General features: G+C 69.6%; 104 protein-coding genes, 4 tRNA genes and 3 pseudogenes. 92 read left to right on the top strand and 19 right to left on the bottom strand.

The features are described from left to right. From GA0115233_RS13525 to GA0115233_RS13490, 8 genes are all read left to right on the top strand, one after another. Positions 1–281 (top strand): NADH-quinone oxidoreductase subunit NuoK (locus GA0115233_RS13525; protein ID WP_093720428.1); only part of this gene is annotated, 281 nt, incomplete at its 5' end. Continuing rightward, positions 278–2,272, top strand: a complete 1,995-nt coding sequence (locus tag GA0115233_RS13520) for an NADH-quinone oxidoreductase subunit 5 family protein (protein WP_093720427.1) — start codon at positions 278–280, stop codon at positions 2,270–2,272. The genes GA0115233_RS13525 and GA0115233_RS13520, both read left to right, overlap by 4 nt. A gap of 6 nt (positions 2,273–2,278) precedes the next feature. Further along, positions 2,279–3,853: a complex I subunit 4 family protein gene (locus tag GA0115233_RS13515; RefSeq protein WP_093720426.1), complete on the top strand. Its 1,575-nt coding sequence runs from the start codon at positions 2,279–2,281 to the stop codon at positions 3,851–3,853. Beyond that, positions 3,850–5,367 carry an NADH-quinone oxidoreductase subunit N gene (locus tag GA0115233_RS13510; RefSeq protein WP_093720425.1) on the top strand — a complete coding sequence of 506 codons (1,518 nt, stop codon included), beginning with the start codon at positions 3,850–3,852 and terminating at the stop codon, positions 5,365–5,367. Before GA0115233_RS13515 ends, GA0115233_RS13510 begins: the two co-directional genes overlap by 4 nt. Before the next feature lie 111 nt (positions 5,368–5,478). Next, the gene (locus tag GA0115233_RS13505) at positions 5,479–6,594 is read left to right on the top strand and encodes a hypothetical protein (protein ID WP_093720424.1); all 1,116 of its coding nucleotides are present in this window, start codon (positions 5,479–5,481) and stop codon (positions 6,592–6,594) included. A gap of 228 nt (positions 6,595–6,822) precedes the next feature. Continuing rightward, positions 6,823–7,686: a zinc metalloprotease HtpX gene (gene htpX / locus GA0115233_RS13500; RefSeq protein ID WP_093720423.1), complete on the top strand. Its 864-nt coding sequence runs from the start codon at positions 6,823–6,825 to the stop codon at positions 7,684–7,686. Beyond that, positions 7,683–8,081: a YccF domain-containing protein gene (locus GA0115233_RS13495; RefSeq protein ID WP_093720422.1), complete on the top strand. Its 399-nt coding sequence runs from the start codon at positions 7,683–7,685 to the stop codon at positions 8,079–8,081. The genes htpX and GA0115233_RS13495 overlap by 4 nt, the downstream gene beginning before the upstream one ends. Before the next feature lie 141 nt (positions 8,082–8,222). Then, on the top strand, positions 8,223–8,783 hold the full coding sequence (locus tag GA0115233_RS13490) for an SMI1/KNR4 family protein (RefSeq protein ID WP_093720421.1): 561 nt from the start codon (positions 8,223–8,225) through the stop codon (positions 8,781–8,783). Positions 8,784–8,793: 10 nt separating this feature from the next. Here the strand turns inward: GA0115233_RS13490 and GA0115233_RS13485 are convergent, their stop codons facing one another. Then, the gene (locus GA0115233_RS13485) at positions 8,794–10,041 is read right to left on the bottom strand and encodes an APC family permease (protein ID WP_093720420.1); all 1,248 of its coding nucleotides are present in this window, start codon (positions 10,039–10,041) and stop codon (positions 8,794–8,796) included. A gap of 155 nt (positions 10,042–10,196) precedes the next feature. Here GA0115233_RS13485 and GA0115233_RS13480 point away from each other — a divergent pair, with 155 nt between their 5' ends. Next, entirely contained in the window at positions 10,197–10,463 is a 267-nt protein-coding gene (locus GA0115233_RS13480; protein WP_093720419.1) for a GlsB/YeaQ/YmgE family stress response membrane protein, read from the top strand. A gap of 96 nt (positions 10,464–10,559) precedes the next feature. Here GA0115233_RS13480 and GA0115233_RS13475 read toward each other — a convergent pair whose 3' ends face one another. Further along, complete coding sequence (locus GA0115233_RS13475; RefSeq protein ID WP_093720418.1) at positions 10,560–11,048, bottom strand: YajQ family cyclic di-GMP-binding protein; 489 nt, start codon at positions 11,046–11,048, stop codon at positions 10,560–10,562. Positions 11,049–11,273: 225 nt separating this feature from the next. On the opposite strand from GA0115233_RS13475, the gene GA0115233_RS13470 reads away from it, so the two are divergent. After that, positions 11,274–11,355, top strand: a tRNA-Tyr gene (locus tag GA0115233_RS13470). A gap of 85 nt (positions 11,356–11,440) precedes the next feature. Then, positions 11,441–11,653 carry a hypothetical protein gene (locus tag GA0115233_RS13465; protein ID WP_093720417.1) on the top strand — a complete coding sequence of 71 codons (213 nt, stop codon included), beginning with the start codon at positions 11,441–11,443 and terminating at the stop codon, positions 11,651–11,653. Positions 11,654–11,660: 7 nt separating this feature from the next. On the opposite strand, the gene GA0115233_RS13460 is transcribed toward GA0115233_RS13465, so the two are convergent. Beyond that, complete coding sequence (locus GA0115233_RS13460) at positions 11,661–12,317, bottom strand: SDR family oxidoreductase (protein WP_093720416.1); 657 nt, start codon at positions 12,315–12,317, stop codon at positions 11,661–11,663. 483 nt (positions 12,318–12,800) lie between these two features. Then, positions 12,801–14,055 (bottom strand): annotated as a pseudogene (locus GA0115233_RS13455) (amidohydrolase family protein). A gap of 319 nt (positions 14,056–14,374) precedes the next feature. Between GA0115233_RS13455 and GA0115233_RS13450 the strand changes: the two are divergent. From GA0115233_RS13450 to GA0115233_RS13405, 10 genes and pseudogenes are all read left to right on the top strand, one after another. Further along, a tRNA-Thr gene (locus GA0115233_RS13450) sits at positions 14,375–14,447 on the top strand. A gap of 46 nt (positions 14,448–14,493) precedes the next feature. Further along, positions 14,494–14,566, top strand: a tRNA-Met gene (locus GA0115233_RS13445). Between the two features lie 90 nt (positions 14,567–14,656). Continuing rightward, complete coding sequence (rpmG, locus tag GA0115233_RS13440) at positions 14,657–14,821, top strand: 50S ribosomal protein L33 (RefSeq protein ID WP_003948671.1); 165 nt, start codon at positions 14,657–14,659, stop codon at positions 14,819–14,821. 128 nt (positions 14,822–14,949) lie between these two features. Beyond that, entirely contained in the window at positions 14,950–15,402 is a 453-nt protein-coding gene (locus tag GA0115233_RS13435) for a MaoC family dehydratase N-terminal domain-containing protein (protein ID WP_093720415.1), read from the top strand. 8 nt (positions 15,403–15,410) lie between these two features. Continuing rightward, the gene (locus tag GA0115233_RS13430) at positions 15,411–15,839 is read left to right on the top strand and encodes a MaoC family dehydratase (protein WP_093720414.1); all 429 of its coding nucleotides are present in this window, start codon (positions 15,411–15,413) and stop codon (positions 15,837–15,839) included. Between the two features lie 118 nt (positions 15,840–15,957). Then, entirely contained in the window at positions 15,958–16,527 is a 570-nt protein-coding gene (locus GA0115233_RS13425) for a TetR/AcrR family transcriptional regulator (protein WP_176711763.1), read from the top strand. 133 nt (positions 16,528–16,660) lie between these two features. Beyond that, a complete protein-coding gene (locus GA0115233_RS13420; protein WP_093720412.1) occupies positions 16,661–18,097 on the top strand; it encodes an MFS transporter in 1,437 nt (478 codons plus the stop codon). Positions 18,098–18,112: 15 nt separating this feature from the next. Beyond that, the gene (locus GA0115233_RS13415; protein ID WP_093720411.1) at positions 18,113–18,493 is read left to right on the top strand and encodes a DUF3291 domain-containing protein; all 381 of its coding nucleotides are present in this window, start codon (positions 18,113–18,115) and stop codon (positions 18,491–18,493) included. Positions 18,494–18,563: 70 nt separating this feature from the next. Next, a pseudogene (locus GA0115233_RS13410) lies at positions 18,564–19,637 on the top strand (UDP-N-acetylmuramate dehydrogenase); the annotation flags it as partial. 11 nt (positions 19,638–19,648) lie between these two features. Then, complete coding sequence (locus GA0115233_RS13405) at positions 19,649–20,344, top strand: hypothetical protein (RefSeq protein ID WP_093720409.1); 696 nt, start codon at positions 19,649–19,651, stop codon at positions 20,342–20,344. Here the strand turns inward: GA0115233_RS13405 and GA0115233_RS13400 are convergent. Then, entirely contained in the window at positions 20,262–21,329 is a 1,068-nt protein-coding gene (locus tag GA0115233_RS13400; protein WP_093720408.1) for an adenosine deaminase, read from the bottom strand. The two genes, GA0115233_RS13405 and GA0115233_RS13400, sit on opposite strands and share 83 nt — an antisense overlap. A 137-nt stretch (positions 21,330–21,466) precedes the next feature. Further along, on the bottom strand, positions 21,467–22,690 hold the full coding sequence (locus tag GA0115233_RS13395; RefSeq protein ID WP_093720407.1) for a pyridoxal phosphate-dependent aminotransferase: 1,224 nt from the start codon (positions 22,688–22,690) through the stop codon (positions 21,467–21,469). 250 nt (positions 22,691–22,940) lie between these two features. Between GA0115233_RS13395 and GA0115233_RS13390 the strand changes: the two genes are divergently transcribed. From GA0115233_RS13390 to GA0115233_RS13335, 11 genes are all read left to right on the top strand, one after another. Beyond that, positions 22,941–23,013: transfer RNA gene (locus GA0115233_RS13390), tRNA-Trp, on the top strand. A gap of 108 nt (positions 23,014–23,121) precedes the next feature. After that, positions 23,122–23,409 carry a preprotein translocase subunit SecE gene (secE, locus tag GA0115233_RS13385; RefSeq protein ID WP_015658485.1) on the top strand — a complete coding sequence of 96 codons (288 nt, stop codon included), beginning with the start codon at positions 23,122–23,124 and terminating at the stop codon, positions 23,407–23,409. A gap of 81 nt (positions 23,410–23,490) precedes the next feature. Further along, positions 23,491–24,306, top strand: a complete 816-nt coding sequence (nusG, locus tag GA0115233_RS13380; RefSeq protein WP_093720406.1) for a transcription termination/antitermination protein NusG — start codon at positions 23,491–23,493, stop codon at positions 24,304–24,306. Between the two features lie 168 nt (positions 24,307–24,474). Beyond that, a complete protein-coding gene (rplK, locus tag GA0115233_RS13375; RefSeq protein WP_028805116.1) occupies positions 24,475–24,909 on the top strand; it encodes a 50S ribosomal protein L11 in 435 nt (144 codons plus the stop codon). A 76-nt stretch (positions 24,910–24,985) separates the two neighbouring features. Further along, the gene (gene rplA, locus GA0115233_RS13370) at positions 24,986–25,711 is read left to right on the top strand and encodes a 50S ribosomal protein L1 (protein WP_093720405.1); all 726 of its coding nucleotides are present in this window, start codon (positions 24,986–24,988) and stop codon (positions 25,709–25,711) included. Between the two features lie 163 nt (positions 25,712–25,874). Further along, the gene (locus GA0115233_RS13365; RefSeq protein ID WP_093720404.1) at positions 25,875–26,741 is read left to right on the top strand and encodes a DUF1396 domain-containing protein; all 867 of its coding nucleotides are present in this window, start codon (positions 25,875–25,877) and stop codon (positions 26,739–26,741) included. Between the two features lie 290 nt (positions 26,742–27,031). Then, a complete protein-coding gene (gene rplJ, locus GA0115233_RS13360) occupies positions 27,032–27,562 on the top strand; it encodes a 50S ribosomal protein L10 (protein WP_093720403.1) in 531 nt (176 codons plus the stop codon). 114 nt (positions 27,563–27,676) lie between these two features. Next, entirely contained in the window at positions 27,677–28,066 is a 390-nt protein-coding gene (rplL, locus tag GA0115233_RS13355; protein ID WP_093720402.1) for a 50S ribosomal protein L7/L12, read from the top strand. Between the two features lie 578 nt (positions 28,067–28,644). Then, the gene (gene rpoB / locus GA0115233_RS13345) at positions 28,645–32,130 is read left to right on the top strand and encodes a DNA-directed RNA polymerase subunit beta (protein WP_093720400.1); all 3,486 of its coding nucleotides are present in this window, start codon (positions 28,645–28,647) and stop codon (positions 32,128–32,130) included. A 94-nt stretch (positions 32,131–32,224) separates the two neighbouring features. Then, entirely contained in the window at positions 32,225–36,124 is a 3,900-nt protein-coding gene (locus tag GA0115233_RS13340) for a DNA-directed RNA polymerase subunit beta' (protein WP_093720399.1), read from the top strand. 163 nt (positions 36,125–36,287) lie between these two features. After that, entirely contained in the window at positions 36,288–36,896 is a 609-nt protein-coding gene (locus tag GA0115233_RS13335; protein WP_093720398.1) for a hypothetical protein, read from the top strand. Between the two features lie 11 nt (positions 36,897–36,907). Here the strand turns inward: GA0115233_RS13335 and GA0115233_RS13330 are convergent, their stop codons facing one another. Then, positions 36,908–37,759 carry a hypothetical protein gene (locus GA0115233_RS13330; protein ID WP_255310164.1) on the bottom strand — a complete coding sequence of 284 codons (852 nt, stop codon included), beginning with the start codon at positions 37,757–37,759 and terminating at the stop codon, positions 36,908–36,910. A gap of 229 nt (positions 37,760–37,988) precedes the next feature. On the opposite strand from GA0115233_RS13330, the gene GA0115233_RS13325 reads away from it, so the two are divergent. The 7 genes from GA0115233_RS13325 (at position 37,989) to GA0115233_RS13295 (ending at position 45,386) form a co-directional block, all read left to right on the top strand. After that, positions 37,989–38,573: a DUF1707 and DUF4190 domain-containing protein gene (locus tag GA0115233_RS13325; protein ID WP_093720396.1), complete on the top strand. Its 585-nt coding sequence runs from the start codon at positions 37,989–37,991 to the stop codon at positions 38,571–38,573. Between the two features lie 351 nt (positions 38,574–38,924). After that, on the top strand, positions 38,925–39,296 hold the full coding sequence (rpsL, locus tag GA0115233_RS13320; RefSeq protein WP_003948652.1) for a 30S ribosomal protein S12: 372 nt from the start codon (positions 38,925–38,927) through the stop codon (positions 39,294–39,296). 2 nt (positions 39,297–39,298) lie between these two features. Further along, the gene (rpsG, locus tag GA0115233_RS13315) at positions 39,299–39,769 is read left to right on the top strand and encodes a 30S ribosomal protein S7 (RefSeq protein WP_003998848.1); all 471 of its coding nucleotides are present in this window, start codon (positions 39,299–39,301) and stop codon (positions 39,767–39,769) included. A gap of 39 nt (positions 39,770–39,808) precedes the next feature. Next, the gene (gene fusA, locus GA0115233_RS13310) at positions 39,809–41,935 is read left to right on the top strand and encodes an elongation factor G (protein ID WP_093720395.1); all 2,127 of its coding nucleotides are present in this window, start codon (positions 39,809–39,811) and stop codon (positions 41,933–41,935) included. Between the two features lie 225 nt (positions 41,936–42,160). Continuing rightward, entirely contained in the window at positions 42,161–43,354 is a 1,194-nt protein-coding gene (tuf, locus tag GA0115233_RS13305; RefSeq protein WP_067283932.1) for an elongation factor Tu, read from the top strand. A gap of 261 nt (positions 43,355–43,615) precedes the next feature. Next, positions 43,616–44,968: an NADP-specific glutamate dehydrogenase gene (gene gdhA, locus GA0115233_RS13300; protein ID WP_093720394.1), complete on the top strand. Its 1,353-nt coding sequence runs from the start codon at positions 43,616–43,618 to the stop codon at positions 44,966–44,968. Between the two features lie 85 nt (positions 44,969–45,053). Then, on the top strand, positions 45,054–45,386 hold the full coding sequence (locus GA0115233_RS13295) for a cupin domain-containing protein (protein WP_093720393.1): 333 nt from the start codon (positions 45,054–45,056) through the stop codon (positions 45,384–45,386). A 69-nt stretch (positions 45,387–45,455) separates the two neighbouring features. Here the strand turns inward: GA0115233_RS13295 and GA0115233_RS13290 are convergent, their stop codons facing one another. Together GA0115233_RS13290 and GA0115233_RS13285 are read right to left on the bottom strand one after the other, a co-directional pair. Beyond that, the gene (locus GA0115233_RS13290; RefSeq protein ID WP_093720392.1) at positions 45,456–46,802 is read right to left on the bottom strand and encodes a carbohydrate-binding protein; all 1,347 of its coding nucleotides are present in this window, start codon (positions 46,800–46,802) and stop codon (positions 45,456–45,458) included. Between the two features lie 81 nt (positions 46,803–46,883). Further along, entirely contained in the window at positions 46,884–47,828 is a 945-nt protein-coding gene (locus tag GA0115233_RS13285) for a LysR family transcriptional regulator (RefSeq protein ID WP_093720391.1), read from the bottom strand. A gap of 497 nt (positions 47,829–48,325) precedes the next feature. On the opposite strand from GA0115233_RS13285, the gene rpsJ reads away from it, so the two are divergent. The 32 genes from rpsJ (at position 48,326) to GA0115233_RS13120 (ending at position 67,260) form a co-directional block, all read left to right on the top strand. After that, a complete protein-coding gene (rpsJ, locus tag GA0115233_RS13280; RefSeq protein ID WP_003948644.1) occupies positions 48,326–48,634 on the top strand; it encodes a 30S ribosomal protein S10 in 309 nt (102 codons plus the stop codon). A 17-nt stretch (positions 48,635–48,651) separates the two neighbouring features. Further along, positions 48,652–49,296, top strand: coding sequence for a 50S ribosomal protein L3 (gene rplC, locus GA0115233_RS13275; protein WP_093720390.1), 645 nt, complete (start codon positions 48,652–48,654; stop codon positions 49,294–49,296). A gap of 8 nt (positions 49,297–49,304) precedes the next feature. Then, complete coding sequence (gene rplD, locus GA0115233_RS13270; protein ID WP_093720389.1) at positions 49,305–49,958, top strand: 50S ribosomal protein L4; 654 nt, start codon at positions 49,305–49,307, stop codon at positions 49,956–49,958. Then, on the top strand, positions 49,958–50,377 hold the full coding sequence (rplW, locus tag GA0115233_RS13265) for a 50S ribosomal protein L23 (protein ID WP_093720388.1): 420 nt from the start codon (positions 49,958–49,960) through the stop codon (positions 50,375–50,377). The genes rplD and rplW overlap by 1 nt, the downstream gene beginning before the upstream one ends. A 38-nt stretch (positions 50,378–50,415) precedes the next feature. Continuing rightward, the gene (gene rplB / locus GA0115233_RS13260; protein WP_055622537.1) at positions 50,416–51,252 is read left to right on the top strand and encodes a 50S ribosomal protein L2; all 837 of its coding nucleotides are present in this window, start codon (positions 50,416–50,418) and stop codon (positions 51,250–51,252) included. Between the two features lie 12 nt (positions 51,253–51,264). After that, positions 51,265–51,546, top strand: coding sequence for a 30S ribosomal protein S19 (gene rpsS / locus GA0115233_RS13255; protein ID WP_004984529.1), 282 nt, complete (start codon positions 51,265–51,267; stop codon positions 51,544–51,546). A gap of 43 nt (positions 51,547–51,589) precedes the next feature. Next, entirely contained in the window at positions 51,590–51,937 is a 348-nt protein-coding gene (gene rplV / locus GA0115233_RS13250) for a 50S ribosomal protein L22 (protein ID WP_030778516.1), read from the top strand. Further along, complete coding sequence (rpsC, locus tag GA0115233_RS13245) at positions 51,937–52,758, top strand: 30S ribosomal protein S3 (protein ID WP_014674374.1); 822 nt, start codon at positions 51,937–51,939, stop codon at positions 52,756–52,758. Before rplV ends, rpsC begins: the two co-directional genes overlap by 1 nt. A gap of 5 nt (positions 52,759–52,763) precedes the next feature. Then, a complete protein-coding gene (rplP, locus tag GA0115233_RS13240) occupies positions 52,764–53,183 on the top strand; it encodes a 50S ribosomal protein L16 (protein WP_009190136.1) in 420 nt (139 codons plus the stop codon). Continuing rightward, complete coding sequence (gene rpmC, locus GA0115233_RS13235; RefSeq protein ID WP_007494763.1) at positions 53,183–53,407, top strand: 50S ribosomal protein L29; 225 nt, start codon at positions 53,183–53,185, stop codon at positions 53,405–53,407. Before rplP ends, rpmC begins: the two co-directional genes overlap by 1 nt. After that, a complete protein-coding gene (gene rpsQ, locus GA0115233_RS13230; RefSeq protein ID WP_039656223.1) occupies positions 53,407–53,691 on the top strand; it encodes a 30S ribosomal protein S17 in 285 nt (94 codons plus the stop codon). The genes rpmC and rpsQ overlap by 1 nt, the downstream gene beginning before the upstream one ends. Before the next feature lie 97 nt (positions 53,692–53,788). Further along, positions 53,789–54,157 carry a 50S ribosomal protein L14 gene (rplN, locus tag GA0115233_RS13225; protein ID WP_003998823.1) on the top strand — a complete coding sequence of 123 codons (369 nt, stop codon included), beginning with the start codon at positions 53,789–53,791 and terminating at the stop codon, positions 54,155–54,157. A gap of 2 nt (positions 54,158–54,159) precedes the next feature. Further along, positions 54,160–54,483: a 50S ribosomal protein L24 gene (gene rplX / locus GA0115233_RS13220; protein WP_093720387.1), complete on the top strand. Its 324-nt coding sequence runs from the start codon at positions 54,160–54,162 to the stop codon at positions 54,481–54,483. Further along, positions 54,483–55,040 carry a 50S ribosomal protein L5 gene (rplE, locus tag GA0115233_RS13215; protein ID WP_014674377.1) on the top strand — a complete coding sequence of 186 codons (558 nt, stop codon included), beginning with the start codon at positions 54,483–54,485 and terminating at the stop codon, positions 55,038–55,040. Before rplX ends, rplE begins: the two co-directional genes overlap by 1 nt. A 5-nt stretch (positions 55,041–55,045) precedes the next feature. Further along, positions 55,046–55,231, top strand: a complete 186-nt coding sequence (locus GA0115233_RS13210) for a type Z 30S ribosomal protein S14 (protein WP_003948630.1) — start codon at positions 55,046–55,048, stop codon at positions 55,229–55,231. A gap of 213 nt (positions 55,232–55,444) precedes the next feature. Next, positions 55,445–55,843, top strand: a complete 399-nt coding sequence (gene rpsH / locus GA0115233_RS13200; RefSeq protein ID WP_006130772.1) for a 30S ribosomal protein S8 — start codon at positions 55,445–55,447, stop codon at positions 55,841–55,843. A gap of 24 nt (positions 55,844–55,867) precedes the next feature. After that, a complete protein-coding gene (gene rplF / locus GA0115233_RS13195; protein ID WP_093720386.1) occupies positions 55,868–56,407 on the top strand; it encodes a 50S ribosomal protein L6 in 540 nt (179 codons plus the stop codon). Positions 56,408–56,410: 3 nt separating this feature from the next. Then, the gene (gene rplR, locus GA0115233_RS13190; RefSeq protein ID WP_093720385.1) at positions 56,411–56,794 is read left to right on the top strand and encodes a 50S ribosomal protein L18; all 384 of its coding nucleotides are present in this window, start codon (positions 56,411–56,413) and stop codon (positions 56,792–56,794) included. A 38-nt stretch (positions 56,795–56,832) separates the two neighbouring features. Next, entirely contained in the window at positions 56,833–57,438 is a 606-nt protein-coding gene (gene rpsE, locus GA0115233_RS13185; RefSeq protein WP_009190144.1) for a 30S ribosomal protein S5, read from the top strand. Between the two features lie 2 nt (positions 57,439–57,440). Next, positions 57,441–57,623 (top strand): 50S ribosomal protein L30, encoded by a 183-nt coding sequence (gene rpmD / locus GA0115233_RS13180; RefSeq protein ID WP_003998814.1) that lies wholly within the window; start codon positions 57,441–57,443, stop codon positions 57,621–57,623. Positions 57,624–57,625: 2 nt separating this feature from the next. Next, complete coding sequence (rplO, locus tag GA0115233_RS13175; RefSeq protein ID WP_014674382.1) at positions 57,626–58,081, top strand: 50S ribosomal protein L15; 456 nt, start codon at positions 57,626–57,628, stop codon at positions 58,079–58,081. A 245-nt stretch (positions 58,082–58,326) separates the two neighbouring features. After that, positions 58,327–59,640 carry a preprotein translocase subunit SecY gene (secY, locus tag GA0115233_RS13170; protein WP_093720384.1) on the top strand — a complete coding sequence of 438 codons (1,314 nt, stop codon included), beginning with the start codon at positions 58,327–58,329 and terminating at the stop codon, positions 59,638–59,640. Then, positions 59,640–60,302 carry an adenylate kinase gene (locus tag GA0115233_RS13165; protein ID WP_093720383.1) on the top strand — a complete coding sequence of 221 codons (663 nt, stop codon included), beginning with the start codon at positions 59,640–59,642 and terminating at the stop codon, positions 60,300–60,302. Before secY ends, GA0115233_RS13165 begins: the two co-directional genes overlap by 1 nt. 120 nt (positions 60,303–60,422) lie before the next feature. Continuing rightward, entirely contained in the window at positions 60,423–61,259 is an 837-nt protein-coding gene (gene map / locus GA0115233_RS13160; protein WP_093720382.1) for a type I methionyl aminopeptidase, read from the top strand. Between the two features lie 347 nt (positions 61,260–61,606). After that, positions 61,607–61,828 carry a translation initiation factor IF-1 gene (infA, locus tag GA0115233_RS13155; RefSeq protein WP_003948620.1) on the top strand — a complete coding sequence of 74 codons (222 nt, stop codon included), beginning with the start codon at positions 61,607–61,609 and terminating at the stop codon, positions 61,826–61,828. A gap of 59 nt (positions 61,829–61,887) precedes the next feature. Beyond that, positions 61,888–62,001, top strand: coding sequence for a 50S ribosomal protein L36 (gene rpmJ, locus GA0115233_RS13150; RefSeq protein WP_003974245.1), 114 nt, complete (start codon positions 61,888–61,890; stop codon positions 61,999–62,001). 193 nt (positions 62,002–62,194) lie between these two features. Beyond that, entirely contained in the window at positions 62,195–62,575 is a 381-nt protein-coding gene (gene rpsM / locus GA0115233_RS13145) for a 30S ribosomal protein S13 (RefSeq protein ID WP_037858429.1), read from the top strand. Positions 62,576–62,640: 65 nt separating this feature from the next. Beyond that, the gene (gene rpsK, locus GA0115233_RS13140) at positions 62,641–63,045 is read left to right on the top strand and encodes a 30S ribosomal protein S11 (RefSeq protein ID WP_003956432.1); all 405 of its coding nucleotides are present in this window, start codon (positions 62,641–62,643) and stop codon (positions 63,043–63,045) included. 153 nt (positions 63,046–63,198) lie between these two features. Beyond that, complete coding sequence (locus tag GA0115233_RS13135; protein WP_003966937.1) at positions 63,199–64,221, top strand: DNA-directed RNA polymerase subunit alpha; 1,023 nt, start codon at positions 63,199–63,201, stop codon at positions 64,219–64,221. Between the two features lie 93 nt (positions 64,222–64,314). Next, on the top strand, positions 64,315–64,812 hold the full coding sequence (gene rplQ / locus GA0115233_RS13130; RefSeq protein WP_093720381.1) for a 50S ribosomal protein L17: 498 nt from the start codon (positions 64,315–64,317) through the stop codon (positions 64,810–64,812). Positions 64,813–64,890: 78 nt separating this feature from the next. Next, entirely contained in the window at positions 64,891–65,733 is an 843-nt protein-coding gene (truA, locus tag GA0115233_RS13125; protein ID WP_093720380.1) for a tRNA pseudouridine(38-40) synthase TruA, read from the top strand. A 135-nt stretch (positions 65,734–65,868) separates the two neighbouring features. Beyond that, complete coding sequence (locus GA0115233_RS13120; RefSeq protein WP_250744000.1) at positions 65,869–67,260, top strand: polysaccharide deacetylase family protein; 1,392 nt, start codon at positions 65,869–65,871, stop codon at positions 67,258–67,260. Positions 67,261–67,267: 7 nt separating this feature from the next. On the opposite strand, the gene GA0115233_RS13115 is transcribed toward GA0115233_RS13120, so the two are convergent. Then, a complete protein-coding gene (locus tag GA0115233_RS13115; RefSeq protein WP_093720378.1) occupies positions 67,268–69,208 on the bottom strand; it encodes a glycosyltransferase in 1,941 nt (646 codons plus the stop codon). Beyond that, positions 69,205–70,476 carry a nucleotide sugar dehydrogenase gene (locus GA0115233_RS13110; RefSeq protein WP_093720377.1) on the bottom strand — a complete coding sequence of 424 codons (1,272 nt, stop codon included), beginning with the start codon at positions 70,474–70,476 and terminating at the stop codon, positions 69,205–69,207. The genes GA0115233_RS13115 and GA0115233_RS13110 overlap by 4 nt, the downstream gene beginning before the upstream one ends. 289 nt (positions 70,477–70,765) lie before the next feature. On the opposite strand from GA0115233_RS13110, the gene GA0115233_RS13105 reads away from it, so the two are divergent. Further along, positions 70,766–72,190 (top strand): cellulose binding domain-containing protein, encoded by a 1,425-nt coding sequence (locus tag GA0115233_RS13105; protein WP_093720376.1) that lies wholly within the window; start codon positions 70,766–70,768, stop codon positions 72,188–72,190. A 4-nt stretch (positions 72,191–72,194) separates the two neighbouring features. Here GA0115233_RS13105 and GA0115233_RS13100 read toward each other — a convergent pair whose 3' ends face one another. After that, entirely contained in the window at positions 72,195–73,073 is an 879-nt protein-coding gene (locus GA0115233_RS13100) for a hypothetical protein (protein WP_093720375.1), read from the bottom strand. 503 nt (positions 73,074–73,576) lie between these two features. On the opposite strand from GA0115233_RS13100, the gene rplM reads away from it, so the two are divergent. From rplM to GA0115233_RS13080, 4 genes are all read left to right on the top strand, one after another. Further along, positions 73,577–74,020 (top strand): 50S ribosomal protein L13, encoded by a 444-nt coding sequence (gene rplM, locus GA0115233_RS13095; RefSeq protein ID WP_093720374.1) that lies wholly within the window; start codon positions 73,577–73,579, stop codon positions 74,018–74,020. A gap of 42 nt (positions 74,021–74,062) precedes the next feature. After that, complete coding sequence (gene rpsI, locus GA0115233_RS13090) at positions 74,063–74,575, top strand: 30S ribosomal protein S9 (protein WP_003998795.1); 513 nt, start codon at positions 74,063–74,065, stop codon at positions 74,573–74,575. A gap of 200 nt (positions 74,576–74,775) precedes the next feature. Then, the gene (glmM, locus tag GA0115233_RS13085; RefSeq protein ID WP_093720373.1) at positions 74,776–76,134 is read left to right on the top strand and encodes a phosphoglucosamine mutase; all 1,359 of its coding nucleotides are present in this window, start codon (positions 74,776–74,778) and stop codon (positions 76,132–76,134) included. A gap of 289 nt (positions 76,135–76,423) precedes the next feature. After that, complete coding sequence (locus GA0115233_RS13080; protein WP_255310159.1) at positions 76,424–77,644, top strand: alpha/beta hydrolase family protein; 1,221 nt, start codon at positions 76,424–76,426, stop codon at positions 77,642–77,644. Positions 77,645–77,669: 25 nt separating this feature from the next. On the opposite strand, the gene coaA is transcribed toward GA0115233_RS13080, so the two are convergent. Then, positions 77,670–78,659: a type I pantothenate kinase gene (coaA, locus tag GA0115233_RS13075; RefSeq protein WP_093720372.1), complete on the bottom strand. Its 990-nt coding sequence runs from the start codon at positions 78,657–78,659 to the stop codon at positions 77,670–77,672. Positions 78,660–78,822: 163 nt separating this feature from the next. Here coaA and GA0115233_RS13070 point away from each other — a divergent pair, with 163 nt between their 5' ends. The 3 genes from GA0115233_RS13070 (at position 78,823) to glmS (ending at position 82,610) form a co-directional block, all read left to right on the top strand. Further along, positions 78,823–79,836: an ATP-binding cassette domain-containing protein gene (locus tag GA0115233_RS13070; protein ID WP_093720371.1), complete on the top strand. Its 1,014-nt coding sequence runs from the start codon at positions 78,823–78,825 to the stop codon at positions 79,834–79,836. Then, complete coding sequence (locus GA0115233_RS13065; protein WP_093720370.1) at positions 79,833–80,642, top strand: ABC transporter permease; 810 nt, start codon at positions 79,833–79,835, stop codon at positions 80,640–80,642. The genes GA0115233_RS13070 and GA0115233_RS13065 overlap by 4 nt, the downstream gene beginning before the upstream one ends. 120 nt (positions 80,643–80,762) lie before the next feature. After that, a complete protein-coding gene (gene glmS, locus GA0115233_RS13060; RefSeq protein ID WP_093720369.1) occupies positions 80,763–82,610 on the top strand; it encodes a glutamine--fructose-6-phosphate transaminase (isomerizing) in 1,848 nt (615 codons plus the stop codon). A gap of 1 nt (position 82,611) precedes the next feature. On the opposite strand, the gene GA0115233_RS13055 is transcribed toward glmS, so the two are convergent. From GA0115233_RS13055 to GA0115233_RS13045, 3 genes are all read right to left on the bottom strand, one after another. Next, a complete protein-coding gene (locus tag GA0115233_RS13055; protein WP_176711762.1) occupies positions 82,612–83,100 on the bottom strand; it encodes a hypothetical protein in 489 nt (162 codons plus the stop codon). Positions 83,101–83,430: 330 nt separating this feature from the next. Further along, positions 83,431–84,858: an NAD(P)H-hydrate dehydratase gene (locus GA0115233_RS13050; RefSeq protein ID WP_093720368.1), complete on the bottom strand. Its 1,428-nt coding sequence runs from the start codon at positions 84,856–84,858 to the stop codon at positions 83,431–83,433. A gap of 22 nt (positions 84,859–84,880) precedes the next feature. Then, on the bottom strand, positions 84,881–85,252 hold the full coding sequence (locus GA0115233_RS13045; RefSeq protein WP_093720367.1) for a holo-ACP synthase: 372 nt from the start codon (positions 85,250–85,252) through the stop codon (positions 84,881–84,883). Positions 85,253–85,347: 95 nt separating this feature from the next. On the opposite strand from GA0115233_RS13045, the gene alr reads away from it, so the two are divergent. The 4 genes from alr (at position 85,348) to GA0115233_RS40995 (ending at position 88,550) form a co-directional block, all read left to right on the top strand. Then, entirely contained in the window at positions 85,348–86,526 is a 1,179-nt protein-coding gene (gene alr / locus GA0115233_RS13040) for an alanine racemase (RefSeq protein ID WP_093720366.1), read from the top strand. A gap of 43 nt (positions 86,527–86,569) precedes the next feature. After that, positions 86,570–87,784 carry an alpha/beta fold hydrolase gene (locus tag GA0115233_RS13035; protein WP_093720365.1) on the top strand — a complete coding sequence of 405 codons (1,215 nt, stop codon included), beginning with the start codon at positions 86,570–86,572 and terminating at the stop codon, positions 87,782–87,784. Next, entirely contained in the window at positions 87,756–88,262 is a 507-nt protein-coding gene (gene tsaE, locus GA0115233_RS13030) for a tRNA (adenosine(37)-N6)-threonylcarbamoyltransferase complex ATPase subunit type 1 TsaE (RefSeq protein ID WP_093720364.1), read from the top strand. The genes GA0115233_RS13035 and tsaE overlap by 29 nt, the downstream gene beginning before the upstream one ends. 129 nt (positions 88,263–88,391) lie before the next feature. Next, positions 88,392–88,550, top strand: a complete 159-nt coding sequence (locus GA0115233_RS40995; protein WP_176711761.1) for a hypothetical protein — start codon at positions 88,392–88,394, stop codon at positions 88,548–88,550. Positions 88,551–88,564: 14 nt separating this feature from the next. Here GA0115233_RS40995 and GA0115233_RS13025 read toward each other — a convergent pair. Beyond that, a pseudogene (locus GA0115233_RS13025) lies at positions 88,565–89,118 on the bottom strand (hypothetical protein). A gap of 110 nt (positions 89,119–89,228) precedes the next feature. On the opposite strand from GA0115233_RS13025, the gene tsaB reads away from it, so the two are divergent. Genes tsaB through GA0115233_RS13005 form a run of 4 tightly spaced genes read left to right on the top strand, consistent with a single transcriptional unit; the run spans position 89,229 to position 91,708 of the window. Then, complete coding sequence (tsaB, locus tag GA0115233_RS13020; RefSeq protein WP_093720363.1) at positions 89,229–89,885, top strand: tRNA (adenosine(37)-N6)-threonylcarbamoyltransferase complex dimerization subunit type 1 TsaB; 657 nt, start codon at positions 89,229–89,231, stop codon at positions 89,883–89,885. A gap of 17 nt (positions 89,886–89,902) precedes the next feature. Further along, complete coding sequence (gene rimI / locus GA0115233_RS13015; RefSeq protein ID WP_093720430.1) at positions 89,903–90,376, top strand: ribosomal protein S18-alanine N-acetyltransferase; 474 nt, start codon at positions 89,903–89,905, stop codon at positions 90,374–90,376. Further along, entirely contained in the window at positions 90,369–91,454 is a 1,086-nt protein-coding gene (gene tsaD, locus GA0115233_RS13010; RefSeq protein WP_093720362.1) for a tRNA (adenosine(37)-N6)-threonylcarbamoyltransferase complex transferase subunit TsaD, read from the top strand. Before rimI ends, tsaD begins: the two co-directional genes overlap by 8 nt. Next, positions 91,451–91,708, top strand: coding sequence for a hypothetical protein (locus tag GA0115233_RS13005; protein WP_093720361.1), 258 nt, complete (start codon positions 91,451–91,453; stop codon positions 91,706–91,708). The genes tsaD and GA0115233_RS13005 overlap by 4 nt, the downstream gene beginning before the upstream one ends. Positions 91,709–91,750: 42 nt before the next feature. Here the strand turns inward: GA0115233_RS13005 and GA0115233_RS13000 are convergent, their stop codons facing one another. Next, complete coding sequence (locus GA0115233_RS13000; RefSeq protein ID WP_093720360.1) at positions 91,751–94,045, bottom strand: beta-xylosidase/alpha-l-arabinosidase; 2,295 nt, start codon at positions 94,043–94,045, stop codon at positions 91,751–91,753. 122 nt (positions 94,046–94,167) lie between these two features. On the opposite strand from GA0115233_RS13000, the gene GA0115233_RS12995 reads away from it, so the two are divergent. The 5 genes from GA0115233_RS12995 to GA0115233_RS12975 all read left to right on the top strand — a co-directional run bounded on the left by GA0115233_RS12995 (position 94,168) and on the right by GA0115233_RS12975 (position 99,591). Then, positions 94,168–95,232: a LacI family DNA-binding transcriptional regulator gene (locus tag GA0115233_RS12995; protein ID WP_093720359.1), complete on the top strand. Its 1,065-nt coding sequence runs from the start codon at positions 94,168–94,170 to the stop codon at positions 95,230–95,232. Positions 95,233–95,322: 90 nt separating this feature from the next. After that, positions 95,323–96,699, top strand: a complete 1,377-nt coding sequence (locus tag GA0115233_RS12990; protein ID WP_176711760.1) for an endo-1,4-beta-xylanase — start codon at positions 95,323–95,325, stop codon at positions 96,697–96,699. A gap of 73 nt (positions 96,700–96,772) precedes the next feature. Continuing rightward, complete coding sequence (locus GA0115233_RS12985) at positions 96,773–97,816, top strand: LCP family protein (RefSeq protein WP_250743983.1); 1,044 nt, start codon at positions 96,773–96,775, stop codon at positions 97,814–97,816. A gap of 114 nt (positions 97,817–97,930) precedes the next feature. Next, the gene (locus GA0115233_RS12980) at positions 97,931–98,287 is read left to right on the top strand and encodes a YciI family protein (RefSeq protein ID WP_093720357.1); all 357 of its coding nucleotides are present in this window, start codon (positions 97,931–97,933) and stop codon (positions 98,285–98,287) included. A gap of 44 nt (positions 98,288–98,331) precedes the next feature. After that, positions 98,332–99,591 carry an RNA polymerase sigma factor gene (locus GA0115233_RS12975; RefSeq protein ID WP_093720356.1) on the top strand — a complete coding sequence of 420 codons (1,260 nt, stop codon included), beginning with the start codon at positions 98,332–98,334 and terminating at the stop codon, positions 99,589–99,591. A gap of 22 nt (positions 99,592–99,613) precedes the next feature. On the opposite strand, the gene GA0115233_RS12970 is transcribed toward GA0115233_RS12975, so the two are convergent. Continuing rightward, positions 99,614–100,780 (bottom strand): class I SAM-dependent methyltransferase, encoded by a 1,167-nt coding sequence (locus GA0115233_RS12970; protein WP_176711759.1) that lies wholly within the window; start codon positions 100,778–100,780, stop codon positions 99,614–99,616. Between the last annotated feature and the right edge of the window lie 146 nt (positions 100,781–100,926).

Raw genomic sequence — 100,926 nt, 5'->3', positions numbered from 1 at the left:
CCGTCAACCTCAACCTGGTCGCCTTCGACGTCTGGCTCAGCCGCGCCGCCGAGGAGACCCTGCACTCCGGCCAGGCCCTGACCCTGTTCACCATCGCCATCGCCGCCGCCGAGATCGGTATCGGCCTGGCGATCGTCCTCGCCGTCTACCGCAACCGCGGCACCGCCGACATCGACAAGCTCCGCGACACCGCCGAGAGCCGCCACGGCGACGAGGAAGACGACGCGCCGGACGACCGGGCACCCGCCGCTGCCGAGGAGAAGGCTGAGGCCACCGCGTGACCACGACCACCCTCGCCGTCCTCGTCCCCCTCCTGCCGTTCCTGGGCGCTGTCGCCGGACTGCTTCTCGGCCGCACGGCACCGGGCTACGTCCGCCCGCTCGCCGTCCTGCCCACGCTCACCTCCCTCGTCCTCGCCGTCCTCGTCGCCGTCGACCAGGGCGGCGGCCGGGCCGTGACCGCCTCCACCGAGCTGACGCCCACCGGCTCCGTCCCGATCGACCTCGCGCTCTACATCGACGGCTTCGCCGCCCTGGTGGCCGTCCTGGTCGCCCTGGTCGCGTCCTGCGTGCAGATCTACTCCACCGGCTATCTGCGCGAGGACCCGCGCTACCCCTCGTACGCCGCGCTGGTCTCCCTGTTCACCTCCGCCATGCTGCTCGTCGTCTACTCCGGCGACCTGATGGTGCTGCTGGTCGGCTGGGAGATCATGGGCATCTGCTCGTACTTCCTGGTCGGCCATTACTGGGAGACCCCTCAGGCGCGCGCCGCCTCCCTGAAGGCCTTCCTGGTGACCAAGCTCGGTGACGTCCCCTTCCTGATCGGCCTGTTCGCGCTGGCCACCGACGCCGGCTCGTTCCGCGTCACGAAGATCCTCGGCACCGTCGCGAGCGGCGGCCTCGACCACCCGACGCTGATCGCGCTGCTGCTCCTGGCGGGCGTGGCGGGCAAGTCGGCGCAGTTCCCGCTGCACACCTGGCTCCCCGACGCGATGGCGGGCCCGACGCCCGTATCCGCGCTGATCCACGCCGCGACGATGGTCGCCGCCGGTGTCTATTTCGTCGCCCGTCTCCTCCCGGTGTTCGAGGCCTCCCAGGCCGCGATGGTCGTCCTCGCGGTGATGGCGGCCGTCACGATGATCGGCTCCGGCCTCGCCGCGCTCGCCCAGGACGACATCAAGCGGGTCCTCGCCTACTCGACCATCGGCCAGCTCGGCTACATGGCCGGCGCCCTCGCCGTCGCCGACCGCGGCGCCGCCGTCTTCCACCTCCTGTCCCACGGCGCCTTCAAGGCGCTGCTGTTCCTCGCGGCCGGCGTGATCATCCACGCCGCCGGCACCAACTCGCTCGCCGCCATGTCCCGCATGAGCCACCTGCGCGACCGCGTCCCGGACGCCTACTGGACGATGACCGTGGCGCTCCTCGCGCTCGCCGCGATCCCGCCCTTCAGCGGCTTCTTCTCCAAGGAGTCCGTCCTCGGCGCCGCCGAGCACGTCTCCACCGGCCACACCGAGCACGCCCCCGCCGCCGCGGGCTGGACCGTGCTGATCGCCGCCCTGCTCACGGCCCTGCTCACCGCGGCGTACGCGACCCGCCTGTGGCTGCTGGCCTTCCGCGGCCGCGGCACCGAGGCCCCGGACCACGGCCGCCAGCCACTCACCATGACCGCGGTGCTCTGGGTGCTGGCCGTGCCCTCGCTCGCCTTCGGCGGCTTCGCCTACGGCACGCTGCCCGACTGGTTCGACGGCCAGGACCTGGCCCCGACCCTCACCACCTCGGTCCTCGGCACCGGCGTCGCCCTGGTCGGCGGCATCGTCACCTACGCGGCCTGGCGCCACACCACCGCCCTCGCGGCCCGAGTCCCGATGGGCGCGGTCGCGGCCCACCCGGAGGGCGACGCGGGACAGGTCGAGGCGGAAGCCATCGCGAGCCACGCACCGGCCTACGGAGACGTGGCCTCGGCCCCCGACCCGGCGGACCCCGGCCGGCTCCTGCTCGGCCCGCTGCACCGGCACGCGGCCACCGGCTTCCACCTGGACGCCGTGTACACGGCACTCTTCGTCCGTCCGGTCCAGGCCGGAGCGAGTCTCGTCCGGTTCCTCGACCGCGAGGTCGTCGACACCTACGTCCGCGGGGCGGGCGCATTGCCCCGCTGGCTCGGCATCGCCGTGCGGCGGGCCCAGACCGGCAATGTGCAGACCTATGTGAGCGCGCTGCTCGCCGGAACCGTCGTCCTGGCGGTCGCCGCCGTCCTCGTCGCCACGGGAGCGTGAGCAGGCGTGATCGATATCAACGAGTCCGTGATGCAGTTCCTTCTGGCATTGATCGTCGTCGGCCCGCTCCTCGGTGCCGTCGCCGCCCTGCTCCCGGCCCCGCCCGGACTGAAGGGGAAGTCACCCGAGCAGGCCGTGCTCCGGCACGGTGTGACGGTCACCGGCGCGATCCTCATCGCCGCGATCGTCCTCGCGCTCGGCTTCGACCACGACCAGCCGTCGAAGATGCAGGCCACGACCGACATCAGCTGGATCCCCGCACTTGATGTGCGCATCCACCTCGGCGTCGACGGCATCTCCCTCCCCCTTCTGGTCCTGACCGCGCTGCTGACCTTCCTGTGCGCGCTCTACTCGTACTTCAAGATGCCCTCGGGCCCGTCCCCGAAGGCGTTCGTCGCCCTGCTGCTCGTCCTGGAGTCCGGCACCCTCGCCACCTTCGCCGTCCTCGACCTGCTGTTGTTCTTCCTCGCCTTCGAGACGGTCCTGATCCCGATGTACTTCCTCATCGCCCGCTGGGGCGGCGAGGGACGGGCCCAGGCGGCCTGGAAGTTCATCCTCTACACACTGCTCGGCTCGGTCGTCATGCTGCTCGGCCTGCTTCTGGTCGGGCTCGAAGCGGGCACGTTCGACATGGTGGCACTCGCCACTGACAACGGCCGGTCCCTGACCGCGTCCGTGCAGGTCATCGCCGTTCTGGCGATCGGTCTCGGGCTCGCGGTGAAGACCCCGATGTGGCCACTGCACAGCTGGCTTCCCGACGCCCACACCGCCGCCCCGACCGTCGGCTCGGTCCTGTTGGCCGGCGTCCTGCTGAAGATGGGCACGTACGGGTTCGTCCGCATCCTGCTGCCGATCGCCCCCGACGGCTTCGCCGACTTCGCGCCCTACCTTGCCGCGTTCGCCGTCGTCGGGATCATCTACGGATCGCTGGCCTGCCTGGCCCTGGCCAAGCAGGGCGCGAAGGGCGACCTGAAGCGGCTCATCGCCTACTCCTCCGTCGGCCACATGGGCTTCGTCCTGCTCGGCATCGCGACCATGACCCCGACCGGCGTCAACGGCGCCCTGTTCGCCAACATCGCGCACGGCCTGATCACCGGCCTGCTCTTCTTCCTGGTCGGCGCGCTGAAGGACCGCACGGGCACCACCGACCTCGACACGCTCGCCGAGGAGACGGGAGCGGCGCTGTACGGCAAGGCCCCGCGCCTCGGCGGACTGCTGGCCTTCGCCGCCGTCGCCTCCCTCGGACTGCCGGGACTCGCCGGGTTCTGGGGCGAGATGCTCGCCCTGTTCGGCGCCTTCGAGCCCGCCGAGCAGCTCAGCCGCCCGGCGTTCCTCACCTTCATGGCGATCGGTGCGTTCGGCACCCTGCTCACCGCCGCCTACCTGCTGATCGTGGTCCGCCGGGTCTGCATGGGTGCCGTACCGCAGCAGGCTCCCAGGCTCGCCGACGTACAGACGTACGAATTCGCGGCCTGGACCCCGCTCGTCGCCCTGACCGTCGTCGCCGGGCTGTGGCCCAAGTCCCTCCTCGGCCTGACCGACCCGGCCGTGCAGCAGCTTCTCGCAGGAGGCACCCGATGAGCTCCCCGGCCCAGCCGCTGGCCGCGTCCCTCGTCCAGGACGTCGACTGGCTCGCCATCGCACCGCCCACCATCGCGGCGGTCGTCGGACTCGTCGTCCTGGTCGCCGACCTCTTCGTCGCCCGCAAGGCGCTCCTCGGCTGGATCTCGGTCGCGGGCCTGGCCGCCGCCACGCTGATGCTGCTGCCCCTCCTGGACGGCGACCGCTCCACCTTCTGCCTCAACGGCGCCCCCGACACCTGCAGCTACACCGCCGACCGCTTCACGCTCGTCCTGCAACTGCTGGTCCTCGGCGGCGCCCTCCTGGCCGCCCTGCTGTCGGTCACCGCGCTCAAGGACGACGCCAAGCGGCTCCCCGAGGGCGAGTTCTGGTTCCTGCTGCTGTCCTCCGCCGCGGGCGCCGCGCTGCTGCCCGCCTCCCGGGACCTGGCGACCCTCGTCGTCGCCCTGGAGGTCGCCTCCCTGCCCGCGTTCGCCCTGGTCGGCCTGCGCCACGGCGACCGCAGGTCCTCCGAGGCCGCCCTGAAGTTCTTCCTGTCCTCGGTCACCGCGACCGCGGTCAGCCTGATGGGCATCAGCTTCGTCTACGCCACCACCGGCACTCTCCACCTCACCCGGATCGCCGAGCGCATCCAGAACGTCGACGGTCAGTTCGACACCCTCGCCCAGACCGGGGTCGTCCTCACCCTCGTCGGCTTCGCCTTCAAGACGGCCGCCGTCCCCTTCCACTTCTGGGTCCCCGACACCTACGTCGGAGCGCCCCTGCCGATCGCCGCCTACCTGTCGGTCGTCGGCAAGGCCGTCGGCTTCTCCGGCCTGATCCTGGTCACCGTCATCGCTCTGCCGTCCTACGCCGACGTCTGGGGCCCGGCGCTCGCCGCGCTGGCCGCCCTGACCATGACCATCGGCAACGTCGGCGCCCTGCGCCAGCAGCCCACGCGCGCGTACAGCGCGGTACGCCTGCTGGCCTGGTCGTCCGTCGGACAGGCCGGCTACCTCCTCGTACCGATCGCCGCCGCCGCGTACTCCGACGACCCCGAGAGCTCCATCGGCTCCACGCTCGCGTACGCCCTCATGTACGGCGCCGTGAACCTCGGTGCCTTCGCCGTGGCCGCCCTGGTGGGCCGCACCCACGCCCGCAACCGCCTCACCGACTACCGCGGCCTGTACGCCAAGAACCCGCTCTCCGCCCTCGTCCTGGCCTTCTTCCTGCTCTGCCTCGCCGGACTCCCGCCGGGCATCATCGGCCTGTTCGCCAAGGTCACCGTCTTCTCGGCGGCCGTCGACGCGGACCTGGGCTGGCTCGCCGTGGTCATGGCCGCCAACGTCGTGATCGCGCTGTTCTACTACCTCCAGTGGACGGCCCTGCTCTTCCGCGCCCCCGAGGGCGAGCCCGTACGCCACCGCGGACCCGCACCCGTCACGGCGGCCATCGCACTCACCGCCGTCCTGGGCGTCGCCCTGTCCGGAGCCCCCCAACTGGTGCTGCGCTTCACCGAGACCGGCCTGTTCTGATCCCGCGGATGCTGTGCTTCGCCCCTGTGGCAGGATTCGGCCATCCGATCATCGGATGGCCTGATCCAAACCTGGCACCGCCTGATCCTTTGGGGGGATTCCTTGGCACGAGTGCGACGTACGGCGCTGCTCCTCGCGGCCGCCACAGCAGGGGGACTGCTGCTGGCACCGCAGGCGCAAGCGGCGTACTACGACACCGCTTTCAAGAGCGTGACGATCAACGGGGGCAAGCCCATCGTGGTGGGCGGCAAGGACCCGGTGACCGTCCCGGTCACCGCCCAGATCGAGGAGGACTCGGGCGGCCTCGCCACCATCGACGCGAAGCTCATCATTGGTGGCCACTTCTTCTTCCTGGAGGGCGAGGCCGGCGACAACATGAGCTGCGAGCAGACCACGGAGACCGTGAGCACCTGCACCGGAACCGCGGTGATCGCGCCCCAGCAACTCTTCAACGCCTCCGCGGGACCGGTCTACCTGGGTATCTCCGGATACACGTTCGACGGCGTCCAGTACCTCGAATACACCAGCTACCTCGGCTACGAGGACCTGCCCGGCCGCAGCGTCCCGCTGCTGAAGCAGACCACGCTGACGGGGAACGCCACCCCCGAGCCTGTGCGCAAGGACGGCACGCTCACCGTCACCGGCGAGCTCACCCGGCCGGACTGGCAGCGCTGGGACGTGGAGTACAACGCGTTCCCCGCCGGATACGCGGGGCAGAAGCTGCGACTGCAGTTCAAGAAGCTGGGCGGCACCTCCTACAGCACCGTGAAGACGGCCACCACCGACGCCGACGGCAAGGTGAAGACGACCGTCAAGGCGACCACCTCCGGCGCCTGGCGCTGGGCATTCTCCCAGGACAGCACCTCCACCGCCGCCGTCTCCCGGGGCGACGGCGTCACCCTGCTGAAGGTGTCGAAGCTGACCGTGAACGCGTCCCCCGAGCCCGTTCGCAAGGGCGGCAAGCTCACCGTGACGGGCCGCCTCACCCGCGCCACCAGCGACACGGCCACCACCTTCACCGGTTACGCCGGACAGAAGGTCAAGCTCCAGTTCCGCAAGTCCGGCTCCAGCACCTACACGACCGTCAAGACGGTCACCACGGACTCGGCCGGCTATCTGTCGACGACCACCACCGCCTCGGCCGCCGGGTACTGGCGCTGGGCGTACGCGGGCAGCTCGACGGTCGCCTCCGTGAAGGCGGCCGGCGACGGCGTCGCCCTGAAGTAGCGGCCCCGACGCGAGGGGGCGGGTACGGCACCCCGTCCCCTCCGCGCAACGGCACCGCCCTCACCCGTACGGCCCAGCGGCCCGGCCGCGCCCACCAGGGAACCCCAGCCCCTCGCCTGGCGTTGACCAGTACGGGAGGGTCCACTGGACCTGTCACCACGACACCAGTGGCACATCGGAGACCGACCAGCAAAGGGTTCCCCTGCCGCACCACTTGGAGGGCGTACCGTGCACCGCCGGCACAACGGGCTCAGGACCGCAGTACTCCTCGGGGGACTGTCCGCACTCATCATCGTCATCGGCAGCTTCTTCGGCCGTATGGGACTCGTCGTCGCCGTAGTGATCGCCCTGGGCACGAACGCCTACGCCTACTGGAACAGCGACAAGCTCGCCCTCCGCGCGATGCGCGCCCGCCCGGTGAGCGAGTTCGAGGCCCCGGCGCTGTACCGCATGGTCCGTGAACTCTCCACGCAGGCCCGCCAGCCCATGCCCCGGCTGTACATCTCCCCGACCGAGGCCCCCAACGCCTTCGCCACCGGCCGCAACCCGCGCAACGCCGCCGTGTGCTGCACGGAGGGCATCCTGCGCCTGCTCGACGAGCGCGAGCTGCGCGGCGTCATCGGCCACGAGCTCAGCCATGTCTACAACCGGGACATATTGATCTCCTCGGTGGCCGGTGCCCTCGCCTCCGTGATCATGTTCCTGGTCAACTTCGCCTGGCTGATCCCGATCGGCCGCTCCGACGACGATGACGGACCCGGTCTGCTGGGCATGCTGCTCATCATGATCCTCGGTCCGCTCGCCGCCAGCCTCATCCAGTTGGCGATCAGCCGCTCCCGGGAGTACGAGGCGGACGCCTCAGGCGCCCAGCTGACCGGCGACCCACTGGCACTCGCCAGCGCCCTGCGCAAACTGGAAGTGGGCACCAAGCAGCTTCCGCTGCCCCCCGAGCCCCGCATCGAGACGGCGAGCCACATGATGATCGCGAACCCGTTCCGCCCCGGACAGGGGCTGTCCAAGATGTTCTCGACCCACCCGCCGATGGCCGAGCGGATCGCCCGGCTGGAGAAGATGGCAGGTCCTCACCGGTGAAGACAATCCTGAACGTCATATGGCTCCTGCTCAGCGGCCTCTGGCTGTTCCTGGGCTACCTGCTCGCGGGAGTCCTGCTGTGCATCACGATCATCGGCATCCCGTTCGGCATCGCCGCCTTCCGCATCGGCGTCTACGCGCTGTGGCCCTTCGGGTACACCACGGTCGAACGGCGCGACGCGGGCGCGGCCTCCTGCGTCGGCAACGTCCTGTGGCTGGTCCTCGCGGGATGGTGGCTGGCCCTCGGCCACATCGCCACGGGGATCGTCCTGTGCCTGACGATCATCGGCATCCCGCTGGGCATCGCCAACTTCAAGCTGATCCCGGTGTCGCTGCTGCCGCTGGGCCGCGAGATCGTACGGACGGACGAGGCCTTCGCGAACACGCGCTGGTAGGAGTTCTCCCGGACCGTGAGGGCTGTCCCGGGCCGTAAGGGCATGCCGGGCCCGGGAGTTGTCCACAACCGGGGTTTTCCACAGGCCGGGGGTTCTCCACAGGCCGGCTCGATTGTCAGTGGCGGCTTGCATCATGAACGCATGACCGACACCGAGCAGTTGCTGGCACGGGTGGCGTCCAAGGCACGCACCACCCGACCGTGGGGCTGGCCCTCTCTGCCCGCACCCGTGGACTCCGCCGCCGTGACCCGCGCCGAGGCCGCCCTGGGCTTTCCTCTGCCGCCGCTGCTCGCCGAGCTGTACCTGCGCATAGGGGACGGCGGATTCGGCCCGGAGTACGGCCTGTTGCCCCTGCTCGACAGCCCGCCGTCCGGCGAGCCCGCCGCGGTCCCGCAGTACCTCAGCAACCGCAAGAGCGGCCGCAAGGACCCCGACTGGCCCTGGCCCGTGGGAGTCCTGCCGATATCCCACTGGGGCTGCGCGATGTACGCGTGCGTGGACTGCCTTGCCCCCGGGGCCCCGGTCCTGCTCTTCGAACCGAACGCGGACACCAGCGACCACGCCTGGTACGTGGACGCTCCCAGCCTCGCGCACTGGCTGCAGGCCTGGGTCGAGGGCACCGGCTGGTACGAGGAGACGAACGACGACACGGACCTGCCCCCGTGGCCCGACTTCTCCGAACGGACCGCCCAGCCCTCATAGCCCGTACGGCCTACCCGGCCGCGCGCATCCTCCGCCGTACGGCATACGCCGCGACCCCCACCAGCAGCACGCCCGCCCCCACGACCACCGACACCCAGGGCAGCGCGAACGCCAGGACCAGGCAGCCCAGCAGACCCACCGCCGGGACGGCCCGCGCCGACAGGGCCGAACCCAGCGTCCACGCCGAGGCGTTCGCCACGGCGTAGTACGCCAGCACACCGAAGGAGGAGAACCCGATGGCCCCGCGCACATCCACCGTGGCGGCCAGCACCGCGACCACCGCACCCACGGCCAGCTCGGCCCGGTGGGGCACCCGGAACCGCGGGTGCACGGCCGACAGTGCGGCCGGCAGATGGCGGTCCCGCGCCATGGCCAGCGTCGTCCGGGAGACGCCCAGGATCAGGGCGAGCAGCGAGCCCAGCGCGGCCACCGCGGCACCGACCCGGACGACCGGCACCAGACCCGGCACCCCGGCGGCGCGCACCGCGTCGGCCAGCGGCGCGTCCGCGTTCCCGAGCCCGCCGGCGCCCAGCACGGACAGGGCGGCGACCGCGACGAACCCGTACACGGCCAGGGCGATACCCAGGGCGATCGGGATCGCGCGCGGGATGGTGCGCGCGGGGTCCCGCACCTCCTCGCCGAGCGTCGCGATCCGCGCGTACCCGGCGAAGGCGAAGAACAACAGCCCGGCGGCCTGAAGCACCCCGCCCAGGCCGCCGGAGACGCCCACGTCCAGCCGCCCGGCGTCCGACTCGCCCGACGTCAGACACACGACCACCACGGCGGCGAGGACCGCCAGCACCACAGCCACGATCGCCCGCGTCAGCCATGCGGACTTCTGGACGCCGCCGTAGTTCACCGCGGTCAGCGCCACGACCGCCGCGACCGCCACGGCGTGCGCCTGGTCCGGCCAGACGTACGCGCCAACGGTGAGCGCCATCGCCGCACAGGAGGCCGTCTTCCCGACCACGAACGCCCAGCCCGCGAGATATCCCCAGAACTCACCGAGCCGCTCACGGCCGTACACATAGGTGCCGCCGGAGGCGGGATACAGCGCGGCCAGCCGCGCGGAGGAGGTCGCATTGCAGTAGGCGACCACCGCTGCCACGGCGAGCCCGATCAGCAGCCCGGTGCCGGCCGCGCGGGCGGCGGGAGCCAGGGCGGCGAAGATGCCCGCCCCGACCATGGAGCCGAGCCCGATGACCACAGCGTCGCCGACTCCGAGGGTGCGCCGGAGCCCGGCGGCAGGCTGTGTCATGGACCGCACCCTACTGAGCGCCGCAACCGCCGGGCGGTGCGGTGACGTCCTTGTCGGCAACAGATGGTGAACAGGAGCGGAACGCAGGTAGGAGCAGGACGAAGATCACAGTGCCGGGGCAGTGCGGGCACGGCACGGAGGGGCAGGTTCAGGGCGTGGGCATCATCAGTTGGATCATTCTGGGCCTGCTGGCCGGAGCCATCGCCAAGTTCCTGCTGCCGGGCCGCGACCCGGGCGGCTTCATCGGCACGACGGTCATCGGCATCACGGGCGCGTTCCTCGGCGGCTGGATCTCCGCCCGCTGGCTGGACCACCCGATCAGCAAGGACTTCTACGACGGGGCCACCTGGGCGGCCGCGATCGGCGGTTCGCTGGTCCTGCTGATCGCCTACCGCATCCTCTTCGGCCACTCGCGCAACTGAGCACCTCCTCCTGACCGCAGCCGGCAGCGGGAAGGGTGGGCACCCGCCAGGTGCCCACCCTTTTCGCGTCACGCGGAGGATTCGGCCGGTCCGGGACTACCGGTAGTTCACGAACTGGAGGGCGAAGTCGAAGTCCTTGCCCTTCAGCAGGGCGATAACGGTCTGGAGGTCGTCCCGGCTCTTGGAGCTCACGCGCAGCTCGTCGCCCTGGACCTGGGCCTTCACGCCCTTGGGGCCCTCGTCGCGGATGATCTTCGCCACCTTCTTGGCGTTCTCCTGGGAGATGCCCTCCTGGATCGTCGCGAAGATCTTGTACTCCTTGCCGGAGAGCTGGGGCTCGCCCGCCTCCAGTGCCTTCAGCGAGATGCCGCGCTTGATCAGCTTGGACTGGAAGACGTCGAGGACAGCCTTCACCCGGTCCTCGGAGTTGGCCTCCATGAGGATCTTGTCACCCGACCACGAGATCGAGGCGCCCACGCCCTTGAAGTCGTAGCGCTGCGAGATCTCCTTGGCGGTCTGGTTGAGGGCGTTGTCGACCTCCTGCCGCTCGACCTTCGAGACGATGTCGAAACTGGAGTCGGCCATGTCCTGTGGCTCCTTGTATCGGGGTCCTGTCGGGTGCGTATCGGCGTGCGTGGGGGCCAGCGCCGAGCCCGGCGTAGGTCCCGGGCCGCATCCGGATAAGCCTAGCCATCCCCGGTCCCCGTGGCGGAGATCAATCGAGTGGCGAAGCACCCCTCCGCATCGGGTATTGTTTACGTCGTTGCCAGGGAGCACCGCCGAAAGGCCGTTCGATTGGCAGCAAACCCCGGCGGTGTGCCCGAGCGGCCAAAGGGAGCAGACTGTAAATCTGTCGGCTATGCCTACCCAGGTTCGAATCCTGGCGCCGCCACTTTGGGGAAGACCCCCTCGGCTCTGTGGAAACACAGGGGCGAGGGGGTCTCTTCGTTGTCAGTGGTGACGGGCACACTGGGGCCATGTCCTCGCGTCGCAGGAATTGCCCCGAGTGCCGTCGGGAGATCGCCGTGGTGGCCGGGCGGTTCGCCCGGCACGATCCGCCCGGCGCGCGGGCGAGCGGGATGCTCGTATCGTGCCCGGGGTCGCGCAGGCTGGCCGAACTCGGGGCCGCGCAGCCGTCGTTGGACGGGTACGTCGTGCCCGGGATGCCCGGTCAGCTGTCGCTGTTCTGAGACGGCCTCAGTTGCCCGCGACCGACTTCACGGCCACGGTCACCGGGGACGTGCCGCTGATCAGTTCCAGGGTCAGGCCGGCCGTGGCCGGGGTGTCGATCAGTTCCGCCAGGGTGGCGGCCACGTCATCGCGGGGGATCGGGCCGCGGCCCGTGTGGGCCTCCAGACGGACCAGGCCGGTGCCGGCGTCGTCCGTCAGCATGCCGGGGCGCAGGATCGTCCAGTCCAGGCCGTCCAGGCCGCGGACGTACGCGTCCGCCTCGCCCTTGGCACGCAGGTAGACGTCGAAGACCTCGCTGCCCTCGTGCTCGGGGTTCGCGCCCATCGACGAGACGACCAGGTACCGGCGCACTCCGGCCCGCAGCGCCGCGTCCGCGAACAGGATCGCCGCGTCCTTGTCCACTGTCTCCTTGCGGGCGACTCCGCTGCCCGGTCCGGCGCCCGCCGCGAACACCGCCGCGTCCGCGCCCTCCAGACTCGCCGCGACCTCCTCGACCGACGCCGACTCCAGGTCCAGCAGCACCGGTTCGGCACCCGCCTCCCGCAGGTCGTCGCCCTGTTCCGCGCGGCGGATGATGCCCGCCACCTCGTCCCCGCGCGCCGACAGCAGCCGCTCCAGCCGCAGCGCGATCTGACCATGACCACCAGCGATGACAATGCGCATGCCTTCGACCGTACGCCCGGGCGCCCGCACCCGCCGCACGAGCCCTGCGGGGCGGCGTGCGCCTGAGTGAGGGGCGCGCGTTGCGTTGTGCGCGCGGGGCGTGCGGTGTTCGGTGCGCGCGGGACGTGAAGCGTGCGATCGGAGCGCGTGGAGCTCGCCGCGCGCGGGGCGTGGCGAAGTGGGTGCGCGCCGGGCGCGGGAGAGCGAGCATGCGCCGGTGCGGGGGAGTGGGTGGGCGCTGGTCATGCGGGGCGCGCTCGTGGCCTGGCAGCTTTGCGATGCGCGCGGCGCGAGGGAGTAAGCCGCACGCGGGGCTCAAAACGACTACCCGGGGCGCGCGGAACCGGATTCGCGCCGGGCGCGGAGCAATCGCTGTACGCCAGGCGCGAAGCGCAAACGCCGAGCGCGCGCTCGGCGCCGAAGCCTCCGCGCCGAGCGCGCACTCCCCGCCTCAGCCTCCGCGCCAGCCGCGCCAGCACCCCCTCAGGAAACCTCCCCCCGCCCCTGCCGAGGCAGCCCCAACTCCACCGCCGCCGCCGAGTTGCAGTACTCCCGCACCGCGCTCGTGCGCGCCACCACACGCCCCCGGTGGACGACAATCCGGCTGTACGCCAGGGACAGCGCGCCCGAGAGCCGGTCGCCGCGCACGGCGAGGAGGTCCGCGGGAAAGCCCGCCTCGACGCGGATCCCGGGGAGTCCGAGGACGGTTCGCGCGGCCGAACTCACCGCGTCGTAGGCGGCTTCGGCCCCGAGGCCGTAGCGGGAGGCGAGGAGGTACGCCGCCTCCAGGGGGTCGCCGCGGCCCACCGGGTTGGACACGTCCCGCAGGGCGCCGCTCCCTGCGGCGACCCGCACACCGGCCGCTCGCAACAGCCGTACCGGCGCGGTGCCGCGGCGCTCCACGCCCCCGCAGCCGCCCTGCGGCAGGCACACCACCGAGACGCCCGCGGCGGCGAGTTGGTCGGCGGTGCGGGCCGCCGCGTCGGACGGGAGCCGGCCGAGGCCGCCGCAGGGGCCGAGGGTCACACCGGGGCGCAGTCCGCCCGCCATCGCCGCCAGCCGGGACAGCCGGGCCGGGTCGTCGGCGTCCGTGTGGAGGTCGACGGGGCAGCCGTGCTCGGAGGCCAGTTCCAGGACCGCCTCCACATAGCCCGTCGGGTCGGGGTCCAGGTCGGGGCAGCCGCCCACCACGGACGCGCCCATCTTCAGCGCGTCCCGCAGCATCGCCAGCCCGTCGGCGCCGGCCACGCCGGTCAGCAGGCGGGGCACCGCCACCGCGGTCAGCTCGGTCAGCCCGCGCAGTGAACGCCGGGCGCGCAGGACGGCGGACAGGGCGCCGAGGCCCTGGACGTCGCCCACGCGCACGTGCGTGCGCAGTGCCGTCGCCCCGTGGCCCGAGTTGGAGGAGGGCGGCCTCGGTGGCGCGGCGCTGGACGTCCTGGGGGTCGTAGGAGACGGGTCCGTCCGTGTCGGCGGACAGGGCGGTGTCGCCGTGGGCGTGCGGTTCCGCGGGGGCCGGGAGGAGGAGGTAGCCGGTCAGGTCCACGCGTGCCCCGCACGCGCGCGTGCCGCTCGACAGGCTCCCGGCCGTGCCCACCGCCTCGATGCGCCCGTTGCCCAGCCGGACGTCCACGGTGCGGCCGTCGGTGAGGCGCGCCCCGCACAGCAGCGCCGCCGGATCGGACTGTCCCGGGGGTGAGGACGAGGAGTGGGGCGGCTGGGGCTGGCTGTCGGGCATCGCGCTCCAGGTACTCGCTGCTCGGAACTGCGCGGGACTGCGGAAACCACGCGGGACTGCGGAACCAAGGGAACCGCGCGTGCGCCCCGCGCGGGGGCACAAGATCACGCAGAGTGAGTCGAGCCTAGGGCGGCGATCCGCCCGCGACCGGGAGGAGCGCAATAGTCGTACCGGTGTGGTCCCGGCCGCGCGAGCTGCGCGGAGGGCTGTCCGCGGTGACGGCTGAGGCGGCTGTGGAGCCCGTGCGATCGGGGTGCGGGGGACGGCGGGAAACGGATTTGGGCGAACGGCGGCGGACCGTGTAATGTCTTCATCGCTCGCCCCAATAGCTCAGTCGGCAGAGCGTCTCCATGGTAAGGAGAAGGTCAACGGTTCGATTCCGTTTTGGGGCTCTGGTGTGAAAGGTTCTCATCGTCAGATGGGAACTGATCGCATCGCAGCGGTGTAGCTCAGTCGGTAGAGCAAGCGGCTCATAATCGCTGTGTCACCGGTTCAAGTCCGGTCACCGCTACTGACAGTAGCCGATTGCGGGGTCGGTCCTTCGATCGGCTACTCTTTCTTGCGTTGAATCAGTCCATCCGTTCGTCTTAGGAGCACTCACGTGGCTGCCACCGACGTCCGCCCGAAGATCACGCTGGCCTGCGTGGAGTGCAAGGAGCGGAACTACATCACCAAGAAGAACCGGCGTAACAACCCGGACCGTCTTGAGATGAAGAAGCACTGCCCGCGTTGCAACGCGCACACCGCGCACCGCGAGACGCGATAAATCAGGCTCGTACGCGAGGCCGTCCCCGTAACAGGGGGCGGCCTCGCGTCGTTTCGTCGGCCGGAACCGAGCGGTAACCCCTCGGCCGGCTCCGGGAATCACAGCTGACACCAGGAGGTGCCGAGCCCATGGCGCTCGACCAGTCCTTCGTCGGGCGGACCTATCCGCCCACCGACCCCTACGAGGTCGGCCGCGAGAAGATCCGCGAGTTCGCGGAGGCGGTGGGTGACACCAACCCGGCGTACACCGACACGGAGGCCGCCAAGGCGCTCGGCCACCCCGATGTGATCGCCCCGCCGACCTTCGTCTTCGCGATCACCTTCAAGGCGGCCGGACAGGTCATCGCCGACCCCCAGCTCGGCCTGGACTACAGCCGGGTGGTGCACGGCGACCAGAAGTTCGCCTACACGCGCCCGGTGCGCGCCGGGGACCGGCTGACGGTCACCTCGACCATCGAGGCGATCAAGTCCATGGCGGGCAACGACATCCTGGACATCCGCGGCGAGGTCCACGACGAGGCGGGGGAGCACGTCGTGACCGCCTGGACGAAGCTGGTCGCCCGCGCGGCCGAGGAGGGGTGAGCGATCCCATGACCGCGAAGATTTCCTACGGCGACGTCGAGGTCGGCACCGAACTGCCCGCGCAGACGTTCCCCGTGACGCGTGCCACGCTCGTGCAGTACGCGGGCGCCTCCGGCGACTTCAACCCGATCCACTGGAACGAGAAGTTCGCCAAGGAGGTCGGGCTGCCGGACGTCATCGCGCACGGCATGTTCACCATGGCCGAGGCGATCCGCGTCGTCACCGACTGGGTCGGCGACCCGGGCGCGGTGGTCGAGTACGGGGTCCGTTTCACCAAGCCCGTCGTCGTCCCGAACGACGACCAGGGCGCCACGATCGAGGTCAGCGGCAAGGTCGCGGCCAAGCTCGACGACAACACGGTCCGGGTGGACCTGACGGCCACCAGCGCCGGTCAGAAGGTGCTGGGCATGTCCCGGGCGGTCGTCCGCCTGGCGTGACGGCACGCGCGCGTGGCCGCGAGTAAGGGGCGCTCTCCATGGAGGGGCGCCCCTTACCCGTAGACGCGGAGACAGATACCGCTTGACGTAGTTAGTGATTGAGTACTAACTTACTCGCATGGCCAGGATGAGTGCAGAGGAGCGGCGCGAGAGCGTCGTCCGCGCGGCGATCAGTGAGTTCGCCCGCGGCGGCTACCACGGGACGTCGACCGAGGCGATCGCCAAGCGGGTCGGTGTCTCCCAGCCGTATCTCTTCCGGCTCTTCCCGGGCAAGAAAGCGATCTTCCTGGCGGCGGCGGAGCGGTGCCTTGAGGAGACCGTCCGGACGTTCGAGGAGGCGTCCGAGGGTCTGCACGGCGAGGAAGCCCTGCTGTCCATGGCGAACGCGTACACCAAGGTCATCGCGGAGCACCCGGAACGGCTGCTCATGCAGATGCAGATGTACGTCGCCGTGGGGGCCGCCGCCGAGGAGGGTGACCACGAGTTCGGTGAGGCGGTGCGCAATGGCTGGATGCGACTGTGGGACACCGTTCACCTGCCGCTGGGTGCCGACATCGGCGAGACGACCACGTTCATGGCGTACGGGATGCTCATCAACTGTCTGGTCGCCATGGGATTCCCGCCCGAGCATCGGGTGTGGGAAGGGCTCTACCCGGAGGCTCGCATCAAGGGGCGGCTGGAGCACTGAGGCCGCCCGGCACCACCGCTGAACCGACCCTGAATACGAGCAAGGCGTTCCGGCGCATTTTCATGACCGCAGAAGTTAGTCATCAATTACTAACCGGACAGTAACCACGCAGGCCACACCCTCTGGGGGAGAGATGTCACAGCAGACCGCACCACGCGGGGGACCCGTCTGGGCCCTCGTCATCACCAGCGTCGCCGGATTCATGGCGGCCCTCGACAACCTCGTCGTGACCACCGCACTGCCCTCCATCCGCGAGGACCTGGGCGGCGGACTGCACGACCTGGAGTGGACGGTGAGCGCCTACACCCTCACCTTCGCCGTCCTGCTGATGTTCGGTGCCGCGCTCGGCGACCGGTTCGGCCGCCGCCGCCTCTTCCTCGTCGGCATCACGATCTTCACCGGCGCCTCCGCCGCCGCGGCCATGGCACCCGGCATCGACTCCCTGATCGGCGCCCGCGCGGTGCAGGGCGTCGGCGCGGCGATCATGATGCCGCTGACGCTGACCCTGCTGACGGCCGCCGTGCCCGCCGACAAGCGCGGGATGGCGTTCGGGATATGGGGCGCCGTCAACGGGCTCGCCGTGGCCTCCGGACCGCTCATCGGCGGCAGCCTCACCGAGCACATCTCCTGGCAGTGGATCTTCTGGCTGAACGTTCCACTGGGCCTGATCCTGCTCCCGCTCGCCCGGCTCCGCCTCGCCGAGTCGCACGGCACCGGCGCCCCGCTCGACCTCCCGGGCACCCTGCTGGCCAGCGGCGGTCTGTTCGGCATCGTCTACGGCCTGGTCCGCGGCCCCGCGGACGGCTGGACCGCGCCCATGGTCCTCACCGGCCTGTTCGCCGGCGGTGCCCTGCTCGTCGCCTTCGTCCTCTACAGCGCCAGGGCCAAGAACCCGATGCTGCCGATGCGGCTGTTCCGCTCCCGGGCGTTCTCCGGGATCAACGCGGCCAGCATGCTGATGTTCCTCGGCATGTTCGGCTCGATCTTCCTGCTCAGCCAGTACATGCAGGGCGTGCTCGGCTACTCGCCCACCGAGGCGGGCCTCAGGATGCTGCCCTGGACCGGTATGCCGATGCTGGTTGCGCCGATCGCCGGGATCCTCTCCGACCGGATCGGCGGCCGTCCGGTCGTCGCCACCGGTCTGTTCCTCCAGGCCGTCGGGCTCGCCTACTTCGCCGCGGTCCTCACCGCGGACGCCTCCTACGGCGTCCAGCTGCCCGCCCTGATCATCAGCGGCGTCGGCATGGCCCTGTTCTTCGCCCCCGCCTCCGCCCTGGTGATGTCCAGCGTCCGCACCTCCGAGCAGGGCATCGCCTCCGGCGCCAACAACGCCCTGCGCGAGGTCGGCGGCGCGCTCGGCATCGCCATCATGTCGTCGATCTTCGCGGCCCAGGGCGGCTACGAGACCGGACAGACCTTCGTCGACGGCCTCAGGCCCGCCCTGGTGACCGGCGCCGCCCTGGTCGCCGTCGCCGGAATCGCCGCCCTGTGCATCCCGCGCCGCAGCGCCACCCCGCGCGTGGAGGAGCCCGAGCAGCACGCGCGCGTGCTGGAAACCGCCGGACACTGACGAGAGGAGACCGACATGCCCACGCTTCCCTGGACCGCTCCGCAGACCCCGCCCCCCGGCACCGAGGTACACGTGTTCGCTTCCCGCTTCGAGACCACCAGCCTCATGGGCGCACTGCGGTTCTTCCTCCGCACCCCCGGCGTGTGGCGGCAGGTCAGCCGGGCGCCCGGCGGATGCGGCGCCACGCTCAAGGCGCAGGTGTTCCGGCGGACCTTCTGGACCCTGTCCGCCTGGGAGTCCCCGCAGGCCCTCAAGGAGTTCTCCCGTACCGGCACCCACGCCCCGACCGCCCGCAGGCTAGCCCCCCTTATGCGGGACTCGAAGTTCGCCTCCTGGACGGCGAAGAGCGAGGACCTCCCGCTCGACTGGGCCGAGGCCGAACGCCGACTGCGCTGAGCCCAGGGCACCGCACAGCACAACCCCGGACACCGCGACGACACGGCCCCGCCCTGACCGGCGGGGCCGTTCTCGTACCCTTGAGCGCGTGCAGGAACTCCACGATGCCCCCCTCGCCCCGCTGACCACCTTCCGCCTGGGCGGACCGGCCACCCGGCTGGTCACCGCCACCACCGACGCCGAGGTGATCGCCGCCGTCCGCGAGGCGGACGCCGCGGGCACCCCGCTGCTGATCATCGGAGGCGGCTCCAACCTGGTCATCGGCGACAAGGGCTTCGACGGAACCGCCCTGGTCATCGCCACCAAGGGCCTGGAAATCTCCGGCACGCGCGTGGAGCTCGCCGCGGGCGAGGTGTGGACCGACGCCGTCGCCCGCACCGTCGAGGCCGGACTCGCGGGCGTCGAGTGCCTGGCCGGCATCCCCGGCTCGGCCGGCGCCACCCCGATCCAGAACGTCGGCGCGTACGGCCAGGAGGTCGCCTCCACCATCACCGAGGTCATCGCCTACGACCGGCGCAGCGGCGAGACGGTCACGCTGACCAACGAGGAGTGCGCCTTCTCCTACCGCCACAGCCGCTTCAAGTCCGATGCCGAGCGCTACGTCGTCCTGCGCGTGCGGTTCGAGCTGGAGGACGCGGGCGGGCTGTCCGGGCCGATCCGGTACGCCGAGACCGCCCGCGCGCTCGGCGTGGAGCCCGGCGACCGGGTGCCGCTGGCCTCCGCGCGGGAGACCGTGCTGAAGCTGCGGGCCGGGAAGGGCATGGTCCTCGACCCCGAGGACCACGACACCTGGTCCGCCGGGTCCTTCTTCACCAACCCGATCCTCACCGACGAGCAGTTCGCGCACTTCCACGCGCGCGTGAAGGAGCGGCTCGGCGACGACGTGGAGCCGCCGGCCTACCCGGCGGGGGAGGGGCACACCAAGACCTCCGCCGCCTGGCTGATCGACAAGGCGGGCTTCACCAAGGGCTACGGCACCGGCCCCGCCCGTATCTCCACCAAGCACACCCTCGCCCTCACCAACCGCGGCGAGGCCACCACCGAGGACCTGCTGACCCTGGCCCGCGAGGTCGTCGCCGGCGTCCGCGAGGCGTTCGGCATCACCCTGGTCAACGAGCCGGTGACCGTCGGCGTGAGCCTGTAGGGCGCCCGCGCATGCGGCTGCGGCTCACCGAGTTCCGGCCCAGAACCGGGCCGCACGAACACCGGGTGGTCCAGCCGCGCACGCCCCTGCGCCACACCTCCCTGACCGCCCCCGAGCCCATCGGGTTGCTGCTCGGCGACCACGACGGGCTGAACCGGCTGGCGGCGCTGTTCTCCTTCGCGGCCTACTCGCGGCACACGATCGTCCATGTGCCCCTGCGCGACGGCGTCCCGCCCGACGAGGGCCGGGGCGAGCGGGTCGACCTCGTCCTGGCCCACACCTCCTACGGCCTGCGCCCCAGCCAGTGGCCAGAACTGCGGCACAGGCTGCGGCAGGGGACGCCGCTCACGGCCCGCACCGACGAGGCACGCACCGCGCGGGACGCCAGGGCCTGGCAGGAAGCCACGTGGGACCGGGAGGACCTGCGGCACGTCACCCACGCGCGGACGCTGTTCCTCTTCGGCACCCGGGAGGCATTCGCCGATTCCGCCGTCGCGTGCGCCCACGCGGCGGGATTCGGGCCGCGGCACAAGCGAGTCGTCGAAGGGCACTCGGCGTTCATGAGCAGCCTGCCGCTGACCCAGCCGCCCGGGGGCGGGCACCCCTACGAGGTGCTGCTCTGCTTCAAGCCGTATCCGCCGTACGCCCACTTCCGTCGGCCGGGCCGGTCAGCCACCGGTCGATCCCGGCCAGCAGCCGGTCCTTGACGTCCTCCGGCGCCGCGGAGCCGCGGACCGACTGCCGGGCCAGTTCCGCCAGTTCCGCGTCCGTGAAGGAGTGGTGCCGGCGGGCGATGTCGTACTGGGCCGCCAGCCGGGAGCCGAACAGCAGCGGGTCGTCCGCGCCCAGGGCCAGCGGCACACCCGCCTCGAACAGCGTGCGCAGGGGGACGTCCTGAGGCTTCTCGTAGACGCCGAGGGCCACGTTGGAGGCCGGGCACACCTCGCAGGTGACGCCCCGGTCGGCCAGACGCTTGAGCAGCCGCGGGTCCTCCGCCGCCCGCACACCGTGGCCGATACGGTTCGCCTCCAGGTCGTCCAGACAGTCCCGGACCGAGGCCGGACCCGTCAGCTCGCCGCCGTGCGGCGCGGAGAGCAGCCCGCCGTCCCGTGCGATGGCGAACGCCCGGTCGAAGTCCCGTGCCATACCCCGCCGTTCGTCGTTGGAGAGCCCGAAGCCGATCACCCCGCGGTCCGCGTAGCGCACCGCCAGCCGGGCCAGCGTGCGGGCGTCCAGGGGGTGCTTCATCCTGTTCGCCGCGACCAGCACCCGCATCCCGAGCCCGGTGTCCCGGGAGGTCGTCTCGACCGCGTCCAGGATGATCTCCAGCGCCGGGATCAGCCCGCCGAGCCGGGGCGCGTACGACGTCGGGTCCACCTGGATCTCCAGCCAGCCCGAGCCGTCCTTCAGATCCTCCTCGGCCGCCTCGCGCACCAGGCGCTGGATGTCCTCGGGCTGGCGCAGGCACGAGCGCGCCGCGTCGTACAGCCGCTGGAAGCGGAACCAGCCCCGCTCGTCGGTCGCCCGCAGCTGTGGGGGCTCCCCGCTGATCAGGGCGTCCGAGAGCGCCTCCGGCAGGCGTACGCCGTACTTGTCGGCCAGTTCCAGAACGGTGCCGGGCCGCATCGACCCGGTGAAGTGCAGGTGCAGATGGGCCTTCGGCAGCTCAGAGACATCACGTACACGCTCCATCCCAGGATCCTGCCGTACGCAACCGCCGTCCCGGTACCGCTTTCCCCGTTCGTGGTCTTGCTCGCACAAAAGAACTGCGCGCACAAAAGAACGGGGCACCCGGGAGGTTCCCGGGTGCCCCGCACGCACGAAGGCGGCTACTTGGCCTCCGCCAGCAGCTTCTGGATCCGGCTCACACCCTCGACGAGGTCCTCGTCGCCGAGCGCGTACGACAGCCGCAGATAGCCCGGCGTGCCGAACGCCTCGCCCGGGACGACCGCGACCTCGGCCTGCTCCAGGATCAGTTCGGCCAGCTCGACGCTGGTCTGCGGGCGCTTGCCGCGGATCTCCTTGCCCAGCAGGGCCTTGACCGACGGGTACGCGTAGAACGCGCCCTCGGGCTCCGGGCAGACCACGCCGTCGATCTCGTTGAGCATCCGCACGATCGTCTTGCGGCGGCGGTCGAAGGCCTCGCGCATCTTCGCGACGGCCTCCAGGTCACCGGAGACGGCGGCGAGCGCGGCCACCTGCGCCACGTTGGAGACGTTCGACGTGGCGTGCGACTGGAGGTTGGTGGCGGCCTTGACGACGTCCTTCGGGCCGATGATCCAGCCGACCCGCCAGCCCGTCATGGCGTACGTCTTGGCGACACCGTTGACCACGACGCACTTGTCGCGCAGCTCGGGCAGCAGCCCCGGCAGGGAGACGGCGGCGGCGTCGCCGTAGACGAGGTGCTCGTAGATCTCGTCCGTCATCACCCACAGGCCGTGCTCGACCGCCCAGCGGCCGATCGCCTCGGTGTCGGCCTCGCTGTAGACGGCGCCGGTCGGGTTGGACGGCGACACGAACAGGACGACCTTGGTCTTCTCGGTGCGCGCGGCCTCCAGCTGCTCCACGGAGACGCGGTAGCCGGTGGTCTCGTCGGCGACGACCTCCACCGGGACACCGCCGGCCAGCCGGATCGACTCCGGGTACGTGGTCCAGTACGGCGCGGGGACGATGACCTCGTCGCCCGGGTCGAGGATCGCGGCGAACGCCTCGTAGATCGCCTGCTTGCCGCCGTTGGTGACCAGGATCTGCGACACGTCGGGCTCGTAGCCGGAGTCGCGCAGCGTCTTCGCGGCGATCGCGGCCTTCAGCTCGGGCAGACCGCCGGCCGGGGTGTAGCGGTGGTACTTGGGGTTCTTGCACGCCTCGATGGCGGCTTCGACGATGTAGTCCGGCGTCGGGAAGTCCGGCTCACCGGCGCCGAAGCCGATCACCGGTCGCCCGGCGGCCTTGAGGGCCTTGGCCTTGGCGTCCACGGCGAGGGTGGCGGACTCGGAGATCGCGCCGACTCGGGCGGAGACCCGGCGCTCGGTGGGAGGGGTAGCAGCGCTCATGGGACCCATCGTTCCAGACCCGAAATATCCCCGGCACACGGGTTTCACAGACTGAACAACGGCTGAACAACCGTCCGGATCCGGCCCGCGGGCTGGGTGATCTTTCATCTCCGGGGCTCCCACGGGCACTTTCTGTTCGACGGGGGGCCCAAGACCACGTACACTCTCACCTCGTTGGCCTTCAGCAGCCCGCACTCGCACGGTGCACACCGAGCACCCGTCCGGATGCGGTACGTTGGGGAGCACACAAAGGGTCGTAGCTCAATTGGTAGAGCACTGGTCTCCAAAACCAGCGGTTGGGGGTTCAAGTCCCTCCGGCCCTGCTACACACACCTTCGCCAGGATGTGTGCGCATGTACGTACAGCAATGCACCGCCGTGCGGCTCAGACCGGGCGCGGCACGGCCACGACCCGGAATCAGGTGAGGACGAGTGACGGACGCCGTGGGCTCCATCGACATGCCTGATGCCCAGGACGAGGCGCCAGATTCGAAGAAGAAGACCCGCAAGGGCGGTAAGCGCGCCAAGAAGGGCCCGCTGAAGCGCCTTGCCCTCTTCTACCGGCAGATTGTTGCCGAGCTCCGTAAGGTCGTCTGGCCGACGCGCAGCCAGCTGACGACTTACACGACCGTGGTGATTGTCTTCGTCGTCATCATGATCGGCCTGGTGACCGTGATTGACTATGGGCTCGACCACGCCGCCAAGTACGTCTTCGGCTGAGCAAGGAGCGAAGGGCGCCGCGGTTACCGGCGCCCCTTTTCGCATGTTCCACCCCTATGTATCCAGGAAGAAGCAGCCACCGTGTCTGACCAGAACCTGAACGACGCCATCGAGCCCGACGAGACTGTCGAAGGCGAGCTCGACAGCGTCGAGGGCGCGGACGAGGACCTGGACCAGGTCGAGGCTGCCGACGCCGAGACCGCCGAGGAAGAGGCGGAGGAGGCGGCCGCGGACGCCGAGGGCGAGGCCGAGGAGGCCGACGAGGAGCCGGCCGAGCCGGTGGACCCCGTCGCCGCCCTGCGCGAGGAACTGCGCACCCTGCCCGGCGAGTGGTACGTCATCCACACCTACGCCGGTTACGAGAACCGGGTGAAGACGAACCTTGAGCAGCGCGCCGTCTCGCTGAACGTCGAGGACTACATCTTCCAGGCCGAAGTGCCGCAGGAAGAGGTCGTCCAGATCAAGAACGGCGACCGCAAGACGATCAAGCAGAACAAGCTGCCGGGCTACGTCCTGGTCCGCATGGACCTCACCAACGAGTCCTGGGGCGTCGTCCGCAACACCCCCGGCGTCACCGGCTTCGTGGGCAACGCCTACGACCCGTACCCGCTGACCCTGGACGAGATCGTCAAGATGCTCGCCCCGGAGGCCGAGGAGAAGGCCGCCCGCGAGGCCGCCGAGGCCGAGGGCAAGCCTGCCCCGCAGCGCAAGGTCGAGGTCCAGGTGCTGGACTTCGAGGTCGGCGACTCGGTCACCGTCACCGACGGCCCGTTCGCCACGCTGCAGGCGACCATCAACGAGATCAACCCCGACTCCAAGAAGGTCAAGGGTCTGGTGGAGATCTTCGGTCGCGAGACCCCGGTCGAGCTGAGCTTCGACCAGATCCAGAAGAACTGACACCTTCTGGAACGACTGCTTCCGAGCAGGTCAGGCGGACGCTCGCGCGTTGCCTGACCTGCTCGGTTTTTGGCCGCGCATCCATACCCGTTATCGTTGTGCGGTATGCCTGCGTCCGGGTGGTCCCCGGAGGCGGGCAGGACCCGAATCGAAAGGACCCGGAGAGCTATGCCTCCCAAGAAGAAGAAGGTCACGGGGCTCATCAAGCTCCAGATCCAGGCCGGTGCCGCCAACCCGGCTCCGCCGGTCGGCCCCGCGCTGGGTCAGCACGGCGTGAACATCATGGAGTTCTGCAAGGCCTACAACGCCGCGACCGAGTCGCAGCGCGGTTGGGTCATCCCGGTGGAGATCACGGTCTACGAGGACCGCTCCTTCACCTTCATCACCAAGACTCCGCCGGCCGCCAAGATGATCCTCAAGGCCGCGGGCGTGGAGAAGGGCTCCGGCGAGCCGCACAAGACCAAGGTCGCCAAGATCACCGAGGCGCAGGTCCGCGAGATCGCCACCACCAAGATGCCCGACCTCAACGCCAACGACCTGGACGCCGCCGCGAAGATCATCGCCGGCACCGCCCGTTCCATGGGCATCACGGTCGAGGGCTGAACCCCAACCTTCCAGCAGTAGTGGCAGGGCCTGCTCGGCCCGGACCACAACTCCTAAGAACACCCCAGGAGCAGTAGTGAGCAAGCGCAGCAAGTCTCTCCGCGCTGCGGACGCCAAGGTCGACCGGGACAAGCTCTACGCCCCGCTCGAAGCCGTCCGTCTCGCCAAGGAGACCTCCACGACCAAGTTCGACGGCACCGTCGAGGTCGCCTTCCGTCTGGGTGTCGACCCGCGCAAGGCCGACCAGATGGTCCGTGGCACCGTGAACCTCCCGCACGGCACCGGTAAGACCGCCCGGGTCCTGGTCTTCGCGACCGGTGACCGTGCCGAGGCCGCTCGTGCCGCGGGCGCCGACATCGTCGGCGCCGACGAGCTCATCGACGAGGTGTCGAAGGGCCGTCTGGACTTCGACGCCGTCGTCGCCACCCCGGACCTCATGGGCAAGGTCGGCCGCCTCGGCCGCGTGCTCGGTCCCCGTGGTCTCATGCCGAACCCCAAGACCGGCACCGTGACCCCGGACGTCGTGAAGGCCGTCAACGACATCAAGGGCGGCAAGATCGAGTTCCGCGTCGACAAGCACTCGAACCTGCATTTCATCATCGGCAAGGTGTCCTTCGACGACACCAAGCTGGTGGAGAACTACGGCGCGGCCCTGGAGGAGATCCTCCGTCTGAAGCCGTCCGCCGCCAAGGGTCGCTACATCAAGAAGGCCGCCATCACCACCACGATGGGCCCCGGCATTCCGGTCGACCCGAACCGCACCCGCAACCTCCTCGTCGAGGAGGACCCGGCCGCCGTCTGAGCGCCCGAGGCCTGAACGGGCCCCGCACCTTTCGAGGTGCGGGGCCCGTTCCCGTTCTCCGGCCTTTCGCCGGTACGGAATTGAGACGACCGCTTCCCCCTTGATCGGCTAGGCTCGTGACTCTGTGTATCGCTCATACATTCCATTTCATGGGGGGAAATCAATGGGGACTTCCGTACGCCGCCACGCGCGCGTCCGCACCGTGGGCGCCGGCCTCGCCGCCGTGGCCCTCGCCGCGGGCGCGGTGAGCTGTTCCAGCGAGTCCAAGGGGGAGGGCGGGGAGTCCCCGAAGATGTCTCCCGCGGCCGCCGTCGCGAAGGCCGCGAAGAACTCCGACGACATCACGTCCCTGCGCTACCGCATGAAGGGCGAGGTGCCCGAGGAGGGCCGCATCAAGGCCGAGGCGTCCATGAGCATGAAGCCCGAGCTGGCGATGAGCATGAAGATGACGGCTCTCGACCAGGGCGCCGACGGCTCCGTGGAGATCCGGCTCGTCGACAAGGCCATGTACATCGGCGGCAACGCCGGGATGGCCAAGGAGATGGACGGCAAGAGCTGGATGAAGTTCGACCTGTCCGCGCTCGGGGCCGACGAACTCGGTGCCGCCCCCGGTGCCGACGCGGCCGAGCAGAACCCGGCCACCGAGTCCACCTTCCTCACCGGTGCCGAGGACGTGAAGGAGATCGGCACCGAGGAGGTCGACGGCGTCGAGACCACCCGCTACCGGGGCACCGTGACGCTCGACTCGCTGCGCGACTCCTTCAAGAAGGAGGACAAGGAGACGCGCGAGAAGCGCGAGAAGAGCCTCAAGCAGTACGAGAAGATGGGCATCGACGAGTTCACGATGGACATGTGGATCGACGGTGAGGACCACACCAAGCAGTTCCGGATGAAGGGGAAGGGCGACGACGGCCCGCTCGACCTGACCATCACCTTCCTGGACTACAACAAGCCCGTCACCGTCAAGGCGCCGCCCGCCAAGGACACCTTCGACCTGGCCGAGGCGATGAGCGAGCTGGAGAACAGCTGACGCGGCTGACGTACGCCCGGACCGGATTTGCTTGACCGCGATCCGGTCGCGTACTCTCCTACAGAAGCCAAAGACCGCTGGTCGTTGCCGTGCGCTCGCAAGAGGGCACGGTGGCCGAAGGATCCGCTGAACGGCGGACGACCCGCGCAGGTGACTGTGGAAGTTGCTCCCGCATGGTTCTCCATGACGGTCGAGCCACGCCCCGTGCGCCTGCGCCGGGGCGTTTCGTTTTACCCAGTCCTCCTTCGGGTCCGCGCGGTCCGAATCACCCGGAAGGAGGCCGAGGCTCTATGGCGAGGCCCGACAAGGCTGCCGCGGTTGCCGAGCTGACGGACAAGTTCCGCAGCTCCAACGCCGCCGTGCTGACCGAGTACCGCGGTCTCACCGTGGCGCAGCTCAAGACGCTGCGTCGTTCGCTCGGTGAGAACGCCCAGTACGCCGTGGTGAAGAACACGCTGACCAAGATTGCGGCCAACGAGGCCGGGATCACGCTGGACGACCAGCTCTTCGCTGGTCCGACGGCCGTCGCCTTCGTCACCGGTGACCCGGTGGAGTCGGCGAAGGGTCTTCGTGACTTCGCCAAGGAGAACCCGAATCTCATCATCAAGGGCGGTGTCCTTGACGGCAAGGCGCTGTCCGCCGATGAGATCAAGAAGCTTGCGGACCTTGAGTCCCGCGAGGTTCTGCTGTCCAAGCTGGCCGGTGCCTTCAAGGCGAAGCAGTCCCAGGCTGCCTCCGTCTTCCAGGCTCTGCCCTCGAAGCTCGTCCGCACCGTGGACGCGCTCCGTGCCAAGCAGGACGAGCAGGGCGGTGCCGAGTAATTCGGCTCGCACACTGGTCGCCGCGGCCTGATCGCGGGGGCCACAGCGGGCCGACGTACGCCCGCCTCACCCAGTACATCCGGCACCTGCCGATTTAGTGGAAGGACCGCCATCATGGCGAAGCTCAGCCAGGAAGACCTGCTCGCGCAGTTCGAGGAGATGACCCTCATCGAGCTCTCCGAGTTCGTGAAGGCGTTCGAGGAGAAGTTCGACGTCACCGCCGCCGCTGCCGCGCCGGTCGTCGTCGCCGGTGGTGCCGCTGGTGGCGCCGCCGCCGAGGCCGCTGAGGAGAAGGACGAGTTCGACGTCATCCTCACCGGCGCCGGCGACAAGAAGATCCAGGTCATCAAGGTCGTGCGTGAGCTGACCTCGCTCGGCCTGAAGGAGGCCAAGGACCTGGTCGACGGCACCCCGAAGCCGGTCCTGGAGAAGGTCAACAAGGAGGCCGCCGACAAGGCCGCCGAGGCCCTCAAGGGCGCCGGTGCCTCCGTCGAGGTCAAGTAAGACCTCACGGGTCCGCACGGACTCCATTGCGAGCTGATTACGGTCCCCTGAGGGGCTGTAACGCGAGCACACCGAAGAGCGATCATCCATCCGGGTGGTCGCTCTTCGTCGTTCCCGGGGGGCGGGCCGCGGTTCCCTTGCACCTCGGGTTCCGGGGGGTATGGTGATCTTCGTCGTGTCTCCGGCCGCCCCGGTTCTGCCAAGGGGGGCCTTGACGAACCGCACGCAGCGCGCAATTCTCAGGACGCGTCGTCACAACGGTCCGAATCCGAGGCATGGATCGACGACGAAGAGGGCAGTATCAACGTGCATCGAGGGCGGGCATGCCGAGGGCGTTGAGTACAACAAGGGTCGCGAAAAACCCGCACTGGACATCAGTGTGCCAAGTGGCTACACTGACCCTTTGCGCTGCCTGTTAGCTGTCCCCTGCCCGTCACCAGGGGCATGCCCTCACCTGAGCACAGACGACCGGACCATCCCTGACCTGGCCAAACAGCCAAAAGGGGAAACCTGTCCCTGTGTGCCGGAGAGGGGCCGGTACGCGCGTAGTGAGTCCGAGCCCTCGGAAGGACCCCCTCTTGGCCGCCTCGCGCACTGCCTCGACCGCGAATACGAACAACGGCGCCAGCACCGCCCCGCTGCGCATCTCCTTTGCAAAGATCAAGGAGCCCCTTGAGGTTCCCAACCTGCTCGCGCTGCAGACCGAGAGCTTTGACTGGCTGCTCGGGAACACCGCTTGGCAGAGTCGGGTCGAGGCGGCTCTGGAGTCAGGTCAGGACGTCCCCACCAAGTCCGGTCTGGAGGAGATCTTCGAGGAGATCTCTCCGATCGAGGACTTCTCCGGGTCGATGTCGCTGACCTTCCGCGACCACCGTTTCGAGCCGCCGAAGAACAGCATCGACGAGTGCAAGGAGCGCGACTTCACGTACGCCGCCCCGCTCTTCGTGACGGCGGAGTTCACCAACAACGAGACCGGCGAGATCAAGTCCCAGACGGTCTTCATGGGCGACTTCCCGCTCATGACCAACAAGGGCACCTTCGTCATCAACGGCACCGAGCGTGTCGTGGTGTCCCAGCTGGTCCGCTCGCCCGGCGTCTACTTCGACTCCTCCATCGACAAGACGTCCGACAAGGACATCTTCTCCGCCAAGATCATCCCGTCCCGGGGTGCCTGGCTGGAGATGGAGATCGACAAGCGCGACATGGTCGGTGTCCGTATCGACCGCAAGCGCAAGCAGTCCGTCACCGTCCTGCTCAAGGCGCTCGGCTGGACGACCGAGCAGATCCTTGAGGAGTTCGGCGAGTACGAGTCCATGCGCGCCACCCTGGAGAAGGACCACACCCAGGGCCAGGACGACGCGCTGCTCGACATCTACCGCAAGCTGCGTCCGGGCGAGCCCCCCACGCGTGAGGCCGCGCAGACGCTGCTGGAGAACCTGTACTTCAACCCCAAGCGCTACGACCTCGCCAAGGTCGGCCGCTACAAGGTCAACAAGAAGCTGGGTGCGGACGCCCCGCTGGACGCGGGCATCCTGACCGTCGAGGACATCATCTCGACGATCAAGTACCTGGTGAAGCTGCACGCGGGCGAGACCGAGACGGTCGGCGACAGCGGTCAGAGCATCGTCGTCGAGACCGACGACATCGACCACTTCGGCAACCGTCGTCTGCGCAGCGTCGGCGAGCTCATCCAGAACCAGGTCCGCACGGGTCTGGCCCGTATGGAGCGCGTCGTCCGCGAGCGCATGACCACGCAGGACGTCGAGGCGATCACGCCGCAGACCCTGATCAACATCCGGCCGGTCGTCGCCTCCATCAAGGAGTTCTTCGGCACCAGCCAGCTGTCGCAGTTCATGGACCAGAACAACCCGCTGTCGGGTCTCACCCACAAGCGCCGTCTGTCGGCTCTTGGCCCGGGTGGTCTCTCCCGTGAGCGGGCCGGCTTCGAGGTCCGTGACGTGCACCCCTCGCACTACGGCCGTATGTGCCCGATCGAGACGCCCGAAGGCCCGAACATCGGTCTGATCGGTTCGCTCGCCTCCTACGGCCGGGTCAACGCGTTCGGTTTCGTCGAGACGCCGTACCGCAAGGTCGTCGACGGCCAGGTCACCGACGAGGTGGACTACCTGACCGCCGACGAGGAGGACCGGTTCGTCATCGCGCAGGCCAACGCCACCCTCGGTGACGACATGCGCTTCGCCGAGGCCCGCGTGCTGGTCCGCCGCCGCGGCGGCGAGGTCGACTACGTCAGCCCCGAGGACGTCGACTACATGGACGTCTCGCCGCGCCAGATGGTGTCGGTCGCGACCGCCATGATCCCCTTCCTTGAGCACGACGACGCCAACCGTGCCCTCATGGGCGCGAACATGATGCGTCAGGCCGTGCCGCTGATTAAGTCCGAGGCGCCGCTCGTCGGCACCGGCATGGAGTACCGCTCCGCGGTCGACGCCGGCGACGTGGTCAAGGCCGAGAAGGCCGGTGTGGTCCAGGAGGTCTCCGCGGACTACATCACCACCGCCAACGACGACGGCACGTACATCACGTACCGCCTGGCCAAGTTCGCCCGCTCCAACCAGGGCACCTCGGTCAACCAGAAGGTCATCGTCAACGAGGGCGACCGCGTCATCGAGGGCCAGGTCCTCGCCGACGGTCCGGCCACCCAGAACGGCGAGATGGCGCTCGGCAAGAACCTGCTGGTCGCGTTCATGCCGTGGGAGGGCCACAACTACGAGGACGCGATCATCCTGTCGCAGCGCCTCGTGCAGGACGACGTCCTCTCCTCGATCCACATCGAGGAGCACGAGGTCGACGCCCGTGACACCAAGCTCGGCCCCGAGGAGATCACCCGGGACATCCCGAACGTCTCCGAGGAGGTCCTCGCCGACCTCGACGAGCGCGGCATCATCCGCATCGGTGCCGAGGTCATCGCCGGTGACATCCTCGTCGGCAAGGTCACCCCGAAGGGTGAGACCGAGCTGACCCCCGAGGAGCGCCTGCTGCGCGCGATCTTCGGTGAGAAGGCCCGTGAGGTCCGTGACACCTCGCTGAAGGTGCCGCACGGCGAGACCGGCAAGGTCATCGGTGTGCGCGTCTTCGACCGCGAGGAGGGCGACGAGCTGCCGCCGGGCGTGAACCAGCTGGTCCGCGTCTACGTCGCGCAGAAGCGCAAGATCACCGACGGTGACAAGCTCGCCGGCCGTCACGGCAACAAGGGCGTCATCTCGAAGATCCTGCCGATCGAGGACATGCCGTTCCTGGAGGACGGCACCCCGGTCGACATCATCCTCAACCCGCTCGGTGTGCCGTCCCGAATGAACCCGGGACAGGTGCTGGAGATCCACCTCGGCTGGCTCGCCAGCCAGGGCTGGGACGTCTCCGGCCTCGCCGACGAGTGGGCGCAGCGCCTGCAGGCGATCGGCGCGGACCGCGTGGAGCCGCGTACCAACGTGGCCACCCCGGTCTTCGACGGTGCCCGCGAGGACGAGCTCGCCGGTCTGCTGGAGCACACCGTCCCGAACCGCGACGGTGACCGCATGGTCCTGCCGTCCGGCAAGGCGCGGCTGTTCGACGGCCGCTCGGGTGAGCCGTTCCCGGACCCGATCTCGGTCGGCTACATGTACATCCTGAAGCTGCACCACCTGGTCGACGACAAGCTGCACGCCCGTTCGACCGGTCCGTACTCCATGATCACCCAGCAGCCGCTGGGTGGTAAGGCTCAGTTCGGTGGCCAGCGCTTCGGCGAGATGGAGGTGTGGGCGCTGGAGGCATACGGCGCCGCGTACGCCCTCCAGGAGCTGCTGACCATCAAGTCCGACGACGTCACCGGCCGCGTGAAGGTCTACGAGGCCATCGTCAAGGGCGAGAACATCCCCGAGCCCGGCATCCCCGAGTCCTTCAAGGTGCTCATCAAGGAGATGCAGTCCCTGTGCCTGAACGTGGAGGTGCTGTCCAGCGACGGTATGTCCATCGAAATGCGTGACACCGACGAGGATGTCTTCCGCGCTGCGGAGGAGCTCGGCATCGACCTGTCCCGGCGCGAGCCGAGCAGCGTCGAAGAGGTCTGACGGGAGTCCGGCGGCCTCACCCCATGAGGCCGCCGGCCCCTGGACCCCCGTATCAGACCCAAAGACTTACGACCCTGAGAGGGATTGACGCATAGTGCTCGACGTCAACTTCTTCGACGAGCTCCGGATCGGCCTGGCCACCGCTGACGACATCCGTCAGTGGAGCCACGGCGAGGTCAAGAAGCCCGAGACCATCAACTACCGCACGCTCAAGCCGGAAAAGGACGGGCTCTTCTGCGAGAAGATCTTCGGTCCCACCCGGGACTGGGAGTGCTACTGCGGCAAGTACAAGCGTGTCCGCTTCAAGGGCATCATCTGTGAGCGCTGCGGCGTCGAGGTGACCCGCGCCAAGGTGCGCCGCGAGCGGATGGGCCACATCGAGCTGGCCGCTCCCGTCACGCACATCTGGTACTTCAAGGGCGTTCCGTCGCGGCTGGGCTACCTGCTCGACCTCGCCCCGAAGGACCTGGAGAAGGTCATCTACTTCGCGGCGTACATGATCACGTACGTCGACGAGGAGCGCCGTACCCGCGACCTGCCCTCCCTGGAGGCGCATGTCTCGGTCGAGCGGCAGCAGATCGAGAACCGCCGGGACGCCGACCTTGAGGCCCGCGCCAAGAAGCTGGAGGCGGACCTCGCCGAGCTGGAGGCCGAGGGCGCCAAGGCCGATGTGCGCCGCAAGGTGCGCGAGGGTGCCGAGCGCGAGATGAAGCAGCTGCGCGACCGTGCACAGCGCGAGATCGACCGCCTGGACGAGGTGTGGACCCGGTTCAAGAACCTCAAGGTCCAGGACCTGGAGGGCGACGAGCTCCTCTACCGCGAGCTGCGTGACCGCTTCGGCACGTACTTCGACGGCTCGATGGGTGCCGCGGCGCTGCAGAAGCGCCTGGAGTCCTTCGACCTGGAGGAGGAGGCCGAGAAGCTCCGCGAGATCATCCGCACCGGCAAGGGCCAGAAGAAGACTCGTGCGCTGAAGCGGCTGAAGGTCGTGTCCGCGTTCCTGCAGACCTCCAACAGCCCCAAGGGCATGGTCCTGGACTGCGTCCCGGTCATCCCGCCGGACCTGCGTCCGATGGTGCAGCTGGACGGTGGCCGCTTCGCGACCTCCGACCTGAACGACCTGTACCGCCGGGTGATCAACCGGAACAACCGTCTGAAGAGGCTCCTCGACCTCGGCGCGCCCGAGATCATCGTCAACAACGAGAAGCGCATGCTTCAGGAGGCTGTTGACGCCCTCTTCGACAACGGCCGTCGCGGCCGTCCGGTCACCGGTCCCGGTAACCGCCCGCTGAAGTCCCTCAGCGACATGCTGAAGGGCAAGCAGGGCCGTTTCCGTCAGAACCTGCTCGGCAAGCGTGTGGACTACTCCGCGCGTTCCGTGATCGTCGTCGGTCCGCAGCTGAAGCTGCACCAGTGCGGTCTGCCGAAGGCGATGGCGCTGGAGCTGTTCAAGCCGTTCGTGATGAAGCGCCTGGTCGACCTGAACCACGCGCAGAACATCAAGAGCGCCAAGCGCATGGTGGAGCGCGGCCGCACGGTCGTGTACGACGTCCTCGAAGAGGTCATCGCCGAGCACCCGGTTCTGCTGAACCGTGCTCCCACCCTGCACCGCCTCGGCATCCAGGCCTTCGAGCCGCAGCTGGTCGAGGGCAAGGCCATCCAGATCCACCCGCTCGTCTGCACCGCGTTCAACGCGGACTTCGACGGTGACCAGATGGCCGTGCACCTGCCGCTGTCCGCGGAGGCGCAGGCCGAGGCCCGCATCCTGATGCTGTCCTCGAACAACATCCTCAAGCCCGCCGACGGCCGTCCGGTGACGATGCCGACCCAGGACATGGTCCTCGGTCTGTTCTTCCTCACCACCGACGGCGAGATGCGGGACATCAAGGGTGAGGACCGCTCCTTCTCCTCCGTCGCCGAGGCGATCATGGCCTTCGACGCGGGCGAGCTCTCGCTCCAGGCGAAGATCGACATCCGCTTCCCGGTCGGCACCATCCCGCCGCGCGGCTGGACCCCGCCGGCGCAGGAGGAGGGCGAGCCGGAGTGGCAGCAGGGTGACAGCTTCCGGCTGAAGACCACGCTGGGCCGCGCGCTCTTCAACGAGCTGCTGCCCGAGGACTACCCGTTCGTCGACTACGAGGTCGGCAAGAAGCAGCTCTCCGAGATCGTCAACGACCTCGCCGAGCGCTACCCGAAGGTCATCGTGGCGGCGACGCTCGACAACCTGAAGGCGGCCGGCTTCTACTGGGCGACCCGTTCCGGTGTCACCGTCGCCATCTCCGACGTCGTCGTTCCCGAGGCGAAGAAGGAGATCGTCAAGGGCTACGAGGCGCAGGACGAGAAGGTCCAGAAGCAGTACGAGCGCGGTCTGATCACCAAGGAAGAGCGCACTCAGGAGCTCATCGGCATCTGGACCAAGGCGACCAACGAGGTCGCCGAGGCGATGAACGACAACTTCCCGAAGACCAACCCGATCTTCATGATGGTGAACTCGGGTGCACGAGGCAACATGATGCAGATGCGTCAGATTGCCGGTATGCGTGGTCTGGTGTCGAACGCCAAGAACGAGACGATTCCGCGTCCCATCAAGGCGTCGTTCCGTGAGGGTCTGTCGGTGCTGGAGTACTTCATCTCCACGCACGGTGCCCGTAAGGGTCTGGCGGACACCGCCCTGCGTACCGCCGACTCGGGTTACCTGACCCGTCGTCTGGTGGACGTCTCGCAGGACGTCATCATCCGCGAGGAGGACTGCGGCACCGACCGCGGCCTCAAGCTGGAGATCGCCGAGCGCGGTGCGGACGGCGTGCTGCGCAAGGCGGACAACGTCGAGACCTCCGTGTACGCGCGCTGCCTCGCCGAGGACATCGTGGTCGACGGCAAGGTGCTGGCCCCGGCCGGTACCGACCTCGGCGACGTGCTCATCGACGAGCTGGTCCGGCACGGTGTCCAGACGGTCAAGACCCGCTCGGTCCTGACCTGCGAGTCCGCCGTCGGCACCTGCGCCATGTGCTACGGCCGCTCGCTGGCCACCGGCAAGCTGGTCGACATCGGTGAGGCGGTCGGCATCATCGCCGCCCAGTCCATCGGTGAGCCCGGTACCCAGCTGACGATGCGTACCTTCCACACCGGTGGTGTGGCCGGTGACGACATCACCCAGGGTCTGCCGCGTGTCGTCGAGCTCTTCGAGGCCCGTACCCCGAAGGGTGTCGCCCCGATCTCCGAGGCCTCCGGCCGCGTGCGGATCGAGGAGACCGAGAAGACCAAGAAGATCGTCGTCACCCCGGACGACGGCAGCGACGAGACGGCGTTCCCGATCTCCAAGCGTGCCAAGGTCCTGGTCGGCGAGGGCGACCACGTCGAGGTGGGCCAGCAGCTCACCATGGGTGCCACCAACCCGCACGACGTGCTGCGCATCCTGGGCCAGCGTGCCGTCCAGGTCCACCTGGTCGGCGAGGTCCAGAAGGTCTACAACTCGCAGGGTGTGTCGATCCACGACAAGCACATCGAGATCATCATCCGGCAGATGCTGCGCCGTGTGACGATCATCGAGTCCGGCGACGCCGAGCTGCTGCCCGGTGAGCTGGTCGAGCGCTCGAAGTTCGAGCAGGAGAACCGTCGTGTGGTCCAGGAGGGCGGTCACCCGGCCTCCGGTCGTCCGCAGCTCATGGGTATCACCAAGGCCTCGCTGGCCACGGAGTCCTGGCTGTCGGCGGCGTCCTTCCAGGAGACGACGCGAGTCCTCACGGACGCGGCGATCAACGCCAAGTCCGACTCGCTCATCGGCCTCAAGGAGAACGTCATCATCGGTAAGCTCATCCCGGCCGGTACGGGCCTGTCCCGCTACCGCAACATCCGGGTCGAGCCGACCGAGGAGGCCAAGGCCGCGATGTACTCGGCCGTCGGCTACGACGACATCGACTACTCGCCGTTCGGCACCGGCTCCGGCCAGGCCGTTCCGCTGGAGGACTACGACTACGGTCCGTACAACCAGTAAGCGAGCGTCCGCTTGAAGGGCGGTCACCCACACGGGTGGCCGCCCTTCGGCGTGTTCGAGCGGGGCGGTCGAGTGATCGAGCCGCGCTCCCGGCGGGGGCGCCGTGCGCCGCCCTGCCGCTGTGCGAGGTTGGCCGGACCAGCCGAGCGGAAGCGGAGACGACATGACGTCAGCGATGGCCCGGGTACTTCTCGCCGCGGCGGTGACGGCCGCGCTGGCGGCCACGGCGGCCTGCGGCGGTACGGAGTCGGGCGGGCAGCAGACCCGGGCCACGGGGGCTCAGCAGAGCGGGGCGACCTCCGACGCGGATCGGCTGGCGTCGGTCTTTCCGGGCAGCGACGGGGGCGGTTCGACCTCGGCGATCAAGCTGCCGCGGACCCAGCCGGGGGAGCCGGTGGCGGGGACCGTGCATATCGGGGGCGCCGAGAAGCCGGTCCAGTTGCAGGACATCACCTGGAACAGCTCGCAGGCCCAGGGTGAGATCAGCCAGTCGTGCGTCGGAGAGGTGCCGCCCGAGGGCTGCGACGTGGCGATCAAGGTCACCCCGACCCAACCGGGTCCGTACAGCGGCGAGTTGGGGTTCGCCATGGGTGACGGCTCCACCTTCACCGTCCCCGTGTCCGGCGAGGCCGTGGGGGAGACGGACCGGACCTCGGCGCCGCCCGCCCAGACGACCGACACCGGGCAGATCCCGAATACGGACGTACCGCCCACGGACGCGGTGCCGACGGGTGTGCCGACACAGGTCCCCAGCGGGTACGAGATCCCCTGAGCGCCGGCCCCTCAGTCCGCCCTGATCTCCAGCCACGTCGTGTTGTTGTCGGGCAGCACCACCAGATGGTGCTGGGCGTAGCTGGTCGATGCGTGGGAGACCAGGTAGAAGCGGGTCGGCGCCTTCGCGACGATCCTGAAACCCCGGTACACATAGCGGTACGGCTCGTTCCGGGCGCCGTGGTCCTCGAAGCGGATGCCCTGGGTGCTGTGCAGAAGGCGCACCCGGGAGTGGACCACGACGAACGGCGCACCCGGGTAGCCGCGGTCCGCATGGACGATGGCGTCACCGCGCCCCACGTCCGCCACATAGAGCGCCATCTCGTAGAACAGGCTCAGGGCCAGTACGCCGAGCAGCAGGGTGCCGCCCGCCAGCCAGCTCTGCTCGGTGCCGGGGGTCTGCCGGACGCGCAGCGGCGGGTTCTCGCTGAGGTGGAGCTGGACCCCGAACACGGCGAGCGTGGCGCCCGCGGCCACCGTCAGGGCGGGCAGGAACCGGCGCGGCCAGCCCGGCGGGAACACGGAGACCGTGTCGGTGACGAAGGTCGGGAAGCCGATGAGCACCAGTACGACACCGACCACCAGCAGCCAGACGACGACCCTGTGGCGCAGCACCGCCCGCTCCGGTCCGGCCAGGGCACGCCCCAGCCGGCCCAGCACCAGGAACACGACCAGACCGCCGCCCAGCAGCAGGCACACGGGGACGAAGATGCCGCTCGTGCTGTTGGAGACCACGCCCTGGATGGAGAACCCCAGATCCTCGGGAGGCACCCCGAGGGCGGTGTAGTACGCCTTCAGATAGATGCTGCCGAAGTAGTAGAGAAGGGCGAAGACGATCGTGCCGGGCGCCGCCACGAGTGCCACGTTCCGAGTGAACGTCGAGGTCGGGGAGTGCGGGGGCGTGGACTGAGTGGTCGGTCCCTGCGGCGCGGACATGATCCACAGTCTGTTGGCGGGGCGCCGCGCCCGCACCCGGAGCCGGTCTGTCGGGGGACAGACTCCGGGTTTTCTCGGGGGTGCGGGCTCTGTGCCGGGGAGGGCGGTTTGGCGCATGATGGGGGGAGTGCGAAAGGACGGGGGAGGTGGGTGCTCCATGACTCAGCCGTCGTGGCAGCAGTGGCAGCCGGGGCAGGAGGCGGGGGTGCCTCAACCGTGGAGCGGGGCGGGGGGCTTCGGCCAGGGCGGTATCGCGCCCAGGGGCGGGCCATCGATGCTCGCCTCGCACGCCGACCGGGAGCGTGCCGTGGATGTGCTGCGGGCCGGGTTCGCCGAAGGGCGGCTGGAGCAGCCGGAGTTCGAGAAGCGCGTGGCGCGGGCGTACGCGGCCCGGACGGTGGCGGAGCTGGGTCTGCTCGTCGCGGACCTGCCCAACGGCCCTGTGGCGTACCAGGGGCCGCCCGTGGTGTACGGCCCGGCGCACTACGTCCCCGTACCGCACCGCCCGACCAACGGGCAGGCCATCGCCTCGGCGGTCTGCGGGGTGCTGTGCCTGTTCAGCCTCGGGCTGACCGGCATACCGGCCATCGTCCTCGGGCACTCCGCGCGCGCCGAGATCCGGCGCACCGGTGAGGGCGGGGACGGGCTGGCGCTGACCGGTCTGGTGCTCGGCTGGATGTCCGCGGCGGGGTGGACGCTGATGCTGACCCTCGGGATCATCGCCGGAATCGCGGCGGGCTGAGGCGGGGGCCCGGCCCGTGCCCGCAGAGTCCCCCCTGCCGCACGACGCCGAGGGCGCGCGGGAAGATCAGCTTCCACCTGGGGGCTTGACATGCTCGGTCCGGTGATCCCCGGCGCGGTCCATTTGTTTTGACCGCAGCGAATGAGGTAGGTACGCTCAGACCTTGTGCCTGGGGTGTGCCCTGGCTCTCGTGCGTGCCTTCAGACCGCATGGCGAGCCTCCATCGGCCACCGTAATCTGCGCCCTTTTCGCCATGCGGCGGGAGTCTGCCGGATTCGACACACCCGACCGCGTGGGTCGGCAACGTTCCAGGTTAGCTGTACCCATCGGCACACAGAAACCGGAGAAGTAGTGCCTACGATCCAGCAGCTGGTCCGCAAGGGCCGGCAGGACAAGGTCGAAAAGAACAAGACGCCCGCACTTGAGGGTTCGCCTCAGCGGCGCGGCGTGTGCACGCGTGTGTTCACGACCACCCCGAAGAAGCCGAACTCGGCCCTGCGTAAGGTCGCGCGTGTGCGTCTGACCAGCGGGATCGAGGTCACCGCTTACATTCCGGGTGAGGGACACAACCTGCAGGAGCACTCCATCGTGCTCGTGCGTGGTGGCCGTGTGAAGGACCTGCCGGGTGTTCGCTACAAGATCATCCGCGGTTCCCTCGACACCCAGGGTGTCAAGAACCGCAAGCAGGCCCGCAGCCGCTACGGCGCCAAGAAGGAGAAGTAAGAATGCCTCGTAAGGGCCCCGCCCCGAAGCGCCCGGTCATCATCGACCCGGTCTACGGTTCTCCTCTGGTGACCTCCCTGATCAACAAGGTGCTGCTGAACGGCAAGCGCTCCACCGCCGAGCGCATCGTCTACGGCGCCATGGAGGGCCTGCGCGAGAAGACCGGCAACGACCCGGTCATCACGCTCAAGCGCGCTCTTGAGAACATCAAGCCGACCCTTGAGGTCAAGTCCCGCCGTGTCGGTGGCGCCACCTACCAGGTCCCGGTCGAGGTCAAGCCCGGCCGTGCCAACACCCTGGCGCTGCGCTGGCTGGTCGGTTACTCCCGCGCCCGTCGCGAGAAGACCATGACCGAGCGTCTGCTCAACGAGCTCCTCGACGCCTCCAACGGCCTCGGTGCCGCTGTGAAGAAGCGCGAGGACACGCACAAGATGGCCGAGTCCAACAAGGCCTTCGCGCACTACCGCTGGTAGTCGCAGACCCCATCGAGACCGAGAGAAGACTGAAGCCTTATGGCTACCACTTCGCTTGACCTGGCCAAGGTCCGCAACATCGGGATCATGGCCCACATCGACGCGGGCAAGACGACCACCACCGAGCGGATCCTGTTCTACACCGGCGTTTCGTACAAGATCGGTGAGGTCCACGACGGCGCCGCCACCATGGACTGGATGGAGCAGGAGCAGGAGCGTGGCATCACGATCACCTCTGCTGCCACCACCTGTCACTGGCCGCTGGAAGACGTCGACCACACCATCAACATCATCGACACGCCGGGCCACGTCGACTTCACCGTCGAGGTGGAGCGTTCGCTGCGTGTGCTCGACGGTGCCGTGACGGTGTTCGACGGCGTCGCCGGCGTTGAGCCCCAGTCCGAGACGGTGTGGCGTCAGGCGGACCGTTACCGCGTTCCGCGTATCTGCTTCGTCAACAAGCTGGACCGTACCGGCGCGGAGTTCCACCGCTGCGTCGACATGATCAGCGACCGTCTGGGTGCCCAGCCGCTCGTCATGCAGCTGCCGATCGGTGCCGAGGCCGACTTCAAGGGCGTCGTGGACCTGGTCCGCATGAAGGCCCTCGTCTGGTCCGCCGAGGCCACCAAGGGCGAGATGTACGACGTCGTCGACATCCCGGCCACGCACACCGAGGCCGCCGAGGAGTGGCGCGGCAAGCTGCTCGAAGCCGTCGCGGAGAACGACGAGGAGATCATGGAGCTGTACCTGGAGGGCGAGGAGCCCTCCGAGGAGCAGCTGTACGCGGCCATCCGCCGCATCACGATCGCCTCCGGCAAGTCCAGCGAGACCACGGTCACCCCGGTGTTCTGTGGTACCGCGTTCAAGAACAAGGGCGTTCAGCCCCTGCTCGACGCGGTGGTCCGCTACCTGCCCTCCCCGCTCGACATCGAGGCCATCGAGGGCCACGCGGTGAGCGACCCCGAAGAGGTCGTGAAGCGCAAGCCGTCCGACGAGGAGCCGCTGTCGGCGCTGGCGTTCAAGATCATGAGCGACCCGCACCTCGGCAAGCTCACCTTCGTCCGTGTGTACTCCGGCCGTCTGGAGTCCGGCACCTCGGTGCTGAACTCCGTGAAGGGCAAGAAGGAGCGCATCGGCAAGATCTACCGCATGCACGCGAACAAGCGTGAGGAGATCGCGTCGGTGGGCGCCGGCGACATCATCGCCGTCATGGGTCTGAAGCAGACCACGACCGGTGAGACGCTGTGCGACGACAAGCAGCCGGTGATCCTGGAGTCCATGGACTTCCCGGCGCCGGTCATCCAGGTCGCCATCGAGCCCAAGTCCAAGGGTGACCAGGAGAAGCTGGGTGTCGCCATCCAGCGTCTCGCGGAGGAGGACCCCTCCTTCCAGGTCCACTCGGACGAGGAGACCGGCCAGACCATCATCGGTGGTATGGGCGAGCTGCACCTTGAGGTGCTGGTCGACCGTATGCGCCGTGAGTTCAAGGTCGAGGCCAACGTCGGCAAGCCGCAGGTCGCGTACCGCGAGACGATCCGCAAGCCCGTCGAGCGCGTCGACTTCACGCACAAGAAGCAGACCGGTGGTACCGGTCAGTTCGCCAAGGTGCAGATCGGCATCGAGCCGCTCGAAGGCGGCGACGCGTCGTACGAGTTCGTGAACAAGGTGACCGGTGGTCGTATCCCGAAGGAGTACATCCCTTCGGTGGACGCCGGCTGCCAGGAGGCCATGCAGTTCGGCATCCTCGCGGGCTACGAGATGACCGGCGTGCGCGTCATCCTGCACGACGGTGCGTACCACGAGGTCGACTCCTCCGAGCTCGCGTTCAAGATCGCCGGTTCGCAGGCCTTCAAGGAGGCCGCGCGCAAGGCCAGCCCTGTGCTCCTTGAGCCGATGATGGCCGTCGAGGTCACCACGCCCGAGGACTACATGGGTGAGGTCATCGGCGACATCAACTCCCGCCGTGGTCAGATCCAGGCCATGGAGGAGCGGGCCGGTGCCCGCGTCGTGAAGGGCCTCGTGCCCCTCTCGGAGATGTTCGGCTACGTCGGCGACCTGCGCAGCAAGACGTCCGGCCGTGCCAGCTACTCCATGCAGTTCGACTCCTACGCCGAGGTTCCGCGGAACGTCGCCGAGGAGATCATCGCGAAGGCCAAGGGCGAGTAACGCTCCGCGTTCACACGCTTTAGGCTTGTCCTGTCCGCCGGGAGTTTTCGGACACCCGGTCTCCCGGCGGCGGGCATCCGCGTTCCTCGCAGTGACTTTCCGGCCGAGGCCCCAGGGGCTGTCGGCCGGGGGTCCGGGGGTTGTCCCCCGGGGAATGCAGTCCAGCAAAGATCACCTGGCGCCGATGAAGCAAGGCGTTCAGAACCACTCCACAGGAGGACCCCAGTGGCGAAGGCGAAGTTCGAGCGGACTAAGCCGCACGTCAACATCGGCACCATCGGTCACATCGACCACGGTAAGACGACCCTCACGGCCGCCATTACCAAGGTGCTGCACGACGCGTTCCCGGACCTGAACGAGGCCTCGGCGTTCGACCAGATCGACAAGGCTCCTGAGGAGCGCCAGCGCGGTATCACCATCTCCATCGCGCACGTCGAGTACCAGACGGAGACCCGTCACTACGCCCACGTCGACTGCCCCGGTCACGCGGACTACATCAAGAACATGATCACGGGTGCCGCCCAGATGGACGGCGCCATCCTCGTGGTCGCCGCCACCGACGGCCCGATGCCGCAGACCAAGGAGCACGTGCTTCTGGCCCGCCAGGTCGGCGTTCCGTACATCGTCGTCGCCCTGAACAAGGCCGACATGGTGGACGACGAGGAGATCCTGGAGCTCGTCGAGCTCGAGGTCCGTGAGCTGCTCTCCGAGTACGAGTTCCCGGGCGACGACGTCCCGGTCGTCAAGGTTTCCGCTCTGAAGGCGCTTGAGGGCGACAAGGAGTGGGGCCAGTCGGTCCTGGACCTGATGAAGGCCGTCGACGAGTCGATCCCGGAGCCGGAGCGCGACGTCGACAAGCCGTTCCTGATGCCGATCGAGGACGTCTTCACCATCACCGGTCGCGGTACGGTCGTCACCGGCCGTATCGAGCGTGGTGTCCTCAAGGTCAACGAGACCGTCGACATCATCGGCATCAAGCCGGAGAAGACCTCCACCACGGTCACCGGCATCGAGATGTTCCGCAAGCTGCTCGACGAGGGCCAGGCCGGTGAGAACGTCGGTCTGCTGCTCCGCGGCATCAAGCGCGAGGACGTCGAGCGCGGCCAGGTCATCATCAAGCCGGGCTCGGTCACCCCGCACACCGAGTTCGAGGCGCAGGCCTACATCCTCTCCAAGGACGAGGGTGGCCGCCACACGCCGTTCTTCAACAACTACCGTCCGCAGTTCTACTTCCGTACGACGGACGTGACCGGCGTCGTGACCCTCCCCGAGGGCACCGAGATGGTCATGCCGGGTGACAACACCGAGATGAAGGTGGAGCTCATCCAGCCCGTCGCCATGGAAGAGGGCCTGAAGTTCGCCATCCGTGAGGGTGGCCGGACCGTGGGCGCCGGCCAGGTCACCAAGATCACCAAGTGATCCTGGCCCGACAGGGCTGACCGGTAGGTCTCTTGCGAGGGGCCCGTACGACTTCGGTCGTACGGGCCCCTTCGCTGTATCGCATCACATGCGGTCCCTGACCAGTACACAACTTGATCCTTTTGGTTTTAAAGCTTGCATGGGGGCACCATGGGTTTGGTCGCCGGCGATCGTGCCGAGCGTCCGGCGCGGTTCCTGCGTACCTCTGTGCATCCGTGGAGGGATGCAGCAGTGCCAGAAGGGAACCCTGTGGTGACACCCATGTCGAAGAACGCCTCCGTCTCGCTCGACCGACTGCGCGCCGAGGTCGAGCGCCGCAACCCGGCGGAGCCCGAGTTCCACCAGGCCGTACGTGAGGTCCTGGAGACGCTCGGCCCGGTGCTGGGGGCACGGCCCGAGTACGCGGAGCCGGGGCTGGTCGAGCGGCTGCTGGAGCCGGAGCGGCAGATCATCTTCCGGGTGCCGTGGCAGGACGACCGGGGCCGGACCCAGGTCAACCGGGGCTTCCGGATCGAGTTCAACAGCGCCCTCGGCCCCTACAAGGGCGGCCTGCGCTTCCACCCCTCCGTGAACCTCGGGATCATCAAGTTCCTCGGCTTCGAGCAGATCTTCAAGAACGCGCTCACCGGGCTCGGTATCGGCGGCGGCAAGGGCGGCAGCGACTTCGACCCGCAGGGCCGCAGCGACGCCGAGGTCATGCGCTTCTGCCAGTCCTTCATGACGGAGCTGTACCGGCACATCGGCGAGTACACCGACATCCCGGCCGGTGACATCGGCGTCGGCGCCCGCGAGATCGGCTACCTCTTCGGCCAGTACCGGCGGATCACCAACCGCTGGGAGGGCGGCGTGCTCACCGGCAAGGCCGCCGGCTGGGGCGGCTCGCTGATCCGCCCCGAGGCGACCGGATACGGCAATGTGCTGTTCGCCGAGGCCATGCTGCGCGCCCGCGGCGAGGACCTGGAGGGGCAGACCGCGGTCGTCTCCGGTTCCGGCAATGTCGCGATCCACACCATCCAGAAGCTCGCGGCCCTCGGCGCCCACCCCGTCACCTGCTCCGACTCGGGCGGCTACGTCGTCGACGACAAGGGCATCGACGTGGAGCTGCTGCGCCAGGTCAAGGAGGTCGAGCGCGGCCGGGTGAGCACCTACGCCGAGCGGCGAGGCGCCTCCGCGCGGTTCGTGCCCGGGGGACGGGTGTGGGAGGTCCCCGCGGACGTCGCCCTGCCGTCCGCCACGCAGAACGAGCTGAACGCGGACGACGCCGCGGCGCTGATCCGCAACGGGGTGAAGGCGGTCTCCGAGGGCGCGAACATGCCGACCACCCCCGAGGCCGTGCGGCTGTTCCAGCAGGCCGGTGTCGCCTTCGGGCCCGGCAAGGCCGCCAACGCGGGCGGGGTCGCGGTCAGCGCGCTGGAGATGACGCAGAACGCCTCGCGCACCTCGTGGAAGGCCGAGCAGGTCGAGCAGGAGCTGGCCCGCATCATGACCGACATCCACACCACCTGCGCGCAGACCGCCGAGCGCTACGGCGCCCCCGGCGACTATGTGACCGGCGCGAACATCGCCGGGTTCGAGCGGGTGGCGGACGCGATGCTCGCCCAGGGCGTCATCTGAGGCACGCGCGGGGCACGGGCGCGGACGGCCTCCGTGCCCCACATGGCCCTGGTGACCGCCGGCCCGTCCGGGAAGGCTGAAGAGCATGCAGAAGCTCTCCCTCGACGCCCTCGCCCGCGAACAGCTGGAACGCGCCGCCGCCGCGCCCAACGGCCGCAGCGCCACCACCGTCTACGGCGGCCATGAACACACCCTGCGCCAGACCCTGCTCGCGCTGACCGCGGGCACCAGCCTCGCCGAGCACGACAGCCCCGGCGAGGCCACCCTGCTCGTGCTGCGCGGCCGCGTCCGTCTCACCAGCGCGGACGCCGAGTGGGAGGGCCGTACCGGCGACCTCATCGCCATCCCCCCGGCCCGCCACGCGCTCCAGGCACTGGAGGACGCGGCGGTGATCCTCACGGTGGCGAAGGGGGACTGAACCGAGCAGGCTCCGGACGACCAGCGGCCCCGGGGGCGCCGATGCGGCGTACCCGGGGCCGGAGTCGTCTCAGAGGCGCTGCCAGAGCGCCGGGACGTTCGGGGGCTCCCAGCCCGGCTGGGCCTGGTGGCCCTGGATGCAGCGGTAGGTCGCCCCGCCGTAGGTCACCGTGGCGCCCGCCTGGTAGACGGTGCCGGCCGACCAGGTGCCGCCGGGCTCGCCCGGGTCGCCCGGGTCACCGGGACCGCTGGAGGTCGTCTTCAGGGTGAGGCCGTAGGACTGCAGGATCGGGTTGATCGGCTGGAAGAACGTCGTCCCGCCGGTCCGGCAGTCGCCCGAGCCGCCCGAGGTGACGCCCTGCGCCTGGCTGCCGGAGATGTACGAGCCGCCCGAGTCGCCCGGCTCGGCGCACACCGAGGTCCGCGTGACGCCGGTGATGGTGCCCTCGGGATAGGTCACGCTGGTGTTGTGCTGCTGGATCGTGCCGCAGTGCCAGCCCGTCGTGGACCCGGAGCGGCACACCGACGCCCCCACCACGGCCTGCGTCGACCCGGCGACCTGGACGGCGGAGCCGACGACGGTGGGCGTCGCCGTCCAGTTGCTGTTGACCGCCACCCACGCCATGTCGCTGCCGGGGAAGACGGACGCCTGGAAGGTGCCCTGGGCGACCCGGTTGGAGCCGGTGGTGCTGTTGCCCGCCCGGCCGCAGTGACCGGCGGTGGCGAAGCCGTGCTGGGTGCCGCGGGTGACCGGGAAGCCGATCGAGCAGCGCGAGCCGCTGTTGATGTAGTACGCGTCCCCGCCCCGCAAGTCGTAGAGCGGACGCGGGAGTTCGGAGGTGCGCACGATCTTCGCGAGGGAGCTGTCGACCCCGGCCGCGGACAGCAGGGCGCGTGCGGCGCCCGGCCGGGCCTCCTCCACCACCAGGGCGTTGTCGCGCACGTCGACGTACCAGACCGGGGTGCCGGTGGTGGCCTCGCGCGCCGTACGGTCCAGGCGGGCCTTGGCGGCGTCCAGGTCGGCCAGGGAATGGCGGACGAGCCTCGCGGTGGCGCCCCGCGCCTCGATCGCCGGTATGTCGGCGCGGTCGGTCGTGGCGACGGTCAGCGTGGCCGATTCGGCGCCGCGCACCCAGGCACCGGCGAAGTCCTTGCCCAGGTCGGCGCGCAGCCGTCCGGCGGTGGCGCCCGCCTCGGCCTCGTTGGCGAGCCGGGTGTAGGCCTGCCGGGTGTCGATGCCGAGGTCACGACTCATGGCGTTGACCAGGGCGGGCGGGGCCTCGGCGCTCTTGAGGGTCTGTGCGGCGCCGGGCGCGGTGGACGGGGACGGTTCGGTGCCGGCGCTCGCGGAGCCGCTGAGCCCGGCCACGAGCAGCGCGGCGGCCGCCACCGCCCCCGTGCACAGTCTGTGGAGCATGGATGGTCTCCTCCGAAACGGTCGGGGAAGTGCGGGGAAGTGCCCAAACCGTAGGGAGGGCCGCGCGGGCGGCATAAGACGTCAGTCGACCCCCTGGCCCGGTGTTATGGAAGGCGGTGCCACGGCTCTCACCAGGGCCGCGTGGGCGCTGCGGGCCCGGTCCAGGACCGCGGCCGCGGCATCCGGGCGCTGGGCCCCCGGATGCCAGCCCAGCAGATGGCGCCAGACCAGGGGAGTGCCGGTGAGCGGCCGGACGGCGATGCCGGGCGTCGGCGGGAAGGAGGCCCGGCACAGGCCGACCGCGCGGCCGACCCGGACCAGGTGGACGCAGGAGGCGGTGTCCGTCTCGTACATCCGGCGCGGGGTGAACCCGGCGCGGGCGCAGGCGGCGGTGAAGCAGTCCGCGAAGCAGCCGTCGCCGGGGACGCAGGCCCACTCCTGGTCGGCGAGCGCGTCGAGGCCGATCGCGGGGCGGCCGGCGAGCGGGTGGCCCTCGGCGAGCATGACCCGTACCGGGTCCACGGCGATCTCCCGCCACACCAGGTGCTCCGCGCCCGGCGGAGCGGCCGAGCCGCAGGTCCCGGCCAGCGCGAAGTCGAGCCGCCCCTCGGTCAGCTGCCGCGCCAGTTCCCGCTCCGACCAGGAGGCGCAGGTGGTGACGGTGGCGTCGGGGAGGGTGTCCGCAATTCCGGCGACCAGTGCGCCGAGGAGGGGGCCGTGGATGCCGCCGATCCGCAGCCGCTCGGTGTCCCGCCGCGCCCGCGCGAACCGGGCCGCCTCCCGCTGCAGCTCCGAGACGGCGGGCAGCACGACCCGGGTGCGCTCCAGCACCAGCTCACCGAGGGCGGTCGCCCGCACCCCGTACCGGCCCCGCTCGAACAGCACGCCCCCCAGTGCCCGCTCGATCCGCCTGAGCTGCGCGCTGAGCGCGGGCTGGGCGAGCCCGAGTACGGTGGCCGCCCGGGTGAGACTGCCCGCGTCGGCGATCGTCCGGATGGTCCTCAGATGCCGTAACTCCAGCTCCATGCAGTGAGCTTGCTGCGCGGGCGGGACGGGGGCAAGAGGTTGGTATGGACCAGTTGAACGGGGGGCCGTCGGCGTCGGCGCCCCGTGTTTGACCTGCGTCACTCCCGGGGTATTCTCTCCGGCTCGATTGGCGGAGGCGGTGCCCCATATGGCAGACTGTCCGAGTTGCTCGGTCGAGTGTTGATGCTGCGCGCCTCCCGCCGGGAGGACCGGAAGCGAGTCCCACAGTACTCGTCGTCCTAACTGCCTGAGGGCAGCACTGGGGCGGACGTACGGGAATCTTCCGGGAAGTGTGGTGCGGTACCGGCCAGGCACCCGGTGGGCCTCCTGGCCCTCGGTCCTCGGTTCCGGAAGGGCCGTGTTCCCACGCAGGGATGTTCGAACAAGGGACATCTGTGTCAGCGGGAGCGCGACACGCCCGACCGCGTGGGTCGGAGAACGGGACACAGGAACACCGGGTTCCAGAGCTTTACGAGACAAAGGACTACTGAGTAGCCATGGCGGGACAGAAGATCCGCATCCGGCTCAAGGCCTACGACCACGAGGTCATCGACTCCTCGGCGAAGAAGATCGTCGAGACGGTGACCCGCACTGGTGCGTCGGTCGCGGGCCCGGTGCCGCTGCCCACTGAGAAGAACGTGTACTGCGTCATCAAGTCGCCGCACAAGTACAAGGACTCGCGCGAGCACTTCGAGATGCGCACGCACAAGCGCCTGATCGACATCCTCGACCCCACCCCCAAGACCGTTGACTCTCTGATGCGACTCGACCTCCCGGCCGGTGTCGACATCGAGATCAAGCTCTGAGGGCCGGTGATCTGAGAATGGCTAAGCAGATCAAGGGCATCCTGGGCGAGAAGCTCGGCATGACGCAGGTGTGGGACGAGAACAACCGTGTTGTTCCGGTCACCGTCGTCAAGGCCGGCCCGAACGTCGTGACCCAGGTCCGTACGAACGACACCGACGGCTACGAGTCGGTCCAGATCGCCTTCGGCGAGATCGACCCGCGCAAGGTGAACAAGCCCCTCAAGGGCCACTTCGCCAAGGCCGACGTCACCCCCCGCCGCCACCTCGTCGAGATCCGTACCTCGGACGCCTCCGAGTACACCCTCGGCCAGGAGATCACCGCCGAGGTGTTCGAGGCGGGCATCAAGGTCGACGTCACCGGCAAGAGCAAGGGCAAGGGCTTCGCCGGTGTCATGAAGCGCCACAACTTCGGTGGCCTCGGCGCCGGTCACGGCACCCAGCGCAAGCACCGCTCCCCCGGTTCCATCGGTGGCTGCGCCACCCCGGGCCGTGTGTTCAAGGGCCTCCGCATGGCGGGTCGCATGGGCAACGAGCGGGTCACCACCCAGAACCTGACCGTCCACGCCGTTGACGCGGAGAAGGGTCTGCTGCTCATCAAGGGCGCGGTTCCCGGTCCGAACGGCGGCCTCGTCCTGGTCCGCACCGCGGCCAAGGGGGCCTGAGGTAACCGATGAGCACTGTTGACATCCTTTCGCCGGCGGGCGACAAGGCCGGTTCCGTCGAGCTCCCCGCGGAGATCTTCGACGCCAAGGTCAGCGTTCCGCTGATCCACCAGGTCGTCGTCGCGCAGCTGGCCGCTGCCCGTCAGGGCACCCACAAGACCAAGACCCGCGGTGAAGTCCGTGGTGGCGGCAAGAAGCCGTACCGCCAGAAGGGCACCGGCCGCGCCCGTCAGGGCTCGACCCGCGCCCCGCAGTTCGCCGGTGGTGGCGTCGTGCACGGTCCCGTGCCGCGCGACTACTCGCAGCGGACGCCCAAGAAGATGAAGGCCGCCGCCCTGCGCGGTGCCCTCACCGACCGGGCCCGCCACAACCGCATCCACGTCGTCTCCGGCGTCATCGAGGGCGAGACCCCCTCGACCAAGGCCGCCAAGACGCTGTTCGGCAAGATCTCGGAGCGCAAGAACCTGCTCCTGGTCGTCGAGCGTGCCGACGAGGCCGCGTGGCTGTCCGCCCGCAACCTGCCCCAGGTCCACATCCTGGAGCCGGGCCAGCTGAACACGTACGACGTTCTCGTCTCGGACGACGTGGTCTTCACCCAGGCCGCCTTCGAGTCCTTCGTGTCCGGCCCGAAGGCCACTGACACCGAAGGGAGCGAGGCCTGATGGCTATCCGTCACCCCGCCATTGCCTCCAAGGCCGCGAAGGCCGCCAAGGCCGCGCGCGTCGCCAAGGCGCGTCGCCACGCCGCCGAGGGCAAGAACACCGTCGAGACCCCGCTGAGCAAGTCCTTCACGGACCCCCGTGACGTGCTGCTCAAGCCGGTCGTCTCCGAGAAGAGCTACGCGCTCCTCGACGAGGGCAAGTACACGTTCATCGTCGACCCGCGTGCCAACAAGACCCAGATCAAGCAGGCCGTCGAGTCGGTCTTCGAGGTCAAGGTCACCGGGGTCAACACGATCAACCGCCAGGGCAAGCGCAAGCGGACCCGCACCGGCTTCGGCAAGCGCGCCGACAGCAAGCGGGCGATCGTGACCCTCGCCGAGGGCGACCGTATCGACATCTTCGGCGGTCCGACCGCGTAAGCGGGTCGGATCGTCCGATATCGGACGAGGACTGAGAAATGGGAATCCGCAAGTACAAGCCGACTACGCCGGGCCGTCGTGGTTCCAGCGTTGCCGACTTCGTCGAGGTCACGCGGTCCACGCCGGAGAAGTCGCTGGTCCGCCCCCTGCACAGCAAGGGCGGCCGTAACAACGCCGGTCGTGTGACCGTTCGCCACCAGGGTGGCGGACACAAGCGCGCCTACCGCGTGATCGACTTCCGTCGGCACGACAAGGACGGCGTGCCCGCGAAGGTCGCGCACATCGAGTACGACCCCAACCGCACCGCGCGCATCGCGCTGCTGCACTACGCCGACGGCGAGAAGCGCTACATCCTCGCCCCGCGCAACCTGCAGCAGGGTGACCGCGTCGAGAACGGTCCCGGGGCCGACATCAAGCCGGGCAACAACCTGGCGCTCCGCAACATCCCGGTCGGTACCACGATCCACGCGATCGAGCTCCGTCCCGGTGGCGGTGCCAAGTTCGCCCGCTCCGCCGGTGCCTCCGTGCAGCTGCTCGCGAAGGAGGGCCAGATGGCCCACCTGCGCATGCCCTCCGGTGAGATCCGCCTGGTCGACGTGCGCTGCCGCGCCACCGTCGGCGAGGTCGGCAACGCCGAGCAGAGCAACATCAACTGGGGTAAGGCCGGCCGCAAGCGCTGGCTGGGCGTCCGCCCGACCGTCCGCGGTGTGGCGATGAACCCGGTTGACCACCCCCACGGTGGTGGTGAGGGCAAGACCTCCGGTGGTCGCCACCCGGTCAGCCCCTGGGGTCAGAAGGAAGGTCGTACTCGTGCTCCCAAGAAGGCGAGCAACAAGTACATCGTCCGCCGCCGCAAGACGAACAAGAAGCGCTAGGAGCGGGTTTAGATGCCGCGCAGTCTCAAGAAGGGGCCCTTCGTCGACGACCACCTGATCAAGAAGGTGGACGCCCAGAACGAAGCCGGCACCAAGAACGTCATCAAGACCTGGTCCCGTCGCTCGATGATCGTCCCGGCCATGCTCGGCCACACGATCGCGGTGCACAACGGCAAGACCCACATCCCGGTGTTCGTCACCGAGTCGATGGTCGGCCACAAGCTCGGCGAGTTCTCGCCGACGCGCACCTTCCGGGGTCACGTCAAGGAAGACCGGAAGTCGAAGCGCCGCTAGTAGCGGATCGCATTCAGACACGTAAGTAACTGAAGGGACAACCATGGAAGCCAGGGCCCAGGCGCGGTACATCCGCGTCACGCCCATGAAGGCCCGCCGCGTGGTGGACCTCATCCGTGGCATGGACGCCACGGAGGCCCAGGCGGTCCTGCGATTCGCTCCGCAGGCCGCCTCCGTGCCGGTCGGCAAGGTGCTCGACAGCGCCATCGCCAACGCCGCGCACAACTACGACCACACCGATGTCGACAGCCTCTTCGTTTCCGAGGCCTACGTCGACGAGGGTCCGACCCTGAAGCGGTTCCGTCCGCGCGCCCAGGGCCGTGCCTACCGGATCCGCAAGCGGACCAGCCACATCACCGTGGTCGTCAGCAGCAAGGAAGGAACCCGGTAATGGGCCAGAAGGTAAACCCGCATGGGTTCCGGCTCGGTGTCACCACCGACTTCAAGTCGCGCTGGTACGCCGACAAGCTGTACAAGGACTACGTCAAGGAAGACGTCGCCATCCGTCGGATGATGACGTCCGGCATGGAGCGCGCCGGTATCTCGAAGGTGGAGATCGAGCGCACCCGTGACCGTGTCCGCGTGGACATCCACACCGCGCGTCCGGGCATCGTCATCGGCCGCCGCGGCGCCGAGGCCGACCGCATCCGCGGTGACCTGGAGAAGCTGACCGGCAAGCAGGTCCAGCTGAACATCCTTGAGGTCAAGAACCCGGAGACGGACGCTCAGCTGGTGGCCCAGGCCGTCGCCGAGCAGCTCTCCTCCCGCGTCTCCTTCCGTCGGGCCATGCGCAAGAGCATGCAGTCCGCCATGAAGGCCGGCGCCAAGGGCATCAAGATCCAGTGCGGTGGCCGCCTCGGCGGCGCCGAGATGTCCCGCTCGGAGTTCTACCGCGAGGGCCGTGTGCCCCTGCACACGCTCCGCGCGAACGTGGACTACGGCTTCTTCGAGGCCAAGACGACCTTCGGCCGCATCGGTGTGAAGGTCTGGATCTACAAGGGCGACGTCAAGAACATCGCCGAGGTCCGCGCCGAGAACGCCGCTGCCCGTGCGGGTAACCGCCCGGCGCGCGGCGGTGCCGACCGCCCGGCCCGTGGTGGCCGCGGTGGCGAGCGGCGCGGTCGCAAGCCGCAGCAGGCTGCCGGCGCCGAGGCCCCCAAGGCCGAGGCTCCCGCCGCCGCTCCGGCTGAGAGCACCGGAACGGAGGCCTGACCGTCATGCTGATCCCCCGTAGGGTCAAGCACCGCAAGCAGCACCACCCGAAGCGCAACGGTATGTCCAAGGGTGGAACGCAGGTTGCGTTCGGCGAGTACGGCATCCAGGCGCTGACCCCGGCCTACGTGACGAACCGCCAGATCGAGGCGGCTCGTATCGCGATGACCCGCCACATCAAGCGTGGCGGCAAGGTCTGGATCAACATCTACCCGGACCGTCCCCTCACCAAGAAGCCGGCCGAGACCCGCATGGGTTCCGGTAAGGGTTCGCCGGAGTGGTGGATCGCCAACGTCAAGCCCGGACGCGTCATGTTCGAGCTGTCGTACCCCAACGAGAAGATCGCCCGTGAGGCGCTGACCCGTGCGGCCCACAAGCTGCCGATGAAGTGCCGGATCGTCAAGCGCGAGGCAGGTGAAGCGTGATGTCGGCCGGTACCAAGGCGTCCGAGCTGCGCGAGCTGGGCAACGAGGAGCTTCTGGCGAAGCTCCGCGAGGCCAAGGAAGAGCTGTTCAACCTCCGCTTCCAGGCGGCCACGGGTCAGCTCGAGAACCATGGCCGTCTCAAGGCGGTCCGCAAGGACATCGCCCGGATCTACACCCTCATGCGTGAGCGTGAGCTCGGCATCGAGACGGTGGAGAACGCCTGATGAGCGAGAGCAACGTGACTGAGAACAAGGAAGCTCGCGGTTTCCGCAAGACCCGTGAGGGTCTGGTCGTCAGCGACAAGATGGACAAGACCGTCGTCGTCGCCGTCGAGGACCGTGTCAAGCACGCGCTGTACGGCAAGGTCATCCGCCGTACGAACAAGCTCAAGGCGCACGACGAGCAGAACGCCGCGGGCGTCGGCGACCGCGTCCTCCTGATGGAGACCCGGCCGCTGTCCGCGACGAAGCGCTGGCGCGTCGTCGAGATCCTCGAAAAGGCCAAGTAATTCCTGCGGGGCAAACCCCGCAGGTCAGTTCCGCCAGGCTCCGGGAGCCGCTCGCTGAGCGGCTCCCGGGGAACCGGCAGACAAACAGGAGATAGACGTGATCCAGCAGGAGTCGCGACTGCGCGTCGCCGACAACACTGGTGCGAAGGAAATCCTTTGCATCCGTGTGCTCGGTGGCTCCGGTCGCCGCTACGCGGGCATCGGTGACGTCATCGTCGCCACCGTCAAGGACGCGATCCCCGGTGGCAACGTGAAGAAGGGTGACGTCGTCAAGGCGGTCATCGTTCGCACCGTCAAGGAGCGCCGCCGTCCGGACGGCTCGTACATCCGCTTCGACGAGAACGCCGCTGTCATTCTGAAGAACGACGGCGACCCTCGCGGCACCCGCATCTTCGGCCCGGTCGGCCGTGAGCTGCGCGAGAAGAAGTTCATGAAGATCATCTCGCTCGCGCCGGAGGTGCTGTAAGCATGAAGATCAAGAAGGGCGACCTGGTCCAGGTCATCACCGGTAAGGACAAGGGCAAGCAGGGCAAGGTCATTGCCGCTTTCCCGCGCGAGGAGCGCGTCCTGGTCGAGGGTGTCAACCGGGTCAAGAAGCACACCAAGGCCGGCCCGACCGCTCGCGGTTCCCAGGCCGGCGGCATCGTCACGACCGAGGCCCCGATCCACGTCTCCAACGTCCAGCTGGTCGTGGAGAAGGACGGCAAGAAGGTCGTCACGCGTGTCGGTTACCGCTTCGACGAAGAGGGCAACAAGATCCGCGTTGCCAAGCGGACGGGTGAGGACATCTGATGGCTACCACCACCACTCCGCGTCTGAAGACGAAGTACCGCGAGGAGATCGCGGGCAAGCTGCGTGACGAGTTCAAGTACGAGAACGTCATGCAGGTTCCCGGCCTCGTCAAGATCGTGGTCAACATGGGTGTGGGCGACGCCGCCCGCGACTCCAAGCTGATCGAGGGCGCCATCCGCGACCTCACCACGATCACCGGTCAGAAGCCGGCCGTCACCAAGGCCCGCAAGTCCATCGCGCAGTTCAAGCTGCGTGAGGGTCAGCCGATCGGTGCCCACGTCACGCTCCGTGGCGACCGCATGTGGGAGTTCCTGGACCGCACCCTGTCGCTCGCGCTGCCGCGCATCCGCGACTTCCGTGGTCTGTCCCCCAAGCAGTTCGACGGCCGTGGCAACTACACCTTCGGTCTCACCGAGCAGGTCATGTTCCACGAGATCGACCAGGACAAGATCGACCGTGTCCGGGGTATGGACATCACCGTGGTCACCACGGCGACCAACGACGAAGAGGGCCGCGCCCTTCTCCGTCACCTCGGCTTCCCGTTCAAGGAGGCGTGAGCGAGATGGCGAAGAAGGCTCTGATCGCTAAGGCTGCTCGCAAGCCCAAGTTCGGTGTGCGTGGCTACACCCGCTGCCAGCGCTGCGGCCGTCCGCACTCCGTGTACCGCAAGTTCGGCCTGTGCCGCGTGTGCCTTCGTGAGATGGCTCACCGTGGCGAGCTGCCGGGCGTGACCAAGAGCTCCTGGTAATCCCCTAAATCAGGGATTCTCAGGACTCTCGGTAAGCACTGGGTTCCGTCAGGCGCCCACCCCTTCATGGCTTAGGCTAGGAGGGTTGGGCGTCTGACATGCCCGTACGACTTACTACGCCGTAGGTCCACCGCGCCGCACCCGTCCCGTCTCGGATCGGGGAGAGGGATGGCGCACCAGGAAACCCCGGCGAGAGAGGCCGAAGGCCAATTCATGACCATGACTGATCCGATCGCAGACATGCTTACGCGTCTGCGGAACGCGAACTCGGCATACCACGACACCGTGTCGATGCCGCACTCGAAGATCAAGTCGCACATCGCGGAGATCCTCCAGCAGGAGGGCTTCATCACGGGCTGGAAGGTCGAGGACGCCGAGGTCGGCAAGAACCTCGTCCTGGAGCTGAAGTTCGGCCCCAACCGTGAGCGCTCCATCGCGGGCATCAAGCGGATCTCCAAGCCCGGTCTCCGGGTGTACGCGAAGTCCACCAACCTGCCGAAGGTGCTCGGCGGCCTCGGCGTGGCGATCATCTCCACGTCCCACGGGCTCCTCACCGACAAGCAGGCCGGCAAGAAGGGCGTGGGTGGGGAAGTCCTCGCCTACGTCTGGTAGCGGAAGGGAACGGAGGAAAAAGCTATGTCGCGTATTGGCAAGCTCCCCATCACGGTTCCCGCCGGCGTGGACGTCACCATCGACGGCCGCACGGTCTCGGTCAAGGGCCCCAAGGGCACGCTGACCCACACCGTCGCCGCGCCGATCGAGATCGAGAAGGGCGAGGACGGCGTCCTGCACGTCAAGCGCCCCAACGACGAGCGTCAGAACAAGGCCCTGCACGGCCTGTCCCGCACGCTGGTGGCGAACATGATCACCGGCGTGACCCAGGGTTACGTGAAGAAGCTCGAAATCAGCGGTGTCGGTTACCGAGTGACCGCCAAGGGCTCGAACCTGGAGTTCGCGCTCGGCTACAGCCACCCGATCACTGTCGAGGCCCCCGAGGGCATCACCTTCAAGGTCGAGGCGCCCACGCGTTTCTCGGTCGAGGGCATCGACAAGCAGAAGGTCGGCGAGGTTGCGGCCAACATCCGCAAGCTGCGCAAGCCCGACCCGTACAAGGCCAAGGGCGTCAAGTACGAGGGCGAAGTCATCCGCCGCAAGGTCGGAAAGGCGGGTAAGTAAGCCATGGCATACGGACAGAAGATCCTCAAGGGCGACGCCTACAAGCGCGCCGCGATCAAGCGCCGTCACATCCGGATCCGCAAGAAGCTGTCCGGTACGGCGGAGCGTCCCCGCCTGGTCGTTACCCGTTCGAACCGCCACATCGTGGCCCAGGTGATCGACGACATCAAGGGTCACACCCTGGCGTCGGCGTCCACCCTGGACAGCTCGGTCCGCGGTGGCGAGGGCGACAAGTCCGCGCAGGCCAAGAAGGTCGGCGCCCTGGTCGCCGAGCGTGCCAAGGCCGCCGGTGTCGAGGCCGTTGTGTTCGACCGTGGTGGCAACCAGTACGCCGGGCGCATCGCCGCCCTGGCGGACGCCGCCCGCGAAGCCGGCTTGAAGTTCTGAGCCGTTCGTAGCTAGCGGAAAAGAGAGAGGTAAATCCAATGGCTGGACCCCAGCGCCGCGGTGGCGGTGCCGGTGGCGGCGAGCGGCGGGACCGGAAGGGCCGTGACGGCGGCGCAGCTGCCGCCGAGAAGACCGCGTACGTTGAGCGCGTTGTCGCGATCAACCGCGTCGCCAAGGTTGTGAAGGGTGGTCGTCGCTTCAGCTTCACCGCGCTGGTCGTGGTGGGCGACGGTGACGGCACCGTGGGTGTCGGTTACGGCAAGGCCAAGGAGGTGCCGGCCGCCATCGCCAAGGGCGTTGAGGAGGCCAAGAAGCACTTCTTCAAGGTCCCCCGTATCCAGGGCACCATCCCCCACCCCATCCAGGGTGAGAAGGCTGCCGGCGTCGTGCTGCTCAAGCCCGCGTCGCCCGGTACCGGTGTGATCGCCGGTGGTCCGGTGCGTGCCGTGCTGGAGTGCGCCGGTATCCACGACGTGCTGTCGAAGTCGCTCGGCTCCGACAACGCGATCAACATCGTGCACGCCACCGTGGAGGCCCTGAAGGGCCTGCAGCGTCCCGAGGAGATCGCGGCCCGCCGCGGTCTGCCGCTTGAGGACGTCGCTCCCGCGGCTCTGCTGCGTGCGCGTGCCGGGGCGGGTGCGTAATCATGGCGCAGCTCAAGATCACGCAGGTCAAGTCCTACATCGGCAGCAAGCAGAACCACCGTGACACCCTCCGGTCGCTTGGTCTCAAGGGGATCAACACCGTGGTCGTCAAGGAGGACCGCCCCGAGTTCCGCGGCATGGTGCACACCGTCCGCCACCTCGTGACGGTCGAGGAGGTCGACTGATCATGGCGGAGCAGAACCCGCTCAAGATCCACAACCTCCGTCCCGCCCCGGGCGCCAAGACCGCCAAGACCCGTGTCGGTCGTGGTGAGGCGTCGAAGGGTAAGACGGCCGGTCGTGGTACCAAGGGCACGAAGGCCCGCTACCAGGTTCCGGAGCGCTTCGAGGGTGGCCAGATGCCGCTCCACATGCGCCTCCCGAAGCTGAAGGGCTTCAAGAACCCGTTCAAGACCGAGTACCAGGTCGTGAACCTCGACAAGCTGGCCGCGCTCTACCCCGAGGGTGGCGAGGTCACGGTCGAGGGCCTCGTGGCCAAGGGTGCCGTGCGCAAGAACAGCCTCGTCAAGGTCCTCGGCCAGGGCGAGATCTCCGTGGCGCTGCAGGTGACGGTGGACGCCGTCTCCGGCTCCGCCAAGGAGAAGATCACCGCCGCCGGCGGTACCGTCACCGAGCTCGTCTGAACACCGCAGGCGTCTCGATGACTTGAGCGATCCCGACCGGGGATACCCCACAAATGGGGTATCCCCGGTTGGTCGTTCCTAGGGTGGCAGTCTCGCGGGTAAGGTGGCCTGCACTGCCAACTTTTACCGGGTGCCTCACCAGCGGCACTCGGAACGGCAGTCGACCGTTAGCTAGTCGTTCCCTATTAGTCGAACCTCAAGACCGTCACCCTTGACGCAGTTGCGCGGGGGTCGCAGGAGGCACCGTGCTCACCGCGTTCGCCCGGGCGTTCAAGACGCCCGACCTGCGCAAGAAGCTGCTCTTCACGCTCGGCATCATCGTGATCTACCGGATCGGTACGCACATCCCGATCCCCGGCGTCGACTACACGTCCGTCCAGCAGTGCGTGGACGAGGCGTCCGGCAAGCAGGGGATCTTCGGTCTGGTCAACATGTTCAGCGGTGGAGCGCTGCTGCAGATCACCATCTTCGCGCTGGGCATCATGCCGTACATCACGGCGAGCATCATCCTCCAGCTGCTGACCGTGGTGATCCCGCGCCTGGAAGCCCTCAAGAAGGAGGGCCAGTCCGGTACGGCGAAGATCACGCAGTACACCCGTTACCTGACGGTGGCCCTCGCCGTCCTGCAGGGCACCGGCCTCGTCGCCACCGCCCGCAGCGGCGCCCTCTTCTCCGGCTGCACGGTCGCCGGAAACGTGGTCCCGGACCGCTCGATCTTCACGACCGTCGTCATGGTCGTCACCATGACCGCCGGTACGGCCGTCGTCATGTGGCTCGGTGAGCTGATCACCGACCGCGGCATCGGCAACGGCATGTCGATCCTGATGTTCATCTCGATCGCCGCGACCTTCCCGGCCGCCCTGTGGGCCATCAAGCAGGAGGGCAGCCTGGCGGACGGCTGGATCGAGTTTGGCACCGTCATGCTGGTCGGCTTCGTCATGGTCGGCCTGGTGGTCTTCGTCGAGCAGGCCCAGCGCCGCATCCCGGTGCAGTACGCGAAGCGCATGATCGGCCGCCGGTCCTACGGCGGTACGTCCACGTACATCCCGTTGAAGGTGAATCAGGCCGGTGTGATTCCTGTCATCTTCGCTTCGTCGCTGCTCTACATTCCGGCGCTGATCGCGCAGTTCTCCGACAGCAAGTCGGGTTGGAGGACGTGGATCGAGGCCAACCTCGCGGACCCGTCGGCCCCGACTCACCTGGTCCTTTACTTCTTCCTCATCGTGTTCTTCGCGTTCTTCTACGTGGCGATCTCCTTCAACCCCGAGGAAGTCGCCGACAACATGAAGAAGTATGGTGGCTTCATCCCGGGCATCCGGGCTGGCCGACCGACCGCTGAGTACCTGTCGTACGTGCTCAACCGGATCACCTGGCCGGGTTCGCTGTATCTGGGTCTGATCGCTCTCGTCCCGACAATGGCGTTGGCTGGTTTCGGGGCAAACCAGAACTTCCCGTTCGGTGGGACCAGCATCCTGATCATCGTGGGTGTCGGTCTTGAGACCGTGAAGCAGATCGAGAGCCAGCTCCAGCAGCGCAATTACGAAGGGTTCCTCCGCTGATGCGAATCGTCCTCGTCGGGCCGCCGGGTGCCGGTAAGGGAACACAGGCCACGCGCCTGGCCGAGAAGCTGAACATCCCGCACATCTCCACGGGCGACCTGTTCCGGGCCAACATCAGCCAGAAGACGGAGCTGGGGAAGCTCGCGAAGTCCTACATGGACGCGGGCAACCTCGTGCCGGACGAGGTCACCATCGCGATGGCCAAGGACCGCATGGAGCAGCCGGACGCCGAGGGCGGCTTCCTGCTGGACGGCTTCCCGCGCAATGTCTCGCAGGCCGAGGCGCTGGACGAGCTGCTGTCGAGCACCGGCATGAAGCTGGACGCCGTGCTCGACCTGGAGGCCCCCGAGGACGAGGTCGTCAAGCGGATCGCCGGCCGGCGCACCTGCCGCAACAACTCCGCGCACGTCTTCCACGTCACGTACAGCCCGCCGAAGAAGGAGGGCGTCTGCGACGTCTGCGGCGGCGAGCTGTACCAGCGGGACGACGACTCCGAGTCGACGGTCCGCACGCGGCTGGAGGTCTACCACACGCAGACCGAGCCGATCATCGACTACTACAAGGCGCAGGGCCTGGTCGTCACCATCGAGGCCATGGGCCCCGTGGACGAGGTCACCGGCCGCGCCCTGACGGCCCTCAAGCGCGAGGGCGACGACAAGTAGTCCCCCCCCGTACGTTCGCGGCAGCCGCGGTTCCCTTCCTGGGGCCGCGGCTGCGGTGTGCCGTGCCCCGTATCGTTGTGACATAGCCCCCTGACCCGGTTGAGAAAGGCCCCCGCCGCCATGGTGCAGATCAAGAGCCCCGAGCAGATCGCCAAGATGCGTGAGGCGGGGCTGGTCGTCGCCGCCATTCACGCGGCCACGCGGGAGGCCGCGGTGCCGGGTGCGACCACCAAGGATCTGGACGAGGTGGCCCGCAAGGTGCTCGCGGAGCACGGGGCGAAGTCGAACTTCCTGGGGTACGGCGGGTTCCCGGCGACGATCTGCACGTCCCCGAACGAGGTCGTCGTCCACGGCATCCCCTCCGACGAGGTGGTGCTCAAGGACGGGGACATCATCTCCATCGACTGCGGGGCGATCGTGGACGGCTGGCACGGTGACGCCGCCTACACGGCCTTCGTGGGGTCCGGTCACGCTCCGGAGCTGATCGAGCTCTCCCGGGTGACCGAGGAGTCGATGTGGGCCGGTATCGCGGCCATGAAGCAGGGCAACCGGCTCGTCGACATCTCCCGCGCCATCGAGACGTACATCCGCCGCCAGCCCAAGCCGGGCGGCGGCCGGTACGGGATCATCGAGGACTACGGCGGCCACGGCATCGGCACCGAGATGCACATGGACCCGCACCTGCTGAACTACGTCGAGCGCCGGCGCGGCAAGGGCCCCAAGCTGGTCCCCGGCTTCTGCCTGGCCATCGAGCCGATGGTCTCCCTCGGCACCCCGAAGACCGAGGTCCTCGCCGACGACTGGACGGTCATCACCACGGACGGCACCTGGTCCTCCCACTGGGAGCACTCGGTCGCGCTGACCGAAGAGGGCCCACTGGTCCTGACGGCCCCGGACGGGGGCAAGGCGAAGCTGGCCGAGTACGGGGTCATGGCGGCCCCGGACCCGCTGGGCTGAGGGCGAAGCTCTGGGCCCGAGGCCCCGGTCGCCGGTCGGAGGCCGGCGCAGCCGCTCGAAGCTTGTGAGGCGCCCCTGGCGCCGATCCCGCGAGAGCGGCGTGAAGAGTGGGTCGGGGGCAAGGCCAAGCTGGCCGAGTACGGGGTCACGGCGGCTCCGGACCCGCTGGGCTGAGTCCGTTGCCGATTCCCCGGTTCCCCGCGTAATGATCTGTCGCGGTGGGCAGGATTGCTCGATTCGTCTTTCCGGGTGCGCTGACGTAGACTGACTCGTCGGCTCTTGTGTACCCGCATGTCCGCATGCGCTCGCAGGGAGTCGATCAAGGTAGTCGATTCGAAGGGCGAAGCGTGGCCAAGAAGCAAGGTGCCATCGAGATCGAGGGCACTGTCGTCGAGTCTCTGCCGAACGCCATGTTCAAGGTCGAGCTCCAGAACGGCCACCAGGTCCTGGCACACATCAGCGGCAAGATGCGCATGCACTACATCCGCATCCTCCCTGACGACCGGGTCGTGGTGGAGCTGTCTCCGTACGACCTGACGCGTGGCCGGATCGTCTACCGGTACAAGTAGATCTTGCCCGCGCCCCGGGGTTCCCCGAGGCGATGGCACTGACCCGGAGAACCTCACCAATGAAGGTCAAGCCGAGCGTCAAGAAGATCTGCGACAAGTGCAGGGTGATCCGCCGTCACGGCCGGGTCATGGTCATCTGCGACAACCCGCGCCACAAGCAGCGCCAGGGCTGACGCACGACCACACCCTCTGCACCTCTATCGCAGAGTTTTCGCGCGACGCGAGCTGAATTTGTTCATACGCAGGATCCAGGCGAGCGATCGCCTGATACCCCCGGCTCGGAGGCCGGGGACCCAGTTCGTACCTGGTACGGCGGCTGGGAGTCGGTTCTGCGGAAGACCTCCGAAGATCACCAGGAGCCATTGAATGGCACGCGTTTCCGGTGTTGACATCCCGCGCGAAAAGCGCGTGGAGGTCGCCCTCACCTACGTGTTCGGCATCGGCCGGACGCTCTCCCAGCAGACGCTGGCCGCCACCGGCGTCGACCCGAACACCCGCGTCCGCGACCTCTCCGAGGAGCAGCTCGTCGCGATCCGCGAGTACGTGGACAACAACATCAAGACCGAGGGTGACCTCCGTCGCGAGATCCAGGCCGACATCCGCCGCAAGGTCGAGATCGGCTGCTACCAGGGTCTCCGTCACCGTCGTGGTCTGCCCGTCCGCGGTCAGCGCACCAGCACCAACGCCCGCACCCGCAAGGGCCCGCGTCGCGCCATCGCCGGTAAGAAGAAGCCGGGCAAGAAGTAGTCCACAGCGGACTCACCGTCCAGCGGTCTTCGCTGTAGGACCGACCACCTCCCGTAGGAGTACAGATGCCCCCCAAGGGTCGTCAGGGCGCTGCCAAGAAGGTGCGCCGCAAGGAAAAGAAGAACGTCGCTCACGGCCACGCGCACATCAAGAGCACGTTCAACAACACGATCGTCTCCATCACGGACCCGTCCGGCAACGTGATCTCCTGGGCCTCCGCCGGCCACGTCGGCTTCAAGGGCTCCCGGAAGTCCACGCCGTTCGCCGCGCAGATGGCCGCCGAGTCGGCTGCCCGCCGCGCCCAGGAGCACGGCATGCGCAAGGTCGACGTGTTCGTGAAGGGTCCGGGTTCCGGTCGTGAGACCGCGATCCGTTCGCTCCAGGCCACCGGCCTTGAGGTCGGCTCCATCCAGGACGTCACGCCGACCCCGCACAACGGCTGCCGTCCGCCGAAGCGCCGCCGCGTCTGACGCACGGCTGCTTCGCGCAGGGTTTGGTCCGGGCGGTACGGCTCTTCGGGGCGGTATCGCCCGTACCCTTGCAGTACCCGTCCCTCTTGCCGGGGACGGTTTCCGTCGGGCGTCAAATAGCGGGCGTCCACGAATGAAGGATCTGATCCACACATGCTGATCGCTCAGCGTCCCTCGTTGACCGAAGAGGTCGTCGACGAGTTCCGCTCCCGGTTCGTGATCGAGCCGCTGGAGCCGGGCTTCGGCTACACCCTCGGCAACTCCCTCCGCCGTACCCTCCTGTCGTCGATCCCCGGTGCCGCTGTCACCAGCATCCGCATCGACGGTGTCCTGCACGAGTTCACCACCGTGCCGGGCGTCAAGGAGGACGTCACCGACCTGATCCTCAACATCAAGCAGCTGGTCGTCTCCTCGGAGCACGACGAGCCGGTCGTGATGTACCTGCGCAAGCAGGGCCCGGGTCTGGTCACCGCCGCCGACATCGCGCCCCCGGCCGGTGTCGAGGTGCACAACCCCGACCTCGTCCTCGCCACGCTCAACGGCAAGGGCAAGCTGGAGATGGAGCTGACGGTCGAGCGCGGCCGCGGTTATGTCTCCGCCGTGCAGAACAAGCAGGTGGGCCAGGAGATCGGCCGTATCCCGGTCGACTCCATCTACAGCCCCGTGCTGAAGGTCACCTACAAGGTCGAGGCGACCCGAGTCGAGCAGCGCACCGACTTCGACAAGCTCATCGTCGACGTCGAGACCAAGCAGGCGATGCGTCCGCGTGACGCCATGGCCTCCGCCGGCAAGACCCTGGTCGAGCTGTTCGGTCTCGCCCGCGAGCTGAACATCGACGCCGAGGGCATCGACATGGGTCCGTCCCCGACGGACGCCGCCCTGGCCGCCGACCTGGCGCTGCCGATCGAGGAGCTGGAGCTCACGGTCCGCTCCTACAACTGCCTCAAGCGCGAGGGCATCCACTCCGTGGGTGAGCTCGTCGCCCGTTCCGAGGCAGACCTGCTCGACATCCGCAACTTCGGTGCGAAGTCGATCGACGAGGTCAAGGCGAAGCTGGCCGGCATGGGCCTGGCCCTGAAGGACAGCCCGCCCGGATTCGACCCGACCGCCGCCGCCGACGCCTTCGGCGCCGACGACGACGCGGACGCGGGTTTCGTGGAGACCGAGCAGTACTGAGCTGCTGACCGGTCGTTGCCGGTGAGCATCCGCTCATCGGGTTCCTGACCCCGGTACCTGATACGGCCGGGGCAGACACACAGGAGAAAGAACATGCCGAAGCCCACCAAGGGTGCCCGTCTGGGCGGCAGCGCCGCGCACGAGAAGCTCCTCCTCGCGAACCTCGCGAAGAGCCTCTTCGAGCACGGTCGCATCACCACCACCGAGGCGAAGGCGCGCCGTCTGCGTCCCTACGCCGAGCGGCTGATCACCAAGGCGAAGAAGGGCGACCTTCACAACCGCCGCCAGGTGCTCCAGGTCATCACGGACAAGAGCGTCGTCCACACGCTCTTCACCGAGATCGGCCCGCGCTACGAGAACCGCCCGGGTGGCTACACCCGTATCACCAAGATCGGTAACCGCCGTGGCGACAACGCGCCCATGGCCGTCATCGAGCTGGTGGAGGCCCTGACCGTGGCCCAGCAGGCCACCGGTGAGGCCGAGGCGGCCACGAAGCGTGCCGCGAAGGACGCCGAGGCCGCTGCCGCCGAGCCCAAGGTCGACGTGACCAAGGACGACGAGGCCGCTGCCGAGGAGTCGAAGGACGCGTAAGCGTTCCGCCTTCGGGCGTTGGCGGGTCCGCTCCCTTCCGGAGCGGGCCCGCCTTTTCGTACCTGAGAGGATCTGTACGTGAGTGAAGTACCAGCACCCGGGTTCGTACGCGTGCGGCTCGACCTCTCCTACGACGGCAGCGAGTTCCACGGGTGGGCCAAGCAGGCCGGGGGACAGCGCACCGTGCAGGGCGAGATCGAGGACGCCCTGCGGACCGTGACCCGGTCCGGGGAGACGTACGAGCTGACGGTCGCCGGGCGCACCGACGCCGGGGTGCACGCGCGCGGGCAGGTCGCGCATGTGGATCTGCCGGAGCAACTGTGGGCGGAGCACCAGGAGAAGCTGCTCAAGCGGCTCGCCGGGCGGCTGCCCAGGGACGTGCGGGTGTGGGCGCTGAGCGAGGCGCCGGAGGGGTTCAACGCGCGGTTCGCCGCGCTGTGGCGCCGCTATGTGTACCGGGTGTCCGACCGGCCGGGCGGGGTGGACCCGCTGCTGCGCAACCATGTGCTGTGGCACGACTGGGAGTTGGACGTCGATGTGATGGACGCCGCCGCCAAGTCCCTTGTCGGGGAGCACGACTTCGCCGCCTACGCCAAGAAGCGCGAGGGGGCCTCGACGGTGCGGGAGATCCTGGACTTCGGGGTGCGCCGGACCGAGGCCGGTGTGGTGGAGATCGAGGTGCGTGCCGATGCCTTCTGCCACAACCAAGTGCGGTCCATGGTGGGCGCGTTGCTGTTCGTGGGGGACGGGCACCGGGGCGTGGAGTGGCCGCGCAGGGTGCTGGACGCGCGGGTCCGGGACAGCGCCGTGCACGTCGTACGACCGCACGGGCTGACGCTGGAGGAGGTCGCGTACCCGGCCCCCGAACTGCTCGCGGAGCGCCAGACGCAGGCTCGGCGGGTGCGGGGGCAGGTGCACTGAGCCGGTAGGCGTATTTTGCTGTCACAACAGTCGCATTGAACGCTTGAATCACGAACGTCCTTGCGTGTCGCTGAGGTGGGGAATCGCTGTGAGTGGGGAGTCACATTGAGCAGGGCACGAAAGCATTCGGCGCCGGTGAACAGACGATCGGCGCTGGCCATGGGGTTCGGGGGGCTGGTCACGGTCGGCGGAATCGGCGCCCTGGCCACGGCGGACGCCGCGCCGGCGGACGGCCTGAGTGTGCCGCCGTACGCGCCGACCGGACGGCGGCCGCGGTTTCGCCGGGCCACCTGGAGCCAGCAGTTCCAGTCGGGCCATGGGTGGACGGCGGGCGGCGCGGGGACCGCGTCGTCCAATCCGGCCGACACCGCGGTCTTCACCCGGGGCAGTTCCTCGGTGCGGGTGACCACGGCGGGCACCGGAGTCCAGTCGTACGTCCGCAAGACCGGTATGCCCGCCATGGATCTGAGCGGCAAGATGATCCGGGTGATCTTCCGGGTCACGGATGTCACCGACCTCAGCCGGGTCGTCTTCTATCTCGGCACCTCGGGGCTGAAGAACGCGTTCAGCTGGAAGCTGCACACCCACGGCGCGACCGCGGCCAACTATGTGCAGTCCGGGGAGTGGGTCACGGTCCACCTCCAGTGGGCCGACGTCACCTCGGCGTCCGGGACGTACACGATCTCCGCGAAGGGCGAGCCGTCCGTGCGGGACGGTTTCACCGACATGTCGTTCGCGGTCTACGACAATGCCAAGGGCCCGGTGACGTACCACCTCCAGGCCGTGGAACTGGTGCCGGACACCGAGTCCGTCTTTCCCAAGGGCGTCGTCTCCATCACCTTCGACGACTCGCACAAGTCGGTGCACGATCTGGCCCGGCCGGTCATGGACCCGTTCGGCATGCCGGGGACGCTGTACAACATCGCCGATGTGATCGGCACCGGCTCCTTCGTGAACCTCGCCCAGATGCGCTCGCTCCAGGACGCCTCGGGCTGGGAGATGGCCGGGCACGCGTACGCCAACGCCACGCACACCGCGAGTTACCCCAAACTCACCGCCCAGCAGGTCGACGCGGACTTCGCGAAACTGCGGGAGTGGCTCGTCGGCAACGGATTCACCAGCGAGCACTTCGCCTATCCGCACGGCGCGTTCCAGAAGACCACCGACGGAGTCGCCGTCGACGAACTGGCCAAGCGTCACTTCACCACCGCGCGCTCGATCATTTCCGAGACCATCGAGAGCTTCGCGCCTGCCATGCCCTACCGGCTGAAGGCACTGACCGGAATCACCGACGGCACGGGAATCGGCGGCACCGCGCTGAGCAAGGTGATCGGTGCGGGCGGAGCGCTGGACCGCTGCGCCGGCAGCGGCAGTTGGCTGATCCTCTGCCTGCACAAGATCGTCACCGGTACGCCGGCGGCGAGCACCGAGATCAGCCAGGCCGGTCTCCGCACGCTCATGACGGAGATCGACAAGCGCGAGATCAAGGTGCTCACCGTCCAGGAGGCGATGGCGTACTACAACTGACCGCGGGCTAGCGGCGCTCACCGAACCAGCCGTCGTCCTGGTGCTGTTCCGGGGCGTACGGCTGGTTCTGGCTTTCCGGGGTCCACTGCTGGGGGTGCTGCGGCTGCTGTGGGACGTACGGCTGGCCCTGGGGGTGCTGGCCCTGCCACTGGCCGTACTGCTGCGGCGGCGGCTGCTGCTGGTAGGGGTCCTGCGTCTGGCCGCCGTACTGCTGCTGCGGGTAGGCCTGCTGCGGGTACGCCTGCTGCGGGTACTGCTGGTGCTGCTGCGGCTGGGAGTACTGCTGCTGGTACTGGGGGTACTGCTGCTGCGGTTGCTGTGGCATCTGCTGCTGGGCCGGGTCGGTCACGCCGTTCCAGGCCACCGGCTGCTGGGGCGCGCTGCGTCCCATGTCCCGCAGCTCGCCCTGGGTGTGCCCGGTGTACGCCTGGGCCATGCCGTTGCGGTTGCGCGGCGAGGCGTGCGGGGTGGTACGGGCCAGGGCGATGCCCTCCAGACGCATCATCTCGATGGTGGAGGAGACCTGCGGGGACGAGTACTCGTCCTCTTCCTCGTACACCGCCGAGACGTCCTGCTCGTGGTCGCCCGCCACGGACACCTCGACACCGCCCTGACGGGTGCCCCAGCTGCCCTTGTGCAGGGTGAACAGGGCGTAGAAGCGCAGCGGAGTCAGCAGCACCAGCTGGATGACGCCGTAGAGCGGGGCCAGCAGGAACATGCCGAAGCGTTTGATGAAGCCCATGCCGCGGCGCGGGAAGTCGAGGTACCGGACGTTGCGCAGGTACCCCATGAGGACCATGAACAGCAGGTAGTCGCCGATGTGGTTGACGAACCGTTCCGGCTGCATGATCGGCAGGATGACCATGGAGTAGAACATCGCCGAGCCGAAGATCAGCCACAGCGCCAGTTCCATGCAGGTCAGCCAGAAGGCGGGCCGGTACTTCTTCTGGTGCGTGAAGGCCCACAGGGACTCACGGAAGAAGGACTTGTTCCAGCGCACCTGCTGACGCAGGAAGTGCGGCAGCTTCTCGGGGACGGCGGTGTAGCCGACGGCCGTCTCCTGGAAGACGACCTGGCCCTCCATCAGGCAGTAGTTCGTCATGCGCCGGTCGTCGCCGAAGACGGCAGGCTTGCCGAGGAACTGCTGGTTGAGGAAGTCCGGCAGGTACTTGCGCACCAGGGAGCCGCGGTACACCGAGAGCGCGCCGCAGCAGCACAGCACCGACTTCAGCCGGGAGTACGCGGCTCGCTCGAACAGGAAGGAGTTGCCGTACCGCAGGTCCTGGAGGCGCGTGAAGATATTGCTGTCGTGGTTGAGCGCCAGCACCATGCCCGTGGACGCCATGATCTTCGGGTCGGCCATGGGGAGCAGCAGCTCACGGACCGTGTCCCGGGACAGGATCGTGTCCGAGTCCACGCACAGGAACAGGTCGGAGTAGGGCGCCGCCTCGAATCCGAGGGCGAGGGCCTCGCGCTTGCCCTTGTTCTCGGGCTGCACGCTGACCGTGTACTTCACGCCCCGCGCCTCGAACTCGGGGCGCAGCTTCTTCGCCGCCCTGATGCCGGAGGGGTCGGCGCTGGCGTCGTCGATGATGTGGATCTCGTTGGGCAGCCGGCTCTGCGCGAGCAGGCTGCGCATGCCCTGCTCGAACATCACCGGGTCCTCGTTGTAGATCGGGATGACCGCGGTGACCCAGGAGTTGTCCAGCAGCACCAGCTCTTCCCGGTCCGCCTTGGCGGGCCGGTAGAACAGCGCTCCGAACATCTTCAGGGCGAGCAGCCCGAGGGCGCCGAACGAGTACAGGTGCAGGGAGTCCGGGTCGAGCTTGGTGACGATGACGGCGGCGATGGCGAGGAAGAAGAAGTACGAGACCTTCAGGTGCCGTCGCCGTTTGTGTCTGCGGCGGCCGTCGGTGTCGACGGCCCCGGGTATGTAGGTGTCGGTCACAGCTTGACCACCTGGGGATGGTCGGCCGACTTGCCGCGCGTGTCGAAGAGCAGGCGGCTGCGGTCGGCCAGCGCGTCCAGGTCGAGCTCGCTGTGCTGCTGGAGAAGGATGGTTAGATCGGCTTCGGCCGCGCCGGCGAGGTAGTCCTGGACCCGGGGCACCGCGGTGCCCTCGACGGTCCAGTCCGCTACGCGCGAGTCGTAGTAGACGAGGTCGGCTCCGCGCTCCAGCAGCAGCTCGGCCACGTCCACCGCGGGGCTTTCCCGCTGGTCGGAGATGTCCGGCTTGTAGGTCACACCGAGCAGCAGCACGCGTGAGCCGCGGATCGGCTTGCCCTGCTGGTTGAGCATGTCGGCGGCACGGGACACGACATGGGCGGGCATCCGCTGGTTGATCTCCTGGGCCAGTTCCACGAACCGGAACGGTATCCCGAGCGAACGCACCTTGTAGGAAAGGTAGTTGGGGTCGATGGGGATGCAGTGCCCGCCGACCCCGGGGCCCGGGTAGAAGGGCGCGAAGCCGAACGGCTTGCTGGAGGCGCAGCGGATGGAGTCCCAGAGGTCGACGTCGATCTCGCGGCAGAACATCGCCATCTCGTTGACGAGCGCGATGTTCACGTGCCGGTAGGTGTTCTCCAGCAGCTTGGCCATCTCGGCCTCCCGCGTGCCCTTGGCCTCCACCACGCTGCCGACGAAGCGCTCGTACAGCGCGCGGGCCGCCTTGGTGCAGTCGGGGGTGGTGCCGCCGACGACCTTCGGGGTGTTCTCCAGGCCGTAGGTCGGGTTGCCCGGGTCGATGCGCTCGGGCGAGAAGGCGAGGTAGAAGTCGACGCCCGCCCGCAGACCGCCGGCCTCCAGGCGCGGGCGCACCACCTCGTCGGTGGTGCCGGGGTAGGTCGTGGACTCCAGGACGACGAGGGTGCCCGGCTTCAGATGGGCGGCGATGTCCGTGACGGCGGCGTCGACGGCGCCGAGGTTGGGCGCGCCGTGGTCGGTCAGCGGGGTCGGCACGCAGATGACGACGGCTGCCGTGTCCTCGATGATCTCGGGCGTGGAGACCGCCCGGAAGCCCTGACCGAGCATGGCGCGGACATCGGCGTCGCTGATGTCGTCGACGTGCGAGGACCCGGCGTTCAGTCCCTCCACCACGGACCGGCTGCGGTCGAGGCCGACGACCTTCAGGCCGGAAGCGCTTGCTGCCCGGGCAAGGGGCAGCCCGACGTAGCCGAGCCCGATGATCACGAGATCGGCTGTGGAGTTACGGTTCACGGCAATACTTCCCACCCCGGCGCCACTAAGCCCCCAGCCCGAGCGCGCAGATATTTTCGAATTAAGGAGCAAACAGGCTAACAGCGCTCACATGTGTGATCACAGGTCGCACACAGTCGCATTTGTCACTCGAAGGCTCGTACAACCCTTCTGCATGGTCATGAGTCGGGTCAAATGTCGCCAGATTCCGGTCTGAAGCAGACTCTGGCGCCTGGCGCGGCGACCGGTACCCTCGTGCCGATTCCGCATCCGCCGGGCGCACGCCCCGCGCCCCCGAAGGAGACCTCACGTGGCGTCCCGCCGTCAGCCCCGCCGCCGTAGTGGCATAGCCCGCGCGTTCAAGGTCCTGCTCGTGGTGGCGCTCCTCGCCGGCGGCGTCCTGGCCGCGAAGCCGGTGTGGAACCACTTCAACCCCGAGGACCCCGAGCTGACCGTCCGCTACCGGACGCAGACCAAGGCCGAGGCCGACGCCGTGCGGCCTTGGCTGGAGGTCTTCAACACCTCGGAGAAGCCCGTGCCGCTCAGCGAGGTCTCCCTGCGGTACTACTTCACCGCCGACGGGGACGCCTCGTACGCCTTCAACTGTGTGGAGGCGGCGGTCGGATGCTCGAATCTGACCGGTTCCGTGGTCGCCATGGACACCCCGAGCGAGGAGGCCGACCACTACTTGCAGCTCGGCTTCACCGAGAAGGCCGGTGTGCTGAAGCCCGGTGCCAACAGCCGGGGCCTGGAGATCCAGCTCTACCGCACCGACCACAAGCCGGTCCGGCAGGACGGCGACTGGTCGTTCGACGACACCAAGCGGACGTACCAGAACTCCGACCGGGTGCCCGCCTACAAGCGCGGCGCGCTGGTGTGGGGGAAGGAGCCCGGGGGCGAGGGTGGCGAGGCCTCGGCCAAGCCGGTGTCCAAGGCGGTGCCGGAGCTGCCCGAGGGCGCGTTCTTCGACGACTTCCACTACCGGGGCCCGAAGGACACCGCGCTGTTCAAGCACGGCTGGCTGGTGCGCACCAGCAAGGGCGGTCCCGGCATCGAGAACACCTGGACCGCCAAGGGCGTCTCGTTCCCGGGGGACAAGGAGACGCCCGGCGGCCAGGTGCTCAATCTGCGCGCCGCCACCGACGGCAGCACGGCCGGCACCGAGCAGTCGGCGCTCGGCACCAAGGAGGCGAAGTTCCGCACCGGCACCTACGCGGCCCGTGTCCACTTCACCGACAGGCCGACGACCGGCGAGAACGGCGACCACGTCAACCAGACGTTCTTCACCATCGGCGGTTCCGGCAGCAGGTACGCCGAGCTGGACATCGAGTACATGCCGAACGGCGGGTGGGGCGCGCCCGGTCCGAAGGCGGACACCACGACGTGGCGCAACGCCGACGAGGGCGACCGTGTCACGAGCAAGACCGAGCGGAGTCTGGCCGGCTGGCACACCATGGTGATCACGGTCAAGAAGGACTCGGTCACCTACAGCCTCGACGGCAAGACCCTCTACCGCAGCGGCGCGGACTACGCCCCGCGCGCCGCCATGGCGGTCAACTTCAACACCTGGTTCGTCGACCTGCCCTTCACCGGTGACCGGGCCTGGGACATGAAGGTCGACTGGTTCTACCACCAGTCAGGCAAGGTGCTCACGGCCGAGCAGGCCGAGGCGGCGGCGGAGGAGTTCCAGGGCGACGGCGTCGGCTGGTTCGACACCATGCCGTCGGACTCCTGAGCGGTCAGCCCGTCTGGGCCGCTGCCGAGGCCTGGGTCTGGCCGCGGCGGCGGATCTGGTCGAAGGTGTGCTGCTGGAGGGCGTCGCCGGCCTGGAAGACCTTGGTGTCCTTCTCGGTGACGTTCTTGCCGTTGGTGAAGCCGGCGACCGTGAAGTAGGCGTAGCGGCCGTAGTAGTTGCGCGTGGAGCGGCACACCGCGGCGTTGCAGAACGGCTTGACGCCGTCGCCGGCCAGGGACCGCACGATGCTCTTGTCGTCGGTCTCGGACTTGGCCTTCGCCGCCTGCGCCTCGGTGTCGAACACGGCGACGCCGATGGTGACCGCGACGCCGCCGTCGACGTAGGTGACGCGCATCAGGCGGGTGCAGTCGTTGGCCTCAAGGATTTTCGGGAGGGTCTTCAGGGCCCCGGTCGCGCACTTCTCGGTGTCGTCCGTGGGGCCCTTCTTGTAGACGGTCCCGGCCAGCGTCAGCTGCTTGCCGCCGAAGAAGGAGTCGGGGCTGAGCGGAGCGGTGTCCTTCTTCGCGCTGGAGATGAAGTCGTCCGGGTTGAGCGGGGGCGGCGCGCTCGTCGGGGCGAAGGAGGGCTCGGTGGACCCGCTCGGGATGTCCGCCGTCGCGGGCAACTGGGCGGTCGGCTTGTTGGCGGGGCCGTCATTCGCCGAGACCACGGCGACGGCGACCGCCGCGGCTATGCCGACGGTGGCCAGCGCGCCACCGCCGATGAACAGCATGCGGCGCCGCTTGGCACGGGACTCGGACGCCTCGGCGAGCGCGGCCCAGTCCGGGGTCTGACTGCTCCCGCCGCCGTTCCACGGCTGCTGGGAGTGCGGTTTCCAGGGATCCCACTGCGACTGGGGTCCCCCCTGCTGCCCGAAGCTCATGGGGCGCATCTTAGACGCAGCCCCGGGGTAGGTAATTCCGGTTCAAGGGCCCCTGGGGGCGCGGGTGTTGCACGGAACGGCGCGCGCAAATACGACATCTCCGGGCCCTTGGTGCGATGCGTGTGCCGGGGTTAGCGGTGCGCCGCGGCGCGGCGACGGTCCGTGTTGTTATAAGGGCGCCACATAGGAGCTGCGGAGCGCTGCCGCTCCCGGGGCCTCGGCCCGGTTCCGCGCACCGCGGTGATTACACTGGGTGCGGCAGTCCTTACCTGCGTCGTCCGTCTGTGCGGGCTCGTTTTGACCCCCTGCGGGGCGCGCGGGTATTCTGCTTCTTCGTTGTGTATTGGCTTGCTCATTCTCACGGGACGGGCCCTTACACCGGTCCACCGGGCCGATGACCAGCGACCAGCACGCGGTTTGCGTCACCGCAGTGCGGTCAAGGCTGTCGTGATCGTTTCGGTGACCTGTTCAGGACCATTCACTCGAAGCGAAGGCTACGAACCGTGCGTACGTACAGCCCCAAGCCCGGCGATGTGACGCGCCAGTGGCACGTCATCGACGCTCAGGACGTTGTCCTGGGCCGTCTCGCCACCACCGCAGCGACCCTTCTCCGGGGCAAGCACAAGCCGATTTACGCGCCCCACGTCGACACCGGTGACTTCGTCATCATCATCAACGCCGACAAGGTGCACCTTTCCGGCAACAAGCGGACCCAGAAGATGGCGTACCGCCACTCCGGCTACCCGGGTGGTCTGCGCTCCGTCCGTTACGACGAGCTGCTCGACAAGAACCCCGAGAAGGCCATCGAGAAGGCCGTCAAGGGCATGCTCCCCAAGAACTCCCTGGGCCGTCAGATGCTCTCGAAGCTGAAGGTCTACAAGGGTGACCAGCACCCGCACGGCGCGCAGCAGCCGCAGCCGTACGAGATCACCCAGGTCGCGCAGTAAGTCCGGCCACCCCCTAAGACTGAAGAGAATCTGAGGAGAATCGTGGCCGAGACCACTGCCGAGCAGCCGCTCGAAGAGCTTGACATCGACAGCTACACCACCGAGTCCGAGGTTCCGGTCGAGGGTGAGTACACCTCTGAGTCCCTCGCCTCGCGCTTCGGTGAGCCCCAGCCGGCCGCCGGCCTGGGCCGTCGCAAGAACGCCATCGCCCGCGTCCGGATCGTTCCGGGCACCGGCAAGTGGAAGATCAACGGTCGCACCCTTGAGGACTACTTCCCCAACAAGGTGCACCAGCAGGAAGTCAACGAGCCGTTCAAGGTCCTGGAGCTTGAGGGCCGCTACGACGTCATCGCCCGCATCGCCGGTGGCGGCGTCTCCGGCCAGGCCGGTGCCCTGCGCCTCGGTGTCGCCCGCGCCCTGAACGAGGCCGACGTCGACAACAACCGCGGCCCGCTGAAGAAGGCCGGCTTCCTGCGCCGCGACGACCGCGCGGTCGAGCGGAAGAAGGCCGGTCTGAAGAAGGCCCGCAAGGCTCCGCAGTACAGCAAGCGCTAAGCTTCGCTGCCTGCAAGCTCGTACCGCACTTCAGCAGTACGTCCGAACGCCCCGGCGGCACGCCACAGTGCCGCCGGGGCGTTCGTTTATCAGAGTCGCGGGCGTATAACGGCACAAGACGTTCAAAGGCTTGTGTGATCGGGTGATCTTGGACGATCTCCGAGAACGATCTCGAAAGTGACGCTTCATCAGGAGGACAAGTGGGACGACTCTTCGGCACGGACGGCGTGCGCGGTGTCGCCAACGCGGATCTGACCGCCGAAATGGCGCTCGGTCTGTCGGTCGCGGCGGCCCACGTGCTCGCCGAGGCGGGCACCTTCGAAGGCCACCGGCCGACTGCGGTGGTCGGACGGGACCCGCGTGCGTCCGGGGAGTTCCTGGAGGCCGCCGTGGTCGCCGGTCTGGCGAGCGCGGGCGTCGACGTACTGCGGGTCGGCGTACTGCCCACGCCCGCGGTGGCCCACCTCACCGGAGCGCTCCGCGCCGACCTCGGCGTGATGCTCTCCGCCAGCCACAACGCCATGCCGGACAACGGCATCAAGTTCTTCGCCCGCGGCGGTCACAAGCTCGCCGACGAGCTGGAGGACCGCATCGAGTCCGTCTACGACGCCCACCGCCACGGCGAGCCCTGGGAGCGGCCCACCGGCGCCGGTGTCGGCCGGATCCGCGACTACGACGAGGGCCTGGACCAGTACATCGCCCATCTGATCGGCGTCCTGCCGAACCGCCTCGACGGGCTGAAGATCGTCCTGGACGAGGCGCACGGCGCCGCCTCCCGGGTCTCCCCGGAGGCCTTCGCCCGGGCCGGTGCCGAGGTCATCACCATCGGCGCGGAGCCGGACGGCCTCAACATCAACGACGGCTGCGGCTCCACCCACCTGGACCTGCTGAAGTCGGCGGTCGTCGAGCACGGCGCCGCGCTCGGCATCGCGCACGACGGCGACGCCGACCGCTGCCTGGCCGTGGACCACACCGGTGAGGAGGTGGACGGCGACCAGATCCTGGCCGTACTCGCGCTGGCGATGCGGGAGCGTTCCGCACTGCGCTCCGGCACCGTTGTCGCGACCGTGATGTCCAACCTCGGCTTCAAGCTGGCGCTGGAGCGGGAGGGCCTCAACCTCGTCCAGACCGCCGTGGGCGACCGGTACGTCCTGGAGGCCATGAAGGAGCACGGCTACGCGCTCGGCGGCGAGCAGTCCGGCCACGTGATCATCCTCGACCACGCCACGACCGGCGACGGCACGCTCACCGGCCTGATGCTGGCCGCGCGGGTCGCGGAGACCGGCCGGTCGCTGCGCGAGCTGGCCTCCGTGATGGAGCGGCTGCCGCAGGTGCTGATCAACGTGCCCGACGTGGACAAGTCCCGGGTGAAGACCTCCGGCGAGCTGGCCGCCGCCGTCGCCGAGGCGGAGGCGGAGCTGGGCTCCACCGGACGTGTGCTGCTGCGCCCCTCCGGCACCGAGCCGCTGGTGCGCGTGATGGTCGAGGCCGCCGACATCGACCAGGCCCGCGCGGTCGCCGGGCGCCTGGCCGACGTGGTGAAGTCCGCGCTGGGCTAGCCCGGCGCGCAGGGGGCGGGGCCGCCTCCATCCGGAGGGACGGGGCGGCGGTGCCGGGAGTGGCGCCGCCCCGTATGTCCGGCACGACCCTAATTTCAGGGTCCATGGATTCATCACGGAACCTCGCTCCGACTCCCCTGCCCGCCGCACCCAGCCGCCGCAGCGCGCTCGCCGGACTTGTCGCGGGCGCCGCCGGGGCGGTGGGGGCCGTCGCCGTCGCGGGTGCCCCGGCCGCCTCCGCCGCGCCCGCGGCCCCGGGCACCGAACGGCTCGCCCACACCCGGGCGCCATGCAGCTGTTCACCGACCCGGGGCTCAACTTCGGCGCGCTGCTCGCCCTCGGCGGCGCGGGCGCCCGGGCCTCCGAGGTCGGCGAAGTGCTCACCGCCGTCAACGCGATCAACGCGGCCGGGCCGAACGAGGACACCTACACCGCGGAGTTCCGCGCCTGGGGCGACCGGCTCGCCGGCATGCGCACCGGCCACCGGGAGACCGACCGCTTCCGTTCCCTGCGCGCCTCCCAGTACTACGCCCAGGCCCTCTTCTTCGTCCTGGGGTCCACCACCCCGGGCGACGAGGAGCGGCTCTACCGCGCCGGACGCCGCAACTGGGACCGCTTCGCCCATCTGTGCGACCCCGCCGCGATCACCGACAAGGTCCCGTACGGCAGGACCCCGCTGCCGGTGTGGTTCTTCCGTCCCGACACCTCAGGCAAGCCCCGCCCGACCGTCATCCTCACCAACGGCAGCGACGGGCAGAACGTCGACATGTGGACGTACGGGGTGATGGCCGCCCTCGACCGGGGCTGGAACGCCCTCGTCTACGACGGTCCCGGCCAGGGCCAGCTGCTCTTCGTCGACAAGGTGGTGTTCAGCCCGCGCTGGGAGCAGGTGGTCGGCCCGCTGGTCGACTGGCTGCTGCGCCGGCGCGATGTCGACCACCGGCGGATCGCGCTGACCGGACTTTCCATGGGCGGCGACCTGGCGCCCCGCGCCGCCGCCTTCGACCACCGCATCGCCGCGCTGGTGGCGATGCCCGGCTGTCTCGACCCGTGGCTGGCCTTCCCCCCGGAGCTGCGTGAGATCCTCACCCCGGACAAGGCGGAGACCAACGCGATCTGGAACGAGGAGGTCGTGCCCGAGCTGGACCCGACCGAGGCGTACCAGCTGAAGAAGCGGTTCGAGCCCTTCTCCGTCGAGGCGATGCTCGCCGCCCGCCGGGGCCGGATGTTCACCGACTTCTGGACCGCCGCCCGCCGGGTCGTGGCCATGGACATCACCGGTGTGGTCCGCCGTATCCAGGCCCCCACCCTGGTCCTGGACTACCAGGACGAGGCGTTCTACCCCGGCCAGCCGCGTCAGATGTACGAGCTGCTGCGCACCCGCAAGGACTACATCAAGCTGACCGCCGCCACCGGGGCGCAGCTGCACTGCTCCCCGATGGCGCCGCAGCAGCACTGCGAGGTCGTCTTCGACTGGCTGGAGGACACCCTGGGGCGCCGCAAGGGCTGATGCCCCGGTCGCGGGGGCCCCGGCCTCAGAGCTTGCGCAGCGACAGCCGCTGCACCTTGTGGTCCGGGCCCTTGCGCAGTACGAGGGTGGCGCGGCCCCGGGTGGGGGCGATGTTCTCCACCAGGTTCGGCTTGTTGATGGTCCGCCACATGGTCCCGGCGTACTCCAGGGCCTCCGCCTCCGAGACCTGGGTGTACTTGCGGAAGTACGAGGACGGGTTCTGGAAGGCGGTCTCGCGCAGCCGCTTGAAGCGGTTGAGGTACCAGCGCTCGATGTCCTCGGTGCGGGCGTCGACGTACACGCTGAAGTCGAAGTAGTCGGCGAGGCCGACCCGGGTGCGGCCGTCCTTGCCGGGCAGGGCGGGCTGGAGCACGTTCAGGCCCTCGACGATCAGGATGTCGGGGCGGCGCACCGTGAGCTTCCTGTCCGGGACGATGTCGTAGATCAAATGGGAGTAGACCGGGGCGGTGACCTCGTCCTTGCCCGCCTTGATGTCCGCGACGAAACGGGTCAGTGCCCGGCGGTCGTAGGACTCCGGGAACCCCTTGCGGGACATCAGGCCGCGGGCCTGCAGCTCCTTGGTGGGCAGCAGGAAGCCGTCGGTGGTGACCAGCTCCACGCGCGGGTGCTCCGGCCAGCGCGAGAGCAGCGCCTGGAGCAGACGGGCGACCGTGGACTTGCCCACGGCCACCGAACCGGCGACCCCTATGACGAAGGGGGTGCCGGACTGGGAGCCCTGTTCGCCCAGGAAGGTGTTCAGGGCGCTGCGCAGGCCGTCGGTGGCGCCGACGTAGAGATTGAGCAGCCGGGACAGCGGCAGGTAGATGTCCCGCACCTCGTCGAGGTCGATGACGTCGCCCAGACCGCGCAGCTTCTCGACCTCCTCGGCGGACAGCGGCAGCGGCGTCTTGTCGCGCAGCGCGCTCCACTCGGTTCGGGTGAGGTCGACGTAGGGAGTCGCCTCCGGTTTGTGCCGGTGGGCGCTCCGGGGCAACGGGGAGACCGGAGAGATCACAGTCCATTGTTACGGGAGTACGAACGGACGGCGGGGTGGGATGTATCACCCGCCCGGCAAATCGTACGGAATCGGCCCAACCCGGGGAATGTCAGTGGTGTGCGTCACAGTTGTGGGAGAGGTGGACCCGGCCCGGGGTCCATCGACCCCCGAGGGGTGACCCATGACGTATGCGATTGAGGCGGAGGGCCTGGTCAAGCGGTTCAAGGAGACGGAGGCGCTGGCCGGGGTCGATCTGGGGGCGCGGCAGGGCTCGGTGCTCGGACTGCTGGGTCCCAACGGCGCGGGGAAGACGACCGCCGTACGGATCTTCGCGACCCTGCTGGAGCCGGACGCGGGGCACGCCCGGGTGGCCGGGTACGACGTGGTCCGGGACGCCGGGGCCGTGCGCTCGATGGTCGGCCTGACCGGGCAGTACGCGGCCGTGGACGAGAACCTGACCGGCACCGAGAACCTGCTGCTCATCGGGCGGCTGCTGGGACTGGGCCGCCGGGAGGCCAAGGCGCGGGCGGGGGAACTGCTGGAGCGGTTCCAGCTCGCGTACGCGGCCGGGCGGGCCGCGAAGACGTACTCGGGCGGGATGCGACGGCGGCTCGACCTCGCCGCGAGCCTGGTGGGGCGGCCCAGCATCCTCTTCCTCGACGAGCCCACGACCGGCCTGGACCCGCACAGTCGAGGGGAGCTGTGGGACCTGCTGCGCGCCCTGGTCGCGGACGGCGCGACGGCCCTGCTGACCACGCAGTATCTGAACGAGGCCGATGTGCTCGCCGACGACATCGTGGTGATCGACCGGGGCCGGGTGATCGCCGAGGGCACCCCGGACCAGCTGAAGTCGCAGGTCGGCGGGCAGGTGCTGGAGGTGCGCCCGCTGCGCGCCGAGGACCTCGGCCGGGTGCACGCGCTGGTGGCGCGGGCGGCGGGGTCCCGCACCGAGATCGAGGGCGAGACGGTCACGGCGCCGGTGAAGGACCCCGAGCTGATGCCGGCCGTGGTGCGCGCGCTGGACCGGGAGGGCATAGCCGTCGGCGAGCTGGCGCTGCGGCGCTCCTCGCTGGACGAGGTGTTCCTGGCGCTGACCGGACACCGCGCCGAACCGGCTGCGGAGCCCGAGGAGCCGGGGGAGGGGTCTGCCGCGCCGGACGACGCCGAGCGGGAGAAGGCGGTGAGCCGGTCATGACCGCCACCACCCTCACCGCCCCCGCCGGCGCCTCGGGCCGGGTGCGGCCGCTCGCCGGGCTCCGGCAGACCTTCACCATGGCCTGGCGCAGCCTGGTCGCGGTCAAGCACAACCCGCTCGAACTGGTCGACTACAGCATCACGCCGATCATGTTCGTCTTCCTGTTCACCTATGTGCTCGGCGGCCAGATGGCCGGGTCGCCCGAGGCGTATCTGAAGTACGCGCTGCCCGGGATCATCGTGCAGAACACCCTGTTCATGACGATCTACACGGCGATGGCGCTCAACACCGACCTCACCAAGGGGGTCTTCGACCGGCTGCGCAGCCTGCCGATCGCCCGCTCCGCGCCGCTGATCGGCAGGATCACCGCCGACCTCGCCAAGCACCTGTGGGCGCTGCTGCTGATGATCGGGCTCGGGCTGCTGCTCGGCTTCCGGATCACCGGGGGGTTCGGCGGCTTCCTCCTCGGCACCCTGCTGGTGATGGTGTTCGCGGCGGCGGTGTCCTGGACCGCGGTGCTGATCGGGATGCTGGCCGGGGACGCGGAGAAGGTGCAGGCGTTCGGCTTCACGCTGATCTTCCCGATCACCTTCACCAGCAGTGCCTTCGTCCAGGTGGACACGATGCCGGGCTGGCTGCAGGCGTGGAGCGATGTGAACCCGGTGTCCCATCTCTCCGACGCGTTCCGGGGGTTGCTGCTCGGCGGTCCGGTGGCGGAGCCGGTCACCTGGTCGCTGGTGTGGGCGGCCGGGATAGCGCTGGTGTTCTATCCGCTGGCGATGCGGGCCTATCGGGCGAAGACCTGAGGAAGGGGGCGGGTTCGAGGGCTGATCCGGGCGAACGACCGCCTGAATGGGCTCAAGTATTTCCGAAATCGGGCACGATGTGGCCGGTTCGGCGGCGGATTCGACCGTAGGCTGCCGCCCATGTGCGGAATCGTGGGATACGTGGGGTCGCAGTCGGCGCTCGATGTGGTGATGGCCGGACTGAAGCGACTGGAGTACCGGGGTTACGACTCGGCGGGCGTGGCCGTGCTCGCGGACGGCGGACTGGCCGCCGCGAAGAAGGCCGGAAAGCTCGTCAACCTGGAGAAGGAACTGGTGGACCGGCCGCTGCCGAGCGGCACCACCGCCATCGGGCACACCCGCTGGGCCACCCACGGCGGCCCCACGGACGCCAACGCGCATCCGCACCTGGACAACGCCGGGCGGGTGGCGGTCGTGCACAACGGCATCATCGAGAACTTCGCGCTGCTGCGTGCCGAACTGGCCGAGCGCGGGCACGAGCTGGCCTCCGAGACCGACACCGAGGTCGTCGCCCATCTGCTCGCCGAGGCGTACTCCTCCTGCGCCGACCTCGCGGAGGCGATGCGGCAGGTGTGCCGCCGCCTGGAGGGGGCGTTCACGCTGGTCGCGGTCGACGCCGACGAGCCGGACCTGGTGGTCGGGGCGCGCCGCAACTCACCGCTGGTGGTGGGCATCGGCGAGGGCGAGGCGTTCCTCGCCTCCGACGTGGCCGCCTTCATCGAGCACACCCGCTCCGCCGTCGAACTCGGCCAGGACCAGGTGGTGGAGCTGCGCCGGGACGGGGTCACGGTGACCGGCTTCGACGGCAGCCCGGCCGAGGTGCACTCGTACCACGTCGACTGGGACGCCTCGGCGGCCGAGAAGGGCGGCTACGACTACTTCATGCTCAAGGAGATCGCCGAGCAGCCCAAGGCGGTCGCCGACACCCTGCTGGGCCGCATTGACGCCTCCGGCGCCCTGACCCTGGACGAAGTGCGGATCTCCGCCGCCGAGTTGCGGGAGGTGGACAAGGTCGTCATCGTCGCCTGCGGTACGGCCTTCCACGCCGGGCTGATCGCCAAGTACGCCATCGAGCACTGGACGCGCATCCCCTGCGAGGTCGAGCTGGCCAGCGAGTTCCGCTACCGGGACCCGATCCTGGACGCGCGGTCCCTGGTCATCGCGATCTCCCAGTCCGGGGAGACCATGGACACGCTGATGGCGCTGCGGCACGCCCGGGAGCAGGGGTCCAGGGTGCTGGCGATCTGCAACACCAACGGCTCGACGATCCCCCGCGAGTCGGACGCGGTGCTGTACACGCACGCGGGGCCGGAGGTGGCGGTCGCCTCGACGAAGGCGTTCCTGACGCAGCTCGTCGCCTGCTATCTCGTGGCGCTGTACCTGGGGCAGGTGCGCGGCACCAAGTGGGCCGACGAGATCCGGGCGGTCATCCGGGACCTGGCGGAGATCTCCGGGGAGGTGGAGCGCGTCCTGGAGACCATGGAGCCGGTACGGGCGCTGGCCCGCGGCCTCGCCGACAAGAACACGGTGCTCTTCCTCGGGCGGCACGTGGGGTATCCGGTCGCCCTCGAAGGCGCCCTGAAGCTGAAGGAACTCGCCTACATGCACGCCGAGGGCTTCGCGGCGGGCGAGCTGAAGCACGGGCCGATCGCGCTGATCGAGGACGACCTGCCGGTGGTCGTGGTCGTGCCCTCGCCCCGGGGACGCTCGGTGCTGCACGACAAGATCGTCTCCAACATCCAGGAGATCCGCGCGCGGGGCGCCCGGACCATCGTGATCGCGGAGGAGGGCGACGAGGCGGTCGTCCCGTACGCCGACCACCTGATCCGTATCCCGGTCACCCCGACCCTGCTCCAGCCCCTGGTCGCGACGGTGCCGCTCCAGGTGTTCGCCTGCGAGCTGGCGACGGCGCGGGGCAACGAGGTGGACCAGCCGCGGAACCTGGCGAAGTCGGTGACGGTGGAGTAGCTCACCAGTCGAGCGTGAGCATGCCGCCGACCGGCAGCGCGTGCCACCGCTCGGCGTACTCGGCGAGGCGGGCGACGATCCGGTCGACCACCGGCGGGATCTCCCGCTTCGCCACGTACGCGGGCAGCTCCTCGGCATGCCCGTTGCGCACCTCCCACACCGGCACGGCGATGCCCGCCAGCTCCTCCGAGCGCGCCATGTCCGCACTGGCCTCCGGCGAAGGCTTGGGCCGCTTGGACTTCCGGCGCCGGTTGGCCCTGGCCCGCTCCGCCGGATCGGCGGGCCAGAACAGCCCGTTGTCCCCGGCGGCGAGCCGCCCGTAGACGCCGAGCTCGATCCCGGCCTCCGCCTCCACGACGAAGTGCACGAGGTCGTGCGGCAGATACGGGTGCCCTCCGGGCCCGTTGCGCGGCGCCAGCGCGGGCCCGTTCTCGCGGTGCACGGCGATGCCGTAACTGGTTCCGGGGCCCTTGGTGAATACGACACGCATGACCGGCACGGTAGGCGCGGCCTGGGCGACGCGCACGCGCTTTTGCGAGGGCAACGCGGCCTGCTCGGTCGGACCGCTACGGCATGCGGATGCCCGTGCCTGCGCCCTGGCGTACCGCCCCGTGCGCGGTCCTTGGCGGGCGCCTGCGCCGGGGTCTGGGGTGCCGGGTGGTGTGGGGCGCGTGGTCCGGCCGTTGCGGGAGGCGGAGCCCGTGCCTGCGCCCTGGCGTATCGCCCGTTGCGGGTGCGCGGGCGCCTACGTCTGGGTCTCGGCGCCCAGCGGTGTGTCGCGCTCGTCCCGGTCGGCCGGGGCAGCCGCCCGCCCCGGCCCTCAGTCCCGTACGTCCCGCCAGGCCCGTACGATCGCCCGCGCCACGTCCTGCGCCCCCACCGGGGCGCCGTCCGAGGCGTAGCGTCCCGCGAGGCCGTGCAGGTACGCCGCCACGCTGCCCGCGTCCAGGGGTGCGAGGCCCGCCGCGAGCAGGGACCCGGCCAGGCCCGACAGCACGTCACCGCTGCCCGCCGTGGCCAGCCAGGACGTGCCGGTGGCGTTGACGCGGACCGGCCCGCCCTCCGCGTCCGCCACCAGGGTCGTCGAGCCCTTGAGCAGCACCGTCGCCCGGTAGCGGGCGGCCAGTTCGCGGGCCGACGACAGGCGGGCGCTCTCCACTTCCTCGCGGGACACCCCCAGAAGGGCCGCCGCCTCTCCGGCGTGCGGGGTCATCAGGGTCGGTGCCGTACGGGCCCGTACCGTCTCCCGCTCGGCGAGGCGCAGGCCGTCCGCGTCGATCAGGATCGGTACGTCCGCCTCCAGGACCTCCGCCACGGTCGCCGCGTCGTCACCGGCGCCCGGACCGACCACCCAGGCCTGCACGCGGCCCGCCTTGGCGGGGCCCCGGTCCGAGACCAGGGTCTCCGGGTAGCGGGCCAGGACCGCGTCCCCGGCGGGACCGACGTACCGCACCGCCCCGGCACCGCCGTGCAGCGCGCCCGCCACCGCCAGCACCGCCGCGCCCGGGTAGCGCGCGGAACCGGCGGCCACGCCGACCACGCCACGCCGGTACTTGTCGCTCTCCGGGCCGGGCAGGGGGAGGAGACGGGCCACGTCCGCGTGCTGGAGGGCCTCGACGTCCGGCTCTTCCGGCAGTTCCAGGCCGATGTCGATCAGGCGGACCGTGCCCGCGTGGTCCCGCGCCGGGTCGATCAGCAGCCCCGGCTTGTGCGTGCCGAAGGTGACGGTGAGGTCGGCCCGGATCGCCGGACCCCGCACCTGGCCCGTGTCCGGGTCGACGCCGCTCGGCAGGTCGACGGCGACCACGGCGGCCCGGGACCGTTCGGCCGCCTCCGCCAGCCGGGCCGCCTCCGGGCGCAGCCCGCCCTTCCCGCCGATGCCCACGATGCCGTCCACCACCAGGTCGGCCCGCTCGATCAGCTCCTCCGCAGGTCCCAAGGCCGTCCTGCCGCCCGCCCGGAGCAGCGCCGCGAGGCCGCCCGGGTGCGTCCGCTCGGGGGAGAGCGGTACCGCCGTCACCCCGGCCCCGCGCCGGGCCAGCCGGGCCCCCGCGTACAGGGCGTCACCGCCGTTGTCGCCGCTGCCCACCAGCAGCACCACCCGGCTCCCGTACACCCGCCCCAGCAGGTCCGCGCAGCTCGCGGCGAGTCCGGCCGCCGCCCGCTGCATCAGGGCGCCCTCCGGCAGCCGCGCCATCAGTCGCCGTTCCGCCGTCCTGACCGTCTCCACGCTGTACGCAGTACGCATGGGGTCGAGTCTCTCGTGCCGCTCAGCCTTCCGCGACCACGACCGCCGAGGCCACCCCGGCGTCATGACTGAGCGACACATGCCAGGACCGCACCCCGAGTTCGGCCGCCCGCGCCGCCACCGTCCCCGTCACCCGCAGCCGGGGCTGGCCGCTGTCCTCGACGTACACCTCGGCGTCCGTCCAGTGCAGCCCGGCCGGGGCGCCCAGCGCCTTCGCCAGCGCCTCCTTCGCCGCGAAACGCGCCGCCAGCGAGGCGATCCCGCGCCGCTCCCCGCTCGGCAGCAGCAATTCGCTGTCCAGGAACAGCCGCCGCGCCATCCCCGGCGTACGCTCCAAGGACGCCGCGAACCGGTCGATCTCCGCCACGTCGATTCCGACCCCGATGATGCTCATGCCGAGCACCCTACGGCCGTAGGCGTGGCGTGATCCGTCGGCCTCGGCCGGGGCTCGACCGGGCTGTCGGACCCCTCTGAGAGACTGGGGTCGCCATGACTGAAACTGCTGCCCTGCGGACCGCGCCCCTGCGGGCCCGCGCCGAGATCGACCTGGACGCCGTGCGCGCCAATGTGCGGGCCCTGCGCGCCCTGGCGCCCGGCGCCGCCCTGATGGCGGTCGTGAAGTCCGACGGCTACGGTCACGGCGCGACCCCCTGCGCCCGCGCGGCCGTACAGGCGGGCGCCACCTGGCTGGGCACGGCCACCCCCGAGGAGGCCCTGGTCCTCAGGGCGAGCGGGCAGCTCCCGGACGACGTGCGGATCATGTGCTGGCTGTGGACGCCGGGCGGCCCCTGGCGGGAGGCGATCGAGGCCCGCCTGGATGTGTCCGTGAGCGGCATGTGGGCGCTCGACGAGGTCACCGCCGCCGCCCGCGCGGCCGGACGGCCCGCACGGGTGCAGCTCAAGGCCGACACCGGGCTCGGCCGCGGCGGCTGCCAGCCCGGCGACGACTGGACCGAGCTGGTCAGCGCGGCGCGCGCCGCCGAGGCCGAGGGCCTGGTGAAGGTGACCGGCCTGTGGTCGCACCTCGCCTGCGCCGACGAACCGGGCCACTCTTCCGTCGACGCCCAGCTCGACGGCTTCCGCGCGATGATCGCCCACGCCGAGCAGCAGGGCCTGCGCCCCGAGGTGCGGCACATCGCCAACTCGCCCGCCACCCTCACCCGCCCCGACAGCCACTTCGACCTGGTGCGCACCGGCATCGCCGTCTACGGCATCTCGCCCAGCCCCGAGCTGGGCAGTCCCGCCGACTTCGGGCTGCGGCCGGCCATGACCCTGTCCGCGTCGGTGGCCCTGGTCAAGCAGGTGCCCGGCGGCCACGGCGTCAGCTACGGTCACCACTACATCACCGCCGGTGAGACCACTCTTGGACTGATCCCCGTGGGGTATGCGGACGGTGTCCCGCGGCACGCCTCCTCCGCCGGGCCGGTCCTGGTCGGCGGCAAGTGGCGCACGGTCGCGGGCCGGGTCGCGATGGACCAGTTCGTCGTGGACCTCGGCGGCGACCGGCCGGAACCGGGGGAGCGGGCGGTGCTGTTCGGCCCCGGCGACGGCGGCGAGCCCACCGCCGAGGACTGGGCGAAGGCCGCCGGGACCATCGCGTACGAGATCGTCACCCGGATCGGAACCCGGGTCCCCCGCGTCTATCTGAACGAGCGACAGGCCGGCTGACCGCCCTCGGGGCGAGCAGCAGTCCGGCGAGGAGGAGCGCTACGTGAGCGAGAGCAGTGCTGAGGCCGTCGCGGCCGTCGCCTCCGCCGGGAACTGGCGCCGCGCCACCGGAATCGCCGGTGCCGCGATAGGCGTGGTCGCCGCGGGCGCCGCCGCCGGTGTCGCCATAGAGCGGCTCACCGTCGGCCGCGGCATGCGCAAGAAGGCCCGGCTCGCCCTCGACTCGGCGGGCCCGTACGGGGCGCTGCGCGGGCAGCCCGGCAAGGCGCACGCGGACGACGGCACGGAGCTGTACTACGAGGTCGACGACGTGGAGCCGGAGGGCGGCTCCGCGCCGCGCCGGCGCCGTCTGTTCGGCCGCAAGGCCCCGGCCCCGGTCACCGTCGTCTTCAGCCACGGCTACTGCCTCAGCCAGGACTCCTGGCACTTCCAGCGGGCGGCGCTGCGCGGTGTCGTACGGACCGTGCACTGGGACCAGCGCAGCCACGGCCGCTCGGCGCGGGGCGCGGCACAGGTGGACGGGGTGCCGGTCGACATCGAGCAGCTCGGCCGGGACCTGAAGGCGGTCATCGACGCGGCCGTGCCGGAGGGGCCCATCGTGCTCGTCGGGCACTCCATGGGCGGCATGACGGTGATGGCGCTGGCCGACCAGTTCCCGGAGCTGATCCGGGACCGGGTCGTCGCGGTCGCCCTGGTCGGTACGTCCTCCGGGCGGCTCGGCGAGGTCAACTTCGGGCTGCCGGTGGCCGGCGTCAACGCCGTGCGGCGGGTGCTCCCCGGAGTGCTGAAGGCGCTGGGGCAGCGGGCCGAGCTGGTGGAGAAGGGGCGCCGGGCGACCGCCGACCTGTTCGCCGGGATCATCAAGCGGTACTCCTTCGCCTCCCGGGACGTCGATCCGGCGGTGGTGCGGTTCGCCGAGCGGATGATCGAGGGGACGCCGATCGACGTGGTCGCCGAGTACTATCCGGCCTTCGCCGACCACGACAAGACCGAGGCGCTCGCCCACTTCGCCGACCTGCCGGTGCTGGTGCTGGCCGGGGTCAAGGACCTGGTGACCCCGAGCGAGCACAGCGAGGCCATCGCCGATCTGCTGCCGGACGCGGAACTGGTGCTCGTGCCGGACGCGGGGCACCTGGTGATGCTGGAGCACCCGGAAGTGGTCACCGACCGCCTCGCCGACCTGCTCACCCGCGCGGGCGCGGTGCCCGCGGGCGCTACCGTGGGTGGCTATGGAAGCAGCACCGCACAACCCGGCTGAGACCGAGCTGACTGTCACCTCCCCCGAGCAGATGCGGGAACTGGGCCGCCGGCTGGCCAAACTGCTGCGCGCCGGTGACCTGGTGATGCTCAGCGGTGAGCTCGGCGCGGGCAAGACGACGCTGACCCGCGGTCTCGGGGAGGGGCTCGGGGTGCGCGGCGCCGTCACCTCGCCGACCTTCGTGATCGCCCGGGTGCACCCCTCGCTGGGGGACGGCCCGCCGCTGGTCCACGTCGACGCCTACCGCCTCGGCGGCGGGCTGGACGAGATGGAGGACCTCGACCTCGACGTCTCCCTGCCGGAGTCGGTGGTCGTCGTGGAGTGGGGCGAGGGCAAGGTCGAGGAACTGACCGAGGACCGGCTCCGGATCGTCATCCACCGGGCGGTCGGCGACACCACGGACGAGGTACGGCACGTCACGGTCACCGGGCTGGGCGGGCGCTGGGCCTCGGCGGGTCTGGAGGCGCTGTCGGCCTGAGCGCCGGACACGTTTCCGACAAGACGTCGGCAAAATATTGCGTTCGCCGCACCGGGCGTGGTCACATGGTACCCAGCCCGTAGTTAGGTGTGCCTAACTACGTCCGCCCCCGGCTTCCAGGAGGCGACCATGTCGGTCACGGAAGGCGACGCACCGCGCCCGCTGCCCCCGGTGTCCATGCGCGACCTGCTCGCGGCGTCCGCCGCTGCGACCGCCGTATCGACCCCACCGCGCGCACCGGAACCCAGGGTCGTGCCGGAGCGGGCCCAGGAGCCCAAGGCGGCCTGAGCCCCGGCGGATCACTAGCGGATCACGACCACCTTGTGGCCGATCGTCGCGAACGACCACATCGCCGCCCCGTCCTTGCGGGACTCGCGGATGCCGCCCGTGAGGGAGGGGCCGTCCGGGTCCGGGGGAGTGTTGTCCACCGCCGCGCTGAAGCCGATGGCCACGCCGCCGACGCTGGCGAAGCGGACCACATGCTCGACGGGGACGCCGTCGGTGCCCTTGACCTTGTTCGAGCGGGACGTCACCCGGTACTCGCCGGGCGCCGGGTTGACCGAGCCGGGGGTGACCTTGAAGGTGCGCCTGACCTTGTCGCCCTTGCCGACCAGCCACACCCGGTCGTCGTCCAGGGAGTAGACGACCCGTTCACCCGTGCCGGACCCGGAGGGCAGCGCGGTGGGTGGTTCCGGTCCCGCGGTGCCTTGGACGCGGCCACCACCGGGGCGGCGTCCCCCGCCTGCCGCCCGAGGTCGGCGGGCACGTTCTCCGAGGCCTGGTACGCCAGGAAACCCACCGTCACCAGCGCCGCCGTGGTGAGCCCGGCCACGATCCCGGAGCTGTTGCCTGCCACCCGTCGCCCACCTCTTCGCCCGTACGTCGTGCTACCCGGCGACGGTAGCAGTCGGTGACCGTTCCTCCCGTGCGGTGATGCCCCGGCGCGGGGAGCCGTAGGCTGTTCGCGTGCTCTTGCTCGCTCTGGATACCGCCACCCCCTCCGTCACCGTCGCCCTGCACGACGGCAGGGAAGTCCTCGCCTCCTCCAGTCAGGTGGACGCCCGCCGGCACGGCGAGCTGCTCCTGCCGGCCGTCGACCGGCTGCTCGCCGAGGCGGGACTGAAGCTCGACGCCGTCACCGCCGTGGTCGTGGGGACCGGCCCCGGTCCGTACACCGGTCTGCGGGTCGGTCTGATGACCGCCGACACCTTCGGCCTCGCGCTCGGCGTGCCCGTGCACGGTGTGTGCACGCTCGACGCGCTCGCCTACGCCGCCGACATCGACAAGGGCCCCTTCGTCGTGGCCACCGACGCCCGGCGCAAGGAGGTCTACTGGGCCACCTACGCCGACTCCCGCACCCGCCTGACGGACCCCGCGGTCGACCGTCCCGCCGAGATCGCCGACCGGGTCGCCGGACTCCCCGCGGTCGGCGCGGGCGCGCTGCTGTACCCGGAGACCTTCCCGAGCGTCCACGAGCCCGAGCACGTCTCCGCCTCCGCCCTCGCCGCGCTGGCCGCCGAGCGGCTGGCGGCCGGGGAGGAACTGCCCGCGCCCAGACCGCTGTACCTGCGCAGGCCCGACGCCCAGGTCCCCAAGAACTACAAGGTGGTCACCCCGAAGTGACAGCGGTGCTGCGCGAGATGCGCTGGTGGGACATCGATCCCGTGCTGGAGCTGGAGAAGGACCTCTTCCCGGAGGACGCCTGGTCCCGGGGGATGTTCTGGTCCGAGCTGGCCCACGCGCGCGGTCCGGCGGCGACCCGGCGGTACGTGGTGGCGGAGGAGGACGGCCGGATCGTCGGATACGCGGGGCTCGCCGCCTCCGGGGACCTCGCCGACATCCAGACCATCGCCGTCGCCCGCGACCACTGGGGCACCGGCCTCGGCGGGCGGCTGCTGACCGAACTGCTGCGCGCGGCCACCGCCTTCGAGTGCGCCGAAGTGATGCTGGAGTGCCGTGTGGACAACATCCGCGCCCAGAAGCTGTACGAGCGCTACGGCTTCGAGGCCATCGGCTTCCGGCGCGGCTACTACCAGCCCGGCAATGTGGACGCGCTCGTGATGCGTCTGAACGACCCTTCGACCTCAGTGCAAGGAACCGAGATCCATGGCTGACGAACCCCTGGTGCTGGGGATCGAGACCTCCTGCGACGAGACCGGCGTCGGCATCGTCCGCGGGACGACCCTGCTGGCCGACGCCGTCGCCTCCAGCGTCGACGAGCACGCCCGCTTCGGCGGTGTGGTGCCGGAGGTCGCCTCCCGGGCCCACCTTGAGGCCATGGTGCCGACCATTGACCGCGCGCTGAAGGAGGCGGGGGTCTCGGCACGGGACCTGGACGGCATCGCCGTCACCGCTGGTCCCGGCCTCGCCGGGGCGCTGCTGGTCGGGGTCTCGGCGGCGAAGGCGTACGCCTACGCGCTCGGCAAGCCCCTCTACGGCGTGAACCACCTCGCCTCGCACATCTGCGTGGACCAGCTGGAGCACGGCCCGCTGCCCGAGCCGACGATGGCACTGCTGGTCAGCGGCGGGCACTCGTCGCTGCTGCTGTCCTCGGACATCACCTCCGACGTCCGCCCGATGGGTGCCACCATCGACGACGCGGCCGGTGAGGCCTTCGACAAGATCGCCCGCGTGCTGAACCTCGGCTTCCCCGGCGGCCCGGTCATCGACCGGTACGCGCGCGAGGGCGACCCGAACGCCATCGCCTTCCCGCGCGGGCTGACCGGTCCCCGTGACCCCGCCTACGACTTCTCCTTCTCCGGTCTGAAGACCGCCGTGGCCCGCTGGATCGAGGCCAGGCGGGCGGCGGGGGAGGAGGTGCCGGTGCGTGATGTGGCGGCGTCCTTCCAGGAGGCGGTCGTGGACGTGCTCACCCGCAAGGCGGTGCGGGCCTGCAAGGACGAGGGCGTCGACCACCTGATGATCGGCGGCGGCGTCGCAGCCAACTCGCGGCTGCGGGCGCTGGCCCAGGAGCGCTGCGAGACGGCCGGTATCCGGCTGCGCGTGCCGCGCCCCAAGCTGTGCACGGACAACGGCGCGATGGTCGCCGCCCTCGGCGCGGAGATGGTCGCCCGCAACCGGTCCGCCTCCAGCTGGGACCTGTCCGCCGACTCCTCCCTGCCGGTGACCGACACCCACGTCCCCGGCCACGACCACGTGCACGAGGTCAGCAAGGAGAACCTGTACTCATGACGGTCGCGCTGATGTGGGAGGCGCGGGCGGCCGAGGGCCGGGGCGCGGAACTGGTGGACTGGGCCCGCCGTCAGTCCCTCGCCGGGACCCCGCTGCGCCGGGAGACCTTCCGGGCCCCGGAGGACCGGGTCCTGGTGATCACCTGGTGGGACGCCGACTTCGACGCCGACCTGCCCGATCTGCCGGACCCGGACACGGAGTTGGTCTCCCGCCCGGTGCACCGCTGGCGGTTCGAGGCAGTGGCCGAGGACTGAGAACCAGCCCCCGGCCACTCTCCTCCCCCGGTCACCGCGGCTCTACGACACCTCCGACCCGCAGATCAGCCGCCGGTCCGGACCCAGGGTCCGGACCGGGCCGGTCAGGGTCAGGCGGGTGGTGTGGCGGGCCTCCGCGCTGGACGGGCCCACGCGCAGTTCCAGTACGCCGGGTTCGACGACCTTCTCGTTCGCGCGGTTGGTGAAGGCCGACAGGTCCGTGTGGAAGTGGAAGGTGACCCGGCGGGACTCACCGGGGGACAACTCCACGCGCTGGTAGCCGACCAGCCGGACGTCGGGCCGGGTCACCGTGGCCACCGGGTCGTGCAGGTAGAGCTGCACGACCTCCGCGCCCGCGCGGTCACCGGTGTTGCGGACGGTCACGGACAGGTCGTACGAGCCGTCCGTGCCGATCTCCGCGTCCGCCGCGTCGGACTCCCAGGCGAAGTCCGTGTACGAGCGGCCGTGCCCGAAGGCGTACAGCGGGGTCGGGTCCAGGTTGCTGACCTCGGCCGCCAGGCCCAGCGGCGGCTGGAGGTACGTCCACGGCTGGCCGCCCGGCTCCTTCGGCACGCTCACCGGGAGCCGTCCGGAGGGGTTGACCCGGCCGGAGAGCACGCCCGCGATCGCCGGGCCGCCCTCCTCGCCCGGGAAGAACGCCTGGACGACCGCGCCGAGGCGGCCCTGCCAGCGGCCCAGGGCGTAGGGGCGGCCGGTGAGGAGGACCAGCACGACCGGGACCCCGGTCGCGACCAGCGCGTCCAGCAACTCGCCCTGCACGCCCGGCAGTCGGAGGTCGGACACGTCGCAGCCCTCGCCCGACGTACCGCGCCCGAACAGGCCCGCCCGGTCGCCCAGGACCGCCAGGCACACATCCGCCTCGGACGCCCGCGCCACCGCCTCCTCGAAGCCCGCGGTGTCCGGCTCGGCGACCCCGCAGCCCTCGGCGAACGTCACTTTGGCGTCCGGGAGTTCGGTGCGCAGCGCCTCCAGGACGGTCGGGATCTCGATGCCCATGGGGACACCCGGGTGATGGGTGAGGACATGGGACGGGAAGGAGTAGCAGCCGAGCATCGCCAGGGCGTCCGCCGCGCGCGGGCCGACGACGGCGATCCGGGTGTCCGGAGCCAGCGGCAGCACTCCGTCGGGGTTGTCCAGCAGCACCACCGACTCCTCCGCCAGCCGCCGGGCCAGGCCGCGCGCGACGGTGGAGTCGAGGTCGATGCGCTCGGTGGGCTCCGGGTCCCAGTCCTCGTCGAGCAGGCCCAGTTCGCACTTCTGGATCAGCACCCGCCTGACCGCACGGTCGACCAGTTCCTCCGGGATCTCGCCCGCGTGGATCGCGTCCACGAGCGGCTGGCCGTAGCACTTCAGCGTGGGCAGCTCCACGTCGATGCCGGCCCGCAGCGCCGCGTGCGCCGACTCGGTGTCGGTGCCCGTGACCCGGTGCAGTGAGCGCAGGAAGCCGATGCCGAAGTAGTCGGCGACGACCGTGCCGGTGAACCCCCATTCGTCCCGCAGGAGTTCGGTGAGCAGCCAGGGGTCGGCGGAGGCGGGCACACCGTCGGTCTCGGTGTAGGCGGCCATCACACTGCGCGCCCCGCCCTCGCGCAGCGCCATCTCGAAGGGCAGCAGGGTCACATCGGCGAACTCGCGCGTCCCGGCCCGGACGGGCGCCAGGTTGCGGGCGCCCGCGGAGGAGGCGTACCCGGCGAAGTGCTTGAGCGTGGCGATCACCCCGGCCGACTCCAGGCCCCGCACATAGGCGGTGCCGATGGTGCCGGTCAGGTACGGGTCCTCGCCGATGGTCTCCTCGACACGGCCCCAGCGCGGGTCGCGTACGACGTCCAGGACGGGCGCGAGGCCCTGGTGGACGCCGACCGAGCGCATGTCCGCGCCGATCCTGCGGGCCATCTCCTCGACGAGCGGGGCGTCGAAGGTCGCTCCCCAGGCCAGGGGTACCGGGTAGGCGGTGGCCTGCCAGGTGGTGAACCCGGCCAGGCACTCCTCGTGGGCGACGGCGGGGATGCCGAAGCGTCCGGCGGCGGTGATCTGCCGCTGGGTGCGGGCCAGGGCCAGCGCGCCCTTCACCGGGTCCACGGGGGCGGTGCCGAAGGGGCGGGTGAGCTGGCCCAGGCCGTGGGTGATCAGCTCGTCCCAGTCGTAGTCGGCGGTCATCTCGCGTTGCAGCGGGGCGACCCCGCCGCCGTCCGTCGACGAGCCCACCCACACGCCGTAGAGCTGGGCGGTCTTCTCCTGAAGGGTCATCCGGGAGAGCAGGTCGTCGACGCGGGCGGAGGCGGGCAGTGCGGGGTCGCGCCAGGGGGCGGTGGTCATGAAACTCCTGTCGGGGCGGATGGCCTCTCACGAATGTTTCGCTATTCACCTCGAATGTTCCGGGAACCTAGGCGCGGTGAGAAGGGTTCGTCAAGAGGGGGTGCAGGGATACGATCGCCGCCATGACACCCTCCGAGCCCGCTGAAACCCGGACGACAGCCCGTGCGAAAGGTCGTTCCGCGCAGACCGCGACCCTCGCCGAGATCGCCCGCGAGGCCGGCGTCTCGGCGCCGACTGTTTCGAAGGTCCTCAACGGCAGGGCCGATGTCGCCCCGGCGACCCGCAGCCGTGTCGAGGAACTGCTGCGCGCCCACGGCTACCGCCGCCGCCGCGCCGAGGCGAGCCGTTCGCCCCTGATCGACCTGGTCTTCCACGAGCTGGAGAGCGCGTGGGCGATGGAGGTCATCCGGGGGGTGGAGAACGTCGCCCGGGACGCCGGTCTGAGCGTGGTGCTCAGCGAGAGCATGGGCCGCCTCACCCCCGGCCGGACCTGGGCCGACCAGGTCGCCGCCCGCCGCCCGCACGGTGTGATCCTGGTGCTCTCGGGCCTGGACGAGTCCCAGCGCGCCCTGCTCACCAGCCGCTCCATTCCGTTCGTGGTGATGGACCCGGCGGGTGACCCCGGCACCGACGTGCCCTCCATCGGCGCCACCAACTGGCAGGGCGGCCTCGCCGCCACCCGGCACCTGGTGGAGCTGGGCCACACCCGGATCGGCGCCATCACCGGACCGTCCCGGATGATGTGCAGCCGGGCCCGGATCGACGGCTACCGGGCGGCCCTGGAGACGGCGGAACTGCCCGTGGACCCCGCGCTGATCCGGCCCGGCGACTTCCACCACGAGACCGGCTACAAGGAGGGCCTGAGGCTGCTGCGCGGCCCGGACCGGCCGACGGCCGTCTTCGCCGGCAACGACCTCCAGGCGCTCGGCCTGTACGAGGCGGCGCGCGAACTGGGCCTGCGCATCCCGGAGGACCTCAGCGTGGTCGGTTTCGACGACCTGCCGGTCGCCCGCTGGGTGGGGCCGCCGCTGACGACCGTACGGCAGCCGCTGACCGAGATGGCCGAGGCGGCGGCCCGGCTGGTGCTGGACCTGGCCAAGGCGGACGGGGATCCGGCGGCCACCCGGGTGGAGCTGGCCACGAGCCTGGTGGTGCGCAGCAGTACGGCGGTGCCGCCCGTGAAGTGAGAGATCCGTGTATTGACGGGTGCTCTGTGTGACCCCCACACTTCCCGAAGCCTGTCGGTTGCACGACCGAAACTTTCGGAGGCACCCGCAATGAGATCTCTGAGAACGGGCTCCACCCCGGCTTCCCGCGTCACCCGTGTCCTCACCGGCGCTCTCACCGGCTTCGCGCTGCTCGGCGGGCTGCTGTTATCGGCACCCGCCGCGCACGCCGCCGACGAACCCCTGCGCGACCTCGCCGACGCCAAGGGAAAGGTGATCGGCACCGCGGTCACCGGCTCCAAACTCACCGGCACCTACGGGGAGATCGCCGCCCGTGAGTTCAACGCGCTGACCCCCGGCAACGCCATGAAGTGGGCCTCCGTCGAGCCCGCCCGCGGCAGTTTCGACTGGGCCGAGGCCGACCGGATCGTCGACTTCGCCGAGGCGAACGGCCAGCAGGTACGCGGCCACACCCTGGTCTGGCACAGCCAGAACCCCGACTGGCTGACCAACGGCACCTGGACCGCCGCCGAACTGCGGCGGCTGATGACCGACCACATCGCCACCGAGGTCGGCCGCTACCGGGGCCGCCTGGCCACCTGGGACGTGGTGAACGAGCCGTTCAACGAGGACGGCACCTACCGCCAGACCCTCTGGTACAACGGCCTCGGCGCCGACTACATCGCCGAGGCGCTGACCGCCGCCCGCGCCGCCGACCCGAGCGCCAAGCTCTACATCAACGACTACAACGTCGAGGGTGTCAACGCGAAGTCCACCGCCCTGTACAACCTGGTCAGGGATCTCAAGGCGCGCGGCGTCCCGATCGACGGCGTCGGTCTCCAGGCCCACCTCATCCTGGGCCAGGTGCCGTCCACGCTCCAGCAGAACATCCAGCGCTTCGCCGACCTCGGCGTGGACGTGGCCATCACCGAGCTGGACATCCGGATCGACCTCCCCGCCGACAGCGCCGAACTCGCCCAGCAGGCCGCCGAGTACCGGCAGGTCGTCAACGCCTGTGTGGCCGTGGACCGTTGCGCGGGCGTCACGGTGTGGGGCTTCACCGACTCCGACTCCTGGATCCCGGATACCTTCCCCGGGCAGGGCGCGGCGACGCCGTACGACGAGAACTACGCGCCGAAACCGGCGTACCACGCCATCGCGGAGGCCCTCGGCGGTACGACCACTCCGCCGACGGACGCCTGCACGGCGACGTACAGCGTCGTGAACCAGTGGAACACCGGGTTCACCGGGCAGGTGAGGATCGCCTGCGACGGGGCCGCGCTGTCGTCGTGGAAGGTCGGCTGGAGCTACGGGGCCGGCCAGCAGATCACCCAGGCCTGGAACGCGACCTGCAACCAGTCCGGCGCGACGGTGACTTGCTCCAACGCCTCCTACAACGGGACTGTGCCGGACGGGGGTTCGGTGACGTTCGGGTTCAACGGGACGTGGAGCGGCAGCAATCCGGTGCCCGTGGTGACCCTGGGCTGAGAAATCTGAGAATTTCTCAAGAAAATATCCACGCGCTGACCTCGTCCTAACAATTCGGACTTACGTTCTCCGGGTGACCGCAGACTTGACGAACGGGGACGAGGGCAGGCGAGCGGGCCGGCGATCCAGAGCGCTCAGGATCGCCGGCCTCACCCTCGCGGGTGCGCTGGTCCTGGCCGTGGGGGCGGCCGGCTGGGCGTACTGGCAGCTCAACGACAACATCAAGAGCGTCGACATCAACAGCGCGCTCGGCGACGACCGGCCGCTGAAGGCGACACCGACGCCCACGGCGTCCGCCGAGGAACTGCCCACCGAGGCGCTGAACATCCTGGTGCTGGGCTCCGACACGCGCAGCGGCGCCGAGAACCGGGCGCTCGGCGGAGGGGACAGCGAGGGCGGGCGCTCCGACACGGCGATGGTGGTGCACCTGGACCCCGGCCGGTCCACGGCGACGGTGGTGAGCATTCCGCGCGACACCCTGGTCACGCGTCCGTCCTGCCCGCTTGAGGACGGCGGTTCGACCGCGATTGCCTACAACTCCATGTTCAACAGCGCCTATTCGGTGGGCGGGCCGGTGTGCGCGGTGAAGACGGTCGAGTCGGTCACCGGGGTGCGCATGGACCACTACATCGAGATCGACTTCGCGGGCTTCGCGAAGCTGGTGGACGCGCTCGGCGGGGTCACCGTCACCACCGAGGAGGACATCGACGACGAGGACAGCCACCTCACCCTGGAGGCCGGCACCCACCATCTCGACGGCAAGCAGGCCCTGGCCCTCGCCCGCACCCGGCACGGCATAGGCGACGGCAGCGATCTGGGCCGCATAGAGCTCCAGCAGCAGCTTGTGAAGGCCCTGCTGGAGCAGGTCTCGGCGACCGACCTGCTCACCGACCCGGCCAAGCTGTACCGGGTCGCCGACGCGGTCACCGGCAGCCTCACCACCGACACCGGCCTGGACTCCCTGACCGAGCTGACCCGGCTCGGGCGCAGCCTGGGCGGCCTGTCGGCGGACGCGGTGACCACCGTGACCATGCCGGTCGTACCGGCGCCGTCCGACCCCAACCGGGTGGTGGCCGACGAGCCGGAGGCGGGCGAGCTGTGGGAGTCGCTGCGCTGAACGAAGGACGGGGCTCAGAAATTTTCCGCGGGGGTGTCGATCCGGGCCGTCCCCGTTCGACGCAGGGGTGAGAGGCCGGGAAGGACCCGGCCGCCGCACACACGAGGAGTCACCGTGCCCCGCTATCTGTCCCTGGTGAAGATCGACGAGCGGACCGCCCCCGCCGAGGGCCCCAGCGAGGAGCTGATGCGGCGGATGGGGGAGCTGATCGAGGAGATGACGAAGGCCGGGGTGCTGCTCGACACCGCCGGTCTCACCCCCAGCGCCCAGGGCGTCCAGGTCCACTACGAGGGCGGTGACACCACGGTCACGGACGGCCCGTTCACCGAGGCCAAGGAGGTCATCGGCGGTTACGCGATCATGCAGTGCAAGGACCGGGCCGAGGCGATCGAGTGGACCAGGCGGTTCCTGAAGGTCCACGAGCCGCACTGGACGGTCACCTGCGAGGTGCGGGAGATCGCCGAGGGCTGAGCGTCCTTGGCCGACCGGGGCCGAGGGGTGTTGCATGGTGGGCTGTGACAGCACAGCCCACCCCCGACCCGCGGGGCGCCGTCGAGACCGTCTTCCGGATCGAGTCGCCGAGGATCGTCGCCGCCGTCGCCCGGATCGTGCGGGACGTCGGACTCGCCGAGGAGCTGGCGCAGGACGCCCTGGTCGCGGCGCTGGAGCAGTGGCCGAGGGACGGGGTGCCGGACAACCCCGGTGCCTGGCTGATGACCACCGCACGGCACCGGGCCGTCGACCTGATCCGGCGCCGCGAGAACTACGCCCGCAAGCTCGCCGAACTCGGCCGCGACCTGTCCGAGGCGGTGCCGCCGGAGGAGCCCTCCGGGCCCGGTGACATCGACGACGACCTGCTCCGCCTGGTCTTCACCGCCTGCCACCCGGTGCTGTCCACCGAGGCCCGTACCGCCCTCACCCTGCGCCTGCTCGGTGGCCTGACCACCACCGAGATCGCCCGCGCCTTCCTGGTCCCCGAACCGACGGTCGCCCAGCGCATCGTCCGCGCCAAACGCACCCTCGCCCGCCGCAACGTCGCCTTCGAGGTCCCCTACGGCCCCGACCGCGAGGCCCGCCTCGGCTCCGTCCTGGACGTCATCTACCTGATCTTCAACGAGGGGTACGCCGCCACGGCCGGCGACGACTGGCTGCGGCCGTCCCTCTGCGAGGACGCCCTGCGCCTGGCCCGCGTCCTGTCCGCGCTAATGCCGAAGGAGCCGGAGGTCCACGGCCTGACCTCGCTCCTGGAGTTCCAGGCGTCCCGCGCCGCCGCCCGCACCGGCCCCGACGGCGAGCCGGTCCTGTTGAAGGACCAGGACCGCCGCCGCTGGAACCGCATGCTGATCGCCCGCGGCATCAAGGCCCTCTCCCGCGCCGAGGCCACCACCGCGGGCGCCCCGCCCGGCCGCTACACCCTCCAGGCGGCCATCGCCGCCTGCCACGCCCACGCGTACCGTTACGAGGAGACGGACTGGCAGAGCATCGCGACCCTGTACGCGTTGCTGGCGGCCCGGGCCCCCTCCCCGGTGGTCGAACTCAACCGGGCGGTGGCGGTGTCGATGACCGAGGGCCCGGTGCCCGCCCTGGCCATGGTCGACGCCCTCGGCGACGACCCCGCCCTCCGCGACTACCACTTGCTCCCCAGTGTCCGGGCCGACCTCCTGCGACGCCTGGGCCGCACGGAGGAGGCCCGGTCGGAGCTCGTACGGGCGGCGGCGCTGACCCGGAACGCACGGGAGCGCGAGATGCTGCTGCGCAGGGCGCGGGAGACCTGAGGCGCGGCGGTGCCCGGCGTGCTCAGGCCGGGTGGCCGAGCAGCATCGTCGGGGCCCCCGCCACCCTGGTCAGGAAGACTGTCGCCGCGTTCGGCCCCTGCGGCTTGACCTTCCTGCGCAGTTCCTCCGGTTCCACCGCCGAGCCGCGCTTCTTGACCGTGAGGGTGCCCACCTCGCGTTCCCGGAGGAGGGCCTTCAGCCTCTTCACGTTGAAGGGGAGCCGGTCGGTGATCTCGTAGACCGTGGCGTAGGGAGTGGGGCGCAGGGTGTCGGCGGTGACGTAGGCGATGGTCGGGTCGATCAGGCCGCCGTCGAGTTCCTCGGCGACCTCGGCGACCAGGTGGGAGCGGATGACGGCGCCGTCGGGCTCGTACAAGTAGCGGGCGACGGGGCGGACTTCGGGGTTGGGCAGGCCCCGGGAGACCAGGGTGCGCGGGCCGGGCAGCAGGGTCGCGCGGACCGTGCCGGGTGCGGTGCCGAACCAGAGCACTGCCTCCTTCACATCCCCGCCGTCGGAGATCCACTCCGCCTCGGCCTCGGCGGGGACCGCCTCGTGCGGGATGCCGGGGGCGATCTTCAGAGCGGCGGCGCGGGGTGCCTTCAGCGCCGCCTCCACCGCCCAGGACAGGGGCGGCGAGTACGCCTCCGGGTCGAAGATCCGGCCGCGCCCCGACGAGCGCCGGGCCGGGTCCACGAAGACCGCGTCGTACCCGGAGGTGTCGACCTCCGTCACATCCGCCTCGCGCACCTCGATGAGGTCGGTGAGCCCCAGCGCCTCGGCGTTGGCACGGGCGGCCGCGGCCGTCAGCGGGTCCCGGTCGACGGCCAGCACCCGGATCCCGGCCCGCGCCAGCGCGATCGCGTCACCGCCGATCCCGCAGCACAGGTCGGCCACCGAGGAGACCCCCAGCTCCCGCAACCGCCCCGCCCGGTACGCCGCCACGCTCGCCCGCGTCGACTGCTCTACCCCGTTCGGCGTGAAGAACATCCGCGCGGCGTCCTCCGCCCCGAACTTCGCCACCGCCCGCTGCCGCAGCCGGGCCTGTCCGAGCGCCGCCGACACCAGCTCGGCGGGGTGGTCGCGGCGCAGCCGGGTGGCGACGGCGAGTTCGTCGGCGGGCGCGGTGCCGCGCACGGCGTCGAGGAGGGCGCGGCCCTCGGGGGTGAGGAGGGGAGCGAGGTCGTTCACCGGCTCATTGTGGGCCAGTCGGTGGACCGGACGCCCGCCGTGGCGGTGTCGGCCCGGGATCGGCGGGGCCGCCTGGGAGGATCCGACTCCATGCGAGCAGTAGTACAAAATGATAAAAACCGGGCGCGTTGGGCGATGCGCGTGCG

Source organism: Streptomyces sp. DI166 (genome assembly GCF_900091315.1).
Taxonomy (GTDB): Bacteria; Actinomycetota; Actinomycetes; order Streptomycetales; family Streptomycetaceae; genus Streptomyces; species Streptomyces fuscus.
This window is presented reverse-complemented; position numbering and strand designations above follow the sequence as displayed.

Excerpts from the sequence above, each read along its gene's own strand:
- GA0115233_RS13405 (WP_093720409.1), top strand. The coding sequence starts at position 19,649 with ATGCGGCTGCGGCTCACCGAGTTCCGGCCCAGAACCGGGCCGCACGAA.
- rpsK (WP_003956432.1), top strand. The coding sequence starts at position 62,641 with ATGCCCCCCAAGGGTCGTCAGGGCGCTGCCAAGAAGGTGCGCCGCAAG.
- GA0115233_RS12995 (WP_093720359.1), top strand. The coding sequence starts at position 94,168 with ATGACACCCTCCGAGCCCGCTGAAACCCGGACGACAGCCCGTGCGAAA.
- GA0115233_RS13460 (WP_093720416.1), bottom strand. The coding sequence starts at position 12,317 with ATGCGCATTGTCATCGCTGGTGGTCATGGTCAGATCGCGCTGCGGCTG.
- GA0115233_RS13135 (WP_003966937.1), top strand. The coding sequence starts at position 63,199 with ATGCTGATCGCTCAGCGTCCCTCGTTGACCGAAGAGGTCGTCGACGAG.
- GA0115233_RS13485 (WP_093720420.1), bottom strand. The coding sequence starts at position 10,041 with ATGACACAGCCTGCCGCCGGGCTCCGGCGCACCCTCGGAGTCGGCGAC.
- GA0115233_RS13430 (WP_093720414.1), top strand. The coding sequence starts at position 15,411 with ATGACCGCGAAGATTTCCTACGGCGACGTCGAGGTCGGCACCGAACTG.
- rplW (WP_093720388.1), top strand. The coding sequence starts at position 49,958 with ATGGCTATCCGTCACCCCGCCATTGCCTCCAAGGCCGCGAAGGCCGCC.
- GA0115233_RS13425 (WP_176711763.1), top strand. The coding sequence starts at position 15,958 with ATGGCCAGGATGAGTGCAGAGGAGCGGCGCGAGAGCGTCGTCCGCGCG.
- rimI (WP_093720430.1), top strand. The coding sequence starts at position 89,903 with ATGCGCTGGTGGGACATCGATCCCGTGCTGGAGCTGGAGAAGGACCTC.
- rplF (WP_093720386.1), top strand. The coding sequence starts at position 55,868 with ATGTCGCGTATTGGCAAGCTCCCCATCACGGTTCCCGCCGGCGTGGAC.
- rplD (WP_093720389.1), top strand. The coding sequence starts at position 49,305 with ATGAGCACTGTTGACATCCTTTCGCCGGCGGGCGACAAGGCCGGTTCC.
- map (WP_093720382.1), top strand. The coding sequence starts at position 60,423 with ATGGTGCAGATCAAGAGCCCCGAGCAGATCGCCAAGATGCGTGAGGCG.
- rpmC (WP_007494763.1), top strand. The coding sequence starts at position 53,183 with ATGTCGGCCGGTACCAAGGCGTCCGAGCTGCGCGAGCTGGGCAACGAG.
- GA0115233_RS13465 (WP_093720417.1), top strand. The coding sequence starts at position 11,441 with ATGTCCTCGCGTCGCAGGAATTGCCCCGAGTGCCGTCGGGAGATCGCC.
- rplR (WP_093720385.1), top strand. The coding sequence starts at position 56,411 with ATGGCATACGGACAGAAGATCCTCAAGGGCGACGCCTACAAGCGCGCC.
- rpsQ (WP_039656223.1), top strand. The coding sequence starts at position 53,407 with ATGAGCGAGAGCAACGTGACTGAGAACAAGGAAGCTCGCGGTTTCCGC.
- rplQ (WP_093720381.1), top strand. The coding sequence starts at position 64,315 with ATGCCGAAGCCCACCAAGGGTGCCCGTCTGGGCGGCAGCGCCGCGCAC.
- GA0115233_RS13050 (WP_093720368.1), bottom strand. The coding sequence starts at position 84,858 with ATGCGTACTGCGTACAGCGTGGAGACGGTCAGGACGGCGGAACGGCGA.
- rpmD (WP_003998814.1), top strand. The coding sequence starts at position 57,441 with ATGGCGCAGCTCAAGATCACGCAGGTCAAGTCCTACATCGGCAGCAAG.
- rplE (WP_014674377.1), top strand. The coding sequence starts at position 54,483 with ATGGCTACCACCACCACTCCGCGTCTGAAGACGAAGTACCGCGAGGAG.
- GA0115233_RS13365 (WP_093720404.1), top strand. The coding sequence starts at position 25,875 with ATGGGGACTTCCGTACGCCGCCACGCGCGCGTCCGCACCGTGGGCGCC.
- GA0115233_RS40995 (WP_176711761.1), top strand. The coding sequence starts at position 88,392 with ATGTCGGTCACGGAAGGCGACGCACCGCGCCCGCTGCCCCCGGTGTCC.
- GA0115233_RS13510 (WP_093720425.1), top strand. The coding sequence starts at position 3,850 with ATGAGCTCCCCGGCCCAGCCGCTGGCCGCGTCCCTCGTCCAGGACGTC.
- rplP (WP_009190136.1), top strand. The coding sequence starts at position 52,764 with ATGCTGATCCCCCGTAGGGTCAAGCACCGCAAGCAGCACCACCCGAAG.
- GA0115233_RS13435 (WP_093720415.1), top strand. The coding sequence starts at position 14,950 with ATGGCGCTCGACCAGTCCTTCGTCGGGCGGACCTATCCGCCCACCGAC.
- rpsE (WP_009190144.1), top strand. The coding sequence starts at position 56,833 with ATGGCTGGACCCCAGCGCCGCGGTGGCGGTGCCGGTGGCGGCGAGCGG.
- rplJ (WP_093720403.1), top strand. The coding sequence starts at position 27,032 with ATGGCGAGGCCCGACAAGGCTGCCGCGGTTGCCGAGCTGACGGACAAG.
- gdhA (WP_093720394.1), top strand. The coding sequence starts at position 43,616 with ATGTCGAAGAACGCCTCCGTCTCGCTCGACCGACTGCGCGCCGAGGTC.
- rplK (WP_028805116.1), top strand. The coding sequence starts at position 24,475 with ATGCCTCCCAAGAAGAAGAAGGTCACGGGGCTCATCAAGCTCCAGATC.
- rpsG (WP_003998848.1), top strand. The coding sequence starts at position 39,299 with ATGCCTCGTAAGGGCCCCGCCCCGAAGCGCCCGGTCATCATCGACCCG.
- rpsS (WP_004984529.1), top strand. The coding sequence starts at position 51,265 with ATGCCGCGCAGTCTCAAGAAGGGGCCCTTCGTCGACGACCACCTGATC.
- GA0115233_RS13000 (WP_093720360.1), bottom strand. The coding sequence starts at position 94,045 with ATGACCACCGCCCCCTGGCGCGACCCCGCACTGCCCGCCTCCGCCCGC.
- GA0115233_RS13210 (WP_003948630.1), top strand. The coding sequence starts at position 55,046 with ATGGCGAAGAAGGCTCTGATCGCTAAGGCTGCTCGCAAGCCCAAGTTC.
- GA0115233_RS13400 (WP_093720408.1), bottom strand. The coding sequence starts at position 21,329 with ATGGAGCGTGTACGTGATGTCTCTGAGCTGCCGAAGGCCCATCTGCAC.
- GA0115233_RS13080 (WP_255310159.1), top strand. The coding sequence starts at position 76,424 with ATGCAGCTGTTCACCGACCCGGGGCTCAACTTCGGCGCGCTGCTCGCC.
- rplL (WP_093720402.1), top strand. The coding sequence starts at position 27,677 with ATGGCGAAGCTCAGCCAGGAAGACCTGCTCGCGCAGTTCGAGGAGATG.
- GA0115233_RS12990 (WP_176711760.1), top strand. The coding sequence starts at position 95,323 with ATGAGATCTCTGAGAACGGGCTCCACCCCGGCTTCCCGCGTCACCCGT.
- rplO (WP_014674382.1), top strand. The coding sequence starts at position 57,626 with ATGGCGGAGCAGAACCCGCTCAAGATCCACAACCTCCGTCCCGCCCCG.
- GA0115233_RS13395 (WP_093720407.1), bottom strand. The coding sequence starts at position 22,690 with ATGAGCGCTGCTACCCCTCCCACCGAGCGCCGGGTCTCCGCCCGAGTC.
- glmS (WP_093720369.1), top strand. The coding sequence starts at position 80,763 with ATGTGCGGAATCGTGGGATACGTGGGGTCGCAGTCGGCGCTCGATGTG.
- GA0115233_RS13005 (WP_093720361.1), top strand. The coding sequence starts at position 91,451 with ATGACGGTCGCGCTGATGTGGGAGGCGCGGGCGGCCGAGGGCCGGGGC.
- GA0115233_RS13065 (WP_093720370.1), top strand. The coding sequence starts at position 79,833 with ATGACCGCCACCACCCTCACCGCCCCCGCCGGCGCCTCGGGCCGGGTG.
- GA0115233_RS13475 (WP_093720418.1), bottom strand. The coding sequence starts at position 11,048 with ATGGCCGACTCCAGTTTCGACATCGTCTCGAAGGTCGAGCGGCAGGAG.
- rpsH (WP_006130772.1), top strand. The coding sequence starts at position 55,445 with ATGACCATGACTGATCCGATCGCAGACATGCTTACGCGTCTGCGGAAC.
- rplX (WP_093720387.1), top strand. The coding sequence starts at position 54,160 with ATGAAGATCAAGAAGGGCGACCTGGTCCAGGTCATCACCGGTAAGGAC.
- GA0115233_RS13295 (WP_093720393.1), top strand. The coding sequence starts at position 45,054 with ATGCAGAAGCTCTCCCTCGACGCCCTCGCCCGCGAACAGCTGGAACGC.
- tsaE (WP_093720364.1), top strand. The coding sequence starts at position 87,756 with ATGGAAGCAGCACCGCACAACCCGGCTGAGACCGAGCTGACTGTCACC.
- tsaD (WP_093720362.1), top strand. The coding sequence starts at position 90,369 with ATGGCTGACGAACCCCTGGTGCTGGGGATCGAGACCTCCTGCGACGAG.
- GA0115233_RS13100 (WP_093720375.1), bottom strand. The coding sequence starts at position 73,073 with ATGAGCTTCGGGCAGCAGGGGGGACCCCAGTCGCAGTGGGATCCCTGG.
- rpsM (WP_037858429.1), top strand. The coding sequence starts at position 62,195 with ATGGCACGCGTTTCCGGTGTTGACATCCCGCGCGAAAAGCGCGTGGAG.
- GA0115233_RS13290 (WP_093720392.1), bottom strand. The coding sequence starts at position 46,802 with ATGCTCCACAGACTGTGCACGGGGGCGGTGGCGGCCGCCGCGCTGCTC.
- rplB (WP_055622537.1), top strand. The coding sequence starts at position 50,416 with ATGGGAATCCGCAAGTACAAGCCGACTACGCCGGGCCGTCGTGGTTCC.
- GA0115233_RS13055 (WP_176711762.1), bottom strand. The coding sequence starts at position 83,100 with ATGCGTGTCGTATTCACCAAGGGCCCCGGAACCAGTTACGGCATCGCC.
- GA0115233_RS13325 (WP_093720396.1), top strand. The coding sequence starts at position 37,989 with ATGACTCAGCCGTCGTGGCAGCAGTGGCAGCCGGGGCAGGAGGCGGGG.
- rpsJ (WP_003948644.1), top strand. The coding sequence starts at position 48,326 with ATGGCGGGACAGAAGATCCGCATCCGGCTCAAGGCCTACGACCACGAG.
- rpmJ (WP_003974245.1), top strand. The coding sequence starts at position 61,888 with ATGAAGGTCAAGCCGAGCGTCAAGAAGATCTGCGACAAGTGCAGGGTG.
- GA0115233_RS13335 (WP_093720398.1), top strand. The coding sequence starts at position 36,288 with ATGACGTCAGCGATGGCCCGGGTACTTCTCGCCGCGGCGGTGACGGCC.
- alr (WP_093720366.1), top strand. The coding sequence starts at position 85,348 with ATGACTGAAACTGCTGCCCTGCGGACCGCGCCCCTGCGGGCCCGCGCC.
- GA0115233_RS13070 (WP_093720371.1), top strand. The coding sequence starts at position 78,823 with ATGACGTATGCGATTGAGGCGGAGGGCCTGGTCAAGCGGTTCAAGGAG.
- rpsC (WP_014674374.1), top strand. The coding sequence starts at position 51,937 with ATGGGCCAGAAGGTAAACCCGCATGGGTTCCGGCTCGGTGTCACCACC.
- GA0115233_RS13165 (WP_093720383.1), top strand. The coding sequence starts at position 59,640 with ATGCGAATCGTCCTCGTCGGGCCGCCGGGTGCCGGTAAGGGAACACAG.
- GA0115233_RS13045 (WP_093720367.1), bottom strand. The coding sequence starts at position 85,252 with ATGAGCATCATCGGGGTCGGAATCGACGTGGCGGAGATCGACCGGTTC.
- GA0115233_RS13420 (WP_093720412.1), top strand. The coding sequence starts at position 16,661 with ATGTCACAGCAGACCGCACCACGCGGGGGACCCGTCTGGGCCCTCGTC.
- GA0115233_RS13490 (WP_093720421.1), top strand. The coding sequence starts at position 8,223 with ATGACCGACACCGAGCAGTTGCTGGCACGGGTGGCGTCCAAGGCACGC.
- GA0115233_RS13415 (WP_093720411.1), top strand. The coding sequence starts at position 18,113 with ATGCCCACGCTTCCCTGGACCGCTCCGCAGACCCCGCCCCCCGGCACC.
- GA0115233_RS13285 (WP_093720391.1), bottom strand. The coding sequence starts at position 47,828 with ATGGAGCTGGAGTTACGGCATCTGAGGACCATCCGGACGATCGCCGAC.
- fusA (WP_093720395.1), top strand. The coding sequence starts at position 39,809 with ATGGCTACCACTTCGCTTGACCTGGCCAAGGTCCGCAACATCGGGATC.
- rplV (WP_030778516.1), top strand. The coding sequence starts at position 51,590 with ATGGAAGCCAGGGCCCAGGCGCGGTACATCCGCGTCACGCCCATGAAG.
- rplC (WP_093720390.1), top strand. The coding sequence starts at position 48,652 with ATGGCTAAGCAGATCAAGGGCATCCTGGGCGAGAAGCTCGGCATGACG.